We start from the raw sequence: 115343 nt of genomic DNA, 5'->3' as shown, positions 1-115343 counted from the left end.
CCGTGTTGTCCGGCACCGGTCTCGGCAACAATTTTCCGTTTTCCCATCCGTTCGGCGAGTAGTGCTTGCCCAATCGTATTGTTGATTTTATGGGCACCGGTATGGTTCAAATCTTCGCGTTTCAAGTAGATTTTTGCGCCGCCGATCGCCCGCGTCAAATGTTCCGCGTAATAAAGCGGTGTTTTTCGTCCGACATAATTTTCGAGTAAATCATTCATCCGTTCATGAAACGCCGGATCTTCCTTCACTTCGGCATAGGCTTGTTCGAGCTCAAGAACGGCCTGCATCAATGTTTCCGGAATGTAACGTCCTCCGTAGATTCCGTATTGTCCCAGTGCATCAGGTTGTGAATAACGTGTCATTTAAAAGTCTCCTTTACGGCATCATGAAATGCCTGCATTTTTTTCGTATCTTTTCGACCATTCGTTTCAATACCGCTTGAGACATCAACAGCAAACGGCTGATACCGTTCAATCACTTGTCCGACGTTATCTGCCTGCAGACCACCTGCGACGAACATCGGTTGATCGACCCGTAGATCGGTTGTCCAATCAAAGGTTTGACCGCTTCCCGCTTCCGGTGCATCAAATAACACATAATCGGCGTCCGGATGAACCGTAATCTGTGTTCCGGCTGCGAGCGCCTGAATGACCGGCACCCGCTTCTCCCGGTACAGCTCATCCGGGACCTGCCCGTGAAGCTGAATCAAATCCAATCCGACCTGCTCAATCGCTTCCTCGACTTCCTGTTTCGTCGGAGAGACGAAGACACCGACGACCTGGACCGTCTCCGGAATTTCTGCCCGAAGCCGTGCTGCTTCCGTCAATGTGACCTGCCGCTTGCTCGGAGCAAAGACGAATCCGATATAGTCCGCCCGTTCAACGGCGAAATGGACGTCTTCTTGCCGCTTCAGCCCACAGAACTTAATACGTGTCATGTTTCACTCCGTTGACGGCTTGAATGAAAGTTGCCGGATCTTCCGCCCGCATTAACGTTTCCCCGATTAAAATTCCATCTGCACCTGCCGCGTGAAGCATCTGCGCTTCAGCAACGGTCTTGATGCCGCTCTCACTGATATAGCGGACATCCGTTGATTTCGTTTTGAGTAACTCGATTGACGTGTCGAGACTGACTTCGAATTTCTTCAGGTTCCGGTTGTTGATGCCGATAATTTTCGCCTGCAACCGTTCCGCCCGTTCCAGCTCCGCCGCATCGTGCACTTCGACCAATACTTCGAGGCCACTCGCATAAGCATAGGCGTATAGATCGTGTAAGGTTTCGTCGTCAAGCGCCGCAACGATCAACAGAATCAAACTGGCACCATGAGCTTTCGCGAGATCAATCTGGATCCGGTCGATCATAAAGTCCTTACACAGCACCGGAACGTTGACTGCTTTCGTGACGGCCGCTAAATCTTCCATGCTTCCTTTAAAATACGTTTGATCGGTCAAGACCGAGATGACCGTTGCCCCACTTGCCGCATACCGTTTCGCCTGTTCAACAGGATCGACATGCAATGAAATATCACCCTTTGACGGTGAAGCCCGTTTGATTTCGCCGATGACGGACAAATCCGTCCCTCCAAGTGATTGATGAATCGACTGGTTGAGCTTCCGGGGTTCCGCCGCTCTGACCCCGTCGATTTTCAGACGGTCGACTTCCTGTCGTTTCGTCTCGATGATGCGGTCTAATATATTCATCCGATTGCCTCCTGTTGTTTCATCCGTTGTAAATAATGTAATTTTTCAAGTGCCCGACCGGAATCGATGCTTTCCGCCGACCGTTCGATTCCTTCGCGAATCGTCTCGACCCGCCCTTCCGCAAACAAAGCGATTCCGGCATTGAGTAAGACGGTATCCCGGTATGGACCCGCTTCCCCGCGGAGGACCCGCAAGAGGATTTCCGCATTTTCTGCAGCCGTACCGCCACGGATGGCTTCGAGTGGCGCGACCGCCAGTCCAACTTCTTCCGGGTGAAGACTGAACCGGATCAACTCGCCTTGATCGAGCAGCACCAATTGATTTGTTCCTGCGAGTGATGCTTCATCCATCCCACACGCTCCGTGTAAGACGATGGCACGTTTTCGTCCAAGCCGATGTAAGGTCAAGGCCATCGTCTCAAGCAAATCTTCCCGGTAAATTCCGAGTAACTGTGTTTTTAATGGTACCGGATTCGTTAGCGGTCCAATCAGATTAAAGATTGTCGGAATCCGTAAATCGCGGCGGACTTTCATGATCTGTTTGACACGCGGGTGCATCCGTTGGGCGAACAGAAACGCAATCCCGTTTGCTTCAAGCAACTTCGCAATGTCTTCTGCCGTCACATCGAGCGGGACACCGAGTGCTTCGAGTACATCGGCACTGCCCGTTTTGCTTGAGACACTCCGGTTTCCGTGTTTTGCTACTTTGGCTCCGGCACCGGCCAAAACAAATGCCGCTGTCGTACTGATGTTAAAGGATTGGGAACCGTCGCCGCCTGTTCCGCAGTTATCGATAAAATCCGTTCCCGTCACCGGAATGTCGAGTGCGACTTCCCGCATGATGGAAGCAAGACCGGCCAGTTCTTCCGCCGTTTCACCTTTGGCTTTCAGTGCAACGAGAAAAGCTGCAATTTCACTGTCTGTGACATCTGCCGCAAATAAGGCGCGGGCCGCCTGTTGCATTTCATCAAAGCGGAGATGATTGGCATTCGTCAATTTCGTCAATACGTCCTTCATTCCTGTCACTCCTTCGTCAGTTCGATAAATCGTTGAATCATTTGTTGTCCAAACGGGGTTCCGATCGATTCCGGGTGAAACTGAATCCCGTATGTCGGATGTGTGTGGTGTTCGAGTGCCATGATTGTTCCGTCATCGGTCACGGCGGTCACTTCCAGTACTTCCGGTAAGCTCGTCCGCTCGACGATCAAGGAATGGTAACGCATGACGTCGAGTTGTTCCGGAAGACCGGTAAACAATCGTCCGGTTTGCCGGATTGTTGATGTCTTTCCGTGCCGGATCTCATCCGCTTCGATGACACGGCCGCCAAATGCTTGACCGATTGCCTGGTGTCCGAGACAGACACCGAGTATCGGGATCTTTCCGGAGTATGTCTCAATCACGTCGAGGCAAATACCGGCATCACTCGGATGACCCGGTCCCGGCGATAAGATGATTCCAGCCGGATTCAAGTCGGCAATCGCGCTCACTTCAATCGCATCATTTCGGATGACTCGGATCTCATCGTAGACGGCTGCATATTGATACAGGTTATAGGTAAAAGAATCATAGTTGTCAATCAGTACAATCATTTCCAGACCTCCAGTAACGACTTCGCTTTATGCAACGTCTCTTCATACTCCAAGGTCGGATCAGAATCATAGACTATACCCGCTCCGGCCTGAACGTACGCTTTTCCGTGTTGGATGACCATCGTCCGGATGGCGAGCGCAAAATCAAGATTTCCGCTGACATCAAAATACCCGACCGCTCCGGCATAGACTTCCCGTTTTTTTGTCTCATATTGATTGATCAACTGCATCGCCCGAATCTTCGGGGCTCCCGAGACGGTACCTGCCGGCAGACAGGAAATCAATGCGTCCGCTCCTGTACGTCCTTCCGCAAGTCTTCCTTCGACGACGGAAACGAGATGCATGACATTTTTGAACCGTTCGATTTCCATTTCCCGCGAGACATGGATGGTACCGACCTGGCAGACTTGACCAAGATCATTTCGTCCTAAGTCAACGAGCATCCGGTGTTCAGCCTGTTCTTTCTCGTCGTTCAATAAATCATGCGCCAGTTGCGTGTCTTCCTGTTTCGTTTTTCCGCGGGGCCGTGTCCCGGCAATCGGATTTGTCGTGACATGACGACCTTTGACCTGGACCAGACTTTCCGGTGATGCACCAAGGACGATGACTTCTCCTAAATCAATGTAAAAGAGATACGGGCTCGGATTGTCCTGGCGCAGCTTCCGGTAAAAGTGGAACGGGTCGCCGGCGAATGTCGCATCGAGCCGTTGCGACAGGACCAGTTGGAACACATCTCCCTGACGAATATGTTGTTTCGCCTGTTCGACGAGTGATATAAAAGTTTCTTTTTCAATCTGCGGTTGATAGACGATGTTTTCAAGCGGGCGCTCGATCCGGGTCTGCTGACCGGTTTGTTCCAGTAAGGTTTTGCGGAGCTTCAGTTTCCGAATCATCTCCTGCCGGTCCGTCAGTCCACCGAGTGACGTATGAATTAAATGCACCCGGTGTTCCAGGTGGTCATATAAAATAATTTCGTCATAGACGGCAAGCAAGGCGTCCGGCAAATTGCGGTCACTGTCCGGTACCGCTCCGATGTTCTCATACGCCCGAATCGCATCATAGCCGACATAGCCGATTGCGCCGCTTAAGAACGGAAAGTCGGCATCGGTCGTCCCCCGTGTCACAGACTGTTGCAACAGCCGGACCGGATTCCCTGTCATCGTCACGGTTTCTTCCGTCTGAAGATGGTGCCGCGTCACTTGATTGCCTTCCGCCCGAAGCAATTCGACCGGATTGACGCCGATGATCGAGTAACGACCGTTACTGCCGCTCGCTGAGCTTTCAAGCAGACATTTCCGGTCTCCTTCCAGATTTAAAAAGATGGAGATTGGCGTCAATTCATCGCCGTTCATTTCGATTTGCTCGATTATCAATTGTTCTGTCTCGATCATCCTGTTCGCCTCCTGATATAAAAAAAGTCCTCCATACAGCAAATGCCGTATGGAGGACGATAGACTCGCGGTGCCACCTCACAATTGGAACGATACACGTTCCCACTCTTCCGATGCGTCTTGACGAGACATCGTAGCCTAAGATAACGGGGGCTTCCGTCACGACCTACTTACCGTTCAGTCATGCTCTCATGAGACCATTCATCAGACATCGCTGTACGGAAGTTCCACCTCTCTCCCGCTCTCTGGAACAACGATTTGTCTGACTACTTAACTCATTCATCGATTTACTTATTCACTTAAATACGAAAAGGGTTTCCCCATCCATTCATGTTAAACATGAAGGACGGGAAAACCCGCGGTACCACCTTCGTTGACTAGTACTAGTCCCCTCGAACGAACCGGTCACCCTGATTCGTCGTCCTTGATAACGGAAGGTACCCGTCAGAGCCTACTGTAAGTTCGGTCTGATGCTCAGAAGCCCATTCACCTGTTTCCCGATACTGATTCGCACCACCCATCAGCTCTCTTAAATCGTTTCATAGGTTACTTTTCTTCGTCATTGCGTCTATGTTCTTTAATTGTCCTTCATGTTACGTGGGAAACCGTTTTCTGTCAATAGATTTGTCTTAATCAATATAAAGACAGTTGATTCGGGTCGATTGACTCGAGTGCGTGTTTGACCGTCTGCAGGAACTGACCGGCAACGAGTCCGTCGAGTACCCGGTGGTCAATCGACATACAAAGGTTGACCATATCGCGTGCTGCGAACATGCCGTTCACCCAAACCGGACGTTTGACGATTGATTCGACCGACAAAATCGCCGCTTGCGGGAAGTTCAGAATCGGTGCTGACTGAATCGAACCAAATGATCCGGTATTGTTGACCGTAAACGTTCCACCCTGCATCTCGCTTGACGACAGTCGTCCGGATTGCGCCCGTTTGCCGAAATCATCGATTGCCCGCGCCAGTCCTTTAATGCTGAGTTCATCCGCATTTTTGACGACCGGTACGAACAAGGCTTCTTGCGTCGCGACCGCGAGGGACAAGTTGATTGCTTTTTTCTGGATGATCTTGTCGCCCGCCCACGTCGAGTTCATGATTGGATGTTTCTTTAATCCTTCAACGGTTGCTTTCATGAAGAACGGGAGGAATGTCAATTTGACCCCTTCTTGTTTAAAGAATGCCTCTTTGTGACGATTCCGGGCTTCGACCAGGTTCGTCACGTCAACTTCAATCATCAACCAGGCATGCGGTGCTTCCTGTTTTGAGCGGACCATGTTCGTTGCGATTGCTTGGCGGACACCGGCCGTCGGAATTTCGATGTCTCCGGCTTCTGTCGTGCTCGTCATCGGTTTAGCCGCTTGCGGTCGCACTGCTTGCGGTTGTTCATGTCGTTCCGGTTGTGCTTCCGGTTTTGGTGCCGGCACCGACTCAATCGTCGGCGCTTCGACCGTATCCGGTTGCGCGATTTGTCCGGTTTCGACGATTTTGAGCAGGTCTTTCCGGGTAATCCGACCACCTGCCCCCGTTCCCGAAACCTGCTCCAAATCAATCCCGTGCTCGGCAGACAATTTAAGAACGGCCGGTGAATAACGTTTCTTCATCGATTGATCACTTGAGACCGGTGTTTCTTCGATTGCTGGAACGGCTTCTTCCGTTGCTGCGACTTCTGTTGATCCGCCGCTGACCTGCAAGGTTATGATCGCTTCCCCAACTTGCAACGTGTCCCCTTCTTCTGCCAACAGTTGATCGATGACACCGTCGAAGGACGATGGGACTTCTGCTGTCACTTTATCGGTGATGACTTCCGCGATCGGATCATACTTCTTGACTGTATCACCCGGTTTGACGAGCCAAAGGGAAATCGTTCCTTCCGTTACACTCTCACCAAGTTGTGGCATCGTTAATGTTTCAGTTTTCATTGACGTTTCCCCCTTAGTACGCGTGTAGCGTCCGGATTTTATCTTCGATTTTTTCGCTCGAGACGTTAAAGAATTTCTCCATCGTCGGCGCGTATGGCATCGCCGGGACATCCGGACCGCACAGTCGTTCGATTGGTGCGTCGAGATCAAATAACGCTTCTTCCGCAATAATCGCCGACACTTCACTCATGACACTGCCTTCTTTGTTATCTTCTGTCACGAGCAAGACTTTTCCGGTTTTCCGGGCTGCCTCGACGACCGCTTCCCGGTCAATCGGATAAACGGTCCGTAAATCAAGAATATGAACATCGATGCCGTCTTTCTCAAGACGTGCCGCTGCGTCAAGGGCGAATTGAACACAAAGACCGTACGTGATCACCGTCAAATCTTCGCCTTCCCGTTTGACATCAGCTTTGCCGATTTCAACGATATAATCCTCTTCCGGTACTTCACCTTTCAGGAGACGGTATCCGCGCTTATGTTCAAAGAACAACACCGGATCATTCGAACGGATTGCTGCCTTCAGCAGCCCTTTAGCATCGTACGGATTCGACGGAATGACGATTTTTAAGCCCGGTGTCGAATTGAACATCGCTTCGACGGATTGTGAGTGGTAAAGTGCGCCGTGAATTCCGCCGCCGAACGGTGCCCGGATGACGATCGGGCACGACCAGTCATTGTTCGAACGGTAACGGATTTTCGCCGCTTCACTGACGATCTGGTTGACGGCCGGCATGATGAAATCAGCAAACTGCATTTCAGCAATCGGTCGCATCCCGTACATCGCAGCCCCTATTCCGACACCGGCGATTGCACTCTCAGCGAGCGGTGCGTCGATGACACGTGCTTCCCCGAACTGTTCAAGTAATCCTTGTGTCGCCCGGAAAACGCCACCGCGGACGCCAACGTCTTCTCCGAGGACGAAGACCGATTCGTCGCGTTCCATCTCTTCTTTAATTGCGCTGTTGATTGCTTCGATTAAACTTAATGTCGTCATTTCGTTTCCCCCTCATCGTACACGTAACGGAGTGTGTTTTCAGCTGTATCATAGGCTGCTGCTTCCGCATAAGCCGTCGCTTCGTCTACTTCCTGCTCAAGTTTCGCTTCGATGTCTTGTGCCGTTTCTTCCGTTAAGACACCCATCTGAATTAATTTTTCACGGAACAGTTTAACTCCGTCACGTGTTTTCAGTTCAGCCAGTTCTTCTGCCGAACGATACGATTTATCGTCATCATCCGATGAATGGGGAACAAGCCGTTCGACTTCGACTTCAATCAACGTCGGACCATCACCGCGGAGACCACGCTCACGCGCTTCTTTGACCGCTTTATAGACCGCAAGCGGGTCAATTCCGTCAATCGTCACACCCGGCATCCCGTATCCGATCGCCCGGTCGGCGACGTGTTTCGCCGATAATTGTTTCGAAAGCGGCGTTGAAATCGCGTATTTATTGTTTTCACAAAACAGGATGACCGGTAATTTATGAATGCCGGCAAAGTTCGCCCCTTCATGGAAGTCGCCCTGGTTCGATGAACCTTCGCCGAATGAAACGTACGCGACAAGCGGCTCTTGACGCATCTTTGCAGCGAGGGCAATCCCGACGGCATGTGGAACTTGCGTCGTCACCGGGCTAGATCCCGTGACGATGTTTAAAGCACGCGAACCGTAATGACCCGGCATTTGCCGTCCGCCGGAGTTCGGATCTTCCGCTTTTGCGAAAGCGGACAACATGATGTCACGTGACGTCTGACCGAAATGCAACACGACGCCGAGATCGCGGTAGTACGGTAGGATATAGTCCGTCCCTTTTTCAAGCGCGTAAGCGGCGCCGACTTGGGCCGCTTCCTGCCCTTGACAGGAAACGAGGAACGGGATCTTTCCAGCCCGGTTCAATTTCCACATCCGTTCGTCAATCTTGCGCGCCCGGACCATCGTTTCAAACATTTGAATCGCATCTTGCTCCGTCAAACCCAGTTCGACGAGTTCTTTGAATTCTATTTTTTCCATCTGTTTTTCCTCCTTAGGCGTGAACCGCTAATCCGTCAACTGCGAGTGCTGCTTCACCGAATGCTTCTGAAAGTGCAGGGTGTGGGTGGACGAGTTGTCCGACTTCCCATGCCGTTGCATTCAGGACAAGGGCAAGACCGCCTTCACTGATTAATTCAGTTGCTTTTGGTCCAACGATATGGACGCCGACCAAATCATCTGTTTTCGCATCGGAAACGAGTTTAATAAATCCTGCCGCTTCCCCTTCAATCCGGGCTTTTCCGAGACCGTTAAAAGAGAACATCCCCGTTTTGACGTCCAGTCCCGCTGCGACAGCCTCAGCTTCCGTCAAGCCGACCGAGGCTGCTTCCGGCACACTGTAAATACAACGTGGAACAAACGCATAGTTCAGTGGTGTCGTCGAACCGTTGACAATCGTCTCGACCGCTTTTGCACCTTCTGCCGATGCGACATGAGCGAGTTGCAGACGTCCGATGACATCACCAATCGCAAAGATGTGATTATCCTTCGTCCGGAACTCATCATCCACCTGGATGAAGCCGTTCTCAACGACGATGTTCGTATTTTCAAGTCCGATGCCCTCGACATTCGCCATCCGACCGATCGCGACCAACAACTTATCTGCCGCAAGCGTCGTTTTGTCGCCGTTACGGTCGACATCAATCGTCACGCCGGACTCGGTTAACTGGAAACTGTCACTTTGTGCTGCAGCACTCGTCATGATTTTGACGCCGCGCTTTTTGAGCTGACGGGCTACTTCCCGGCTGACAGCTTGATCTTCTGTCGGTAAAATCCGGTCGCTGAACTCGACGACCGTGACCTCTACGTCAAAGTCCGTCAACATCGACGCCCATTCAATCCCGATGACACCCCCACCGATAATGACGATCGATTTTGGTAAGGCGTTCATGTCGAGCGCCTCATCCGAACTAAGCACATACTCGGAATCAAAGGCCAGACCGTTCAATGGACGTGGACGCGAGCCTGTCGCGACAATCAATTGACGCGGTAAGATCAACTCGCCGTCGCCCTCTTCCGGCTCGACGCTGATTGTTCCCGGCATTGGTGAAAAGATGCTTGGTCCAAGAATCGAACCGCGGCCGTGAAAGACTTCGATTTTTCCTTTTTTCATCAGATGCTGGATGCCGGATTCGAGACCATCGATGATCTCTTGTTTCCGTTGTTTGACCTGTTCGAACCGTAAAAACGATTCCGGTACGTCGACGCCGTATGTAGCGGCGTGTTTTACTGTCTGATAGACGGCTGCCGACTTTAAAAATGCTTTGGACGGGATACATCCACGATGCAGACAGGTTCCCCCGAGTTTTCCTTGTTCTACGATTGCTACCGTTTTCCCGGCTTGTGCAGCACGAATCGCTGCGACATATCCACCGGGTCCACCACCTAGGACAACGACGTCGAATTCTCTAGCCATGTTAGTTCGCCTCCATATTCCTTCACTTGTTCCTCTTGACGCAGTACACGTAAAACGCCTTCTGCGAGCGCACGTAACTCATCTTCACCCGGTATCCGGATGACAGATCCGATGTGTGCGATCCGTTCTTCAATCGCTTTTGTTAACCGGTCACTGTATGCGAGTCCGCCCGTTAAAATGACAGCATCGACTTGACCATATAAAACAGCACTTTGGGCCGCGATCTCTTTTGCAACTCGGTAGGCCATCGCCTCATACAGCAGAGCGGCTTTTTCATCGCCGTCGTCAATCCGACGTTCGATTTCGACCGCATCATACGTGCCTAAGTGCGCGACAAGTCCGCCTGACCCAACGACCAGACGCTTCATTTCCTCGAGTTTATACTTGGTACTATAACATAGTTCTACTAGTTGACCAACAGGCAGGGACCCGCTTCGTTCCGGTGAAAAAGCACCTTCTCCGTCAAGTCCATTGTTCACGTCAATCACACGTCCGTTCAGATGAGCACCGACTGTGATTCCGCCACCCATATGGGCTACAATCAGCCGTAACTGCTCGTATGGTGTGCCAATCTCTTTCGCATACCGTTTCGCGACTGCTTTTTGATTCAAGGCATGGAAAATACTTTTCCGTTCGAGTTCAGGTAAGCCTGTAAGGCGGGCAATCGGTTCCAGTTCATCTACGACGACCGGGTCGACGATGAAGGCGGGAATCGAGAGCATTTGACCAATCTCATCCGCAAGCAGTCCGCCAAGATTCGAAGCATGAACGCCAAACGTTCCGCTTAACAAATCATCACGCATTTCTTGATTGACCCGGTATGTCCCGCTGACGAGTGGACGAAGCAGACCACCACGACCGACGATAGCCGTAAGCGCTTTCAATTCAATTCGTTCTTGTGCCAACACATCAAGGACGACTTGTCGTCTGATCTTCAGCTGATCTGAAAGCGGTCCTCCGACCGCTTCAGCTGAATGGCGCAACGTTTTTGTAAACACTTGCTCTGTCCCATCAAAGATTCCGATTTTCGTTGAGGTTGACCCCGGATTGATGGTTAAAATACGTTCGCTCATTGAAATCCTCCTCTGATTTAACCGCGTGATCCCAGAATGTTTTTATCGCGACGTAAAAACTGGCTGCGGGCACTGCCCATTGTCGCAATCCGTTCTTCCGCCATTTTTTCCGCTGCCCGGTAAGTCGGCAGATGATCACGTTTTGCAATCTCGATGACTTTCGCTACTGCATCATAGACCAGTTCCACTTTTTTCATCGCACGTTCCCGGTTATACCCGTCGAGTTCGTCCGCCACATTGATGACGCCGCCTGCGTTGATGACGAAGTCTGGTGTATAGAGAATACCGCGTTCCTGAAGCATGTCCCCATGACGGTCTTCTTTAAGTTGGTTGTTCGCGGCACCGGCAATGATCTTGACTTTTAGTTGTGGAATCGTCTCATCATTTAATGTCGCACCCAGGGCACACGGTGCAAAGATATCAGCATCGACACTATAAATTTCATCCGGTCCGACGACCAAAGCACCAAACGCTTCTTCCGCACGGCGTAACGCATCTTGATTGATATCCGTGACAATCAATTTTGCGCCTTCTTCGTGCAGATGACGGCATAAGTTAAAGGCAACGTTACCAACGCCTTGAATCGCGATTGTTTTTCCGCCGAGTGAATCTGTACCGTACACTTCTTTAGCTGCAGCTTTCATCCCGCGGTAAACACCGTACGCCGTGACAGGTGACGGATTACCACTTGATCCGAATGCCGGGCTGACGCCTGTTACGAAGTCCGTTTCCATATGAATGTAATCCATATCGGCTACTGTCGTATTGACGTCTTCCGCTGTGATGTAACGTCCGTTTAACGACTGTACGTAACGACCGAATGCACGGAACAACGCTTCTGATTTTTGAGTCTTCGCATCACCGATGATCACGGCTTTCCCGCCACCAAGGTTAAGACCGGCTGCGGCATTTTTATATGTCATGCCTTTTGCCAATCGTAACGCATCAATCAAGGCTTCCTCATCCGACGCATAGTTCCACATCCGGAGTCCGCCGAGTGCCGGTCCGAGTGTCGTATCATGAATCGCGATGATGGCTTTTAACCCTGAGACTTTATCGTGACAAAAAACGACCTGTTCGTAATCTTCCATTGCCATTGTTTCAAAAATACTGAATCGTGCTTCTACGTTTGTTTCAACCATCGTTAGTTCCCCCTTAGATTGTTTGCTTGATTTTTTTGGTAGGCTGCGCATTAAGTAAAGCAAAGGCCAATGAATACAGTTTCGCTTCCGCCGTATCGGCCCGACTCGTCAAGACGACCGGTGCTTTAGCTCCGACCAAGATAGCGGCGACCGAAGCGTGCGCAAAATACATCAGTGATTTATAAATCACGTTTCCGACCTCAATTTGCGGAACGACGAGTAGATCGGCTGCCCCCGCAACGTCTCCTGTCAATCCCTTTTGTTTCGCCGCTTCTAAATTGACAGCATTATCGAGAGCGAGTGGACCGTCAACAAGGCAATCCTTGATTTGTCCGCGTCGATTCATTTGTGTCAGTAAGGCAGCATCAATCGTTGCCGGCATCGTCGGATTAACGACTTCGACAGCCGCTAACACCGCCACTTTCGGCAAGGAGTATCCGACTGCCCGAAGTGCGGTCACTCCGTTTTCAATGATGTGGACTTTATCTTCCAGTGTCGGTGCGATATGAATCGCAGCATCGGTCAATCCGATGGCTGTCTCCCGTCCCGGTACTTCAAACAACGCAACATGGGACAACACATTTCCTGACCGTAAACCCGTTTCCTTATTTAAGACGGCTTTCATGAACGTTGCCGTCGGAACGAGTCCTTTCATCAAGACATCCGCATCCCCTTTGCGGACGGCATAAGCGGCACGCTCGGCTGCTTCTTGTGCCGTGGCCGTATGCGTGATGACGAATTGCGCCTCACTCAGCTGCCGATCATGGATCATTTTTTGAATACGTGTCGCATCCCCAAACAAATGAAAACGGGCTAAATCGTTCTCAATTGCCAACGCCACGGCATCCATTACTTCTTCATCATCTGCTGATGCAATCGCAACGACTGCATCTTCAAGATCTGCTGCCTGCTGAACCATCTGTTCAAACCTCAAGCCATTTCCCCCCTTACCTGTCATTCTCTTTATTTAATAGCAATTTTCATGCCAATTTTAAAACGACTATATACCAACATTCACTCCTTTATTTTTGCATGGAATTGCATTTATTTGCAATATGTTGCATGCAATAAACTGCAAATCAACATCGGATATTAAACCGCTCCACTTTGTAATAAAGAGCTCGTAAAGAGATGCCTAATTGTTTAGCCGCTTCAGTCTTGTTTCCATTTACAACATCAAGCGCCTCCCGAATCAATTGTTCTTCCACGTGCGACATCTCATCCGACAGGTGTTTGATTTCTTTTTTCGGACGTTCCGATCGTTTAGGTGGCGTCGAAACTACCAGTTGCAAATGACCTTTTCGTAAGACCTGCTCCGTTTTATCCGTAAAAATCAGTGCACGTCCGATGACATTTTCGAGTTCACGGACGTTTCCTTTCCACGTCTGTTTTCGAATGGCATCCAAAGCGTCTTCGGAAACCCGTTCGACGGATCGTCCGTAACTTTGATTTAATTTACGCAACAGATGTGTCGTCAATGGCGCAAGATCGTCAGGTCGTTCACGGAGAGCCGGAATATGAATCGGTAACCGGTTGATGCGGTAATATAAATCTTCCCGGAATTCCCCGGTGATGATTTTTTGCTCGAGATTGGCATTCGTCGCTGCAATGATTCGGACATCGACCGGGACCGCTTTAGCTCCGCCGACTCGAACGACTTCATTTTCTTGCAACACCCGTAATAACTTCGCCTGGACATCAAGCGGCAGTTCACCAATCTCATCTAAAAACAGAGAGCCGCCATGCGCTTCTTCGAAATACCCTCGTTTCCCGCCACGACGGGCTCCCGAGAACGCTCCGTCTTCATAACCAAACAACTCGCTTTCAAGCAGGCTCGGTGCAATCGCTGCACAATTGACCCGGACGAATTGTTCATACCGACGATCACTTGCAGCATGAATCGCATGTGCAAACAATTCCTTTCCGGTACCGGATTCTCCCCGGATTAAGACATTGACCGGCATCGTCGCTGCAAGCTTCGCCTGATCGACGACAAAACGCATCGATTCACTTTCGGCGATGATGTCATCAAACGTGTATTTCGCTTCAAGCGTCCGGATTTTTTGTTTGGCAGCTTTCAGTTCTTTCGTTAATGCCTTCATTTCCGAGATATCCCGAATGACACCAACGGATCCCCGTACTTGACCATCAACGACGACAGGAGCTGCATTCACGATAATATCCCGTCTGTCTTGACCAATCTTCATCCGGGCATCGCGGACACTTTCCCCCGTTTCGAGTACCCGTAAATGGACAGATTCCTGCATCCCGATATCAGCACTTGCCGGTTTACCGATGACGTCATCCTCTGTATAACCGGTCATTCGCGTATATGCCGGATTGATCAGCATCGTCTCACCCGCCTGATCAGCGACTGAAATCGCTTCGCTCGTACAATGAATGATCGCTTCGAGCATCCGCTCCTTTTCTGCCAGCCGTTCCAGTAACACACGAACGAATTCTCCCGGTAAAACGGCGGCGTCCGGAAAATAATGAATCAATTGTTTAAGCACACCGTGTTCTCCGGTCGCGTCAATAATAAAATCAATGGCTGTTCCCTGAAAAGCCGCCCAAGTTTTTTCTACCCGGATTTGTCCCCGTTTTGCGAGTTGAACGCCTGTCGCGTGTTCGTCTGGATCGACGACCCCGATAACCGTCAACAAAGGCGAACGTTGAAAAGCATGTAATACTTCTGTTCCACCGCGCCCCGCACCAACAATCAAGAGATGATGCATTCTGATTCCCCCTTTGAAACTGCTTACATCTTTATCCTACCTGTATTAAAACAGGAGGGCAAATCGAATTCGCAGTCATCTGGATTTTCTGATACAATACGCTTGGAAAGGGGTCACAATCATGCGAATCATCGGTCTATTATCTTTATTCATCCCGGGCATCATCGGTGCCATTGGCATCAAGTTGATGCGGGACAGTGTTTTCTTAAAAGCTCAGTTCCCCTTCCGGTATCTAGGGGATTCTGCCTATGTATATGTTTTACAAGGGTTCACCGGTTTAGCGTTAGCTATTGGTGGCATCGGTTTCGTCGCAGGTTATGTTTTTTACCGCGATCGTAAACGTGGCAAAGTATCGGATCGTTATCAAAAAAAATAAGCACACAAAAAGGTCCCCATCTCTTGAACTCATTTCAAGCGCGGGACCTTTTATTCATATAAAGTTGGTTTCACTTACGGATGAACTCCTCTCATAGTAGAACTATTCGTGTACTTCAAAACCATAGGTTGTCCTCTTAATGAAGAGGTTGAAAGAAATCAGATTTGGCTATCGGGCGATCGATAGAAAGATATAGCTACTCCATCATCTGACTTTACTTGGACCTAGGTGAAGCATAATGTCATCCGCTTAACGCAGTCGATCATTCGGTTGCTAACATTCACTGCTAGACAACACTCCTTTTCACGAACTGTACTTGTTACGGGTCTTGCTTGGTCTTGCTTGGTCTTGCTTGGTCTTGCTTGGTCTTGCTTGGTCTTGCTTGGTCTTGCTTGGTCTTGCTTGGTCTTGCTTGGTCTTGCTTGGTCTTGCTTGGTCTTGCTTGGTCTTGCTTGGTCTTGCTTGGTCTTGCTTGGTCTTGCTTGGTCTTGCTTGGTCTTGCTTGGTCTCTTGCTTGGTCTTGCTTGGTCTTGCTTGGTCTTGCTTTGGACGTTTATTTTACGTTACCCTCCACTTTTTCCTTGCTTCGAAATCGTGAAGTTTCATACCTGTTTGAAATAAATCTTCCAAAAAAGATATGAAATGCCTTGGTAAAAACTCTACCAAGAGAATGTCGTCCATCATTCTTGAGCCGTTTACAGGTGGCGACCTGAGATGAAATGTGTTGAACGGTTTTCCGGGAACCAATTCAACTCGACGTTCATCTGACGTCTTTCCAAATCATTTGGTACCTTTATTATAACAAACATTTCAGTTTATGCAACATTTATTTAATGAATATTCAGTTTTTATTTATCTAGTAAAAAAAATCAGGATTATACGGATACGTTCATCCGCACAAACCTGATTTTTCTCTGTTCAAGATCCATTCATATGGTTTGACACATAAGAAATGAACTCGGAATTTTTTGGACTTTTCTGTTGTTCAATCCGTCCGTTGAATAAGGTATGTTCACTCATACCTTCTTTCCAGGCCGACTTAATCGCATGACGCATCGCCCGTTCGACACGAGAAGAAGTTGTTTCATGTTTTTTAGCAATCATCGGGTATAACTCTTTTGTGATCAACCCCAATAAATCTTCTCGTTCGAGTACCATCAAGACGGCATCTTTTAAGTACGTGAACCCTTTGATATGCGGAGCGATCCCAATTTCCCGTAGCGTGGTTCCGACTTTCGTTTCAACCGGTTCTGCTTGGTTCGTCTGAACACCGTGAACGACCAGGCGGATTTTATTGACGAGTTGATCCAGACTAAACGGTTTTAATAAAAAGTAGGCAGCGCCCAGTGAAACCGCTTGTTGCGATACTTCATCTTTTCCGAACGCACTTAACATGATGACAGCCGGACTGTTCTTTTGATTCATCAATGCTTCCAAGACACCTAACCCGTCGAGATGAGGCATGATGATATCTAATAACAGGACGTCCGTCTCGACATGTTCCAATTTCTCGAGGCAACTCTCGCCATTATAGGCGACACATACCACTTCCATGTCTTCTTGGGCAGATAGATGTTGCCGAATCAATTCGACCATCTCACGGTTATCATCTGCAATCCCCACTCTAATCAATTGTTACACCCCATTTTTAAGCGATTCCTTCATATGCATTGCCTGTTCCATCAGTTCTTCCGCATGACGCAACGTCAAATCCGTCATATGTGTACCGGAAATCATCCGTCCCAGTTCATTTCCGCGCTCCGAATCCGTCAGAACGTTGACCTGTGTCGTCGTCCGGTCCGTCTCTTCGATTTTCCGGATATACAGATGTTGATCCGCAATGGAAGCGACTTGAGGCAAGTGAGTGATACACAACACTTGACTGTCGATCGACAGACGATAAATCTTTTCCGCCATCGCTTGGGCGACACGTCCTGATACGCCTGTATCCACCTCATCAAAAATGATGGATGCTACACCGACTGAACGCGAGAAAATCGATTTCAGACCAAGCATGATACGTGACAATTCGCCGCCTGAAGCAACTTTTCCAAGTGATTTAAACGGTTCTCCAGCATTCGTCATGATATAGAACTCAACGAAATCGATTCCGTTTCTACGTAAAGTCGGTACCTTTCCGTCCTGTAGGAAACGAATTTCAAACCGGGCTTTTTCCATATACAACTGACGCAGCTCGAGATGAATCGCCTCACCTAAAAGATGAGCTTCTTTTCTCCGGACTTGGGACAACTCGCCACCGATCTCGAACAGTTCCGTTTCCAACTGTTCCACTTCTGTTTTCAGTTTCTCAATCCGCTCATCCCGGTTTGTCATCGCATCCAGTTCCACACCGATTTTTTTCCCGTAGGCGATGACTTCTTCAATCGTCGCCCCGTATTTCCGTTTCAACTGTTGGAATACGGATAGACGGAGTTCGATTTCATCAAGCCGATTCGAATCAAACTCTAATGTCTCCAGTTGATCACGGACCGCATACCCGACTTCCTCCATCGCATAAAATGCATTCGCCAGGGTATCACTTTGACCTGAAAACTCGTCATCGATACTTGAAGCCTGCTGCAATTCACGCATCGCGTCTCCTACGGAATCGATACCGCGTCGTTCATCATGCAACGCATCGTAAGCCGCACTGAGAGAAGCATGAAGCTTTTCGAAGTTCGCTAACCGGTTTCGTTCGCTCAACAACTCTTCTTCTTCTCCTTTTCGGAGTTTCGCACTATCGATTTCTTCCGTTTGAAAGGACAGCAAATCGATGCGTTGCGCTAATTCCTGCTCGCTTTGCGCCAACGCTTGTAAGGCATCACGTTTTTCTTCATACTGCTGAAAACGTTCTTGATACCGTTCGAGAATCGGAGCAATCGTCGCATGTCCGAAATCATCCAAAATCGTTTGATGATACGTACTTTCCATCAAATGTTGATGTTCGTGCTGACCATGCAGATCGACAAGCGCCCGTCCGAATTCCCGCAAAATCGTCAACGTGACTAATTTATGATTGACGCGACAGACACTTTTTCCGGAAGCAAACAAATCACGTCGTAAAATAATCATGCCGTCTTCCATGTCGATCCCGTACTCTTCGGCTAACGAATACGCCATATGACCGTCTTCAATCATGAAAAGACCCTCTAATTCAGCCTTGTCCTCACCGTACCGAACAAATTCAGCAGACCCGCGACCACCGATCAGTAATCCAATCGCATCCAGCACGATCGATTTGCCGGCTCCTGTCTCTCCGGTCAAGACCGTCATACCTTTTTTAAAATCAATCTGTAGCTGGTCAATGATTGCAAATTGTTTTATCGATAGTTCAGCTAACATCTTGTCAACTCCTTACAACATTCCTAAAATACGTTCAGTCACTTCCGTTGCTGCTTCTTCGTTTCGCGTAATCATCAGTATCGTATCGTCTCCACAGACCGTACCGAGCAACTCCGGCCAGTTTAAATGATCAAAGAGGACACCTAATGCGTTGGCATTCCCCGGTAAGACATGCATGACAATCAAATTTTGAGCAGAATCAATCGAGATGAAGCTATCTCCGAGTAACCGGCGTAACTTTCCAAGTGGATTGAACCGCTGATCGGCAGGTAAACTGTATTTATATCGTCCATCATTTAACGGTACTTTTACGAGATGGAGTTCTTTAATGTCCCGAGAGACGGTAGCCTGCGTTACTTTATACCCTGCATTTCGAAGTTCCTCGACCAACTCATCTTGTGTTTCGATTTCTGACTGCGTAATGATTTCCCGAATCTTGATTAACCGTTGCCCCTTTGTCATCCTTGCACCTCACAGTTTTTCTTCACTGATACTATTGTAATCCAATAATTCGATAAAAGTCCATGCTTGCCCTATTCATTCCTGACAAATCAAAAACAGACTCCATCATCTTTGACGGAGTCTGTTCAAAAATCGATTGGACTTATAACGCGGCATGTGCCAGGTGGACGGTTTCAAGTGGATCAACCGACTCTTCCATTCCCGGTGTCTTGAGCTCGGCGTGCAAGAGAAACTCAATGTTGCCTTCACCACCGGTAATCGGTGAGAAATCTAATTGTTTGACATAAAATCCTTCGCGAACGAAGAAATCCACCATCTCTTTGAGTACCCGTTCATGAATCCGTTTATCCCGAACGATTCCTTTTTTACCGACATCATCCCGTCCTGCTTCAAACTGCGGTTTGACGAGCGCGATGACATCCCCACCCTGAGCTAGAATGGCTTTTAAGGGCGGAAGAATTAATCGGAGCGAAATGAAGGAGACATCAATCGTCGCAAAGCTTGGCTGAATCGAAAACATGTCTGGCGTCGCATGACGGAAATTTGTTTTCTCCATCGCCGTCACACGATCGTCCGACCGTAACTTCCAATCCAGTTGATTTGACCCGACATCCAGCGCATACATATGTGCAGCTCCGTTTTGTAAGGCACAATCCGTGAAACCGCCTGTTGAAGAGCCGATATCAAGACCAATCCGTCCGGATACATCGATATCGAATACAGCAAGTGCTTTCTCCATCTTATATCCGCCACGACCGACATATGGCATGACTTGACCTTTAACCGTCAAATCGATGTCTGATTTCACTTTTTCACCGGCTTTTTCGAGTCGTTCCGTTCCACTGAATACAAGACCTGCCATGATGGTCCGTTTTGCTTTTTCACGTGTTTCACATAAACCGCGCTCGACGAGTAAGACGTCGAGGCGGATTTTTTTTACAGTTTCCATGAATCGTTACACACTCTGTTTCTTTCCTTGATTGACAAACGAACGAACTTCTTCCGCAATTTGTCCAGGCAATAATCCGATTTCTTCTAACAATTCGTTGACGCCGCCGTGTTCGATATACCAGTCCGGAATACCAAATCGTTTGACGCGCGGGAAAGCTTCCTGTTCATTGGCATGTTCGAGAACAGCTGAACCGAATCCGCCTTTAAGCACCGCTTCTTCAAGCGTCACGAGTGGAATGCCTTCTGCATATAAAGCCGTCAACATTTTTTCGTCCAGTGGTTTAATCGTCCGGGCATTGATGACCCGTACCGATAACTCTCCTTCAAGAAGTTCCGCGATTTTCAGGGCGTCTTGCACTTGTGGACCAAACGCCATGATGGCGACATCCGTTCCTTCACGCTCCACGTCCCATGTATCAAGCGAAATCTCATGAAGTGTCTCATCCATCGGCACACCGATTCCTTCTCCACGCGGGAAACGGACAGCAATCGGTCCTTCGTGTTTAACAGCCGAATAAAGAAGGTGTTGCAGTTCATTCTCATCCTTCGCCATGACAATCCGAATATTTGGCACGTGGCGCATAAAGGCGATATCAAAGACACCTTGGTGTGTCTCGCCATCAGCACCTACGAGACCAGAACGGTCAATCGTAAACGTAACATCGAGGTTCTGACGTGCAACGTCATGAACGAGCTGGTCGTATGCGCGCTGGAAGAATGTCGAGTAAATCGAGACGACCGGTTTCATTCCTTGTGTTGCCTGACCGGCAGCGAACGTGACGGCATGTTGTTCCGCGATACCGACATCAAACATCCGCTCCGGGAATTCTTTCTCAAAACAATCGAGTTTTGATCCGACGCTCATGGCCGGCGTGATCAGTGTCAATTTGTCGTCCTCACGGGCCATCTTCGTCAATGTATCTGCTACTGTAAACGAATAGCTTGGTGCTTTTGATTTCCCTTTAATGACTTCACCCGACTCAATCTTGTACGGTCCAAGGCCGTGCCATGTGCCGATGCCGTCGTATTCAGCAGGACGGTATCCTTTTCCTTTTTTCGTGATGACATGAAGCAGGACAGGTCCTTCTTCTTTCTTCACGTAGTTCAGCTGTTCAATTAAATCGTTCAGATCATGACCATCGACCGGTCCGTAATAATTGAAACCGAGTTCTTCAAAGAACATGCCGGGAACAAGTGCCCCTTTGACAGCTTCCTTGATTTTCTCTCCGCCTTTTTCTAGCTTCCCGCCGATCAAAGGAATTTTTTTAATCAACGTTTCCAGTTCATCTTGCGCATAACGGACTTTGCGGGAAGAACGGATTCTTCCTAACATTTGGTGCATTGCTCCGACATTCGGTGCAATGGACATCTCGTTGTCGTTTAAGATGACGATGACGTTTTGTTGTTCGGCTCCGATATGGTTTAAGGCTTCAAGTGCCATTCCGCCTGTCAACGCACCATCTCCGATGATAGCAATTGCCCGGTCATCGTTTCCTTTTAACTCATTCGACACAGCAATCCCCATCGCTGCCGAAAGTGAAGTCGAGCTGTGTCCGGTTTCCCAGACATCATGGATACTCTCATTGCGTTTCGGGAACCCGCACAACCCTTTGTGTTGACGTAACGTATCAAACTGACCTGCCCGTCCTGTCAGAATTTTATGCACGTACGCTTGGTGTCCGACATCCCAGACGAATTTATCGTTTGGACTGTCAAATTCACGGTGAAGCGCTAACGTCAGTTCAACGACACCTAAATTCGGTGCTAGATGTCCACCTGTTGTTGCTAGTTCTTCAATCAAAAAGCGTCGGATGTCGCCTGCGAACAGTTCTAATTCCGAGACTGACATACGCTTTAAAAATGACGGATCCTGTATCTCTGTCAACTTCATACCTTACCGCCTCTTTCCCTTGCATTCTTATATGGTTTGTACCCTACATTGTACTAGAACAATCTTGCGAACGCCACATTCCCGGCGCATAAAAAAAGACGGCATACTACGCCGCCTCTCTTAATGGTCACGCTTGACGACGAAGTCAAGCAAATCTTTAAGCGGTGCCGCTTCGGCGGAAAGTGCTTCGATTGCTTCATTTGCTGCCGTCACCTGGGCTGCAAGTGCCCGTTCCGCTCCGTCAAGACCTAGTAGTTTCGGATACGTTGCTTTGTCATTTCCTTCATCACTGCCAACCGGTTTTCCAATTTTGTCAGCGTCTCCGGTTACGTCCAAAATGTCGTCTTGAATCTGAAACGCGATCCCGAGATGACGGCCGTATCGCTTCAAATGTTTGAGATCCGCTTCTGTAACGCCGGCTAAAATACCACCTGCTTCGACTGCAAAAATCAACAATGCTCCTGTTTTTCGACGGTGAATCGACTCGAGTTCTTCCGTGTCATTGATTCCGCCGCGCTCCCCCAGCATATCGTCTAATTGACCGCCGACCATTCCGGCTGCACCTGCCGCCATTGCAAGTCGCTCGAGCAATTTCACTTTGACTTCTGCCATGGCCGTCGTCTCGAGTAAACAGGTAAAGGCATTCGTCAGTAACGCATCACCAGCGAGAATCGCCGTCGCTTCGTCAAATTGAATATGATTTGTCGGACGTCCGCGTCGCATATCATCATCGTCCATCGCCGGTAAGTCATCATGGATCAACGAATATGTATGAATCATCTCAAGCGCTGCCGCTGCTGCGTCACCCATCTTGCGGTCGATCCCATACGAATCGAGGACAGCATAAATCAGCGCCGGTCGGACACGCTTGCCACCTGCATCAAGCGAATAACGCATTGCTTCCCGCAGACGATCCGGTGCTTCGAGACGATTCATGAATGTTTCCAGCGCTTGTTCCACTTGCGTTTTCCACTCTGTTAAGACAATCATTGTGATCCCCCTTTTTCACGTAACGTGCCATCTTGCTCCAAGATTTGATCCAACCGTTGTTCTGCCGTCGACAGTTTCCCTTGACAGAGTGCCGTCAATTTGACGCCTTCCTCGTACAAATTCATCGCCTGCTCAAGCGGTGCTTCACCCGCTTCCAGTAATTCGACGATCTCTTCCAATCGCTCTAAAGCCGCTTCAAAGGATTGTTCTGTTTCCATCTTCTTCATCCTCTCGTTTCGCTAGGATACTCCCGTCATGAAACTGAACCCGGAAGGTCTGATCTGACAATTCTGTTACGGAGCGGACAAGTCGTCCATCCTGCTCGACGTATGTATATCCACGAAGCATGACTTGCGTCGGACTGACCGAGTCGAGTCGGGCAATCATTTGATATAGCCGATCCTGCTTCGAACGCATGATGGTGTGAATCCGTTCCAGCTGCTTTCGCGTCCGAATCAATTGGCTCCCTTGCTCCGCAAGACGTTCCTGCATCGCAATCCGGGCAAATCGATTTACCTGATTGGTCAACGCTTGTTGTTTCGTCTGAAGTACTTGCTTCCCGATTCGGTGAAGTCCCATCTCTGCCCGGTCCAATCTTTCCTGTTTTAAACCTAACAAGACCCGGGGAGATTTCAATCCGTAACTGGTTGCCAGTCGGTTGACTCGCTCTTTACGTTCGTTGATGTACTGAGCGTAGTGTCGTGTCAACCTTCGATTCAGCTCATTGAGACGCTTCTCGAGTTCTACTGCTTCAGGCGTCACAAGTTCTGCCGCGGCTGTCGGCGTCGCCGCGCGGACATCCGCCACAAAATCAGAAATCGTAAAATCTGTTTCGTGACCGACCGCTGACACAATCGGAATTCGTGATTGATGAATCGCCGTCACAACCGACATTTCGTTGAACGCCCACAGCTCCTCGATTGATCCGCCCCCCCGACCGATGATCATCACATCACATGCCTGATGTTCGTTCATCGCTTCAATGGCACGGACGATTTGGGGTGCTGCGTCTTTTCCTTGGACCAAAACAGGTGCAAAGACGATGGCAGCTTGTGGATAACGCCGCCGTAACGTCGTCGCAATATCATGCAAGGCTGCACCCTTCGGAGATGTTACGATTCCGATTCTTTGCGGGAATGCCGGCAACGGCAGTTTCTGTTCCGCTTCAAACCACCCTCGGGCTTCGACATCCTCTTTCAATCGGATATATGCTTCGTAAAGGACACCTACACCGTCCTCCATCATCCGTTCGACGTAGAGCTGCATCTCACCCGACGCGACATATACCGAAATCCGTGCCGTTATGATAACACGGGCACCGTCCCGGATGTCCGTTTTGACACGACCGGCATCGCGGGCAAACATAACGGCTTTCATCCGCGACTGTTCGTCTTTCAACGTAAAATAAAGGTGACCGGAAGAGTGTCGTTTAAAGTTCGACACTTCTCCCACCACCTGAACTTGTTGGAGCAACGAGTCATTCTCGAGTTCCCGCTTCACGTAATGGACGAGTTCGGAAACCTGAAGAGGATTCGTCATTTCGCCGCCTCAATCGTGTTATGAAGCAACATCGTAATCGTCATCGGTCCGACCCCACCAGGAACAGGTGTAATCATCGAAGCGACATCTTTCACAGCTTCAAATTCGACATCTCCGACCAACTTCCCGTCTACCCGGTTGACACCGACATCGATGACAACGGCATCCGGCTTGACCATATCGGCTGTAATCAGTTTCGGTACACCGACAGCGACGATCAAAATGTCCGCCTGACGGGTCATCGCACCGAGATCTGCAGTTTTCGAGTGACAATAGGTCACTGTCGCTGATTCATTCAAGAACAGCATACCGACAGGCTTTCCGACGATTTGACTTCGGCCGACGACAACGACATGACGACCGGCAATCGGTACATTCATTTCCTTGATGAGGTGAAGAATGCCGTTTGGTGTACACGGTAAGAAGGTTGGTTCTCCGATCATCATTTTTCCGACTGAGACCGGATGGAATCCGTCGACATCTTTTTCCGGGGCGATGGCGAAGATGACCTTACTTTCATCAATATGTTTTGGCAAAGGTAATTGAACGAGAATACCGTGTACGCTTGCATCGGCATTCAAACGTTCAATCAAGTGAAGTAATTCCGATTCCCCCGTCTCTTCCGGTAGTCGAATTAAATCAGACTCCATACCAATCTCTTGTGCCGCTTTTTCTTTACCACGGACATACGATTGGCTGGCTGGATCTTCCCCAATTAAGATGACGGTCAGCTTCGGTTGAATACGTTGTTCTTTCAGACGTGCGACTTCTTCTTTCAGTTTCAAACGATACGATTGTGCGACTTGTTTCCCATCGATTACGACTGCCATGATTTTGTCCACTCCCCAAAAAATATTCACTTCACTCTTTGCCTGATCAAACTTCTCTGTTTAAGTTAGTTGCTTTGCGGATTTTCTTTCAAACCGTTTTGTTCCACTTCTTGTGCTACTTTTCCTAACACACCGTTGACGATTTTTGTTGCTTCTTCGTCGGCAAAAGCTTTTGTCAATTCAATCGCTTCGTTGATCGTTACCCGGACTGGAATTTTAGTTTCAAACAACAGTTCATACACCGCAAGACGAAGAATCGTCCGTTCAATGTTTCCGAGACGTTCAAATGACCAGTTCACGAGCGCGGCACGCAACTTTTGATCAATTTCCGGTTTATTGGCTTCGACACCCTCGACCAATCGTGTAACAAACGTATCATATTCTTTACCTTCTACTGCGAATTCAATGGCTTCTTGTGCAGACAGATCCGAGAGTTCCATTTGGAACAAAGACTGTACTGCCAGTTCGCGCGCCATATGTCTTTTCATCATGATTTTACGTGCTCCTTTTTTTATCGTTCTCAATCAATTAGTTTAGCACATTCTTTTTTCAAAAAACATAGAGAACGGCAAAAAGACGGGAGTTAAATACAATCGACTCCCGCCCACGATTACTTCACGATTTCTGCTTTTAGTTCACGTTCTGTAAATTTCGTCGTAAATGTTCCACGACGGAATACCGGATGTGCCAAGACTTTTTGATGGAACGGAATCGTCGTTTTGACACCCTCGATCCAAAATTCAGATAAAGCCCGTTCCATTTTTGCACATGCTTCTTCACGTGTTTCGGCATGAACAATCAGTTTGGCGACCATTGAATCATAGTACGGAGGAATCATATACCCCGGATAGACTGCACTGTCGATCCGGACGCCCATTCCGCCCGGTGCGACGTATTGTGTGACCCGTCCAGCGTGGGGACGGAAATCGTGATCCGGGTCTTCCGCATTAATCCGGCATTCAATCGAATGCCCCCGGAATTCAATATCCTGTTGCTGAACAGCCAGTGGATGATCGAGCGCCACCTGGAGCTGCGCCTGCACAAGATCAAATCCCGTGATCATTTCCGTCACCGGATGTTCGACCTGGATTCGCGTATTCATTTCCATGAAGAAGAATTCTTCCGTCTCTTCAACAAAGATGAACTCGATCGTCCCGGCTCCCGTATAGTCAATCGCTTTCGCTGCCTTGACTGCCGCTTCCCCCATCTTCAAACGTGTTTCAGGACTAACGGCCGGCGACGGGGCTTCCTCAATCAGTTTTTGCATCCGTCGTTGAACGGTACAATCCCGTTCCCCGAGATGAATCACGTTTCCGTGACGATCGGCGAGTACCTGGACTTCGACATGACGAAACTCTTCGATAAAACGTTCGAGATACACTTCGCTGTTGCCGAATGCTTGTTTCGCTTCACGGCGCGTTTCATCCAGACCGGTCACAAGTTCTTCCTGTGAACGGGCGACACGAATGCCTCGTCCACCTCCGCCGGCAGTTGCCTTGATGATAACAGGATAGCCGATTTCATCCGCTAGTTGTAACGCCTCGTCATCCGTGACCGTCCCGTCAGAACCCGGTACGACAGGTACACCGCAGGCAATCATCGTTTGTTTCGCGACATCTTTGATCCCCATCTGACGGATGGCAGCGGATGTCGGGCCGACGAACTTGATGCCACAGGCTTCACACATCTCGGCAAAATCAACGTTCTCCGCGAGGAACCCGTATCCCGGATGAATCATCGTGACGTTCCGATTGGTCGCAACAGCCAGGATATTCGTGACATTCAAGTAAGAAGCCGTCGAACTGACATCTCCAATACAATATGCTTCATCTGCTAAACGGACGTGCAGGGCATCCCGGTCCGCTGTCGAATAAACGGCAACCGTCTGAATGCCGAGTTCTTTTGCCGCACGAATGATTCGGACCGCAATCTCGCCCCGGTTCGCTATTAAAAGTTTTTCCATTGCCATCACCCCGCTCAAGGACGAATCCGGAAGAGAGGTTGTCCGAATTCAACAAGGTCTCCATCTGCGACGAGAATTTCGACGACTGTTCCGGCTACTTCCGAGTTCAGATTATTAAATAGTTTCATGGCTTCTAAGACGCAGACGACTTGACCGACTTCGATTTGATCGCCGACTTTGACGAAAGACGGTTTGTCCGGATTCGGACGCGAATAAAACGTTCCGACCATCAACGCATTGATCGTTACCGTATCTGCTTCAACATTTGATTCTTCCGTTGCTGATTCCGTGACGGCTACTGGAGCTTGCGCTGCCGGTGTTGCGGCCGGTGCCGGTGCTTGATGGGAAACAACGATGTTATCATTTTGTTTTTTTAATTTTAACTTATACGTATCGGTTTCAAGAGAAAGTTCATTGACACTCGATTGGTCCAACATTTCGAGTACTTGCTTCAACTGATCGATTTTCATTTTTCTTCATCCCCTATCTCAACATTCACCTTTATTATTATACTTTAATATTATACCAGGTGCTAATGCCTACTCAAATACTAATATTAACTGGTCATACCAAAGGACGCAAGTCAAGACAAGAGGAAAAAACGCCTGTCCATCCAAGACGAGGATGAATAGGCGCTTCGAAAGCTGGATTATCCGTTGTAACGCCCTGTGAAATCACCAGTACGTGTATCAACTGTTACTTTTTCTCCTGCTTCGATGAAGAGTGGTACATGGATGATATGTCCCGTCTCGACCGTCGCATTTTTCTTGACGTTTGATGCTGTATCGCCTTTGACACCAGGCTCTGCCTCAACGATCGTCATGACGATTGTATTCGGAAGTTCGATTCCGAGGACTTCGCCGTTGTAGATCGCAATCTGAACTTCCATGTTTTCAAGAAGGAACGGGAGTGCCGCTTCGACTTGAGCCGTTGTGAGTTCCAATTGCTCATATGATTCTGTATCCATGAAGACATACGTTTCACCCATCGGATACAAGTATTGCATTTTGTTCCGTTCGATGTGGGCACGCTCGACACGTTCACCACCACGGAACGTCATCTCTTGAATGTTTCCGTTACGGATGTTACGCATTTTCGTCCGGACGAATGCTGCACCTTTACCCGGCTTAACGTGTTGGAATTCAAGGACCTGCCAAATCATTCCGTCTGATGTTTTAATTGTAAGTCCTGTTTTTAAATCGTTTACTGATACCATGAAAAGTTCCTCCTAAATGTTGATCTTGCCATTTTTACAGTGTAATAAGTTCTTTTGGTGAAGACGAAAGAATTTCACGCCCTGATTCGGTGATCAAGACGTCATCTTCAATCCGACATCCTCCGACTTGTGGTACGTAAATTCCCGGTTCAACCGTAACAATCATACCAGGTTGCAGTTTCGTTTCAGAACGGAACGATAATCCTGGTCCTTCATGTACTTCTAACCCAATTCCATGACCCGTCGAATGACCAAAATATTCCCCATATCCTGCATCCTTGATGATGTCACGTGTCAAAGCGTCTGCTTCAATTCCAGTGATTCCCGGACGTAATCCGTCAACGCCTGCGAGTTGCGCTTGAAGGACGGTATCGTAAATCTTCTGTAACTCCGGACTGATTGGTCCGATGGCAACAGTACGCGTGATGTCCGAGACGTATCCGTTCAGAAGCGCACCAAAATCAAGCGTCACGAGTTCACCTGACTGAATGACTTTCGAACTGGCAACACCATGCGGTAACGCAGAACGATAACCAGACGCAACAATCGTATCGAACGACGAAGACGTCGCACCTTGTTTACGCATAAAGAATTCAAGTTCGTTCGAGACTTCAAGTTCTGTTCGACCAGCTTGAATATACGTCAAGATGTGGTGGAACGTCGCATCTGCTAAATCCACCGCTTCCTTAATCATCTTAATCTCTGATGAATCCTTAATCAAGCGTAGGTTTTCAACGATTCCAGTCGTCGGAACCAATTCCACAGCTGATGCCTGATCGAATGCTTCGAATGAGCCAAGTGTCATCGCATCTTTTTCGACACCGACTGCACGCACGCGGGCTCCCGCCATCAATTCACCCATCGTTTCCGGAATCGACCGTTCAATCTGAACGATTTCCATTCCTTTTACTTGATCAGCCGCTTGTTCCGTGTAACGGAAATCCGTCACGAAGTAAGCTTGTTCTGACGTCACGAGACACGCACCGCTCGAGCCGGTAAATCCGGAAATATACCGGATATTTTCCGCCTTCGTGACAAGAAGACCTGGTAAATCACGTTCTTTAAGAGCCGTTTGGAGTGCTTCGATACGATGTTTCATGTCTGTTTCCCCCTTTTATTATGTAGACGGTTGGATCAACGCTTCTACTGCGAGCAGATACCCCGTCATCCCTAAACCGCTGATGACACCTCGGCAAACCGGTGCAAGCATCGACTGATGCCGAAATGCTTCGCGCGCATGAACGTTTGATAAATGAACTTCAATCGTCGGTACGCCGATTGCCGCAATCGCATCCCGCAACGCAATACTCGTATGCGTGTAAGCTGCCGCATTCAAAACGATTCCGTCATATCCGCGCGCTCCATGTAAATAATCGACCAATTCCCCCTCGTGGTTCGATTGGGCGAACTGAAAATCAATATCCTTAAAATGGTGTTTTATCAGATCTTCCAAATCCGATAAAGTTTGCGTCCCATATGTATCCGGTTCCCGTGTCCCAAGCAAATTCAAGTTCGGTCCATTCAAGACGAATATCCGCATTTCATCACCTCCAGATTGTCCCTGTCATTGTATCATAAGTCGTTTTCCGTCTCCTAAATTTTCGACTAGCATCGACAGCTGAACATAGTGTTTTTTCTATAAATCGAGTAAAATGACGGTACACGATATTTTATTTGAAGATGGGATGCGTTTCTCTATGAAAACTGCTCAAGCGCCCGTTGGTGGACAAGCCATCGTCGAGGGTGTCATGTTCCAAAATGCTACACATGCCGTCTCAGCCATTCGCCGAAATGACGATACGATTGAAACATTCGAACAAAAAAAACCAAGTCGACCACTGATTGCCGTCGGTAAAAAAATCCCTTTGATCCGCGGATTGTTCGCTTTAGTCGAGTCTTCAGCAAACGGAGCAAGCCATATGAACTTCGCCAGTGACCGTTACGGTGTCAATCCGGGTGAAGAAGAGCCGGAAGACGCTTCCCAAGGCCAGTTGACGAAATGGCTCGGCGTCGCTGTACTCGGTGTTTTGTCGTTCTTTTTCGGAAAATTGATGTTTACGTTATTACCTGCGTTTCTAGCCTCACTTTTCAGCTACTTCCCGGCGTTATCCGGACATTTGATTCAAAACGTACTGGAAGCCTTGATCAAGTTGACCTTGCTGTTCAGTTACCTCTATCTGATTTCCTTGACCCCGCTCGTCAAACGACTGTTTCAATATCATGGTGCGGAACATAAAGTCATCAACTGTGTCGAGAGCGGCCAGACATTGACGGTCGAAAATGTCCGGACAAGCAGCCGTTTGCATTACCGGTGTGGTTCGAGTTTCTTGATTTTCACTGTCATCGTCGGATTTTTCGTGTATTTAATCGTACCGACCGATCCATTATGGTTACGTCTTGTTTGTCGGATTGCCTTGTTGCCTGTCGTCATCGGTCTTTCGTTTGAAGTTTTACAATTAACAAATAAAGCGCAAAACATTAGAGGGTTACGCGTCATCGCCTTACCCGGCCTGTGGTTACAGTACTTGACGACGAAAGAACCGGATGATTCTCAAATCGAGGTTGCGATTTACGCGTTTGAAGCACTCGAAAAACAGGAACATAACCTACATGAGAATGCACTTGGTTAATTGATAACAGGGGTGATAATATGATTAGACAACGGATTGGCTCTACATTCGCACTTGTCGTGTTACTGTTTGCGTTCGTCGGCTTTGGATATAAGCTTGCTAATGATCCCGGTAGTCTGTTTTCACAATTACTGTTTTTTGCGATTACAGCTGGAATCATCTTCTTGCTGTTTAAATTTTTAACACGAAATAGCGTCAGCAGCGGAACGAACTCTCAATATCGAAAATCTGTTGCGCAGTCTAAAAAAATGCATGCCAAGAACAACCCCTCTCCCCGCCGGACAGATTTTAAGAAGAAACCGGTCAAAACGACGAAAACGGCCACCTCTAATAAAGTGCGTCCCCTTCGTGACCGGTCAAAAGCACCACACTTGACTGTCATTGAAGGAAAAAAGGGTAAAAAGAAAAAACGTGCTTTTTAAACAAAATCAACAGTAGCTGTGTGCCGATAAGGCTACACAGCTACTGTTTTTTTTAATCCGTCTCGACCCAACCGACGTACGGCAGGTTCCGGTATTCCTCGGCACAATCAATACCATAACCGACTACAAAATAATCGGGAATCTCAAATCCGACATAATCGGCATCGAGCGGTACTTCCCGTCGTGCCGGCTTGTCGAGTAACGTACAAATTTTCAAGACACCCGGTTTATGCAGCTTCATGTGTTCACACAAGAAACTTAAGGTATGCCCGGTATCGATGATATCCTCGACGACGACGACGTATTTCCCTTCGACATCAAGATCCAAGTCCTTTTTCAACTGGACGCGTCCGGACGAAACCGTTTTGGCGCCATAAGAAGAACAGGCGACTGTATCGATTTGGACACTACCTTTGATTTCGCGCATCAAATCGGCAGCAAAGACCATTGAACCTTTTAATACGACGACTAAAACAATTTGTCGACCTGCCGCGTCACGTTCAATTGCAGCAGCAAGATCTTTTACTTTTGACGCAAGTTCTGATTCCGATACTAACTTCTCTTTAATCACGATTTCCATAACCGGATGGAGATCCATCCGTCACCCCCTTCGATGATTTCACGGTCAGTATAGCATATCCGCCTCCCCATTAACCGTACTATAATGACATTTAATTAAAAATCGTTCGTCTTTTAAGAAGAATGAGACAAAAAAACAAGTACACTCATTCTTCTGGGTGTACTTGCTGATGTTTTTGAAATTCCGCTTGTAATTCCGGACGTTCGGCAAAAAACTGAATCATTCCGTTGATTTTATCGAGTGCTTCAATACTGATATGATGCTCGATTCCTTCCACATCTTTGTAAATCAAAGATTCATCCACTCCGACGAGGCGCAGAAAATCTTCTAACAACGCATGACGTTCGACAAGGCGCTTCCCGATTTTCCGTCCTTTTGCCGTTAACATCAATCCACGGTATTTCTCATACACGAGATATTCTTCCCGGTCCAACTTCTGGACCATCTTTGTCACAGAGGACGGATGAACACCTAACAGTTCTGCAATATCGGATACACGGGCATATCCTTTTTCTTCAATCAAAATATAGATTTGTTCTAAATAATCTTCCATGCTCGGAGTCGGCACGACATCACCTTCCAATCCATCTCTTTAGCGCTTCCAGTTCCATTCTTCACTACGGTACTTCTCTGCCAACCGCTCAATTTCCTGCCATTGATGCGTTGTGAACTCTAGCGGGGTGAAGGTCAATTGAAGTGCATCTTCAAATCCCTTTACAAAAGCAAGACGAACTTCTTCGAATGAGACAGAACGTCCAGCAAGCTCATTCAAGGCAACCGCTTTTCCGGCAAAACGTGCTTTCATCCGTTCACGCATCGTTTCATCTTCGTACATAAAACAGTCAAACAATTCCCCTTCATCGACAGACAGCGGCACAGAACCGTGTTGCAACACGACGCCTTGATGACGGACTTGCGCACTTCCGGCCACTTTCCGTTTTCCGACTGCCAGTTCATAATACGATGCGGCATCAAAACAGACAGCAGACTTCGGTTTTCGCAATTCGTCTTTTTCTTCTTCTGTCATCGGAACCGAAAATTCAACAGGAATCCCTAAATGATGATACCCTTTACGGATTCCTTCTGTCAGCATCCGGTAACTTTCAATGACGGTTTTCGGGACGCCTTCCATCTGTTCAGGAAGAATCACACTGTATGTCAATTCGTCGGCGTGTAAGACAGCTCGTCCCCCGGTCATCCGGCGAACGATTGGAATACCCAGTGCTTCGATCCGTTTGCGATCAATATCTTTTGTCGCCCGTTGAAAATGACCGACACTTAATCCCCTTGGTTCCCACGAATAAAAACGAAGCGTCGGTGCGACTTCGCCTCGGCCGACAAAACCGATTAAGGCTTCGTCAATCGCCATGTTCAATGCCGGTTCCATTCTTTCCGTCGTCAATACTTGCCACTCTCTGATCAAGTGAACACCCCCAGAAACGTTTCCGTATTAGTGTATCAGACCCTTTCTATCCTGCGCAACGACGAGTCGATTGCCGAAATCGATTTCGTTTACTATAATGGTAAAGATGTTATATGAACGAAGGGGTTGGAACTTAGATATGGAAATCAGTACAATCATCACGATCGTCTTATGGGTAGCCTTGATTGCTTATATCGTCTGGCGCTTCATGCCGGTCAAAGGAATCACGAAGCTCTCACAAGAGGAATTCCGGGCAAACTACCGGAAAGCACAAATCGTAGACGTCCGCGAGACACAGGAATTTAAAGGCGGTCACATCATCGGAGCGCGTAACATACCGGTCAGTCAGATGAAAATGCGTTCGAAAGAATTACGTAAGGATATGCCGATTTATTTGTATTGCCAAGGCAACATGCGTTCATCGCAAGCGGCCAAAGTCTTGAAAAAAGCCGGTTATACGAACTTGTATCAACTTAAAGGCGGATTCAAGCAATGGACCGGAAAAGTCAAACGCAGCTGATTCCTTTTACTTCATAACAAAACCATCCCTGTCAATTAAGACGCGGGATGGTTTTTTATTTAGACGTGAACTTCCTGTTTCGGCTGGTAACGTAAAATCGGCTTACGTGCTGCTAATGTCTCGTCCATACGTTTGACGACCGTCGTATGCGGTGCGTTCAAGACGACGTCCGGCGTCTCTTCGACTTCTTTCGCAATTTGGAGCATCGCATCGCAAAATGCATCAAGCGTCTCCTTCGATTCTGTTTCCGTCGGTTCGATCATGATACATTCTTCGACATTCAACGGGAAGTAAATCGTTGGCGGGTGATATCCGAAGTCAAGCAGGCGTTTGGCGATATCGAGCGTCCGGACACCCAGTGCTTTTTGACGACGTCCCGACAGAACAAATTCGTGTTTGCAATAGACATCATAAGGAGCATCATATGCACCCTTCAGACGTGCCAACATGTAATTGGCATTCAAGACGGCTTCTTTCGAAACGCGGGCAAGCCCTGCGCCTCCCATCGTCCGGATATAACTGTAGGCCCGGACGTTGATTCCGAAGTTTCCATAAAACGGTTTGACGCGGCCGATTGATTCCGGACGGTCGTAATCGAGTACAAAACCATCTGCCGTTTTCGCCACGATCGGTTTTGGCAGATATGGAATCAAGTCATGTTTGACACCGACCGGACCTGAACCAGGACCACCGCCGCCGTGAGGACCTGTAAACGTCTTGTGGAGATTCAAGTGGACAACATCAAAGCCCATGTCCCCGGGACGCGCAATTCCCATGATCGCGTTAGAGTTCGCACCATCGTAATACAGTTTTCCGCCGGCTTCGTGGACAGCTTTCGCAATCTCGACGATATCCGATTCGAACAGGCCGAGTGTATTCGGATTCGTCAGCATCAACGCTGCCGTATCTTCTCCGACTTTACTCTTTAAATCAGCTAAATCGACTAATCCGCGCTCGTCAGATAAGACCGTCACCGTATCAAAACCAGCAACAGAAGCCGATGCCGGATTCGTTCCGTGAGCTGAGTCCGGAACGAGAACTTTCGTCCGTTTAAAATCTCCCCGCGCATGATGGTATGCTTTGATCAACATCAGTCCTGTCCACTCACCGTGGGCTCCTGCTGCCGGTTGCAACGTCACTTCATCCATACCGGTAATGACTGCCAGTTTCTCTTGTAAGTCGTACATCAGTTCAAGAGCACCTTGTACGCTCTCAACCGGTTGCAATGGATGGATATGAGCGAATCCCGGGAGACGTGCCATATCTTCATTGATTTTCGGATTGTATTTCATCGTACATGAACCAAGCGGATAGAAACCGGAATCGACCCCGTGATTTCGGTTCGAAAGGGCGGTATAATGACGGACAAGATCCAGTTCAGATACTTCCGGCAACTCCACGTCCTCTTGGCGTAGCAAATGCGCAGGCAATAAATCTTCCGCCGCTACTTCGTCGACCGTCGGAAGCGGTAAACTGTAGGCGACACGACCAGCTTTTGAGATTTCAAAAATCAATGTCTGTTCACTAGTTTTATGCATGAGTCAGTCCTCCTAACGCAGTCACGAATTGATCCAATTCTTCTTTCGTCCGTAATTCCGTCGCACAAACAAGCATTTGTTTGTTCCGACTGTCGTCAAACGTACCAAGTGGCAGACCACCGATGATTCCGGCTTGCAACAACTGTTTGCCGGCTTCTGTCGCATCGATTGGCAATTCAACCACAAATTCATTGAAGCTCGGACCGTCGTCCACGATGTGGAAACCTGCTTGAATCAATGATTTTTTCAAGGCGTAGGCCGTCTGAAGGTTGCGGGTTGCCAGTTCACGAATCCCGCGCTTTCCTAGTGCGCTCATCGCGATGGAGGCCGCTAAAGCATTCAGTGCCTGGTTCGAACAGATATTCGAAGTCGCTTTATCGCGGCGAATGTGTTGTTCACGCGCTTGTAATGTCAGGACGAAACCACGTTTTCCGTCTTCGTCGACCGTCTGACCGACAAGACGTCCAGGGATTTTTCGCATTAACGCTTTTGTCGTCGTGAAATACCCGCATGTCGGTCCACCAAAGCTCTGTGGAATTCCGAACGGTTGGCAATCCCCAATTGTAATATCCGCCCCAAGCTTACCCGGTGCTTCTAATAAGCCGAGTGCAAGTGGGTTGGCCGAGACGATGAATAACCCGCCTTTTGCATGCGTCGCGTCTGCTAATGCTTGTAAATCTTCGACACGTCCATAGAAGTTCGGATATTGCACGATGACACACGCGACATCATCGAGTGCATCCAGGTTCGCGATCGCCGTTTCACCATTCACGAGCGGTAATGTCTGTACTTCAAGTCCGGGACCGTTTGCGTAGGTCCGCACGACATCGTGTGCTTCCGGATGCACACCATCCGAAAGAACGATTGTCTTCTTTTTCTTATGGGCACAGGCAAGCATTGCCGCTTCAGCCAGTGCTGTAATCCCGTCGTACATCGAAGAGTTGGCGACATCCATTCCCGTCAATTCACAAATCATCGTTTGGTATTCAAAAATCGCCTGCAGCTCCCCTTGTGAAATTTCAGGTTGATACGGCGTATAGGCCGTGTAGAACTCAGAGCGGAGTAACATATGGTTCACGACAGCAGGTGCATAGTGGTCATAGATACCAGCACCAAGGAAAGACGGATACTGCTTCGTGTTCATGTTTTGATCGGCAAGTTTTGAGAGCGTTCGAATCAAATCGGTTTCCGGTAAGGGAATGCCCACTTCTTCCAAAGTTCCTTGATCGCGTACACTCGCCGGGATATCGGCAAGCAAGTCTTCAATCGAGTCCGCACCAATCGTCTGTAACATTTCTTTTTCATCTTCTTGTGTCATCGGTAAATAACGAAAATCCATCTTTTATGTCCCCCTTATTTGCTCCGGCGATAGAATGGTGTGTCGATTCGTTTTGCCGCCAGTTTTTTTCCGCGTACTTCGACTTCGAACGTTTCCTCAGTCGCATATTCCGTAGGTACAAGTGCTAACGCAATGGCTTTACCGATTGTCGGTGGTAATGTACCGGTCGTAACGAATCCGACGGGTTCTCCGTTCACTAGAACCGAAGCGTCTTGACGAGCAATCCCCTTATCAAGAAGTTCAAGACCGATTAATCGGCGGCGCGGACTGTCTTCTTTCTGTTTCAACAAAGCTTCCGATCCGACAAACGACTTCACTTGTGGTTTGACGGCAAACCCCATTCCTGCTTCAATCGGTGAAATCGTCGCCGATAACTCGTGGCCGTATAAAGGCAAACATGCTTCAAATCGTAACGTATCCCGGGCACCCAGCCCACACGGTACGACACCCGCTTCTAATAACACTTTCCAGACTGTCGAGGCGTCTGCAGACGGCATGTACAGTTCGAACCCGTCTTCTCCTGTATACCCGCTGCGTGATACCAGCATATCGACTCCGGCCAACTCTCCTTGCGCAAAACGGAAAAATTTGATGTCTTCGAGATTGAGCGTCGTCAGTCCCTGCAACACTTCAACCGCTTTTGGACCTTGAACGGCAATTTGCCCATAGGCATCCGATTGATTTTCAAGCAACACGTCCCCTTTTAAATACTGACGTAAGTGCGCTTCATCTTTTTCAATGTTGGATGCATTGACGACAAGCAGATAGTCCTGTTCTGTTAAACGATAAACCAATAGATCGTCTACTGTCCCACCATTTTCCTGGCACAAAACATTGTATTGCGCCTGCCCGATCGCAATCTTCGAGATGTCATTGGACAACGTCTGTTGAAGAAATGCTAACGCATCTGATCCGGAAACAAACAACTCGCCCATATGGGATACATCAAACATTCCGACACGTTCCCGCACCGCTGTATGCTCTTCCTTGATGGATGAAAACAGAACTGGCATTTCAAACCCTGCAAAATCGACCATTTTCCCCGTTGGTGCAATGATGTCGAACAATGGCGTTCTCTTCAATGTCGTCTGACTCATACTTTTCCCCCTAATTACGAACATTTTTAGTTCCTTTTCTCTTTATTGTTCAACTTTCAATTACATTCTACCAATTTAAAATCTTTTATTCTAGGTTTATTCGGAAATTGAACAAAAGGAAAGAGAGAAAGGACAAAGTCCCTTCTCTCCTATTGTTTCATATTCAGCCGATGAAAGCCATTTCAAAATGGTTTAAGCCCTGCAGTATGTTCAACCTCTGTTTTAAGACGTTGTCCTTCAGCAATGAGTTGACGTCCTCCTTGCTCCACTCGTTTCCCCTCCGCGACCAAATGATCGACGTTTCCTTTGATTTGATTGATCCGGCTCGTCGTATGATCAATATTCGTCTGCAACGTTTGTTGACGAATGGAAAAACGTTCCAGTAGTTGCTTGATCACTGTCACATCTTTTGAAATCTTCTTTTTGTATAGGCTTAGCCCATAAATCACCAAACCGATGATTGCTAAGACGATAATTCCGAGATTGATCCAAATCATACGTTCTCCTCCAATATCGTTTCGATTTCTTTTGCCAGTTCCCGGACAGACTTCTTACCATCTAAGCGGATATCTGCCAACCGCGCATAGATGGGTCGACGTCTCCGAAATAACTTTTCGACTGTCATCCGAGATTTGACAAGCGGACGGGATGGGTCTGTCCTGATTCGATTCCAGACCAAATGGAACGGCGTATCAATCCAGATGACGATTCCGGTTTCTTTCATGAACGTCCGGTTTTCCAAACGTTCGATGATTCCGCCTCCCGTGACGACAATTTCCGCTTCACTACTTCGTAACAATTCGACTTCCCGATCCCGGAATCCTGTTTCACCGTGTTTTGCGAAGAACTCCGTAATCGAACCATACTCCTGGACAAAGCGCTCATCCAGTTCTTCGACATGATAATGCACTTGAAGATTACGTCCAATCGCTGTTTTACCAGTTCCCATAAAACCAATCAAATAAACCTTATCCATTCGAAACAACCGCCTCGATTCTCTGTCCATTATCTAGTATCGCTTCCATTTTAAAGCCTTTATCTGTCCGTGTACAGGTAACTTGACCAATCGGATACTGGACGGTTTCATCTTGACGACAGTCCTTTGTTGCGGCTCGCACGAGCGACTCGAGTTGTAGCGCTTCTTTCTCCAACTGAACCTGTTTCACCGCTTCATCCATCTGATGACACCCTAGCAGGATGGCCACGCCTATTCCAAGCAGCAACAACAGGGTTTGGATCAGGATGAAGCCGCCTTCTTGCACTGAACGGTTCGTTGACGCTGATTGAGTTCGAAAATGAGCGTCTGTCCTTCCTGGCGGACTTGGTAATGCGTTACATCGTGGGCATACGTCAGTTCGCCTCCAAATTCTTTTTTTAATCGGATTTGATTTTGTACACGGACGAGCCGCCATTTGACCGGATCCTCTTCCGGATCAACGTCTACGCCGCGAACTTCATCACCATTTTTTTCACACGAAATACTCCGCCACATCAGTCGCTCAATCGTATGAAAAAATAATTCTTCTTCCATCGGTTGCTCGTGATGCACGGTACTGACGATTTGTGTCATCGCAATCAGACTAATCAACAGCAGCGGGCTCAGCCAAAGGACCAATGAAATTTCGAGGAGTGTCGTTCCGGATTGAGCTCGCCAAACAGACCTCTTCACTACACCACATCCCTTCTGTAATGTCGTAGCCTGTTCTTCTTTCTGCGATTTGATCAGACGCCATTTGATCGAGACGGCGTGTTTCGACCATCAATTGATTTTTTTGCTTTTGAAAAGACAACAGAGGATCGATTGCGAGCATCAGGAAACAAGCGATGGCAACCATCGATAAAACGACTTCCAGAAGCGTGAATCCCTGTTGCTGAATGTTTTTATTCCCCACGGTATTTACCTCGTTTTTTGAATCACCATTTGATAATTGCCGAGTAAAAATTTGATTTCAAACGCTTGTGTCGTCGATTGACACACCCAGGTCGACGCATACGTCGAATGATAACTTTTAAAGTAAATGATCCGTCCGTTCGAAGGAACGATACAGGCGTGACCCGGTTGAAATGTCCGTTGCCATAACAGGCGATCGTTCGCCATGATGAAATATCCTTTGCCGTCATTTTTCCAGCGGAGCTGCATCTGATTTTGGTCACCCGTTTTAGAATATTGAATCAATCGTAGGGTCTGAACATCCTGTTTGAGGATTCCAATGTCTTGTTCCAGCGTATACAGGGCCGGTCTTCGATCGATGACGGTTGGTAATAAAAATATCAAAAGACATCCGATCATCACCAGTACAACGGTCATTTCAATTAACGTAAATCCGTCATTTAACTTTCGTAAGTTCTCCAGTCTTCGCATCATACGTATAGGTCTCCTGATCGCAAGCAAGTTCGTTTGGTTTTTCCGCTGTCCCCCGATTGATGGTTTGCAGTGATTCCGGATACGTTTTTTCTTTCGCATAATAAAGATTTACCTCGGAGCGGATGACACGGATGTTTGCTTCGCAACTGACTCCTTTCGCCTGGTCTTTCCCGCTCGTCATGGTCGGAATCAAAACGAGTAAAAGTAAGGAAATGATCAGCAGGACGGCTGCCATTTCAAGTAAAGTGAATCCTCGTTGATTTTGAATAAAACGTTTCATTTGATTGACTCCTCATCTCTTTAAAATGGAAGTTGCTGAATAGCGAGTTGAATCGGATAGTAGAGGATTAAAAACAGTGTTCCTGTCATAACGGTTAATCCTCCGTACAATGCCGGTTCAATCAATAACAGTTTCTTTTCGACTTCTTCCTCAATTGATTCATGCAATAATGCCGCTTGCTCCAGTAATAAAGGACCTAAATCACCACTTTCCCGCGCAATATGAACCAATCCGACAGTTTCGACATCAATGATATTTTCATCCTGCATTGCCTCCGATAACGGTTGACCACTTTTTTGGCGGTGGTGCAGCACCTGATACATCTGTTTCTTTTTTCCGGTTTGCCCTTGTTCCAAAGCATGAAAAGCTTCTTCTAATGAAAATCCGGCATCGATAAAAGAACCGACCTCGATTGTAAACAAGTAGCTGTAATACAAACGCAGCATTTTTTGAATCATCTTCATACGAAGCAAACGCTTCATCGGAATATGCCGAATCAGGAGAACAAGTCCGATCACCGTCGTGACAGGAGCAAACGCCATGACATATTTTGCTGAAGAATGAAGGAGGGGACGAACGAATGGAGGTAAGGTAGCCGGATTCGACATCTCCAATAAGGAAGGAAACACATAAAGAGCATAAAACATGAACAGTAGCAACAGACTGGCTGCCAAGACAATCGGATAACGGGCCATCTTCCAAAATTTCTTTTTCATCTGACTTTCAAGCTCCAGTAACCGAATGACTTGTCGTAAAATCATCAGCGGACGTTCCGTCTGATCTCCTACTGTAAGTAATTGTTGTAAAGCTGTCGGCAGTTTTAACGGTTCAAGGGAAAAGGAGAGTCGATTGCCTTGTTGCAGTCGGACTTGAATCTCATGAATCACCGGAATGAGCAACGGATCTTCAAAACGGACCAATATATCCAGTGCCTCTTTTGTCGAGATTCCTTTAGATAAGAGACGATGAAATCGATTTAAGAACCGACATTTACTAGCGCTTGTAAGTTTTCGACGGTACAGCGAACGTCTCCCTCCTCCCGGTACAAGTGGATGATTTTTTTACAGACGGACAATTCTTCATTTGTTACTCCTAACGTTCTTAATCGCAACAAGGCCTCTTCAATCGATCCTGCATGCAAGGTAAACAAAACGACATGACCGCTCAGTGCCGCATTGATCGTCAACCGTGCTGCCTCAGCTGTTCTCACTTCGCCGAAAGCAATCCAGTCTGGATCGGCCCGGAGAATTTCTTCAAAACACCGGGTTGCGTCAAAACCAGCCTTTGCATTTAACTCCAGTTGTAAAATCCCCGGTACGCTACATTCGATTGGATCCTCGACCGAGATGATCCTTTTCCCGTCCATTGAGGCCATTAACGAGTACAACATCGTTGTCTTTCCTGCGCCTGTCGTTCCAGAAATGATGATGCATCCATGTGTTTGCTGTTTTAACCAGATCAAATCCTGTTCGGGATCAAGCAAACTTGCCGCAACCTCATCCGAAACAACCGCACGGTAAAAACGCCAGGACATGGCATCACCATATCGACTCGGTAAGATGGAGACACGCATTCCGCTCTCTTCAAGAGGATAGAGGCCACTTTGAGGGATTCGTTCATTTTGCTCCTTTAAGTTGGCTTCATAACGAATGTGACTGACAATCGTCCGATACTGTTCAATTGATACCGAGGATTGTTCTTCCAACCCTCCATTCGCCCGACAAATGACTTGGGCCGACCGGTCACCCGGAATAAAGTGGACATCGGTCGCACCGACTGCTTCAAATTGATGAATCAATCGACTGATCTCTTTTCTCAATCCAACACCTCCTTATTCAAAAAATACAAAAAAAAAGAAGCCGAAACAAATCGGCTTCTTTAAGATACTTGAGCAATAATTCGGTTCTTACGTTTCGCAAGTGTTTCGAGTCCTGGTTTATCATACCCGATTACAAGTTGTTTCCCGTCAGTAATGATTGGGCGACGCAATAATTTAGGATTGTCACTCATCAAACGAAGTAGTTCGCTTAGTTTCATGTCATCAACATTGATCCCTAAATCTTTAAAAGCCTGACTGCGTGTTGCCAGTAAACTTTCGATTCCATCCGTTGAAAGTTTTAGTAATTCCATCAATTCATCTACGGTTGGAGCATTTCTGAACAGATGACGTTCCTCTACATCAACATGTTCCTCTTTTAACCATGATTTCGTTTTACGACAAGATGTACAGCTTGGATATGTGAAAAATATCAACTCATTCGCCATTATTGCTCCTCCTCTCAAAATCTACGCTTCTCATTACAGAAACTATACCATGCCTTTTTCGTTTTGTACACCTTTTGTACAACTATTGTACAAGTTTTTTTCAAACTTCATCTTTTGTTCACAGTTATTCCTTAACAAACACTAGAACATGATGGACGGATGATTGTTTGCTTGGTAAAATAAGTACGTATATTGACTATCTGTCGGATTTAGGGGGTTATATGAATGGGGAGAATGTACCGCGTACTCGGATTTTGGACTGGAATTATTGCAGTCATGGCATTTATCGGCGCTCTAGGTGGAGATGCTAGCTCAAGTGAACATACGGATTCATTTTTAGTTATGGGCTTCGTCTTCTTGGCACAAACAGTATTCTTTGCAGCATTAGGCTATCTTCGCCTAACTGAAAAAACGTATGTCTACATTTTTGCAGCGTACTTAACAGTATTCTTTATCGTCTTCACGTATTGGTCCAATTTCCAAATGTGAACAAAAAAGCCCCTCGCCTTCGAATGAAGACGAGGGGCTTTTTTTATATTTCCTTAAAAAAATGGATTGTGTTTGATTTCCTGCCGTAACGTCGTTTCCGGTCCGTGCCCCGGATAAAACATCGTATCGTGTGGAATCTCTGCAATGACACGATCGACGGACCGCGTCAGTACTTCTTGATCGCCGCCTTCGAGATCGGTTCGACCGACACTGCGCTTGAAAATCAAATCACCTGCAAAGGCGACCTGCTCTTTTTTAAAATAAAACGTGACACTGCCCGGTGAATGCCCCGGTGTTTCCATGACATGAAACTGGAATGGTCCAATTTCCAACAGACCGCTTGCCAGTAACTGTTCGGCCGGTTTCACTTTTAAAGGCGGCATATTGAACTTGATGGACCCGTTGAGGTTCGGATTCGATAACCATTTCATTTCCTTTGGATGAATATAGGCAGGTGCAGACGTAAAACGTCGCAACATATCCACACCACCAATATGATCAAAATGAGCATGCGTCAAAAGGATTGCTTCGACCTTTGCTCCGCGCTTTTCAATTTCGTCAAAAAAACGTATATCTTCGGTTCCCGGATCAATGACGAGACATTTCCCGTCTTTAAAAAGAAGATAGCCGTTTTCCGAAGCCATACCTGAAGTAATACTTACGATTTCCATCTCATCAAACTCCTTTGTTGATATTCTTCTCTACTATACACGAAATTGTCGAAAGTTCGTCGCCCGCCCTCTCGACTTTATTCGCTCAGTCGGCTAAACTAAAAAGTGAGATTTAAGTGAAATCTTCGTGAACTTCATAACGTGATTTTTTAAGGGGGAGTACGTCATGCATTTGGATCAACCAATCGGTTGGCTTTTCTTTATCGTTGCACTCGTCGGTGTTTGGGCCGTCTTGCGTTCACTTAAGAAACGTCAAATGTTTCCACTCGTATTTGCTGGACTGACTGTAATCTTATTCGGTTGGTTTGGTATTGCGACATTGATTTTCGGCGGAATTCCGTCATAATCATGTTTTACAAAAAAAAGGTCAGCTTTCCACAACGGAAAGCTGACCTTTTTTTGTCTACTCTCTCAAAAAAGACGGGAACGATTTAACATCGCTCCCGTCTTTTTGATTATTTAGACGTTTGTAAGAAACGCAACAAATCGCCATAAATGACTTTATCCGATAAACCTAGTTCTTTCTCAGATTGTTTGACAGACTCTTTACAGATTGCGCTGTCTTTCTCATCCGTGACTTCTTCACCGGTTTTACGGTCATAACATGTCTCTTGTGTGTAGACTGTCTTATCAGTTACGACAGAACCGTCTCGGAACAATGCATAATCTTTATGTTCTTTTGAGAACAGATCCGTTCCGAACAATACTTCATCCTTGAAATTGTAACCAAGCAGATTTAACAACGTCGGCTTGATGTCAATTTGACTTGCAACATCATCATGTTTGACGCCTTTGTCTTGCCCAGGCAAGTGGATGACAAATGGTACACGTTGCAATTGAGCAACATCATACGGTGTTAACTCATCTTTTTTCAACAATTCTGCCATCGCAGCATTGTGATTCGTCGAGATTCCGTAATGATCGCCGTACAGCATGAAAATCGTATCATCCCATGTGCCGTCTTTCTTTAATCCTTCGATGAACTTACCGAGCGCCATATCTTGGTATGCGAGTGCTTGAACATAATGATTTAATGTCGTCGAACTCGTTTCAAGTGGTGGCACGAGCTCATCTTCCGGTTTCGGCATTTCGAACGGATAATGGTTCGTCAACGTAATGAATTTCGAGTAGAACGGGCGCGGAAGATCTTTTAGCATCGGTAACGATTGCTCAAAAAACTTGTCGTCCAGTAGTCCCCATTCTGTTAAATCTTCTGGATTACCTAAATCGTAATCGGTTTCCGAGAAGAAACGATCGACTCCGAAACTGTTGTACACGATATCGCGGTTCCAGAATGATTTGTTGTTTGCATGGAATACAGCTGAATAATAGCCGTCTTCTTTTAACATTTCAGGTGTGGCACGGAATTCATTTTCGCCGTTTGTAAAGAATGCTGATCCGCGACCAAGTGGATAAATCGAGTTTTCCAAGATAAACTCGGCATCCGATGTTTTCCCTTGTCCTGTATTGTGATAGAAATTATCCCAATAGTGCGAGTCTTTGATCAGTTTATTAAGGTTCGGTGTGACTTCCTGCCCATTCGGTGCTTTTAAACCGACAGCAAACGATTGAGCCGACTCAAATGAAACGACGATGACGTTTTTCCCTTTGTACTTCCCAAACATTGCCGGATTTGGTGTAGCATACTTTGAATCTGCAAAGTTTTGAACTTCAGAAAGCTCAGAACTGTCGGCCATTGCCTTTTGCGCTGATGTTTTCGATTGAATCAACGCATCGTACATATGGAAGTTAAACGTTCCGATATTTTTGACGAGCAGTTCGCGGTCAAACGCACGTGTTAGTAATTCTGGGCGTTCTGTTTCCGCAAGTGCCAGGTTGCCTAGGAAAACGGCTGTCGCTGCAACGAAAGCGAGAATCGCACGTCCACGCGACGCGATATTTTTCGACATATCCATTTTCCGTAAGAAAAACGGAAGAATCAATAAGTCCCCGACAATCAGAAGATCCGCCCATGATAACAATGAACCGAGCGACGCTGAAACCGTCTCTGCATTCGATGTTTGGAACAGAACCGGTAATGTCAGGTAATCATTAAAGAAACGGAAGAAAATGATATCCGCATACAGGACGAATGTCGCCACGACAAGGGTCCCGTAGATGAACCATTTTTGAACGTTCCCACGGAAGAAGAAACTGAATCCAAACATAAACAGTGCCGAACTGATTGGGTTAATCAGTAAGATGAATGCCTGTGCCGAATTGGTGACCGGCACATTGAAAAAGAGCGTATACGCTAAATATGTTTTTAACCAAATCAGAAGTGTCGCAATCCAAAAGAGCTTGTGCTCCTTATACGTGCTGCGCACACCTTGACCCACCTTTAGCCGCATACGCGACCAGATGCTTGAGTCTTGCTGCATAAAAACCTGCCTCCTAATATACGTGTGTCCTTTTTAATCGAACTTTTACACGTCTTACATGTCATATTCTATTTATACCCGTATCACGTGAAAATTTTACGCTTACTTTTACAAAAATGCAACCGGAATCCGGTCGATACTTTACAATCACATACTTTTATTACGTATGTAAACAAAAAAAAGATTCGATTTCTCGAATCTTCTTAAAAATAAATCATATGATTACTTTTTTAAAAACATTTGTTTGGCTAGCCAAGCGCAGCCAATGACCCCGGCATCGTTACCGAGTTCCGCGATTTTGAAGGTCGTTGATCCAAAGACACGAGGTAAAGCAAATCGTTCGAACGATTCCTTTAAAGGAGTCATCAACGCATCGCCGGCTTTTGAAACACCACCGCCGATGACAATGATCTCAGGATTAAAACTGTTTGCCAAATTCGAAATAGCAAGTCCAAGATGGAATGTCACTTCTTCGACAACTTCCGTCGCTACCGCATCCCCTTGCGAATAGGCTTCAAATACATCTTTTGCCGTAACCGCTTTGATATTATTCAAAGAAGTAATTTGTCCTTTTCGTTTTTCAAGACCCAGTCGGGCGACACCCGTTGCAGAAGCAATTGTTTCCAAACAACCTTTACGGCCGCAACCACACATGACGCCACCTTCCGGCAACATCGTGATATGACCGATTTCACCGGCCATACCGACTGTTCCGTGAACGATTTGTCCGTTGGTGATTAAACCACCACCAACACCTGTCCCCAGTGTGACGGCAAGCAGCTCTGTCGCTCCGCTCCCTGCCCCTTTCCACATCTCACCGATCGCCGCTGCATTCGCATCGTTCTCAATCACAGCGGGCAATCCTGTTAAACGTTCAAACTCTCCGACGAGTTCAAAATTGTTCCAACCGATATTGACCGCTTTTTCGACGACACCCGTATTAAAGTCGATGAATCCCGGCGCACCGATTCCAGCGCCGACAAAGTCTTCGACCCGCTTGTTGCTTTGCTGACATTTTTCAAAGAAAGAACGGGCGATGTCTCCCGGAATTTGTCCGCCATCATTTAAGATGACCGTTTCAATTTCCCATTTTTCTACGATGATTCCTTGTAAATCCAGAATCGCCATCTTGACCGTCGTTCCACCGATATCCACACCCAGTAACCACTTCATCGTCATAACTCCCTCATGATAAAAAATTCTTCCCTTTTATTTTAGCCGATTCATCTGCTTGTGCAAAGGGTTGCACAAGCTTTTCATGCTTTTCTCGATTGTTGTAGTTCGTATGCTAAAATCACTTTTGCGGAATCATATTGTTTTTTTTCCAGCACACCGGCCTGCTCAAGTTCGTCCAGTTCAAGCATCATCATCGCAATATCCGATTCCCGGTCACCGAGGTACACAATCGTTCCATATGATTTGAGCAATTGCTGAACATCATAAAGTGTTTTCATCGTTCATCGGCTCCTTTACAAATACATCGAGTAAATCGTATGTGGCTTGAAGGGATGTCTCGTGTGTCCGTTCGTAAGAATGACTCGATTCAATCCCGGGACCGAGTAATCCGTGCCGGACATCATGTCCGGCATGGACGGCCGCTGAAGCATCCGAACTGTAATAGGGATAGATATCCACTTTGTATGGAATCGTATGCTGTTGCGCTAAACGTGTGAACTGATGACGTAACGCAAGATCATACGGACCGGAACCGTCTTTTGCACAAATCGAAACCGTATACTCATCCGAATGTTGTCCTTCTCCAAGCGCTCCCATGTCGACTGCGATGTATTCCGCGACATCTTCTGAAAAACCGGCATTTCCTCCAAAGCCCACTTCTTCATAATTGGAGATGAGAATGTGGACAGGATGCGGTAACGTCAGCGTTTTCCATTTCTTGACGAGCTCCAACAATAAAGCAACAGACGCCTTGTCATCAAGGTGTCGTGATTTTACGAATCCCGTTTCCGTATGAACGAACCGTGGATCAAACGTTACGACGTCACCTACTTCGATTCCGGCAACCCTTGTTTCTTCTGCCGTTGTCGAACGGATGTCGAGTCGGACCTCGATATTCGTCGCACTCCGTTCTTCCGTATTCGTCACACGTGACGTGTGGACACTTGAATGATGGAAGACAATCGTTCCGGAAACGGTTTGTCCATCCATTTTATGAACTAAACAGTTTTCTCCCTCAATAGCTGTCCACGCATAGCCGCCAAGCTGCGATAGACTGAGACGACCGGTTGGTAAGATTTCCTTCACCATCGCCCCTAACGTATCGACATGTGCTGTCAGTAACCGAATCCGCGACGACTGCCCCGGCAACATGGCAAGCAAAGCCCCTTTTTCTAATTTTTTATATGTAATCTCTTCTTCTTTGAACCGGTTTTCTACATATGTAAGTGCATGAACGGTGAATCCCGTCGGACTAGGAATCTCCACTAAGTCACGAATCGTCTGAACAACTGCCTGCATGTGTTTCACTCCTTTTTTCGAATGTTTTTCCCTTTATATGATACCAAAAGATGGAACAGGCGGGTACTCATTCACTGCTTCGATTGCCTTCCTGCTGAATAAAAAAAGTCGTAGATTCAATTTACATTGACTCTAAGACTTTTCATACGTCTAATCTTCCCTTCGAACCAATTTTAAAAAGGAATTGATTCATCCTCCATTAGACGTATTTTTTCATCCAGATATCATCGCGGTATGTTCCATCTTCCAGTTTAACGGAGTCCGGATCTTCCGCGTATACTTCAAAGCCCAGTGATTCATACAGGTTCTGAGCGGCCTCATTGCCGGAAAGCACTGCCAGGATGACTTGTTCGACATCAGGAAGTTGCTTTGCCTCTTCAATCAACGCTTCCATTAGAGCACGTCCTGTTCCGCCACGATAATCCGGTGACACATACACACCAGAAATCATCGCTTTATGCGACTCGCGTGATAATTCGTACGGCTTGACCTGACCAAATCCAAATAACTTTTCACCGTCAAATATTCCGAGCCATACTTCATCCGAATCCGGATCGCCTTCCAGCCCTTCTTGAACATCTTTAATTGGTGTTTGTTGTTCATCATCAAACGAATGACCAAACGCATCTGGATGATTTTTTAATCCTTCCAGTCGAAGACTCCAATACTGTTCTGCATCTTCTTTCGTTAACTTCCGAAATGTATACATGACTGTCTTTCTCCCCTTTATGCGTTTTTACTATTAGACAATATGACATGAGAAACTCTTCTATCCTTTACATAACCTTTTTCTAGTAAAATAAAACCTAGTTTAATCCGGAATTTTCAGCACAAAAAAAATCACTCCTTTTCGATTTGTCGAAAAAGAATGATTTTTTCGCTTTAGGCGGTCGGCTCAATATTAACGGAGAACAGGTTCCATCGTTTGACGCAACACTTCTGCTGAGTGATGGAATTTTTTAAGTTCTTCTTCCGTTAAAGAAACTTCGATGATTTCCCGAACACCTTGCCGGTTGATGATTGCGGGTACACCGATATGGATACCGGAAATCCCATACTGTCCGTCGACATGTGCTCCGACCGTTAAGAGACAGTTCTCATTTCCGAGAATCGCCCGGACGATTCGAACAAGTCCAAGACCAATCGCATAATAGGTCGCCCCTTTTCGTTCGATGATGTGATACGCTGCATCCCGGACATTGATATAAATTTGATCAAGATCCGCTTGAGAGTAACGATCATTTTCCGCTAACAATTCATCAATCGTTTTACCATAGATCCGTGAGTTGCTCCAGGCTGCAAATTCCGTGTCCCCGTGCTCTCCAAGAATGTAGGCATGCGCATTACGGGAATCGATATGGAAGTATTCACCGAGCATTTGACGCAAACGGGCCGTATCAAGAACCGTACCTGATCCAAAGACACGGGATTTTGGAAGACCGGAATATTTCCATGCCAGATGAGCCATGATGTCAACCGGGTTAGATGCAACGACGATGATGCCATCAAAACCAGATTCCATGATTTGGCGTATCATTTCTTTCATGATCAACGCATTTTTAGCAACAAGATCGAGTCGGGTTTCGCCCGGTTTTTGTGGCGCCCCTGCCGTGATAACAATCACTTCCGCATCCTTACAGTCTGAGTAATCCCCTGCCCAGATGCGCATCGGGGAAGAACTGAAAGGTGTCCCGTGATTTAAATCCATCGCTTCGCCCTCTGCTTTGGCTTTATTCACATCGATGATCACCAATTCTTCACACAATCCCGCCGTCGACATCTGATAGGCAAAGCTTGAACCAACAGCCCCCGCACCAATTAACGCTACACGTGTCACTTTCGCATGTAATTCCATCCTTTATATCCACCCTTCTGAAGGTAATTTAAAAGTTTGTTAACTATCTCACAAATAGATTGTAACATCTTTCACAAAGTTTAGGTATTTATGAAACCGTTCACATCTTGTCTAATTTGTGTCAATAATATCCTAACATAAGGAAAAGCGACATCTTCCATTTCCACTTACCACATTCGATACACAATAAAACCAAACATTCCGGCTAACGTACTCGACAAAAAGTTGACTCCGTCATTCCCAAGCCATTTCCATCCCTTTACATAAAGAGTCGGTTGATTGTGGTGAAGACGTTTTTCTGTTTCTTTGAGGCAAACCACACATCGAAATTTCCGCTGGACCGTCCCGCCGAACAATGTATCAAACAAACTTCCTATGATGCCGCCTAACGTCACCAACAACCAGATGTCCGTCGATAAGTCGAACAGTAGATCGCCTGCTGTCGCTATGAACAAGGCGCCGACAATCGTTGCGGTCGTCCCAAGGATTGAAATTGCGCCGCTCGTTCCAGCCGGTACACGCCGTCCCGTTAAGAGAAAAGGATTTTTTTTTGACAAAGGACCAATTTCAGAAGCCCATGTGTCGGCATTTGACGCAGCCAGCACGATCAAAAATAAGACAAGAAACGATGTGTGTTCTGTCCAGAGAAATCCCATCGAAGCCAACGCTGCGATCCCTCCGTTCGCAAGAACCTGCCAGCCGTCACGCGGTCCGTCTTTTTCGACGATTTGATTCACCGACTGTTTTCTTCGTTTCCCAAGTTTCGACAACAGACTGGAACTGCCGAAAAAAAGCAATAACATCAGAAGCCCGGGGTAACCGAATCCGGACAGGACAAGCGCCCCGACGACAAGCGTCCAAATACTGCCGCTGATGGTCAGCAAACGCAGCCGGTATCCGATATAGCCGAGGAAAAAACAAAATAAAATACCGTAGATTACTGGCATACAACGACCTCAGACTCGGTTACAATCTGCTGAACCGGTTGATCGAAGGGTTCCACTTCGAACGCAGAAACCAGTTGACGCTCAAACGCAACCGCTAACGTATGGCCATGATAATCAGCTAATACCCGATCATAAAAACCGCCTCCCCACCCTACACGGTAGCCTTGACGTGTGAACGCCCGTCCCGGAACGATGCAAAGGTCCACTGCACTCAAAGACCTCTCTACCGCCTGGTCATCCGGTTCCCGAATGCCCATCTTTGTTTCTATCAATGGGCTGTTCGGTAAGTATTCAAAAAATCGCATCTCCTGGTGCATGACTTTCGGAATGACAACCTGTTTCCCCAGTTCCCAGGCCTTCAAAATAATCGGCTCTGTCGCACATTCGTTGCGAAAGGAAAGTGTGATGGCAATGGATTGAGCATTTTTCCACTCCGGTAAAGCAAACAAATAATCATAAATCTGCTGTTCTTTTTGTTCACGATGCTCTAACTGATTTAACTGATCTGTAATAAATCGCCGAATTTCCCGTTTTTCCATCTTGCGAATCCCCCTTATTCAACAAAAAAGCCATCACACAAGGTGACGGCTTCCATCTCAATTATTTTACTTCACGGTGAAGTGTGTGCTTACGGAGACGTGGGTTGTATTTCTTCAACTCAAGACGCTCTGGGTTGTTACGCTTGTTCTTCTTAGTGATATAAGTACGGTCACCAGTTTCAGTGCAAGCCAAAGTAATTTTAACGCGCATGGGATTCCCTCCTATCTAGCTCTCGATGTATCAAGTATTTTTGCTTTACATAAGGTTAAGCATACTCAAGTATCGTACCAAGAAAGGAAGTGAATTGCAACTGTTCATCCGTTCTTTTTTGGATTCATTACATGCTGGTATGGATTTTCAAGGTCCACCTGGAATGTACGCAGTTCTTTTGCGACATGATAATCATGTTCGATCCCGTTTCTTGCTTCTTCTCGCTCGAGATAAATGACGTCTGAATGACGTAATGCTTCTCCTTCGAGTCGCTTGATTGCTACGACAAGCCCACCTGTTCCTGACGGAGAACGTTCGCTTTCCAAGTCATACACGTTGCTGACAAGTGGTAAGCCGTTCATTTCAGCAAAGGATTGAGCCGCTGAAGCCGTCTCCATATTAAAGTTATGAACAAGTCGGAACTCGACGATTTTATTCAATGCCTGTGCTTGACGCAAGACTGCCAGATTTAAGCCGGCCAATTGATTATACGTCTGAACGAGCGGTAGACCATTGACCTCGACCTGATAGACATGCACACCGTCTTGATGCTGATAACCGGCTGTCCCTGATGTAATGACATAAACATTTTCACCTGATGCGGCTAATCGTTTCGCATATTCCGCAACGGGACGGTTTGAATCATCGTATTGCGTCGTCACAAGTAAAATAGCTTCGCTGTTCCACGATACCTCACGTTGAACGGCCACATAATAATCATGCGGAGTCAGGAAGACATCCGGTTCAATGTCGGTATCAGCGAGGAACGGATATTCTGCATACCGCTCTTCTAGCCAATCAAGCGTCAGCTCCTGCGCATCGAGACGACGTTCCGTTTCTTCAAATCGTTTAATATGTTCACGGAACCGGTTCGCTGCATATTGTGCCGTTGTCTGTCCATCGAGAATAAACGGCCAGTCACTCGAGACGGCAAGCAGATATTCGCGAATCAACTGACGTTTGGCTTTCACCGTCAATTCATCCTGATGACGATTCCGGGCAACGACGCCTGCCAAACGTTTTTCAAGTTGGTGCAAGTGACGGATCATCCAATCGTTGCGTTCATTGATCCAGACATCCGCATAACCTTTGCGTCCCCACGTTCCCATCGCAATGTGAACCGTTTCGATATCCTGGAAGTGACGTTCCAAAAACATCGCCGGAGAAATCGACTCAATCCCGTAATCTTCGAATCGTTCCATCGTTTTTCCGAGGAAGTCCGGCCCTTCGAACCACCAATGTCCAAATAACTCAGCATCGAACGGTGCCGTCACGAGGAATGGTGGAAAATCTTGTGCGCTCTGCTCATCTAAATGGTTGGCAAGTGCTTCCGCAAAATCAGTCGCATGGACATCTGTCCGTTTCCAAGCCCAATCCCGGACATAATATTCTTTTTGATCCGACTCGCCCGTCACCCGGTGAAGTTTTAATCCTGTATCGTAACGAAGTCCTTCTGGATGCATGAATTCGGCGATTTGATCCCATTCGCGGTCATATGCAAGGTCGCGGTAAAACTCACGGTAATCCGGATGCCCAGGATAACCGATGACCGAACTCCAAATCCGGCCCGAGATGATTTGATCACGCGGGAACAATGCAACACCATGCGGCGAATAGACAGGTGCACCAATCCCGTGTTTCGGGGCAGGATCCGCATTCAGGATAGAATGTTCGTCAACGAACGTATACCGGATTCCTTCTTCGTACATGATCTTATCAAGACCTGGCGTATACGCACATTCCGGCATCCACAGACCCGTCGGACGATAGCCGTAATGGCGTTCGAAACAGTTTAATCCGGTTTGGATTTCAGACCGTGCTGCTTGTTCCGACAACATGTGCGGACTGAATCCGTGTGTCGCGGTACACGTCATCAACTCAAGATACCCTTGTTCTTTATAATGACGGAAGGCGCTGTTTAAGTTCCGGCCCCAATGCTCAAACGTTACTTTTAAGTCGTGGTACCGTTCTTTATAGAAAAGCAAGGCATCACGTTCCTCGTTCCCTAAATCGCGTTGTAACTCCTGTTCAATCAATCGTAACGTATCGTCCAGGTGCTCCACGTAACGATCTTGGATGAGTGAATCTGCTAACATCTCAATGACGGGTGGCGAGATACTGATCGTCCAACCAAGCGGACGCTCCAAGCGATCGATTTCCCACAATAATGGAATATACGTTTCGGAGATGGCTTCGTACATCCATCTTTCTTCTAGACGATTGGCTTCCCGATGTCGGATATATGGTAAATGGGCATGTAACACTAATGAAAAATAACCTTTGCGCATGTCTGTTCTTCCTCTCCTTCTGCTTTCTATCTGTTATCTTCAGCGAACGCGATCAAAATAGGAATACGGACGCAAGACTTCGATCCATTCCGGTTGTTCCAGTTCTCCATATTGCCAATGAGCAACAACCTCTGCAAAACGTCCATCTACGACAGGCTCGTCTCGTGGTGTCTCGATTGGTTTTGAGCGGAGGACAGGAAGAAAATCTCCGTCGATGGTTTGAATACCCCATTCGATGATGTATGTAGTGTTCGGCATCAACGGACGGACAAACCATGTATTCGTCATTTCCGGCAATTCAAATTGATACGTACGATTCGCTTCACCTTTTTCGTAATCGCGTAACGTCACATCAATGATCCGCATTTCTTTTCGGAATGAATCGAATGATGCGTGGTAATGTGTCTCAAGCATCTTTCGAGACAATTCAGACAATTCCCAGTAAACATAGACAGATGTCGGAGATTGGACGATCGCATGGATGATGTCGTCTTCGTAATGAGTCGCCATTCCAAATGCATCTCGCTCCAATGAAGGGATTGCTGTCAATGCCGGTACGATTTCGTTTTGTTTCGGAGCACTCACGGTTACGCCTGCCTTCTTCTTATTAGGTTTGGTGACCGCAGCTGATTCCGTTAAAACTGTTTTATTTTCCGTTAGCGACTTTCGGTATTTACTCCAGGCATATTTAACCTTACCTTCTGTCGATTCCACTTTTTCTGCAATTTGTTTAATGGTTAGTCCTTGTTCTTTTAATTTTATGATTTTTTCAAGCATTACCTATCACCTCTTTCTCTTTATTCACTTCTTTCTTATTCTACAAACTTGTTTCAAAATCCTTTACAAAAAAAGTAGGCTGAGGATTTCCCTCTAGCCTACTGTACTTAGCTATTTAAATCATAGTGTTTTCCTTTTGCCATGTAAATCAAATGCTCACCTACGTTCGTTAAATGGTCGCCCATTCGTTCGATATACCGGCAAATATTTGTGAATTGCATGATTTCATCCACTACAACCGGTTGCAGGGACATATGCCGCATATACTGGCGCAACGCTTTATAGGTCGTGTCATCAATGATGTTATCGAGATCGGACAGCGCCTTCGCTTTTTCAATATCGCCATCACGATACGCGACGATTGCCGTCTCCGTCATATCCAGTAATGTTTCGAATGCTTCTTTTAATAACGAGATGTCAATCACGTAAGGGAACGTCTCGACACGTAAAACGGCTTTCGAGATATTTCCCGCGTAGTCAGCAATCCGCTCTAAATCCGTCGCAATCTTCATTGCCGTCACCAACCGTCGTAAATCAGTCGCGACCGGTTGTTGTTTCGCGATCAGTAAAATCGCATCGTCGTTGATTTCAAGTTCGAGTGCATCGAGCTCATTATCATTTTCGATGACTTTAAGAGCAATCTCACGGTCATACTTTTCGAGTGCTTCCGCTGTTGTTGCAATCTGTTGCATTGTCTTCCGGGCTAACAAAAATACTTTTTGATCGAGTACTGCCAGGTTTTCTCCAAAAATCGTCCGATTTGCTGCCATTGAAAAGTTCCTCCTCGTTATCCGAATCGTCCTGAGATATAGTCTTCTGTCCGTTTGTCACTCGGATTTGAGAAAATTCGATCCGTCTGATCGAATTCAACGACTTCACCGTTCAAGAAGAAAGCTGTTTTATCAGAGACACGTGCTGCTTGTTGCATGTTATGCGTCACGATGATGATCGAGTAATCTTTTTTTAATTCCTGTACCAATTCTTCAACTTTTAGCGTCGAGATTGGGTCGAGAGCGGATGTCGGTTCATCCATCAGGATGACGTCCGGCTCGATTGCCAGGCAACGGGCGATGCAGAGACGTTGTTGTTGTCCGCCTGACAGTCCGTAAGCGTTCTCGTTCAAACGGTCCTTGACTTCGTCCCAAATCGCTGCTCCGCGTAGGCTTCGTTCAACGATTTCATCCAAGATTTTTTTGTTCTTCACCCCATGAACACGTGGTCCATAAGCGATATTATCATAAATCGATTTCGGGAATGGGTTTGGTTGCTGAAAGACCATTCCAACCGATGTCCGTAATTCTTCGACTTCATAATCCTTATCGAAGATATTACGACCATGGTATTCAATGACACCATTCGTCCGTACGATCGGAACGAGTTCGACCATTCGGTTCAAGGTCTTGATGAATGTCGACTTTCCGCATCCTGACGGTCCGATGATTGCCGTTACTTCATTTTGTTTAATATCAAGATTGACATCTTTTAAAGCATGATCATCACCGTACCATAGGTTCAAATCATTTACACGGTATACACTTTGTCGCGCAGCTACTGGTTGATTCATTGTTTTTACCCCTTCTTTGGCTGGTTTCGTCGTCAGCTTCGTATCCATCATCTGTGTTCCTCCTTAGTGATTCAGAACGTAATTCGTTATATCCAGTTGATTAGTATCGTTTTGAAAAACGGTTTCGAATCCAAATCGCAAGTGAGTTCATCGTTAAGAGGATGACCATCAGGACGATGATTCCGGCAGCAGCAAGACCTTGGAAGTCAGCTTGCGGACGGCTTGTCCAGTTGTAGATTTGAATCGGTAAGGCCGTAAACTCTGAGAAAATACCTTCCGGCGCCCGTGCGATGAAGATAGCTGCTCCGACCATGATGAGCGGTGCTGTTTCTCCAATTGCCCGTGAAACGGCAAGGATGATTCCTGTGATGACCCCTGGAAGGGATGCGGGTAAGACAACTTTGAATGTCGTCTGCCATTTCGAAGCACCCAGTGCTAGAGAGGCATGACGCATTGCCTGTGGTACGGCGCGAATCGCTTCTTGCGATGACACGATGACGACCGGTAAACTCATCAGCGCAAGCGTGAGTGCTCCGGCAATCAAGGTCGATCCGAAGCCCATGTTACGAACAAAAAACGTAAGTCCGAGTAATCCGAAAACGATTGACGGAACACCGGCTAAGTTTGAGATGTTGACTTCGATGAAAGAAGTCATCCGTCCTTTTTTCGCATACTCTTCTAAATAGATCGCAGCTCCGACACCCAGGATGAAAATCATCGGAATAATCAAGAGCATTAAGAAGATTGAGCCCATCAACGCAGGATAAATCCCGGCACGATCCGGTCGGCGTGAAGGTGAATTTTGAAGAAAGTCGAGTGATAACCAGGCTGCCCCGTCGCGAACGACGCCAAACAGAAGAATACCAAGCACGACTAAACCGAATAACAGTCCGATCAGGAAAATGATTTTCGTGACATTATTGACGACAAGACGTTGGCTGATTGATTTTTTCACAGCAGCAGGATCAATAAATTTTTTTTGTACAGGTTGTTTTTCTGGTAAGGCCATCTTAATACTCCTCTCTGAAACGACGCGTGATCCAGTTCGCGAGTAAGTTCATCAAAAGAGTAAAGACGAACAACAACGTACCGACAGCGTAGATACTGTAATATTCAATCGTTCCATATCCTGCGTCACCAAGGGCAACCTGAACGATATAAGCCGTCATCGTCTGAACCGGCTCCAACGGATTAACTGCAGCCGTAGGGTTTGATCCCCCGGCAATCGTCACGATCATTGTTTCACCGATTGCGCGTGACATACCAAGAACGATGGAAGCGATGATTCCGGAAAGTGCAGCCGGAACAACCACTTTTAAAGCGACTTCAAGACGTGTTGAACCCAGTGCCAATGCGCCGTCCCGAATTTTTTTCGGAACTGAGCTCATTGCATCCTCTGAAATCGAGGCAATCATCGGAATGATCATGATTCCGACAACAATCCCCGGACTTAACGCATTATAAATCGCAAGACCCGGAATTAATTTAACAAGTAACGGTGTAACAAACGTTAAGGCGAAAAATCCGAAAACGATTGTCGGAACGCCGGCTAATACTTCAAGAATCGGTTTGAGAACACGACGGGCGCGTTCTGATGCATACTCACTTAAATAAATCGCAGAAGTGAGTCCGATCGGCACGGCAACCAGCATCGCAATCACGGTAATTTCAAGGGTTCCGACGACCAGCGGCCAAATTCCATACTCCGGTTGAGAGTTCAGCGGGTACCAGTTTGTACTGCCGAAGAATTCTTTGAACGAGACGACTTCAAAGAAGTGTTCTGTTTCAATAACTAACGTGAGAATGATGCCGATGGTCGTAACGACTGAAACGAACGCACAGAGAAATAGTACGATCGGCATAAAACGTTCCATGATGTTTTTCATACTGAATTTTTGTTGTCGGTTCTTTTGGATCAGCTCGCGAACCGATTTGTTTGATGATGGATTCACCCTTCTTCGCTCCCTACTTCATCATACCTACATAAGAACGGGACCCCAAAAAAGGGAAATCTCCCTTTTTTCGGGCCGTCCTTGTGTAATGATGGTTATTTCATTGCATCTTCAATGGCTTTTGTATTTTCATCGTAACGATCTTGCGGCATTTTGATATAACCGACTTCTTCTGATAAGTCACCTGCATTTTCATTTGTGAATTTAACGAAGTCCGCCACTTGTTTTTTGTCTTTTAATGATTTGTTGTTGACGTACGTGTAGATCTCACGTGAAAGCGGATAAGAAAGATCTTTGATTGTTTCCGGTGTCGGATCAACTGCGTCTTTTCCTTCAGCTACAAGCGGCACTTCTTTTAACTTATCTTTGTTTTCCGCGTAGTAGGCATAACCGAAGTAACCAATCGCACCTTTTGTTCCTTCGACCCCTTTAACGAGGACGTTATCATCTTCTGAAAGTTGAACATCTTTACGCATATCTTTTTTCTCAAGAACTTTTTCTGAGAAGAAATCAAATGTTCCTGAATCTTTACCCGGGCTGAAGAATTTGATTGGTTCTGCTGGATAAGAAGCATCCACGTCTTTCCATGTCTTCACATTCGGGTCTAACCAAATTTTTTCTAACTGGTCGAGTGTCATTTCTTTGACCCATGTGTTCTCTTTGCTGATTGCGACTGTTAATCCGTCGTAAGCAAGCGCTAATTTCGTATATTCCACACTATTTTTTTCAGCTTCCGCTGCTTCTTCTTCTTTAATTTCACGTGATGCATTTGAAAGGTCTGTTTCACCAACAACAAAACGTTTGAATCCGCCGCCTGTACCTGATACTCCGACCGTGACATCAACGTCTGGTTGTTCGATTGAATACTCTTCACCGACTGCTTCCATGATTGGGAAGACTGTTGAAGATCCATCAATTGCGATCTTTCCTGAAAGATCTGAAGAACTTGAAGAGCCGCCTTTGTCATTTCCGCATGCCGCACCGACTACTGCGATTGACGCTACCGTTGTGATAAGAGCTGTTTTTTTCATCCAAGACATGATTAATTTTCCTCCTCGAAGTATGTCGCTGGTAACGCTACGACTTTATATCCGTTTTCCTTACAAGACTTATACTACCGATGAACTATTAAACCAAAATGAATCCAACGTAAAAGAATTGTAAAGGCGTGTGTTTCTGCGTTTACAAACTCAACTTCATTAGAAAAACAGGTCAATCCATACAAAAAAAAGCGAAGATGAGTTTCCTCATGTTCGCTTTACTAGTTAATTTGGCTTAGTTTGCCATGGAACATCTTTCACATTAAAGTATGCCTTCACTAAATCATGACCAATTTTCGAGTTGACGGTTTCCTGCTCCATATACGGAAGGAACACGGCCCATGCCATCTCTGGATTGTCGTATGGCGCCCAGCCGACTAAGTTCGAGTTCAACGAGCGAACCGGTTGTCCACTTCCATCCCGAAGTGCAATTCCGTCTTCGCCGTAAACACTGACCTGCGCCGTTCCTGTTTTCGCTGCCGCATCGATGCCGGTTTGGGCAATGATTTTCGCAGTCCCGCGTTCTCCTTTGACAACACGATGGAATCCTTCACGGACATGATCAATATTCGCTTGACTGACTTCAATCCGGTTTAAATAGTTTGTTTTAAAACTGTAATCAACTTTCTTCGTTTCGTCTTCAATCGAGTTTGAAGCCAACACTTCTTTTAAGAAGTGCGGTTGTACACGGTACCCGCCATTCGCGAGTGTCGAAACATACTGCGCAACTTGAAGTGGTGTAAAGGCATCATATTGACCAATCACGCGGTCCATCAAGAGCGTGACGCGGTCCGGTGTACCTTGTACCCCTTTTGCTTCATACGGAAGATCAATTCCTGTTGTTACACCGAGACCAAATTGACTGTAATAATTCTGCATGATCGCTGCAGCCGCATCGACGCTCGCGCCAGCGACACCGTTACTCGGGTATTTCGCCATCCGCATCGCGATGTTAAACATGTAGACGTTTGACGAACGTTCGAGTGCCGTCAGGTCCGTAATCGGTCCCATGTTGACGTACGATCCTTTTTTCGTCCCACCAATTGTGATCGGCGCATCATTGATGACCTCGTTTTGACGAATGACTCCTTCTTCGAGCCCCATCGCAACTGTTGCCCCTTTAATCGTTGAACCGATTTGCAGAGAAGTCAACACGTTATTGATGGCAACATCACTGAATTTATTCGTCGCAGTGTCAAGCTTCTGACCGGACATTGCCAAAATTTCTCCGGTTTTCGGATTCATGACAACAGCGTATCCTTCTTTAAGATAACCGCTTCCCATGCCGCGCCCCATCTTGATGGCTTGCTGCAAGATCTGGTCAACTTGTTTGTTGTATTCTGCATCAACCGTCAAGACGAGATCTTTCCCGGATTCGCCTTCTTCACGATTCGGTTCACCGACCGGTTCACCGTTAAACGTTTCATAGACATCGTAAGCCGGTTTTCCGCGCAACAGATCTTCATACTGTTGCTCGAGGAATGATGTTCCGACCCGGTCGTTCAGGCTGTATCCTTTTGCCTTGAATTCCGCTTGTTGTTCTGCAGGAATTTTCGAGTACTTCCCGAAGATATTTCGTAACGTTCCTTCATATGGATATGAGCGTTCATAAAACGGCTCAACCGATACTCCTTTTAGATCTTCAAGGTTTTCATCGATAATCGCCATTTCTTTAGCATTCGCTCCTAATTTAACGAGTTGCGGGTCCAGGGCATAACCGACTTCCATGTTGTGTTTGATGGCGATGATTTCCATCGTCTTATCATCAAAATCGATATCTTTTTTCGTAATCGTATCGAGGCGAATTTGATCCTGCTCCGAAATTGACAATTTGTTCTGTTCTTCAGCGTTTGGATAACGCTTTTCCACTGCCTTCTTATACCGTCGATCTGATTCTTCACTGTTGACAGCTACCCAGTAATCTTTCATGTCACGTTCCGTGACTTTCCAATCGTCTTTCGGAAGATTGATGATTGCCGCAAGACGCGAAGCGATTTCAATCCGTTCGTCGACTTTCGTATTCTGGGAACGACGATAGACAATCGAGTATTTCGAGATCGTATCGACTAACAACCGGCCATCGCGGTCATAAATCTTCCCACGCGGAACTTCGTATTTCGAAGCAATCATTTCCGTTTTTTGAACTTCACGTGAAATCTTTTCACCATTCACAATCTGGACGACACCTAAGCGGAAAATTAAAATCGCAAACAATAAAAATACTACAAAAAACATTAAGTTAAGGCGAAGTGGCAGATGATTCCGCCGTTTTCCCTTCACCGTGATTCGTTTCGCCATGGCGTACTCCCCTATCGTTCAAAAAGTCATCTTGTTTCATTATATAGAAGGAAACTTTCCATAACAACCTATCCCATCATTTTCCGCATTAAAAAACATCGATTCCCGAAATGGAAATCGATGTTTTGATATACTAATTATTTTGCGTCAGCGTAAAGTTTTGCCACATGATCCCAGTCAACGACATTAAAGAAGGCGTTGATGTAATCAGGACGACGGTTTTGATAGTTGAGGTAATAAGCATGTTCCCAAACATCAAGTCCGAGAATCGGCGTTTTCCCTTCCATGACTGGTGTGTCTTGGTTTGGTGTTGAAACGACTGATAATTTCCCGCCGTCAACGATGAGCCAAGCCCAACCTGAACCAAAACGTGTTGTAGCTGCTTTTGCGAACTCATCTTTGAACGCATCAAACGAACCGAATGACTCGTCGATTGCTGAAGCAAGTTCACCAGTTGGTGCTGCACCATCGTTCTTTTTCAAGAGTTTCCAGAAGAACGAATGGTTCCAATGACCGCCACCGTTGTTACGGACAGCTGTTTGAATGTTTGCAGGAAGTGAATCCAGGTTTTGAAGTAATTCTTCAAGTGATTTTCCTTCGTGCTCTGACCCTTCAAGTGCTGCATTGACGTTCGTGACATACGTGTTGTGGTGTTTAGAGTGGTGAATCTCCATCGTACGAGCATCGATATGTGGCTCTAGCGCATCATAAGCGTAGCCGAGTTCTGGTAATTCAAATTTTGACATTTTCATGTCCCCCTTTATCCTATTTTCGGAATTTCAGTACTCTTTAAGACTAGCAAAAATAGTTGGTCAGGCGCAAGCAATGACCCTCGAAAATTACTGTTCGTCACGCGGAGCAAATACAGAGACACCGCCGCCTGGAACCGGGAAAACGCCGAAGCCCTCTTCATCGATCACAACCGGTTCTTCTTGGTGGTTCGTATAATCAAACCACTCTTCTCCGGCACGCGTCTCACCGACAAACATTCGTTTTTCGCACATGTCCGCATTCGAAAGTAAAACAGCGCATCCCGAGTTCGGGAATTCTTCGACACCACGACGGACCCAACCGATACAATGTGGATCGTCAAGGTAATCTTCTTGTTCGCCATATGCTTTATGGTAACGGGCATACAGTAAAGCATTGATCATTTCTTTTTTGCCTTCGACCGGGTGAGGTCCTTGGATACCATAATAATCACCGTAGAAGACACATGGATAACCATCTTTACGAAGGAGTACCGATGCATAGGCATGTTGTTTGAACCAGTCATCAATCCACGACTCGAGCGATTCACCTGGTTGCGAGTCATGGTTATCAACGAATGTCACCGCGTTCGTCGGGTGGGATTCAACCAGTGTATCCGCAAATAATGTCGTTAAATCAAATTCTTGTCCCTGTTGCGACGCTTCATGGAATTTATAATGGAGCGGCACATCAAATAAATCGATTGTATAATCAACACTGTCTAAAAATTGACGGCAATCATCTAAATCCGATTTCCAGAACTCACCGACCATATAGAAACCGTCCGGATTATCTCCGATCATCGATTTTGCGAACTCGTTGACGAATTCGTAGTTGATATGTTTGATGGCGTCCAAACGGAAACCTTGGCAATTGATTGTCTCTTTAAACCAGTTTCCCCAGTTAATCATCTCTTCACGCACTTCAGGATGGTTGTAATCAATGTTAGCGAACATCAAATAGTCATAGTTTCCGAATTCATTGTCTACTTGATCGTTCCAGTCTTTATTTTTACCGGAAATCTTAAAGACACCCGTTTTCTCTTCCCGGGCATCAAAATCCGTACCGTTGAAAAATTCATGTGTCCAGATGAAATCCGAATATTTACCGTTTCGACCGGGGAACGTAAACTTCGTCCAGGCATCAATTTCAAATTCTTCTGAAATTTCTTGCGAACGGTCTTCCGGATGGACCTCAACGACTTTAATCGTCTCGAGTTCATCTGCTGCTGCTTTATGGTTCATGACGACATCGGCATAAATCGCGATATCATTTTCGTGTGCGACTTGAATGGCTTCGATTAGCTCGTCTTTTGTCCCGTACTTCGTGCGGACCGTCCCCTTTTGATCAAACTCTCCTAAATCATAGACATCGTAAATGCCATACCCTGTGTCTTCATCTGATTGTCCCTTTGACGCTGGCGGAATCCAAACAGATGTGATGCCTGCAGCACGCAGTTCCGGCGCTCTCTCTTTTAAGCGCTGCCAATGCTTCCCATCATTTTCTACATGCCACTCAAAAAACTGCATCATTGTATGGTTACGTTCCATCTCTCTTCGCTCTCCCTTAAATTGCCATAGTATGAATAGTATTGTATGAACATTATTACAATATCTTTAATATTCCCCAAGCAACCAAAAATAAACGCACACTCTTAAAAAAGAGTGTGCGTTCTAAAATGGACCCTGCAGGACTCGAACCTGCGACCGGACGGTTATGAGCCGTCAGCTCTAACCAGCTGAGCTAAGGGTCCTTAAGTAATAGTAGCGGCGGAGGGAGTCGAACCCACGACCTCACGGGTATGAACCGTACGCTCTAGCCAGCTGAGCTACACCGCCATGATGGTTTGAAACAACTAATATAAGGTTACTAAAATCAAACTCGAATGTCAATAAACTATCTCACAAAAACAAAGAGGAATTTCTTTTCAGAAATTCCTCTTGCTTCATTCACCTATTCAGGCTGTTCCTGAACGTTGCTCGAGTACCAGGTCCGTAATATTGACGGCGTGGTCACAGATCCGTTCCAGGTTCGACAGCAGATCCACGAAGATCATTCCGGCCTGACCGGTACACTCCCCTGCATTAACACGCAAGACATGGTGTTTGCGGAATGAACGTTCAAGGGAATCCAGTTTCCCTTCTAACTCAAGCACTTGACGTGCCAGTGAAACATCATCGAGTTCAACGGCTTTAATGGCTGTTTCGACGATTTTTTGCGTCAAGATGTACATTTCATCCAATTCTTTTTTAGCCTTATCGGTAAACGTAATCCGATTGACGATTTGGAAGTCAACCAGTTCGATGACATTTTCGACGTGATCACCAATCCGTTCAAAATCGTTGACGGCGTGCATGAGAAGTGAGTGATCGTTTGATTCCCGTTCGGATAAATCATGTGCCGCGACCTTAACAAGATAACTTGTGACTTCAGTGTTCAAATGGTTAATTGCATATTCGATCTGTCCGGCGTCCGAGACGTCTTTTTTATCATGTGATTGCGTATAACGGTGCGCTTTCCCAAGCCCTTCTTTTGAGAATTCACCCATTCGTAACACTTCAAGTTTTGCTTGATTCAATGCGAGTGACGACGACTGGTTTAAGATGTTTTGATCCAAGTGGCGTGGTTTCGAATCGACGGTCGTATCCGTTCCCGGCACGACTTTTTGAACAAGCCATGCGATTTGCGCGATGAACCAGCATTGAATCAACGTGTTGACGACATTAAATGTACCATGAGCAAAAGCAATTTGCATTTTCGGTTCAAGATCAAGCGCTCCTGTAATCCAGGTGATGAAACTCGAGAATACAGGTAAGGCAATCAAGAACAAAATCGTTCCGACGATATTAAAGATGACGTGCGCCGCAGCTGTCCGTTTTGCCGCAATCGAAGCGCCGAGAGCCGCGAGAACAGCCGTAATCGTTGTTCCGATATTATCACCGAACAAGACGGGTAGCGCAGCCTTAATATCGATCATTCCGCCATCATATAATTCTTGCAAAATCCCGATTGTCGCAGATGAGGATTGAACTAACATTGTGAAAATGGTTCCAACAAATACACCCAGCAAAGGACTATCTGACATCGATACTGTCAGTTCTCGGAACCATTCGCTTGATTCAAGCGGTGCCATTCCGTCTCCCATGAGCGTCAACCCATAGAAGAGCGCTCCAAACCCGAAGAAAATTTGACCGATGTATTGAATCCGTTCTTTATTGAAGAAGAAAATCAGGAACGCTCCCAGCGCAATCGCCGGAAGTGCAGCTTCCTTAACGTTAAAGCCGATGATGAAGGCCGTAATCGTCGTTCCGATGTTTGCCCCCATGACAACACCGATTGCTTGACGTAAGTTCATCAAACCGGCACTGACCAGACCAACGACGATGACGGTCGTTCCCGATGACGACTGAATCAAGACCGTAACGACGATACCGGCCAAAATTCCGAGAAACGGATTGGAGGTATATTTATCTAAAATGTACCGTAGACGGTCTCCCGCTGTTTTTTGCAGACCATCTCCCATATACTTAATACCGAATAGGAAAATACCCAGTCCACCGATAAAGGTGAAGATCATTTCCTGTAAATCATAGTTCATCTTGTCATCTCCTCATATAAAAAGTGGAATTGATTTGTTGTTAAGAATTCATTGTTTCAACCTCCCCTATTATGTAAAGGTCTGGTGAACTTGTAAATAGATTTTCACATATTCAATTGTTAAGGTTTTATTAATCTGTACCAATACAGAATACCCCTTTAAACAAAAGGTTTTTCAAAAATTTAAATCTTGTTATAAAACAGAAGAAAGAGTGATTTCATTGCATTTTTTAAGTCAACTGCTTAATTACTTACAAACTACCTTAATTCCAAACCGTGGATTTTTAAAGACTCGACTTGCCGATGTCTCCCTTTATTTTTGTGGATTAGCATGGATTTCCTTGTGGTCGACAATTATTGATAGCATTTTTCTGAAACAGTCGATTCCGTTTATCATTTGGTTCACCCTGCATTTCATCTTCATTTCGATTGCCATCTTGTTATATCTCTTATTCGTCTCTTATCTGAATCGATGGTTCATTCAGTGGATTTTGCCAAGACCCTGGGCGTTTCGCCAAGTGTTTCCTTATACCGTCGCCGCAAACGTCTGGACCTTCCCGATTGGTGTTTTCCTGTACCAATTCGGATATCAGACTTCAGGAGTGACATTCATTATAATCGGTCATGTCATTTATTCGCTGACACCACTCCTGCTTGTTCGCCTGAAGAAAAAAACGTCCCGCCCGTCTTCTTGAAATTAGATGTATCCTTGCATTTAAGGAAAAAACGTCCGTCCGACGACGGATTGACTTTCCCTTATTCGTGTTAAACAATTGTAAATGTTCAATTTTCGTTCTTGTTTCTCGATTTTTAGGGAATAGTTCGATATGATAGTACAAGTAGTCATAAACAATCTGGCGTTATGCCGCAAAAGGAGATTTTCGATATGCCGAAAATGGTCCATCGCTCTAAGACTCGTCCCGTTCGTGTTGGGGACCTTGTCATTGGTGGAAGTAATGAAGTCATCATTCAAAGTATGACGACAACAAAAACACACGACGTCGAAGCGACTGTCGCTGAAATTTTACGTCTTGAAGAAGCGGGATGCCAAATCGTCCGTGTCGCTTGTCCGGAAGAACGTGATGCGCTTGCTCTTGCAGAAATCAAGAGCCGGATTAACATTCCACTTGTCGTAGACATTCACTTTAATTATAAACTCGCTCTCATGGCCATCGAGGCGGGTGTTGATAAAATCCGGATCAATCCGGGTAATATCGGACGTCGCGAAAAAGTTGAAGCGGTCGTGACGGCTGCAAAAGCCAAAAATATCCCGATTCGCATTGGTGTTAATGCCGGTTCACTCGAGAAACATATTCTCGAAAAATACGGTTATCCAACTGCTCGTGGGATGGTTGAAAGCGCATTACATCACATCAAGATTCTCGAGGATCTCGATTTCCACGATATCATCGTTTCTTTAAAAGCTTCTGATGTTCAATTGGCACTTGAAGCATATCAGCTCGCTTCTGAGTCGTTTGATTATCCATTGCACGTCGGTATCACGGAATCTGGTCCTTTACGTACAGGTTCACTAAAATCAGCCGCCGGTCTCGGTGCGATTCTATCACGTGGTATCGGTAACACGGTCCGGGTTTCCCTTTCTGCCGATCCGGTAGAAGAAGTAAAAGTCGCAAAAGAAGTCTTGAAATCATTTGGTCTTGCGGCAAACGCTGCAACGTTGATTTCTTGCCCGACATGCGGACGGATTGAAATCGATTTAATGGCCATTGCTGCAGAAATCGAAGATTACATTGATAAAATTCAAGTCAACATCAAAGTTGCTGTTCTTGGTTGTGCCGTTAACGGTCCTGGTGAAGCCCGCGAAGCCGATATCGGAATTGCCGGTGCACGTAACGAAGGATTGTTATTCCGTCACGGAGAAATCATCCGTAAAGTACCGGAAGCAACGATGGTCGAAGAATTGAAAAAAGAAATCGATGCGATCGTTCTTGAAAAAGAAGCGGAAAAAGAAGCCGCTAAAGCCAGTCAAGCCTAATAAAAAAGAGTCCTCCTCGGGAGCGACTCTTTTTTTCGTTTCCGCTTTTCGACTGTGTTATACTAGTGGCAGAAAATTTATAGAATGTTGGTGATGTAAGTGAAAATCGGAATTGATATTGATGGAACAATCACTCATCCTTCTTCGTGCTTTAATTATATGAACAAATATCTCGGGACATCGATTGATTTTGAGATGGCCTCTGAATACGAGCTTCACACCTATACGGACATGGAGCAAATCGAGTTTTGGGAATTCATGGTCAAATCAGGTCATGAACTCGGCATCTATCGTGAATCCATCCCCCAAGAACTTGTCAAACAACACCTTTGGGACTTAAGAAAACAATACGATCTCCATTACGTGACGGCACGGTCAGAAATCGTCCGTCCCGTAACCGAAGAATGGATTAAACAACATGAATTACCGCTTGATTCTCTGATCATGACCGGCTCACACGATAAAGTACAAGTCGTCCGTGATTTGTCCCTTGACCTCTTCATGGAGGATCGTCTCGAAAATGCGATTCAAATTGCGGAAGACACGTCGATTCCCGTTATTTTATTTGATGCACCTTACAATCGTCGTCCTGTCCCTGACAATATCGTCCGTGTCTCATCTTGGAACGAGGCCGTGCAACAAATCCATAAGTTTGCTCCCATTCGTTAAACAACAAAAACGGAAACGACGTCACTCTGTCGTTTCCGTTTGTTTCGTCTCCAGCAAACAAATGATTTCTTCCAGCAGAACAGGTTTTGCAAAAAAATAACCTTGGAATAAATGAATACCGATGTCCTTTGCAATTTGAACCTCTTCTCCTGTCTCAACTCCTTCGACGATACATTCCACATGCATCGACTGACTCAGTTGAAAAATCGATTCCAAGATGGACTGTCGCTTTTCAGACTCTTCGACTTGTTCAATGAATTGCTTCGGTACCTTAAGCTGACGAAGCGGTAATAAACGTTCGAGAACATGATAAGAGGCATGTCCCGTTCCAAAATCATCCAGTGATACCGGGAAATCCAATGTCTTAATCCGGCGCAAAGCCCGGAGAATCGGTTGGCTTTCAAAATCCAAAGACTGACTTTCTGTAATTTCAATCTTAATTTGTTTTGGTTTTAAGCTGTACTTTAACAACATCCGTTCAATAAACGGCATAAAAGAATCATGTGTCAATTGCCGGCGAGATACGTTGACGGACAGACTAAAATCGTCTGGAACCAGACTAATCAGTCGTTTTCTTGTTTTACATCCCTCTTCAAAAATCCACTCGCCTAGACGGATGATCAGGTCACTTTTTTCTGCGATTGGAATGAATACCGTCGGACGTCCGGCTCCCGGAATCATCGTATTCCAGCGAATCAAAGCCTCTAATCCAATGAAGCGGTCCTGATTCGAATCATACTGTAATTGGTAAACGAGGTAAAAATCGCGATTCACATCGGCTCTTGATAAGGCTTTTGCTGCTGCTATGCGAAGTGACTGTTCGTGCCGCCATTCTTGATTCAAGCACATCACTTTTTCTGAATCCCGGATACTCTCCGGGAAGGCGGACGTGATTTGATGAATCCGTTTCGTCATACTAGTTTGATCCACTTCTCCATCATCGATGACCATATACAGGTTCACATAAATCTGATGGTGTTCGATTTGATACGGAGTGGACATCCGCTGACTGAGACGTGTCATTTCTTCCCGGCACGATACTCCAGGCGGCTTTTTCATGACCACCACCAGTGTTCCTCCCTCGACTCGAACCATCGTCAAATAAGGCGGTAACAATGTCTTTAATCGTTCGATACAATCAAATAAGACCTGTTGCTGAATTTCCTCTCCAAAATACCGCACGAGTTCATGATAGTTTTCCAAATGAACACCGACTAAGATAAGATCTGTTTGATTTGTGTTCATAAATCGTTCTTCGAGTCCCCGGACATTCAGTAATTGTGTCTGTAGATCATGACGAGCGGACTCATGTAATTGATCAGCCAATTGCTGAAGACGACTGAGATTACGAAGGTGCAGATGATTGATGATTAAGGCGATACAGATTGCAATCCCAATCATCCCTAGTCGGGCATAATGATCTGTCGGATCAATTTCAACAAGTATCGTATTCGATCGAACCATGATAAATATGTTAGTCGCGACGATGATGACAATGGCGTACCAAATCATAATCCGGTCATAGGCAATCAAGGCAATCATTAAAAATAAAAAACAGTTGGCCCAGACGGTGACTGCCGCATAGGGCAACATACTGATAGATACGAACGGGATGCTCAGTAACATGATGGACAAAAAATGTGATTTATAGTGAGTGGACAACTGACTCCGGCTAATCAAAAATGTCGCTATCCCAACACAAAATAAAACGGCCACAGTCGTCGATTGATTTAAGTACGCGTTTTGAATCGTTTGATCTGTCGTCCCTAAAAAAATCAGTGCTCCGACACTCATTAAGAACAACGCAAAATTCCCAATCCACCGCTGCTGATTGCGGACAATCTCATCTACTGGTTTAACAGGCATCTGTTTCCTCCTTTCTTAAAAATTCAGGCTGTCATAGCCATTCGGCGCCACTTCATCATACTCCTGCTCTTCCACTACTAGCAATTATTTCCTTGAAAATAGGCATCTTTCTTCTGTGCTGAAGAAACATACCTATTCTTGACGCTTTTACTGATGCTTTACCTGTCCGAGCTGATCAATCACATCAGTCGCGACAATACTACTGGGATGAAGCTGTTGTTCCACCTGTTTGGATGCTTGAGCATACCAAGAAGCACCAAGTGCAATCAATTGTTCGACCGAAATATGTTTAAAATAATCTTTTTGACCAATCAGACTCGTGAGGATACCAAACAATGTATCACCACTGCCTCCTTTCGCTAATCCACTCGATGCCCCGTTGATGACATAACCGCCACCCTCCGGCGTCGCGACAAGAATCACGTGGGCTTTCAAGACAACAATCACTTGATGTAAGACAGCATATTCGCTTGCTTGTCCAAATAAATCATCCTGAACCTCTTCGACAGTTTGATTTGTCATCCGTGCGAATTCACCGATGTGTGGTGTAACAACAATCGCTTCCTTCCGTTCCGGATAGCTGTCGCGAATCAAGGCACCTGCATCGAGGATTACCGGAACGTCTTGTGCGAGCAGGAACTCCACCCAGTCAGCGGTCGAATCCGAGGTAAGTCCTGGTCCGATTCCAACGACATCCACCTGCTTCATCATTTCTTGGATTGCTGTCATCGTCTGTTCGAGAACCATCGCTTCCGGCGCGTTAACGATGAGTCCGATCTGAGCTGCCGGTACCGTCGCAACTTGTAATTTCCCCACTCCTGACCGAAGTGCTGCACGCGCAGCCAGTTGAATCGATCCCGGCATCGTCTCGCTTCCACCAATCAGTAATGCCGTTCCGTAGGTTCCTTTGTGCCCGTAAGGATCGCGGGTCAACAACGGAGCAATCGATTCGGTCACTAATTGCCATCCGCCAAAGGCCGGCAAACCCAAATCAATCTGTTCCGGTTTTCCAAAAAATGAGGCTGTCTTCAACAAGAAGGCAGACCGTTTAAAGGCATGAAGTAAAAACGTAACATCTGCTTTTAGTGCTTGTCCGGAAAAATCGGTCGTTTGGTCGGACGGCACGCCGCTTGGTATGTCAATCGCATACAATTTCGCCCCTTGCTGTTGTTGTTCACTGACCCATTCAAATAAATCATGTATTGTTTCCGTCAGTCGGGTTCCGTCAAATCCGGTTCCAAAGACACCATCTACAATCAAATCGTATTGCCCGCAGACCGCCTCCGTCACGAGTCCGAAGTTTTCCGCATAATGCTGATGAAGTTGAGCCGTCGTAGTCTTCGTCTTACCGAATGGCGCATGTATCGTAATATCGTATCCATCACGAACGAGTTCACGGCCAATCACATAACCGTCTCCCCCATTGTTCCCCGTCCCACAAATGATCAGAATCCGTTCTTTTTTCGTATGCATGCTCTTGATTCGCTTCGCGATTTCACTACCTGCTCGTTCCATCAAAACTTCCAGCGGCAGACCGGATGTCTTGGCCCATTCATCAATTTGGCGTGCTTCCTGTGCATCATAAATCATTTTTATCACCTCTGTTCGTCCTATTCCCGTTTTGTTTCATTTCAAGCCAGAACAAATCGAGAGGGGTCAACCCCAAAAAAGGGGAACGGATATAAATCTCCGTCCTCCCTCTCTTGCGTTGAATGATGCTTTCACTTGGAATACACCGGATAACTCCTTATTTCTGACAGGCGGCACAACGGCCATAAATCTCAAATTTATGATCTTCGACCTCAAATCCTGAATCTTTAATCGGTGACACCCATTCCATCGGACAAACATCCAGTGTTTCCGTCTTTCCACACGTCCGGCAAATCAAATGATGATGGTGATGACCAGACTGACAGGCGGCCCGGAATTTCATTTCCCCGTCCAGTTCAGTTGTCTCTAAAATATCGATTTCCGCAAAATCATTTAAATTCCGGTAAATCGTATCGTAACTGAGCGAAGGATGTGATGGGCGCAACTCTTCCGCGACTTCCCGCGCACTGACATACCGATTGGCTTCAAACAGATACGCCAATAAATCAAGACGCTTCGGTGTCATTTTGAATCCGGATGCTTTCATCCGTTCACGCGCTTGTTCGATGTTTTTTTTCATGCATTTTCCCTCCGATCCAAAAACGTTCAATCAGCATCACGAGAATAAGCTCTGCGACCGCCAGCATGACAATCATGCCGCCGGGCGCTAAATCAAATTGATACGCCAAAATCAAACCGCTAATCGTCGCCACTTCGCCAAACACGATGGCATAAAAAATCGTCGCCTTAAAACTTTTGGCAAGTCGAAGCGCCGCTGCGACAGGCAAGGTGATTAGACTCGATACCAGTAAAATCCCGACGACACGCATACTAATCGCAATCACCAGGGCAACAACGATCATGAACAAAATGTGCACCAGCCGAAGACGAATTCCGGACACGCGCGCCTGTTCCTCGTCAAACGATAAAAATAACAACTCTTTATAAAACGAAATCACAAATAAAATGACGACACCTGTAACAATCAAAATCGTATAAACATCTGTCAAAGTCACAGCCGAGACCGTTCCAAATAAAAAGGATACAAGATCCATTGAAAAGCCGTTCGCCAGACTGATGAAAATAGCACCTAGCCCCATTCCCGTCGCCATGATGATCGGTATGGCAAGCTCTTGAAAATGTTTGTACTTCGCGCGCAGCCAATCAATCGTCAACGCTGCCATGACCGATGTCACGATTCCGAGATAAAGCGGATTTAAATCGACCAGACTCGCAACCATACCGGATATCAACAGGCTGAGGGCAATTCCGGCTAGTGTGACGTGTGATAACGCATCCGCAATCAAACTCATTCGCCGGACGACGACGAATGAACCGATCAACGGAGCCGTAAAACCGATCAATACCGCCGCAACAAGCGCATATTGTAAAAACTTTAATGTCATGAACGCTTCAATCACTGGACGACCTCCCCTTGGTGGACAAGAACACGTCCCGGAACAGGATACAAGGAACGAATCGTCTGCTCGTCCAGTTCCCAGTATTCTTTAATACCGCAATTACAACCGAGTCGCCCGTCAACGAGATGAATCACATCCGTCACGAGCTTGCTGACGAAGTGGATATCATGTGTCACAAGGACGAAAGTCCGTTTTTTATCACGTCGCAATTCTTCCAAGATTTCATAAAACTCTTTGACGTACCGTTGATCGACTCCGACCGTTGGTTCATCTAAAATCATCAAATCCGGATCGTTGACGAGCGCCCGGGCGATAAAGACCCGCTGTTGCTGACCGCCTGACAAGTCACCGACTTTCGAATCGCGTCGATCCCACATGCCGACTGTTTCAAGCGCCGTCTTTACTTTTTCACGGTCCTGCTTCGTCACACGCCGAAATAATCCTTTTTTCGCATACAACCCCATCTCGACGACTTCAGCGACCGTGACCGGAAATCCTGAATTGAACGATGCCGCTTTTTGAGATACGTAACTGATCCGCCACCAGTCACTGAAGGCTGCTTGATTCTGTCCGAACAAACGAATCGAACCTTTAGGTTTTAATAAACCGAGCATACATTTGATTAACGTCGATTTGCCGGATCCATTTTCTCCGACGATGGCCAGGAATTGTCCCTGTTGTACATTAAACGTCACTTCATTCAAGACACGTCGATCCGGATAATCATATGTCAGTTGTTTAATTTCAATAATGGGTTCTGTCATGTTTATTCTCTCCTTCCGTCTCATGTTAAAACGGAATAGTTACGTCTTATCAACTGTCTTATTATAGCGCCAGCCTTCATTCGTTGCAACCGATGTAACTTTTTTGTGAATAGACGCTTTTAGGGAGAGGCACAAGGTACAATAAAAGGATACAAGCTGTCGTTTTCAGAATCCCTGATTCGGGAAAAGATGGATTGAGTACTCAAAGGGGGCGGATTTGTTTTGAAGAATGAATTAGCAGTCATCGATATCGGGTCCAACTCGATCCGGTATGTCGTTTTCCATCCAATCGATTCCGGTCGATATATCGAAAAAATTAATGTTAAGGTCGTCGCTCGCCTCTCCGCTCATATTGATGAGAATGGTGCCCTCGACTCAGTCGGTATCCGGTTACTGTGCGAAACGCTACAACGGTTTCACGAAATCGGCATTACCCACCACGTCGAAGAAACCATTTGCGTGGCGACAGCGGCCATTCGAAATGCGAGTAATCGGCAGGACATCGTCCAAGCTGTCGAACAGGAAACGCCCTTTACGATGCAGGTCCTTTCTGATGAACAAGAAGCTTACTACGGCTATTTCGCGATTATCAATTCCACTTTCCTGACCGATGGATATTCCGTTGATATCGGCGGCGGATCCATGGAAGTCACGTTGATTGAGAACCGGGAAATGATTGCTTATCATAGTTTTCCTTTCGGTGCTGTCACGTTGACTCGTCAATTTCTCTCTGGAGAAACCATGACGTCAGGTGAACAAAAGAAACTGATTAAATTCCTGCGTGAACAATTCGACGAGATTCCTTGGATGAAAAATAAAAAACTTCCATTAATCGGTGTCGGCGGATCCGCACGAAACTTCGTCCGCATTCATCAGTCTACACTCGACTATCCATTGCATGGGATCCATCAATACCAAGTCCGGTCGAAAGAGTTAGGGAAACTGATTGACGAACTGGAGGACAAAGCTCCTAAACAGTTGATGAAAGTCGAAGGGTTATCCAAGGACCGGGTCGATATCTTCTTACCAGCGTTAATCGCAATTCATGAACTGGCACTACATATCGAGGCAGACCAGTTCGTGATGAGTAATTACGGGTTACGGGAAGGTCTTGTCTACGAATATGATTTACACGAACAGGAACAGCGGCGTATCGAGAATGTACGCGAAGAAAGTCTTTATCAACTGGAAAGTGATTACAAAGTCAACCGTGACCGGATGAACTATCTCGGCACGATTGCCAAATCAATTTACCGCCAATTGGTGACGCTCGAAATTATTCCGGAACGGGCCGCTGACTTACGATTACTGGATTCCGCCAGTCGCTTACTTTATTGTGGGCAGTACATCAATCCGGATACCCGGTCGAATCAAACGTTTTATCTTTTGACGAATACCGATTTAAAAGGAATGACGCATAAAGACCGTTTAGCTTTGGCACTCGTCAGTTCATATTCGTCTTCGAAACGGATGCAACAGCTCTTAAAACCGTTTAAGGATTGGTTCACGGATAAATCGATCGAGCGGTTTGATTTACTCGGATCCATTCTGAAATTGACGGAAGCACTTGATGTGACAGAACGTCGTGCCGTCGACAGTCTTGAAGTTACTCTTGAAAAAGATAAAAAAGATATCCGGATCATTCTCGATACCGGTGATCATGATTACGGTTTTGAAGTCGAAAAAGCAGAGAAACAAAAAAAACACCTGGAACGTATCATTGATCGGTCCATTCAGTTTGACAATAAAGGAGGCGGCCTTACGTGAAGATTGACTCCCCAGAGTTTTTTAATAACCGGGAAATCAGCTGGTTACAATTCAACGAACGTGTCTTAGGAGAAGTGACGGATACACGAAATCCATTGATGGAACGATTTAAGTTTTTAGGTATCTTCAGTTCCAACCTAGATGAGTTTTATATGGTTCGTGTCGGTGGATTAAAGGATGAAGTACTGGCTGGATTCAATAAACCCGAAAACAAACAGCAACTCACACCGAAACAACAGTTACGTGCCATCGCTACGAAAACAAAAGAGCTTGTCGATCAACAATACGAAGCGTTTAAAGACGTCACCCAGGCGCTAAAAGCAGAAGGAATTTCTTTCCTGAAGAATGACGAGTTAAATGAAATGCAAGCAGAATATGTGAAAGCATTCTTCAGAGAACAAGTTTTTCCGGTTCTGACACCTGTTGCGGTCGATGCGTACCGTCCGTTCCCGATGCTTTCGTCTAAATCGTTGAACATTGCGACGGCCCTTGAAGCGGAAGACGGTTCAAAACGGAACCTGGCACTTGTTCAAGTGCCGGCCGTCCTGCCGCGTTTCGTTGATTTACCGGTAGAGGATGAGGAAACGACTGCTGTAATTTTACTGGAAGATGTCATCATTTCCTTCATTGACTCTTTGTTTAAAGGCTATCGTGTCTTATCAGCGATGCCGTTTCGGATTACACGAAACGCAGATTTACCGTTCCATGAAGAAGGAACACACGACTTATTAAAATTGATTGAAAAAGAACTGAAAAAACGGCGGTGGGGAGTCGGCATTCGACTTGAAATTCAGAAGAATGCCATCAACACGAACTTACTCAATATGTTACGCGATGTGCTCGACTTACAAGACCGGGATATTTATGCCGTCGATGGTCCAATTGATTTGACATTCGCTTTTGCGTTTTACAGCCAGATCGGGGTCGAATACGACCATTTGATTTATCAGACGATCATGCCTGTCGAACCGCCGGCACTTGAAAAATCGAAGAATTTGTTTGATCAAATTCTGCAACAGGATTATTTGCTGCATCACCCGTATCATACGTTTGATCCGATCGTCCGTCTGATTGTGCAGGCTGCTAACGACCCGAACGTCCTGGCGATTAAACAAACGTTATACCGCGTGTCCGGCGACTCTCCGATCATCAAAGCATTGAAGACTGCTGCAGAGAACGGGAAACAGGTTACGGTGCTCGTTGAATTAAAAGCACGTTTTGACGAAGCGAAAAATATCGAATGGGCCAAACAGTTGGAAAAAGTAGGTGCTCACGTCATTTACGGTTACAGCGATTTAAAGACACACTCAAAAATTACATTGATTGTCCGGTTACAGGAAGGCCGGATTCAACGGTTTGTCCATCTCGGAACAGGTAATTATAATGATTCCACAGCTAAATTATATACCGATATCGGTCTTTTGACGGCACGGGAACAAATTGCAGAAGATGCAACGAACTTCTTCAACTGGTTGTCCGGTTATGGGGAGCAACCTAAATGGAATGCCCTTCACACCTCCCCGAACTCGATGCTCGAGAAATTTTTATCATTGATTGATGAAGAAATCAAATATCATAAAAAACATGGTAATGGTCGAATCGTCGCTAAAATGAACAGTTTGACGGAAAAAGACATTATCGTGAAACTGTATCAAGCGTCACGCGCAGGAGTCAGAATTGAATTGATTGTTCGCGGCGTCTGTTGCCTTCGCCCTCAAATCAAAGGTATCTCGGAAAATATCCGTGTCACGTCCGTCGTCGATCGTTATTTGGAGCATTCCCGGATTTTTTACTTCCACCACAATGGAGACGATTTGATTTATTGTTCCAGTGCCGACTGGATGACACGTAATATGCGGAAACGGATTGAAATTCTTTTCCCGATCATTGATGAGGAACAGAAAAACTACATCAAGGATTGTTTGGCTTTAACGATGGCGGATAACGTCAAAGCACGCGAACAGGATGAATCAGGAAATTATCATTATGTAACAAAAGGCAAGCAAGCCTGTGAATCACAAATCCTGATTCAGCTCTATACGAACGGGAAATTAAAAGTAAAACCGTCTTTTGAACACCCACTCGAACAAAAATGGACACCGGTTGAACGGGCTGAAGAAAAGATCACCTTTGATCCAACTGCTGCTAAAAAATAATCGTTGTTTAACGTCAGACATCTTCATATAATAAGCTTGTAAGCGTTTTTTCATATGAAGAAAGGACTGGGCCTCATGCTTCAACAAATTTTATTATCATTGCTAGCAGGTATCATCTGTGGTGTCGTCTTTACTGCTCTTAAATTACCAATCCCTGCTCCACCTGTCTTTCCGGCCATTGTTGGAATTTTCGGTGTGTTCCTTGGGATGAAGGTATTTTTATTCCTCGCTGATCGCTGGCCGTTTTGATTGACAGAAGTATTCCTATTCCACATAAAAAGCGTTTTCTTCTGTTATCGAGAAGAAAAACGCTTTTTGTTATTTCTATAGTGCGTCCGCAATGACTTTGTCCCAATTGACGTCATCACAAGCTGTTTGACAAGTCGGTTCTACTTAGCATGTCGCACATTTTCCTTTTTTCGCTTTTTGGTGAAACGGAACAATGAAAAACCGGCATATCCAAAGATAAGCAGTTCAATTAAAATATCAATCATATGCATCCTGTTTCACTCCAGTTACTCCATTTTCACTGATAATAATTATCAGCCTTGATTATATCATGGAGACGCCATCTGAAAAACAGTAAGCGACTCAGGAATAACCCACTGAGACACTTACTGTTTGGGAGAAGTTTGATCCGACGTGGCAGCAACGTCTTCCATTTTTTCGATACTTTGATGTGCGACTCGATGACACGTCGGACAAAGTGTCTGAAAGTGCCCGTGATGTTCGTGCCATTCGAGAATTGATTGCTGCGTGTTTCCACACATTTCGCAACACGCTTTTAGCGGCGCGGGATGATTCCGCTCACGAAAACGTTCCATCCGACGGTTTTTTGCTTGATCGATTGTTGTCACATCCGACTCAAAATGACCGGCTTGCCAGGCTTCGACCAACCACTGTCTGACTTTCAAATCCGTTTGTCCGGGATTTACCTGTAACCCTGACAACGGTGACCCTAACAGCGGGTGTCGTAAATCCACGCTAATCAAATCCAGGCAGGCATACGTGCGTTCCTGTTCATCCGCCTCTGTCAGCCAATGCGGATCTGCCGGTCGTGTTGTGTATTCGCTGAACAAAACTTCGGCATACGCAACGATTCCATCTTTCGTCGCCAAAAATACTTCTTCCCCTTCGGCTAGCTCCGCCGGTAAATAAAACGGTTCTTTCGTTTCATAATATAAGACGACTGCTCGCCTTAAGGCAAATTCTGATTCTTCAACGACTAGTAGATGGCACACGCGACAGACACCTCTCTCATTTAAATGGATGTACCGATCAATGGCAAACGCCACTCGGCGTCAAAGTTTCCTGAGCGTAACATGGCAATTTCTTCACGATAAGGTGCGACCTTCTTTTTGGGATCCAGTCCGATATACGGTGTTTCGAGGACTTTTGGTAAATGGGCCAGATCCTGATGATGAACGATTCGATGTAACGGATCAAAACCGATTTCACCAAATCCGATATTTTCGTGACGGTCTTTTTTGGCACCGCGAATATTTTTCGAATCATTGACATGGATCACGCCAAGACGGTCAATTCCGACGATACGATCGAACGATTCCAATACTCCGTCCAGGTCATGAATCAGGTCATAGCCGGCATCGTGGACGTGACATGTATCGAGACAGACGGACAGGCGGTCATTATGCGTCACACCGGCAATGATTTCTGCCAGCTCTTCAAATGTCTTACCGATTTCCGACCCCTTTCCGGCCATCGTTTCGAGAGCGATTTTTACTTTTTCATCTCCCGTTAATACTTCATTGAGCCCTTCAATAATTCGTTTGATTCCGATTTCTTCCCCGGCACCGACATGTGCTCCTGGATGCAGGACGATATGTTTTGCTTTTTCGAGAGCTTCCGCCCGCCGGATTTCTTCTCCTAAAAATGAGACGGCTAATTCAAACGTTTCCGGTTTCGTCGTATTGCCTAAATTGATGATATAAGGTGCATGGACGACGATTTCTTCAATCCCGTTTGCTTCCATATGCAACAAGGCTTCTGGAATCCGCAAATCCGAAATCGGTTTCCGTCTTGTATTTTGGGGTGCTCCTGTATAGACCATCATGGTCGTTGCACCATAAGAGGCTGCTTCTTCACTCGCACCGAGTAACATTTTTTTGCCTGACAGAGACACATGTGAACCGATTTTCATTAAAAATTCCACCCTTCTTCTGCTTCTAGTGTACCAAATGTCAAAAAAAACAAGAACCTTTAGCGATACTAAAAAAACAAAGTCCACGAATTCTTTCGTAGACTTTGCTCAAGCCGTTCGGCTGAAATGCCGAGGACTGATTATTTTGTTTTACTGGCGTTCGCTTTACGCTCAGCACGCCCGATTCCGCGCTGTTCTTTGATTCGTTCGCGTTTTGCTGTTTCTTTCAGCTTATACTGGTGTTTCTTTTTATAACCTGGTTTGACACGTTTTTTCGCTTTTGCAGCTTCACCGGATAAACGGCTGTGAGCTGTTTTCGAAACCGCTGTCTTCATGTGTGGTTTTGCACGGCGTCGTTCTTTCACTTCGCTGACTTGACCACTCTTCACATCCACGTTGATGAATTCGATACCACGGTCCTCAAGACGGTTGATCGAACCGTTCTCATGATCTTCAAACAATGTGTAAGCCAATCCGTCCTGATCAACACGACCTGTCCGACCGACACGGTGAACATAGAAGTCGAGATCTTTCGGAATCCCGTGGTTGATGACGTGGGAAACACCTGAAATATCGATGCCGCGTGCAGCAAGATCCGTTACGATGACATACTGATATTTGGCTTCGTTAATTTCCTTGATGGCTTGTTTCCGGCGACGGGCCGGCAAGTCACCATGAAGCGAACCGACATTGAGTCCCGCTTCAAGGAAGAGAGCTTCGAGTTCGATGGCTTCTGTTTTCGTATTCGTAAAGACAAGACAAATATACGGGTTGAGGGCTTTCGCCAGTTTCAACGTCAAATCAGAACGATCGCGGTGCTTGACCGGAACCGTATGGTGCACGATTTTTTTCGCTGTCTGTTGTTTTGGATCCACATGCGCATAACGTGGATTGTTCATGTATTTTTTCAAGAATGGTTGCAGTTTTTCAGGAATCGTTGCGGAGAATACCATCATCTGCAACTTCTCAGGAAGCGCTTGAGCAATCCGGTCGACTTCCGGTAGGAATCCCATGTCGAGCATTTGATCCGCTTCATCGATGATGTAATGTTTCACGAAATGCGGTTTCAATGCTTGTTCTTTAAAGAGATCCAAAATACGTCCAGGTGTTCCGATCACGATTTGCGGTGAGACTTTGACACGTCCGATTTGACGTTCGCGATCCATTCCACCTGTGATAAGACTTGTCTTGATGTAATCCGGTTGTTTGACGAGGATTGATTTCAATTCCTCATGAATCTGCCAAGCCAGTTCGCGCGTCGGCGCAACGATGATGGCTTGCATTTCTTGAAGTTCCGGATTGACATTTTGAACGATCGGCAAGAGGAACGATAACGTTTTTCCTGTCCCTGTCTGTGATTGTCCAATGATATCCCGCCCTTTGAGCGCTGCCGGAATAATCCGGGATTGAATATCGGTTGGTTTTTTAATACGTGCGTCTTCGAGTGCTTCGACGACGAACGGGTGCAAATCGAAATGGGTAAATCCATTCATATTTGTCACCATCCTTTCTCTTTCTTTAACAATTAAAGGCGAATCGTCCGCCTTCACCATCTATTTCTTCAGTTCAACATGGGTATTGGTCTACTACCGTCATACAAATATGAATACGTATAGAAACGATCGGGAATTTTTTTGTTTTTCGTATGAAGCTTCAACGCGCTGAAGGCAACTTTCATCATCTCTTCAGCGGACTGGACGACTGTCGCGTCCATCGATTTCATGTCAACAGCTTCTAATATAGCACGATTCCCATCGATTCCGACAACTATTTTTCCGGAAATCTTCGCTTTTTTCAATGCTTCGAGTACGCCCATCGCAATATCATCATTGTGACAGTAGACTGCATCGAACGGAATTCCGGAGTCAATCACCTGCCGCATGACACGTTCGGATGTCACCGGATCATAGTTTCCGCTGGCCGAATCGACAATCGAAAGCGTTGGCTCATTTTCGATTCCTTTTAAGAATCCCCGGTGCCGTTCGTTTGTCGTATAGACGTTTGCCGTACCCGTGATCTCGACGATGCGACCCGTTGACTGACCTGTACGCTTGATTAACTCATTCTTAATATAGGAAGCCAATTGTTCCCCAATCACTTGATTATTAGATGTAATCGAACTCACGACAGCATCTGAGTGAATCATACGGTCAATCGCAAATACAGGAATCCCTGCTTTTTTGGCTTCTTCGATGGCACTGCCGATATAGACATCATCCAGTGTCGTGATAAAGATGGCATCGACTTTCAGTTGAACGAATTCTAAAATCTGTTCGCGTTCACTGATGCGGGAATTTTGTGACGTCGCTACTAACGCTTCATATTTATTCGCTTTCGCTTCCGCTTTAAAGGCATTGATCAACCGTTGTGCAAATTCATGTTTGTCATTGACAATCGTAAACCCCACGACATTCCGTTTAGGACTTGTTTCCTTTTGGACAAACATGTTGGAAATGACGAGGACGGATGCAATCCAAATGATCAAAACAAACAACCAGGACTTGTTGAACCTCATGCCTACTCCTCCCGTCTTGGGAAAAAGAGTTGTACCGTCGTGCCGACACCGACTTTACTGTCGACTTCGATTCTTCCATTATGCTGACGGACAATTTGATTGGACATGAACAATCCCAACCCGTTGCCGTTGATTTTGGATGTGTTAAACGCCTGACCCAGCATTAAAATCTGATTTTCGTCCATTCCGACACCGTTATCTTGAACGATAAACACAAACTGATCCGGATAGACATGAAGGTGGACGTGACAAATTCCGTCCGACCCTTTCGAATCGACAGCGTCAAGCGCATTTCCGATACAATTCGACAGCACCTGCAACAGGCCATTTTCCGAAGCATACAACGACGGCATGTGTGCCGGTGTGTAAATCTTGCAGTCTGCTTCATAAGGATGTGATTTCGATTCGAGGATGAACGTTAACTTCTCCATCATTTTTTTCATGTCAATCTGTGCCATCGCCAGCGTTGTTTTATCATTTTTGGATAAATCAAGCATTGTCTGAATCAGCTGGTTGGCCCGGTCCAGTTCAGACAATGCAATCTGCATCATATCCGGATTATTTTGTTTTTCTTCTGACAGCAATTGCAACGCCATCTTAACCGGCGTCAATGGATTTCGGATTTCATGGGCAATCCCTGCTGCGAGTTGTCCGAGCGATGCCAGTTTTTCCTGATGTAAGATTACCTGTTGCTGACTCAACTGTTCGACCCGTGCATGTTCCATCCGTTGCGCATATTCATTGTAGGCGGTGACCAAGGTCTTGACTTCATTTGAGCCGGAACGTTCCAGGGTAATCGGTTGCGGCGTCGTACTTTTTTCGATTTTTTGAACAAGCTCCAGTAGCGGTGCCGTCAATTGCCGTGACATCAAATAACCGACGATCAGACTGAGCACCAGTGTAAGTGCTGCAATGACCAGATATTGTTGTCGTGTCGTATAGACAGGTTCGTAAAATACACTCCGCGGTGTCCGCACCAGTATTTTCCAATCGGTCACCTTCAAATCACGTGCAAAATAGTACATATCTTTATTTGTACTAAAGATTTCATACGGTTTGCTGCTTTTGAAAGCCCGATCGACAACACTTTGACTCAAGAGGCGTTCTTGATCGGTTACGAGGTTTTTCGAGGTTGCGAGCGGCTCACCTTGGCTGTTAAACAAATAGGCCATCGTATCATCATCAAACGATTCCAGTGAATTTCGAAAAACGACGGAATTCATCAGACTGAGCCCTCCACCAAATACACCGACCCGCTCATTGCCATTTCGAACCGAGACATACATATAGGTCAAAGAATCATTTGTTATATCATAACGTGGACTCATATGAAAATCCGTACTCGTCAAGGCTTGTATAAAAGAGTCATCGCGACGAATCTTCGAATCCGAAATACGACGATCTTCACTCGAAAACCAGGTGATCTTATCGGTTTTACGATCATAATAAAAGAAGCTTTTAAATCCGGTATCGATATCGAGCAAATTCGAATCCCGGATCGCCCGATCGAGATTACTCATATTTGTGACATTCAATTGAAGACTCATGATTTTTTCGTGTAAGTTCCCGACGCTGTCACGCAGCGCATTACTTGAGACTTCGACACTTTTTTCACTCTGTTTTTCTGTCTGCTGTTCGACTCGTGAAATCGTGACGCGGTCTGCTGTAAAGGCAAGTGCCGAGATGACAAGACAAATAAGAATGAACAAAACAGCCGTGATTTGGAAAAAATAGGACCGCATCATCTTTTTCGTCTCCATCTTTTCACCCCTTCCTCATTTCTAGACAACTCAATTAGTATATCATGATATTCTCTTTCGGCAGACTCCTCTATTTTCATTCAACTTGAATCAATGGTACACTCTAAATAATCATTCTTTCCATACAAAAGGAGAATTTAGACTATGCTTGTTAAAAAAATCAGTCCCCGTGGTTATTGTTACGGTGTTGTTGATGCGATGAAACTTGCTCAACAAGCTGCACTAAACGATAACTTACCACGACCAATCCATATCTTAGGCATGATTGTCCATAATGCACACGTCACACGCGAATTCGAACGGATGGGTGTCTTGACCGTAGATGGTCCTGACCGTTTAGAAGCACTCGAAACGATCAAAGAAGGAACCGTCATCTTTACAGCACACGGAATTTCGCCAGCAGTCTATGCCCGCGCAGCCGAGAAAAAATTGACTGTCGTCGATGCAACATGCCCAGACGTCACCCGGACACATGACTTGATCCGGACTGTTGTCGCTGATGACTATGAAGTCATCTATGTCGGTAAACACGGTCATCCGGAACCTGAAGGAGCCGTAGGTGTGGCACCAGAACACGTTCATTTGATCGAAAAAGTCGAAGACATCGAAGCGTTGCCTGCTCATCTCGCTAATAAAAAAATTATCGTCACGAATCAAACGACGATGAGCCAATGGGATGTCCAAGCGTTGATGGGGCATGTCCGCGAAAAATATCCGCATGTCGAAGTGCATAATGAAATTTGTAATGCGACGCAAGTCCGCCAGGAAGCTGTTGCAGAACAGGCTGGTGATTGCGACTTAGTCATCGTCGTCGGCGATCCACGTTCAAACAACTCGAACCGTCTGGCACAAGTTTCATTTGATATTGCCGCAACGCCGGCTCACCGGATTGGTGATTTAACGGAACTCGATCTATCATGGCTCGACGGTGTCAACCAGGTTGGTGTAACATCAGGTGCTTCAACGCCAACACCCATTACTAAAAAAGTCATCGACTTCTTACAACAGTATGATCCTGCTGATATCAGTACGCATGACAAGACGCCGTTCCTCGAATTGCGCCGTATCTTACCAAAAGTTAAAATACTTTAAAAAAATGATTCCTGACCGTACTCGACGGTCAGGAATCATTTTTTTAAAGAAATTGAAACGGATTTGTATTCGTCTCTGAGACAAACAAGTCGACACCTTTGATGTTCTGTTTTTCAAATCGTTCTGCTAATAGTTTGACGACACCCTGTTTCATGACCGACTCAACGTGATGTCCGGGATCAACTACGGCAAGTCCAAGTGCCATCGCATCATGTGCGATATGGAAATATAAATCACCTGTCACTAATACATCTGCTCCGGCAAAGGCTGCTGTCGAAACATACTTGTTCCCGTCTCCGCCTAATACAGCTACTTTTTGAATCAATCGGTTTTCATCACCGACAAACCGTAAGTTCTCAACCCTAAAGGCTGACCGGACCTGTTCGGCAAACATTTTTAAGGGAACGGCTTCTTTTAATCGGCCAATCCGCCCGAGACCAAGTGACGGCGATTCAATCTCTTGACGAATCACGTCGTACGCGACTTCTTCATACGGATGGGCTTTTATCATCGCCCGAATGATTTGTTTTTTGTTTAATTCCGTGACCATCGTTTCGATTCGCACTTCTTTAACATGCTCCAGTTGTCCAGGTTGTCCTACATACGGATTCGCTTCCGCCGTTGCTTTAAATTGCCCGATTCCCGTCATGTGGAACTGACAGTCACTGTATGCTCCAATATGCCCCGCTCCTGCTTTCCCTAACGCTTCCGAGACCTGTTGCACGGCAGATTCCGGAACGAAGACAACGAGTTTATACAGTGTGTTTTCGAAAGACGGCACCAGAACCTTTGTATCCGTGATGCCTAATGCCGTTGCCATCAAGTCATTGACACCGCCTTCCGCGACATCTAAGTTCGTGTGGGCGACATAGACGGCAATATCATGTTTGATACATTTCATGACAATACGTCCCGCAGCCGATTGATCCGTCACTTTTGGAAGTTTGCTGAAAATCGGCGGATGGTGGGCGATGATTAAATCGATTCGTTTTTCAATTGCCTCATCCACGACAGACTCCAATACATCTAATGTGACAAGGACCCGTTTGACTTCTTTATTGAGTGTCCCGATTTGCAAGCCGATCGGATCTCCTTCAAAGGCAAATTTTTTCGGCGCAAATGTCTCAAACTGCTCGATGACTTGTTGACCGTTTGCCATCAGTTCGTCACCTCTTCCATTTTTTGAATCAACCGTTCGATGTTCGCGATTTTTCCCTGCAAGACATCCGAATCGTTCCCGCGCTGCATTTGTTCCAGGATATATTGTCGTTTTTGTTTTTCAGTCTGCCATTTTTCAATGAATGCCGGTGCCTTTTCCCGTGTCAATTGCGGACCAAAATACAATTCCCACTCTCGTTGTTCGACATCATCGGAATATAATGATTCTTCTCCTTTTTCCGCAACAAGAATTTCATAAATCTTCTCATTTTCTTTGACAATCGCTTCTGATAATAAGGCATAGCCGTTAGCGAGCAGCCACTTCCGCACATCAACGGCATCGACGTTTGGTTGTAAAATCAATCTTTCTTCTCCGGATAAGTGATTTTTGCCTTCTTCTAAAATCGAAGCAATCAACGTTCCGCCCATTCCGGCAATCGTTACTGCCGTCACTTCACCCGGTGTTAAGACAGTCAGGCCACTCCCGAGCCGGACATCGACTTTATCTTCTAATTGAACAAGCGCAACCTGTCCTTGTGCCGCTTCCATTGGTCCCACGTTGACTTCACCGGCAATCGCGCGTTCAATCAAGTTTTGCTGGATACAGTAACAAGGCACAAAAGCGTGATCGGATCCGATATCTGCGAGTACGGCTCCTTGTGGAATATAAGACACGACTTTTTGTAGGCGTTGATCAAGTATGACGTTCGTTTGCATGTATTTCATCCTTCCTGATTCATGTTCTCATTTAAAAATAGCGGACTTGGCGTAAAAAAGAAACAGTCGTTTCCCTAAAATTCATCACAAAAAAACATCCATCTCGGAGAAGAGACGGATGTTGATTGACTTATTTCTTTGCAGCGAGCCATTTTGCTAAAGCAGCGGCTTCTTCGTCATTCGCAAGACCGCCAGGCATTTGCCCTTTACCGTTCATAGCGATTTCTTTAATTTCTTCTTCTTTCAGCTTCGCGCCGATCTTTGTTAAGTTCGGACCGACTCCACCTTCAAGATTTCCACCGTGGCATCCTGTACATCCTTTAGATGCAAACAGATCTTCCGGCTTCATTTCAGCTGTTGATGGACCTTTTTCTGCTTGTTTGACCTGATCGACCCCAAAGTATGACAATGAAATCATGGCGATGATGGCGATGATCGCAATCGATGCGAACGGTACTAACGGATTACGCATTTGGATTCCCCCCCATATTCTCTACCCAACCAAGTTGGTGACTGAATGGTATTCCCCGTTACTATTCTACTGTAAAAAAAACAGAGAAGGAAGAAAAAAACAAAACTTTTTCTCCCTTCTCACTAAAATTTCATATTTTCTTCACACTTTGAATTAATCGAGGAAATCTTTTAGACGTTTTGAACGACTTGGATGACGTAGTTTCCGTAACGCTTTCGCCTCAATCTGACGAATCCGTTCACGTGTGACACCAAATACTTTCCCGACTTCTTCAAGTGTGCGTGTCCGACCGTCGTCTAGACCAAAACGAAGACGTAACACATTTTCTTCGCGGTCCGTCAACGTATCGAGGACATCTTCGAGCTGTTCTTTCAATAACTCGTAGGCCGCTGCATCTTGAGGGGCTGTCGCATCCTGGTCTTCAATGAAGTCTCCGAGATGTGAATCGTCCTCTTCCCCGATCGGTGTTTCCAGCGATACCGGTTCTTGTGCAATCTTCAGAATCTCACGTACTTTTTCCGGTGTGATTTCCATTTCTTTCGAAATTTCTTCCGGAGTCGGTTCACGTCCTAAATCCTGAAGTAATTGACGTTGGACACGGATCAATTTATTGATCGTTTCGACCATATGAACCGGAATCCGGATCGTCCGTGCCTGATCGGCAATTGCACGTGTGATGGCCTGACGAATCCACCAGGTAGCGTAAGTCGAGAATTTATATCCTTTTGTATAGTCAAACTTTTCAACCGCTTTGATGAGTCCCATGTTTCCTTCTTGAATCAAATCAAGGAACAGCATGCCGCGACCGACGTAACGCTTCGCAATCGAAACGACCAAACGTAAGTTAGCTTCCGCTAAACGTTTCTTAGCTTCTTCGTCGTTCTGCTCAATTCGTTTCGCGAGTTCGACTTCATCTTCGGCGTTCAATAGATCGACACGCCCGATTTCTTTCAAGTACATCCGGACAGGGTCATTGATTTTAACGCCCGGCGGGACCGAAAGATCGTTTAAATCCGCTTCTTCCTTGTCGTCACCCGTCCCATCGTTATTGACCTTGATGCCTTCTGTTTCGAGCAGTTGAAGGAATTCTTCGAATTGTTGCGCATCCATCGATTCAAACGAACTGAGTTTATCCTCGATTTTTTGATGCGATAGTTCACCATTCTTGTGTCCGAGCGCGATTAGTTCATCCTTCGCGAGACGGAGTATTTCCGCTTCTGATCTTGCTTTTTCTGCCATCGAACCATACACTCCTTCCACATCATGCAGCAGGTCATCGATCTTTCAAACGTCGTTTCCGTTCGATGATCGCCTGCATTAGCTCCGCTTGAGCACGGATATCTGTTTGTTGACTCAACTGCGACTTTTCCTCGTCCAGCGTCCGTCGTTGCCGTTCGTTTTGAACGGCACGAATATAATGACTCAATAAATCCGGATCATATTCCGGCATTAACATAAACTCCAGATCCGCTACGATTCGCTGAAGCGATGCATCGTGGAGCATCGTCAGAAAACGATCAGGATCCGCTGGGGTGTTTGTTCCGTAAAATTCATATAGTTTCCCTGCAATCAGTTGATGGGCTGGATCGTTAAACGCCACACCAAGCTGATCACGTACCTCAAGACCTACTTCCTCTGAACGGATCATATAAGCGAGCAGAAAACGTTCGGCTCGTTTCCAATTCGAGAAAGTACGGTCCTGAGGAGAAGAGGTTACGACTTGTGTCTCCTGCCGTCGCTCTTGTTTCGGTTTAGCCTGTTGCGGTTGCAACGGCTTAACTTGCGACAACAGTGATTCTTTCGACAAGTGGAACTCTTCAGCCAGTTTACCTAAATAGATATCGCGTAACAATGGATTGGCCGTTCGACCAATCTCCTCAAGCATAGTTTCAATATAACGGACCCGTTCTCCTTCTAATCGAAGGTTTTTTCCTTGCCGAAAATAAAAAGATTTGAATTCAAGGCTTGAAATCCGTTCCTGCTCGATTAAACGAAGAAAGGTCTCTTCCGACTGTGTACCGATAAAAGAATCGGGATCTTCTCCATCCGGAAGACGAATCACAGAACAATCGACCGCAACATCCTCCAATAAACGTAATGCTTTAAGGGTCGCGGCACGTCCCGCTTTGTCTCCGTCATAACAAACTATGACTTCATCGACGATTCTACCTAAATTTTGAGCATGAACGGGAGTCAGTGCCGTTCCAAGAGAAGCTACCGTATAGGGTATACCCGCTTGAGCGACACGTACAACATCCAAATTCCCTTCGACAAGTAAAACCTGCTTATTTTTCCGCATGGCACCACGTGCCTGGGCAAAACCAAACAACAATTCGCTTTTGTTAAAAAGAGGGGTTTCCGCTGTATTCACATATTTCGGGTCTCTTCCGTCAATGGAGCGACCACTGAATCCAACAATCGTGCCATCACGATCTGAAATTGGAAATACGACCCGTCCATTAAATCGATCGCGATAATCGCCATCTCTGCCTATTGAAATCAGGCCTGCTTCTACCATCTCATCCAAATCAAAGTTACGCCGTGCCAATGAATCTACCGTAAACCGGTCCTGGTCCGGTGCGTATCCCAACTTAAATTCCCGCATCGCCGGTTCCTGGATGCCCCGTTGCTCGAGGTATTCTCTTCCAGCGTCACCGGCAGCTGTCTGCAACATGACTTCATGGTATAAATCCGCTACAATCCGGTGCGCTTCCCGCATCCGATATTTCTTTTCTTGATCGGGTGTGGACTCCGTTTGATCAGACCGTTCAAATTCTGGTAATTTGATGTCTGTTCGATCCGCCAGCTTGACGACGGCTTCCGGAAAACTCATCCCTTCCGTCTCCATGACAAAAGTAATCGCGTTTCCCCCTGCCCCGCATCCAAAGCAGTAATACATGCCTTTATCAGGAGAAACAGAAAAAGAAGGGGATTTTTCAGAGTGAAAAGGACATAACCCTGAATAACGATTCCCTTGTTTTTTTAATTCTACACGTTCTGATATCAATTCAACGATATCCGTTGCTTGTCGGACTTGGTCAACCAATTCGTCAGGAAGCCGTTTCAATTGGTCACCTCTCCTTTCGAACGTTTATATACATATACCCGCAATGAAACGGAACGAATACTCGTTCCGTTTCATTAGAAAATTTGCATCATCTCATTAAGCAGCTAGATTAGTATACTACGTGAAAGCATACTTTACTAGTCATGTGATTTGCCGGAAATCCCTGTCAAGATGAGATTCGCCGTTTCCTCGACCGCTTTATTTGTCACATCGATGACTTGGCAACCAATCCGGTCATACAGATTTTTTGCATAATCGAGTTCACGATTGATTCGATCCATCTGTGCATAAGCGGCTTCCGGTTTCAGTCCAAGCGAACGGAGACGTTCCATCCGGATGTCAATCAGCTTCTCGGGAGAAATCAATAATCCAAAACATTTTTCTTTCGGGATATCAAACAGTTCTTCCGGTGGAATCGATTCCGGGACGAGCGGTACATTCGCAACTTTGTAACGTTTTAACGCCAAGTATTGAGACAACGGCGTCTTCGAGGTACGTGATACACCAATCAATACGATATCCGCCCGTTTGATACCGCGCGGATCGCGACCGTCATCATATTTCACGGCAAATTCAACGGCTTCGATTTTCCGGAAATATTCTTCGTCCAGCCGGTAAATCAGTCCCGGTTCTTCTTTCGGCTGCATCCCAAGACGTCCCTCCATTGTATCCAGTAACGGACCCAACAGATCAATCGCCTTGACTTCGTGTGCATGTGCCGTTTCAGCAAGAAGCCGGCGATGGGTGGCATGAACGATGGTATAGACGATTGTCGCCTGCTCTTCTTTTGCGTGTAACACTAAATCATAAATGACTTGATCGTCATCGACGAATGGAATCCGGACTGTTTCAATCGCTTGTTCCGGAAACTGAATCGCTGCTGCCCGCACGACCAATTCACATGTTTCACCAACCGAGTCACTTACTACATAAATACGTTGTCTCATCTGCGAACCCCCCTATTAAAGTTCTTCATCTCGTGCCAGCGCGACCAACACTTTTGTCATGTTCGTCTTCGTCATGCGTCCGACGACTTTTAAGATTCCGTCCACCTGCTCGACGACCGGCATGGAATCGATCTGTTTTTCGATGAGTTTCATTCCTGCTCCGATCAATGTCTCTGATTTCTCACAAACCGTCAGATTCGGCATCCGTGTCATGATGATGTTGACCGGTAACGAGTCCAGTTCCTGATTTCCGATTGCTGCCCGTAAAAAGTCTTTCCGCGACAAGACACCGACTAACGCATGGTCTTTGCCGACAACGAACAGCGAACCGACGTCTTCGAGGAACAGATGAACGATCGCATCGTAAACCGTCATTCCTTCATGAATCACTTTCGCAGAAGACATGAATTCGCCAACGGTCAACGTATCCAGTTTTTCATGCAACATGGAGGTATTCTTTTTACCGACATACATATAACCAACGCGGGGACGTGCTTCCAGCATGCCGGTCATCGTCAAAATCGATAAGTCCGGACGTAAGGTCGCCCGCGTCAAGGAGAGTTCAGATGCAATCTGCTCTCCTGTGATCGGACCGTTTTCTTTAACGATTTGGAGTATTTTTTTCTGCCGTTCATTTAACTTCATCGGCTCATCCGTCCTTTATTCACACTAAAGTGAGTGCATTGAATCGTGCGACTTGTTCGATCGCCGTCGCAAACCGCTTCATCTCGCTAAGACGATTCGTCCGAACTGCGTTGTCATCCGCCATGATCATCGTTCCATCAAAATAAGCAGTAATGGCCGGAACACTCGATTCGAGCACTTGAATCGCTTCGTTATAGTCAGAGGCTTGAACTGCTGCTTCGACTTTTGGAATCAGTTGCTCGATTTGTTCATGCAAGGCACGTTCTGCTTCATTTTCAAAGAGCGCTGGATTTACCGCCACAACCGTCTCTGCTTTTTTCGAGATGTTCAAGACACGGCTGAGTTGCTCCACTGTCTTCTTAAAGGTTGGTTGTTGTGTGGCCTGTTCAAGCATCGCTGCCCGTTTTTCATTTGCTTCGACTGTTAGCTTCGGCTCAAGTGCCGCTTCGATGACATCATGACGATATCCTTTTTCCGATAAGCGGAACTTTAGACGCTGATTGAAGAAGTCTTCCATTGCTGCTTTAACTGTTTCTGCATCCGCTTGATAAAGACCTGCTTTTAATTGAGAAGACACGACGAAATCGATTAGCTCTGACAACGTCATCTCAATCTGACGGTCTGAAAGAATCTGAACGATTCCTTGAGCTTGGCGTCGTAACGCATATGGATCAGCCGAACCGCTCGGAATCATACCAACACCGAAGAATCCAGCCACGCTGTCCATCTTGTCAAGAACAGCTAATACCGTACCGGTTGGTGTGCCTGGACTTTCATCCCCGGCAAAACGTGGCAAGTAATGTTCCCGGATCGCCGCTGCGACTTCAGCGTCTTCCCCTTTCATGTTGGCGTAACGTTCACCCATCATACCTTGCAGTTCTGTGAATTCATACACCATCTGGCTCACAAGATCGAACTTATAAATCGTTCCGGCACGTTCGACTTTCGCTTTATCCGCATTGAATCGTTCCGCCAACTGCAGCGCCATCCCGCGCACACGACGGACTTTTTCACCTGTCGTTCCAAGTTTTTCATGGAAGACGATTTTATCAAGTCGCGCTGCTTGGGCATCGATGTCCGCTTTTTTATCTTCTTCATAGAAAAACTGTGCATCGGCAAGACGTGCCCGAATGACTTTTTCGTTTCCGCGGGCTACGTTCTCGAGATGCATCGCATTCCCGTTACGGACAGTGACGAAGTAGTGCAGCAACGTTCCGTCTTTTTTAACCGGGAAATAGCGTTGGTGTTCCTTCATCGTCGTGATCAGTACTTCTTCCGGCAATTCGAGGTACGCTTCGTCAAATGCTCCGAATAACGCAGTCGGATATTCGACCAGATTCGTGACTTCCTCAAGTAGCGTCGGATCAATCGGCACTTCAAAACCTTCTTGTGTGCTGAGTTTTTGAATTTGTTCCTCAATCAACCGGCGACGCTGTTCGTAACTGACAATGACATGTTCTCCGGCAAGTGCCTCAACATAGGCATTCGGTCGTAAAATCGTAATGTCCTGTCCAAGGAAACGGTGTCCGCGTGTCGTCCGCCCAGTCGCAACATTTGCCACCTCAAACGGAATCACTTGATCATCCAGTAAAGCAATCATCCAACGAATCGGACGCATGTAGCGTAATGACTGCGTGCTCCAACGCATATTTTTCGGGAACGACATCGCTTCAACGATTTGTTTGAGTCCCGGTAAAAGTGTTGCTGTTTCTTGCCCTGATTCTTTGCGCGTCGCAAAGATGTATTCGATCCCCTTCTCTTCTTGAAGGAACAGATCATCCGTCGTCAAACCTTTACCGCGTGCAAATCCTTGGGCGGCTTTTGTCCAGTTGCCGTCCGCGTCCACTGCAATCCGTTTCGCCGGTCCTTTAAGCGTCTCTTCCAAGTCAGTCTGACGTTCCGACATACCGGTTACGAGAACGGCCAAGCGACGTGGCGTCGAAAATGATTCAATCGCGTCGAACGTGATACGTGCTTCATTTAAGAATGTCGTCACACGTTCTTTTAATTGTGTCTCCGATTGTAAGACAAAACGGGCAGGCATTTCTTCAAGACCGATTTCAAGTAATAACTCATGCATGCGATTCACCAGCTTTCGATTTAATCAATGGGAAACCTAAACGTTCCCGTTCTTCGATGAAACTTTGGGCACAGCGGCGCGACATGTTTCGGACACGGTGAATAAAGCCCGTTCGTTCCGTGACGGAAATCGCCCCTTTGGCATCCAACAGGTTAAACGTATGTGAACATTTCAAGATATAGTCATAGGCCGGGAAGACGAGGTTCTCATCGAGTGCCCGGTTGGCTTCTTTTTCGTATTGATCGAACAATGTGAACAAGAGATTGACATCAGATGTCTCAAACGTATACTTCGAGTGTTCGAACTCCGGCTGGTAGAAGATATCGCCGTATTTGAAGCCGTCTGTCCAGACCAAATCAAAGACACTTTCGACATCTTGGATGTATGATGCGAGTCGTTCGATTCCGTACGTGATTTCAACTGCGATCGGATTACATTCAATCCCGCCGACTTGTTGGAAGTACGTGAACTGCGTGATTTCCATCCCGTTCAACCAGACTTCCCATCCGAGTCCGGCGGCACCGAATGTCGGGTTTTCCCAGTTATCTTCGACGAAACGAATGTCATGTTCAAGCGGATTGATGCCGAGCAATTCAAGACTTTGTAAGTACAGTTCCTGAATGTTGTCCGGTGACGGTTTCATGATGACTTGGAACTGATGATGTTGATACAAGCGGTTCGGGTTTTCGCCGTAGCGTCCGTCCGCTGGTCGGCGTGATGGTTCTGTATAACAAACGTTCCAGGGTTCTGGTCCAAGACTTCGTAAAAACGTCATCGGATTCATTGTTCCGGCGCCTTTTTCCACGTCATAGGCTTGCATCGTCAAGCACCCTTGTTCAGCCCAAAATTTTTGCAGTGTTAAGATCATTTCCTGTACTGTCATCTTCAAGACTTCCACCTCCAAATTTATGCGGGAACGCAAAAACGTCCCTATGTACAACAAGGTTGTACATAGGGACGAGACGAGCCCGCGGTTCCACCCTACTTGCATGCGTCGGCATGCCACTCTTTGACCGGGAACACTCAAAAATGCCGTTCGCACCTGCTTCATTTCCGGCTCGCACTATCCCGAAATCGCTTGACTGAACATCAGGTGTTACTCCTTTTTCTCATCGTGTTCGTTTAGTTAGTTCTTCCGCACCTATTCTACCGAACGTAGAGCGCATCTGTCAATCGTCTCCGAGGTTCAGTAATTGATCGAGAACCCGTTTCGAACGAAGGCGGAGACCGCTGTACCGTTCCATATAAGCATCCATGATTTGACGCAATAAACGTTTCGTTTCCGGCTTCACCTCGACTGTACCAATCCGGGAAAAGTCATAAACGGAAAAGACATACAACATCTTCGCCACGGATTCCGTCAAAGAAACAGCATGTTCATCTTCATGACGATGTCGTCTGCAAAGTAAACCACCGTGATTCAACGAAAAGGCAAACGGCGCTTCGGCACTGCCACAAATCGTACAACCATTTAAGTGCGGGGCGATTCCCAGATGACGTAATAACCGGAGTTCGATGATGAAGGAGACGACATCCGGGTCGAGTCCTTCGTCCATCGCTTCAAGACCATCGACAAACAAATCATAGAGTGCCGGCTGCGGGACCCGTTCATCAAGTGCTTTATCTGCCAGTTCAAGAAGATACATCGCATAAGCCATCAAAAACACATCTTGACGAATTTTCGAATACCCTGTGATGACGTCTGCTGATTTTAATTGACCGAGACCACGCGAACGTGGATACACGTAAATGGCCCGGATAAACGGCTGGCTCGCTGCATTGAAACGGCTGCCGGGTTTTTTAGCACCACGCGCCATGACGGCGAGCTTGCCATATTCACGTGTCAACAGTGTAATGATTTTATTCGATTCACCATACACGACCGTCCGTAAGACAAGCCCTTCCGCCTTATCAATCATCGATTAATACTCGTCGTCTCGGAATCCGAGTTCACGCAGTTGACCTGCTTTGTTCCGCCAGTCTTTTTGAACCTTCACCCAAAGGTTCAAGTAGACTTTTGTTCCAAGCAGCATCTCGATGTCCGTCCGTGCTTCTGAACCGATTTCTTTTAACAGGGCACCACGTTTGCCGATGATGATTCCTTTTTGTGAATCACGTTCAATCAAAATCGTTGCGTGAATATCGACCATGTTTCCGTCTTCACGTGTCTTGATCTGATCAATGGCGACAGCAATCGAGTGCGGCACTTCGTCACGTGTCTTCTGCAGGACTTTCTCACGAATCATTTCCGAGATAATGAATCGTTCCGGATGATCGGTGATTTGATCCGCCGGATAGTACATCGGACCTTCCGGTAAGATTTTCGAGATTTCTTGCAGAAGCGGTTCGACATTATTTCCTTGAAGAGCAGAAATCGGAACGACTGCTGCGAAGTTCAATTCGTTTTGATACGATTCGATGATTGGCGGGATATCGTTCGGATGAATCAAATCGACCTTATTCATGACAAGAATGATCGGTGTATCCAAATCCTTCAACTTCTCGATGATGAATTCGTCACCTTTACCTTTTGGTTCGGTCACGTTAATCATGAAGAGAATTGCATCAACTTCACGTAAGGCGTTTGTCGCAACTTTCATCATGAAGTCACCGAGTTTGTGTTTCGGTTTATGGATTCCCGGTGTATCGATGAAAATCGTTTGCACATCATCTGTCGTATAGACACCTTGAATCTTATTCCGTGTCGTTTGTGGTTTATCCGACATAATGGCGATTTTCTGTCCGATGACACGGTTCAAGAACGTTGATTTCCCAACGTTCGGACGACCGATAATCGAAACGAATCCTGATTTAAATCCTTCTTTAAACATGAAGATCTCCCTTCGTGAATGCACCCGGTAAGAGAGCACCAACTGTCGTTTCCGTGACGTCACCCGTCAGGTTCGTCAAGTAGACCGGCATATCCGCGTCACACATTTCAAACAGAACTTGACGGCATTGTCCGCATGGTGCGACAGGTCCTTCCGTATCTGCTACGACAGCCATCGCTGCGTATTCACGTGCATCTTGTGCCCATGCCGAGAAGATCGCTGTCCGCTCAGCACAGTTGCAAAGACCATACGCCGCATTTTCGATATTACAGCCATGGAAAACCTGTCCGTCTTTCGTGAGCAAGGCAGCTCCGACTTGGAATTTTGAATAAGGAACATACGCTTTTTGGCGTGCAAGTTTAGCCTGTTCGAGTAATTGTTCTGTTTTCATGTCATTTTTCCCCTTTTAGGAACGGTATTGGCCAAAAAAAGGCCGGATTCTTATTGTACCAAATATGGAACGAAGATGCATAGTGCAATCGCAATTGATGTAAGCGCCAACACAAGCACAGCTCCGCTCGCGATATCCTTTGTTGCTTTTGCAAGCGGATGCCATTCTTCCGTGACGAGGTCAACGGTCCGTTCAAAGGCGGTATTGAACATTTCCGCACTGATGACTACGCCGATTGTTAAACATAAAATCGCCCGTTCCATCCATGTCAACGGTAAATACAAGGCAAGCGCCAGGACAATCAACCCAATCGTAAAATGGACCTTCATATGCCGTTCTTCCTTTACCGCCTGACGGATCCCGTTCATCGCATGGGTGAATGGTAACCACCACGTCTTCACAATTTTCCTCGGTACAGTTCAAAGTGATGCAGGATTTCCTCCTGACGCTTCGTCATGATCTCTTCATCTGCCTTTTCGATATGATCGTATCCGAGAAGATGCAGGAAACCATGAACGGCCAGGAACCCAAGTTCCCGTTCGAAATGATTCCCGTATTCCGCCGCCTGTTCCCGGCAACGTTCCACGGAAATGATCAAATCTCCAAGCACAACTGGTTCATCCTCAAGCAATTCAAAATCAATCTCATCTTCTCCCAGTTCATCCATCGCAAACGAAATGACGTCCGTTGCTTGATCCTTCCCACGCCATTCCCGGTTGATTTGCTGAATCTCATCATTTGTCACGAACGTGACGGATAATTCACTGTTCGCTTCAATCTTTTCTTCTGTTGCGGTATAGACCAAAATCGCTTCCACTAATTTCAGTTGTTCTTCCGTCAACAATGTACCTTCATCTGTCATGTAAATATTCATGTAAGTTCCTCTTTCTTTAATTCAGGATATTCAATCCGTTCATGGAATAACCCGGATAACGTGTGGCAGGCGCTTTCACCGACCCGGTAAATGTCACGTGTCGTCAGTTCACAGTCCGAAAATTGATCATCCAACAATTTTTCGCGAATGATTTTTTTGACCAGTTCCTGAATGCCCTCTTCAGTCGGAGACTTCATGGATCGGACCGCTGCCTCGATGGAATCGACAATCATGATGACTGCCGCTTCGCGCGTTTGTGGTTTCGGACCCGAGTAACGGAAATCCGCTTCATTGACTTCACCTTGTTCCGTTGCCTTGACGTAAAAATAACGGAGTAATGACGTACCATGATGCTCCCGGCAGATATCGACGATGACACTCGGTAACTTTTCTTCTTCCAACAGTTCCACTCCGTCATCCGTATGGGCAAGAATCACTCGAGCGGATTCTTCCGGTGTCAGACGGTCATGCGGATTAAGTCCATGCTGATTTTCAATGAAATAGAGCGGACGCCGTGTTTTCCCTAAATCATGATAGTACGCACCAACGCGGGCAAGCAACCCGTCCGCGCCAATCGCTTCACAAGCCGTCTCGGCAAGATTTGCGACCATCATACTGTGATGATACGTTCCCGGAGCCTCGACCAATAGTTTTTTTAACAAGGGATGGGTCGGGTTTAACAATTCCAAGAGACGTGTCGGGGCTAAAATACCGAATGTCATCTCAAGAAACGGTAATAATCCAATCGCCAAGATCGCACTGAAGATACCACTGACAACGGCAAACCCTAACAGAATCGACGTCTCTTTCACTTCCAACTGTCCACTACGCATGAGTACGAAAGCGAGGAAAACCGCTACGTTCGCTAAAGCAATCGTCAAACTGCTGACGAAAATCCGCCGGCGTGACAAGCTGGAACGTAGGAAATAGGTGGCCACTAACCCGCCGACCAATAAGTAAATCGCGATATTAAAGCTGAAATTTTGGTTCGTACTGTAGAAAAAAGTACCTGCTAGAGCCATGAACAAGGTACTGGATAAAGCGATTCGCTCATTCAATAAATTACGCAAAACTAACGCTGAAAATGCAGTCGGCGTTAGTAAATACAGAGCCGGATTAATATCGTCTGCCAAGAAAGCCATCCCGTACGTCACGACAAGTTGCAATATCACAACTAAATACACCAAACTGAACAGCTTTACTCTGCCCATCTTTGCATAACGTAAGTTGGATCGACTGATGAATCCGAACAACAACAGTGTCATCAGAGCACTGACAATCAACGTTCCAAACAAAGGTTTAAGGGATTGCCGGTCAGAAATCAGACCGACGAGCTGCAGTTGACGGTAGGCATCCTGGGAGATGACTTCTCCCCGTTTGACGATGACTTCTCCCTCAGAAATCAAGACCGGTTCCACTTTATCGCTGGTCTGCTTACGCAACTGCTCTGTTTTCTCGGGATCGTACACATAGTTCGTAACAATCAATTGATCAGTCAGCGTTTTTCCGACAGCCTTCATCGAAAACGATAAGGCGGACCGTTCAATATCAAGTCGTGCATTTTCACGCGCTTCCGCCACTTCACCGCCATCAGAAGAAATTCGTTGCCGCATCGCTTCCTCAATGGCCGTAATCACAACGTCGCGTGTCGTCGTCCGCATTGCTGTAGACGATGTGGCAAGAAGCCGCAATTCATCGTCTTGCAGTAAATCCGCTGCTTCCGTTCCCCGGAGCCGCTGTTTGATTCGACCGATGTCTTCTGCTTTTTTAATGCCTTTAAGACTTGCAAACAGTTGCTCGACTTTATCGATTTGCTGTGCAGCATATTCCTGTTTAATCGTGTATTGGCTATCAATTGCGGCTACCGTATTTTCTTTCAGTAACCGGGTGGCTTCCCGGTCTTCCATCGTCAGCGGTGACCGAATATCTTCTTCTGCAATCGAAAATGGATCTGCTGACAGTGCTTCGGGCCGGACACTGACATACATCATCGTCGAAACGATGATGTAAAAGCCGAGTGTCAGCAGACTGATCCACATACCTACTTTGCGCATCCGTTCGTCTCCTTTCCACTTCAAGACTCACCTGTTGCGCTTCAATCGAGTTCTTGACTATACGCATCAATGATTTTCCGAACAAGTGGATGCCGGACGACATCAGCCGAACTAAAGTGTTCAAAATGAATGCCGCGAACATTGCCAAGTAAATTCAACGCTTCTTGTAAACCGGATGCTTTTCCCCGAGGTAAATCAACTTGCGTTAAATCGCCTGTGACAATCATCTTCGAGTGAAAACCAAGACGTGTCAAAAACATTTTCATTTGTTCTCTTGTCGTATTTTGCGCTTCATCCAAAATGACGAAAGCATGCTCCAGTGTCCGCCCCCGCATATAGGCGAGCGGTGCAATTTCAATCACACCCCGTTCCAACAAACGGGCTGTGTGTTCCACACCAAGCACGTCATGTAACGCATCATAAAGCGGACGTAAATACGGATCGACTTTTTCTTTTAGATCCCCCGGTAAGAATCCGAGATTTTCCCCTGCTTCAACTGCAGGTCGTGTTAATACTAATCGTTTGACATAACCTTCTTTTAAGGCCTTTGCTGCCATGACGACCGCTAAATACGTTTTCCCGGTTCCGGCCGGTCCGATACCGAATGTTAAATCACATTTTTCAATTCCCCGGACGTAACGGGCTTGACCAAGTGTTTTTGCCCGGAGCGGTTTTCCCTTGTGATTCGTATGAATGACCGTATCGTATAATTCGAGTAATTCATCGACCCGGTCTTGTCGCGCCAGTTGAATTGCGCTTGTTGCGTCACGTTCCGTTAAGACGGCTCCCCGATCAACCAGTTGCTTTAAGACACCGACGACCTGTTTTGCTAACACGACAGACCGTTCTTCTTCCGCCTGCGCCAGCAATTCATCACCACGATGGGTAAGTTGGACTTCCAGCTCCGCTTCCATCGTTTTTAGTACGGCATCGTTCGGTCCTACGAATGCTTGAATCTGTTCTGAATTCGAAAATACGAATGGGATTCTTTCATTGAATATCACGTTATGATTGGCCTCCTAATGATGGATAACAGTACGTCATCTCTATAAATCTGTTCTAGTCCACTTTATCATTTAAGAAGATTAGATGGAAAGAAAAACCCATCCTCAAGATGTGGTTTCCTTGTTTTAACTCTTTTCGTTTTCTATCCTTGCTGAGCCCGTGATTTTCCCATCGTGTCTTCACAAAAAAAAATCAGCTCTCCACTTACACGAGAGCTGACCTGTTTTTAACGATGCGGGGATTTTGACGCCCGTTTTGATACCGGCGGTCCAAGGACTTCGCTCCAGATGATTGCCTGGCGGATTTCCTCTTGCGTTGTCTGCATCCCTTTTTTCTTATCCCGTCTTTTTCCAATCTCATCACTTGAAATACTTCCAGTGATCTTGCCCAGATTCGATCGTGATTGTTTCTGAGCTTTCACACGATCCCGTTCATCCAAGCGTTGTTGCAATTCGGTCCGCTGATGCTTGACCGGTTGTGTCTGCTTTGGTTGTTTCCGTTTGATCGGAGGTGGAACCTCCCGATTTTCCGGAAGCTTCGTTTCCACTTGATCGACCATTTTCTTGACATAGTCGCCAAATTCTTTAGAGGGAACACGTGTTGAAGAACTGGTCTTCTTTTGATCGGCTGCTTTTGAGATAACCGAGATTACACCAAAGGCAATCATCAGTCCGACCCAAATTAAGCTTTCCATCTAGATCATCCTTTTATTGTGTGTCGTTCGGCGATGATTGACCACCGATGGCTTGACGCATCTTCGTATCAGCCGTCACGTTCAAGTAGTTGGCATAATCCATTACACTGAAGTTTCCGTCACGCAGTGCTTCCGCAATCGCAAGCGGGACTTCCGCTTCTGCCGCCACGACTTTCGCACGCATTTCTTCGACACGTGATTTCATCTCTTGTTCGCTCGCAATCGCCATCGCGCGACGTTCTTCCGCTTTCGCTTGAGCGATGTTTTTATCGGCTTCCGCCTGATCCGTCTGAAGAACGGCACCAATGTTTTTACCGATATCGATATCGGCAATATCAATCGAGAGAATTTCGAATGCTGTTCCTGAATCAAGACCTTTCGCAAGGACCGTCCGGGAAATCATTTCCGGATTTTCAAGAACTTCTTTTTGATCTTGACATGAACCAATCGTCGAGATGACCCCTTCACCAACACGGGCGATGACGGTTTCTTCACCCGCACCACCGACGAGGCGGTCGATATTGGCACGGACCGTAATCCGAGCTTTTGCTTTAACTTCAATCCCGTTCATTGCAACACCGGCAATGAATGGCGTTTCGATGACTTTCGGGTTAACGGACATCTGTACGGCTTCAAGCACGTTCCGACCTGCTAAATCAATCGCTGCCGCCCGTTCAAAACTGAGTTCAATATTCGCACGGTGTGCCGCAATCAAGGCGTTGACGACACGGTCGACATTACCACCGGCAAGAAAGTGACTTTCCAGTTGGTTTGTATTGAGGTTGATTCCTGCTTTCACTGCCTTGATCAATGGATTCACGATTTTTGACGGTGTAACACGACGGAGTCGCATTCCGACTAATGTAAAGATGGAGACACGGACCCCGGCGGCAAGTGAACTGATCCAAAGCGGGATCGGGACAAGCGTAAAGAAAATCGCGAGGAAAATAAGTATTCCTCCTGATACGAGTAGAACGGTCAATAGTTCGGGTGTCATATGAGTGACTCCTCCTTCGTTTTTTGGACTCGAACGATGACTCGTCCGTGTGTGACGTCTTGCACGACGACTTGTTCACCGGCGTTAATAAAATTCCCTTCCGTGACAGCATCGACTCGATTTCCATCAATCTCAATCGTTCCTGCCGGGCGAAGTTGTGTCAAACTAATCCCGATTTTGCCACGCAGTTGTTCTTTATCTTGATGAGAGAGATATCCTTTTTCCGACGATGTGGAGTCTGTTAAAATCAAACCTCGCCATAATAACGATTGGTTCGATTTGATCCGACGATACGCCCAAAATCCGGCAGCAAGCGATAAAAAGACTGCCAAACCGACAGCAAGACCCACCTGACCGACCGTCGCACCCGCCATAATCAAGCTGGCAAGAACTGCGCCGATGCCAAGTACGCCGAATATCCCGAACCCTGTCACGAATATTTCGACCAGCAACATGAGGACACCGATCATGAAGACCGCTAAAATCATCCCTAAGCTAAAAGACATTACTTCGTTCACCCCTTTTTCATCAGAATCAGACGACAACATGTTTCATCTTTCTGAACATGGCTCATTGTTACTTTTATTATATACGCTTTCATCTTAGAAAAGGTTTCATAACTTTTATCAATTTTCGAATTTTTCCGATTTTATTGCATAAAAAAAGGCATCCCGGAGGACACCTTTCAAAACGGGTTAATGTAGTTGTTGTTTAACAAGGCGATTAATTAAAGCACCGTCCGCTTTACCCTTAAGTTGCGGCATGACGACACCCATTACTTTCCCCATATCCGAAGGAGCCGAGGCACCCGTCTGCGCAATTGCTGCGTTGACGATTTCCTGAACTTCTTCTTCCGAAAGTTGTTTTGGCATATAAGCTTCGAGCACGATTATCTCTGCTTGAATCTTCTCGACGAGGTCGTGACGATCAGCGCGTTCGAATTCTCGGAGGGAGTCGTTGCGCTGTTTCATCTCACGTGAGAGTATAGTTAGCTCTTCCTCATCAGTTAATTCTTGCTTACCGAGTTTAATCGCTTCATTTTGCAGGGACGACTTCACCATCCGAATCGTCGTAAGACGATCTTTCTCACGCGAACGCATGGCTTCCTTCATATCCACTGTCAAACGCTCTTGAAGACTCATGAGGATACACCCTCTCTTACGTTAGAACTTCTTACGCTTACGCGCAGCCTCCGATTTAAGCTTACGTTTTACACTTGGCTTTTCGTAGTGTTTACGTTTACGAACTTCAGCAAGCGTACCATCTTTTGAAACACCACGTTTGAAGCGACGAAGTGCGTCTTCAAGTGATTCATTTTTACGTACACGAGTTTCCACTAGTTTTCCCTCCCTCCGATATTACCGACTAAAGGAAACGTGTCAGACACGTCATACAACATTATAGTAGGAATATACAAAATGGTCAATAGTTGATTAACCAGTTTTGCTTCATTCCTGAGATGTTCCTTTTTGTTCTTTTCTATAGTCTCATGTTGCTCCCGTATTTACAACAAATTCATGATTATTCAACTAAAAAAACCGAAATATTTTGTAAGCGTTTTCTGAAATTTTATGAAATGTTTTGTCAAAATGGTGAATGATGTGTCAAAATAGACACAGTTATCTGAAAAAGGAGTTGTTTTCATTTGAAAGAAGCCAAGCGAATCATTTGGGGATTGATTTTAGGAGTTATCCTCGGAATCATTCTCGCCATGTTACCAGACAAATCTATTTACGAAGGATTGAATAAGTATGCGCTTCAACCAATCGGTACGATCTTCTTGAACCTGATTAAGATGCTCGTCGTCCCGATCGTCTTCTTCTCGATTTCCCTTGGAGTCATGGGACTCGGAAATCCAAAAGAGCTTGGCCGTGTCGGCGGAAAAGCCATCACGTATTTCATGACGACGACAGCTGTTGCCATCGTCATCGCACTTGGTTTGTCGTTACTGATCAAACCGGGTACGTTTGGCAACTTTGCGACGGACAACTTGAAATATGACCAAGGCAACTTACCGGATACGAGTTTGATCAATACGATTGTCGGTATGTTCCCGACCAATCCGATTACGTCGATGGCAGAAGGCAACATGTTACAAATTATCGTCTTCAGCGTCTTCATCGGTTTCGGCATCACGTTCCTTGGCAGCAAGGTCTCGACATTACGTTCATTCATCGAACAAGGAAATGACTTGATGACGTATTTGATTGGGCTCGTCATGAAGATGGCCCCGCTCGGCGCATTTGCATTGATTGCTTCCGCCGTAGGTGCACAAGGATTTGCTTCGCTCAAAGCGATGTTCTTCTACATGATGGTCGTGGTACTTTCTCTAATCATTCATTCGTTGTTGACGTACGGATCAACCGTTTCACTGCTCGGAAAAATGAATCCGTTTTTCTTCTTTAAAAAGTTTGCTCCGGTCATGCTGTTCGCCTTCTCGACTTCATCGTCGAACGCGACATTACCGGTCGCGATGCAGACAGCGCAGCGTGAGCTGAAAGTCCCGCGCTCGGTATCCAGTTTTGTCCAACCGCTCGGAGCAACGATCAACATGGATGGAACGGCGATCATGCAAGGGGTCGCGACGGTCTTTATCGCTCAGGTGTATGATATCAACTTGTCACCGGCGCAACTAGCAACCGTCGTCCTGACTGCCGTTCTCGCGTCTGTCGGAACAGCCGGCGTACCGGGTGTAGGTCTCGTCATGCTGACGATGGTTCTCCAGTCCGTCAATCTGCCTGTCGAAGGGATTGCCTTGATTATCGGTGTCGACCGTCTGCTTGATATGATGCGGACAGCCGTCAATATCACAGGTGACGCCGCTTGTGCCGTTATCGTCGCAAAATCAGAAGAAGGTAACCTGAACGAAGAAGAGGAAGAAGACGAGCGTTACGCTTAACTTTTCCTTAGATGAAAAACGCGCTACCCTCGTGAGTCATTCACAGGGGCGGCGCGTTTTTGAGTTGATTATTTTTTTAGGACGTACGAGCTGAGCGGATCAACCGTCACGTTGCCTGATACTTTCTTCAGTGTTTTTGTTCCGGCGGTTTTACCATCGACGATCACATTCCATGTTCCTTTTGGTAACGTCATCTTGACGGCTTGACGTTTCGCATTGTGAACGACATAAAGATCTGTTTTTTGCTGAGGCGCATCATCTGATAATTGATACGCTACAACCTGCTTTGGTGACGATGTGAACGTCAGGTAGCGGCGGATGTCTTTTGCTGTTCCTAAATGAAGAGCAGGATTTGCTTTCCGGACTTGAATCAGACCTTTCATATAGTCGACATCAGTTTGACGGTCCATTTTACGTTTCCAGTCGAGCTGGTTAACGGAATCCGGTGACTTGTACGAGTTGTGGTCGCCGCCTTTTGTCCGCATGAAATCTTGACCGGCATGGATGAATGTTGTTCCTTGTGACGTCAGCAGAATACTTGACGCCAAGCGGTGCATCTTTGTTTTCGTCGCATCCGTATCTGTCGGATTCGTTAAGTTCAACTTATCCCATAATGTGTGGTTATCATGGGCTTCGACGTACGTGATGGCTTGATTCGGTTCTGCTGCGAATCCCGTGATGTCTTTGCTGTACGCAATCTCACCGACGATTCCGCGTTTAATGCGTGTTTCAAGACCTGTTTTACCGTTGATGAAACCGGCATCCGTGTCTTCAAAGACACTTCCTTTAAGTGCATCGCGCAAGTTATCGTTGAAATGAGCGATTCCCGGCATTTGCTTGGCATTCGTCTGGTTGGCTTTGTCTGCTTCCGGAAGCGGTGTTTCGAGACTCCAGCCTTCCCCGAAGACAAGAATCGACGGATCGATTTTAGTTGTTGTTTTTTTGACGGCATTCATCGTCTTGACGTCATGAATCCCCATCAAATCGAAGCGGAAACCGTCCCACCGGTATTCTTTTGCCCAGTAGGCGACAGAATCAACAATCAATTTATGCATCATTTTCCGTTCGGAAGCCGTATCGTTTCCGACACCTGTTCCGTTGGCGAGATCGCCGCCTTCCGTGTAACGGTAGTAGTAACCCGGAACGATTTTATCGAGATTCGATGCTTTCGCGTCAAACATATGATTGTAGACAACATCCATGACGGCACGAAGTCCGTTATCGTGCAAACCTTGAATCATTTGTTTCATTTCTTTAATCCGGACTTTTGGATCGTACGGATTCGTCGCGTAAGAGCCTTCCGGTGCATTGTAGTTTTTCGGATCATAGCCCCAGTTGTATGTTTTAAGCGGATTCGTTTCGTCGACAGAAGCCGTATTGAAATCATAGACCGGAATGAACTGGACATGCGTGATGCCAAGCTCTTTCAAATGATCGAGTCCTGTTTTCGTTTTCGTTTTTTTACCATCCTTCAACAAACGTGTTCCCGGCTCGACAACACCGAGATACTTTCCTTTTTGCTTGATGCCTGAATCGTACGTGTTTCCTGTGACATCAAACATCGACAAATCCCGGACATGTGTTTCGTAAATGATGGCATCAGTTGTTTGTTTCAGCGGCATTTTTGATTTTGTCCAACGTTTTGGGTTCGTCTCTTTCAGGTCGACGACCACTCCTTGATCTCCGTTGACAGCGACGGCTGTCGCATAAGGATCAACGGCGCGTGTCGTTTCTTTAGCGTGTTTGACTTCATAGGTGTATCCTGCTCCGTCAAGATCGCCTTTGATCGTTACACTGAAGACCCCGCGGTCGCCACGGACCATCTTCACTTCACGGACGATATTCTTTGTAGTGGCCGCTTGTGTTTTCGGTAATTTGTAGAGTTCCAGTTCGACGGCTTGCGCAGTCGGTGCCCAAACGCGGAACGTCGTTTTTCCTTTTTGATAGGACGTGCCGAGTTTTCCATCATACGCATATTTTTTGTCAAAAGCATCGGAACGCAACACGTTTCCTGCTTCTAAAATCCCTTCCCCGAACACCGGGTGCGAGACCGTAATGACATCTGCTAAATCAATGTCCGTCGTGACGGTTACTTTTAACGTCTTCGCATCCACTTGTGTGACAAGCGGATTGACGAGTCCTTTAAAGGTCAGCGTTTTTAAATCTTCTGACGTAATCGGCGAGTTCGTTTTCAACGTCATCGTCTTAAAATCATCGGCCAGGAAACTTGTGAATTTTGGCGTCCGATCGATATCCGGTTGGCTGTAATAAACCGTTTGATCGCCTTCAATCAGCCAAATATCCTTCGCTCCCGCATAATAGAAACGATCCGCTCCGTCTTTTTCAGACCATCCTTCGATATGAGGAATGATTCCGACAAGACGTTCCTTCGTCTTATTCGCCAGTATGACGTTTGCTACAGCGCCAAATGCGTCTTGACCGTCAAATTCAAACCGTTTTCCATCCTGAGCGTTTGGCCATGCCCACACCCCGTACTTCTCGTAGTCATTGTCATACCGGTAATAATGAATGTTCGTGTTGACGGACTCGACGTCATTGCCGCCCGTCGGATTAACCGGTGAAACTTCTTTGCTGCCCGATTCAATCCAAACTTCGGCAACACCGTCTTTGATCATGTCTTTTGTGATGAAGCGGTCGTTTTCCGAACCGGCATCTTTGTTCCAGGAATCATCGCGGACGATGAAACCGATTTTCTCCGGTTGATCAACCGGAAATTCGTAAGCGGCAATTTTTCCGTAAGCATCTTGACCGTTAAAGGCATGTGCCTTGTTCGGGAAATAATCCGGCCCATTTGCCCACAACCAGAGATTCCAATCTTTTTCTGACGTTTTATCTTCTTTGTAGTGAATGATGACCAGTGTCGATTCTCCTTTTTCCAGTGCCAGACCATTTACCGGAACTAAACTAAACATCAGTGCAAACGTTAGCACAACTGCACAGACTGATCTCCATCGATTCATGCCGTATCCTCCTTGGATTTATGTAATCGTTTTCATTTTCATTCTCCATTCGTTCGGCTGCTCTGTCAAAGCTTATTTTAGTTCACTAAAGAAAATAAGACTTTTGGACCAACGCGGACGTATGACCATAAAAAAGAGGCTGACTTCCCAGTCACCCTCTTATATTTTCATTTTGATTGACGATCCGTCACTTCAGTAATTGCCTGCTTCGTGACTTTCATCGAGTGATCCGATGCAAAGAAATACCAGACACCGTCACTTGCGATATAGCCTTCCCCTTCAAGTTTTAACGGTTTTAACCGCTCGAATCCCGCCTGATTTTCTTGTGCGAGTTGGGCTGCTTCGGAAAACGTGACATTTGTACTAAAGTTATTTTTCAGGACCCGACTGACATCTTCCAAGTTCGTCAGGATATCGGGTCCGGCAAGCTTCATGCCGACAGCTTCAAGTACCTGCCGCTGACGAATTTGCCGTCCCATGTCCCCGAGCGGATCCTGTTTTCGCATGCGTGCATAACCGCTCGCTTCAAGTCCGGTCAGTTTTATTTTTCCTTCAGCGTAGTCTTTTTGTAAACGCCGGTCGTTCCAACTAAACGCAGACGGATTATCGACAGTGACTCCGCCGACCGCATCGACCAGCTCGATCAGACCTTCCATATTGATTTTGGCGTAATACGGAATCTTGACGTCAAAGGTCTTCTCAACCGTCTCAATCGTCTCTTCCACTCCACCGTAAGCATAGGTATGATTAATTTTCGTTTTCGTACCATCTGACAGTGTCACCTGCATATCACGTGGAATCGACAGTGATGTCGCTTTTGGTGTTTTCGGGTTAAACGACAATAACATGATGGCATCGGCCCGTCCCGGATCGTTTTTTCGTTCATCCACACCAATCAACAGGACGTTGACCGGCTGCATCACTTCAAGCGGAAGCTTTTTTTGCCCTTTTAGCGGAGTAATGAAACCGTCCGCCGTATGTTGCAACTTTAAAAAAGCATACCCGGTCGTAGCGCTGACAATCAAGATGCATGCCAATAACAATGCACTGATTACACGCCATCCAATCCAAGGTCGCCTCTTTCGCAAACGTGATTCCACAGCGGTACCTCCTATAATTTCTGCTGATACGTCTTCATTAATCCGGCGATATTCGCATTGTGTAAAAAGACGACGGCATCCACATTTTTTTGCTTCGCAAATTCAGAGGCATCAAAGTCTTTATGGACATAGCGGATATCAACGACTTCGAGATTCGCACTTCGGGCAAGAAACGGCAGCACAGGATTGGCGAAGGAGTCTTTGAGGACAAGTAACTTCGGTCCTTTCGTTTTTGACGTCATTGATAAAATACCGTGGTTACCGCGCATAAAGACTTCGTAACGGTCGGCATAGTCGCCCTCTTCCTTAATAAATTGCTCATCAATCAGCGGCTGACCGCATTTTTTGTCGTAGCAGACGTCGATACCCTTAAATTGGCCGGCATCGTAATATTCAATTTTGTCTCCTGTGCTCGCATACGCAAGTGTCGTCTTGCGGGCGAGTGAACCAAAATACGGATGTTCCGATGCGCGTTTTGATTCAGGATCGACTTCTACTTTTTTTAACGTCGGTTCTGTTTTGGCGACTGTACGGATAATTTCGCCATAGGCTTGATAGGCACCATCTACGTTCCAGTGATGATCTGTCTTAAAGTAATCCGTCAGCTTTAACGCATCAAGGGGAATCGATGTAATTCCTGCTTTCATAAAGCCGGCTTGCATCGTCTTGTACCGTTGCTCAGCGTTTGAGGCGACATAGTCCGGAATGATTCCATCCCGTTCCGCAATAACGGTCTTGGATGGTGCAAGTGCGAAGTAGACAGGCCGATCAACATCTTTCGTGAACTGTTGAAAAGCACTCGGAATGACCGGTTGTGCCGCTTGACTCGGTTCAATCATATAGCCGTTTTCAGCAGTGTAGATCCCATTTCGAAACGGCTGTTGAAACAGATTTTTCGATAGACGTGCCTGCATTTCAACGAAAGTACCACGTAACAATAACTGATCCGCAAAATAGCTTTCCATCTTCAGCATATCCTTACCGGAAGCCACTCCTTGCATAGTCGGTTGAACGGAATGTGCAAGTGTTCGATTTTCAAGTTGGGAACTGACACGGTCGTCGCGAAGAATCGTTCCAATTCCGATTGTCAGCAAAATGATAAAAAAACTGATGATCGTCAGCCACATCATCTTTTTCTCAAACGTAGTTCCCGGTTGTGTCTGTTTCTGATTCTTTTCAATAGGTTGCGCCACTGGTGTTCCTCCTCTCTAGAAACGGAAATAAATGAAGGGATTGAATGTACTTGCAACCAGTGCAGATGTCGCGAGGAATAACAAAACCATCGCATATCCATATTGCAACGTCTGTCCGATTTTGCCCGATGACTGGACAAATCGTTCTCCAATCCGTTTTGGAATCGGTGTTGCGGCAAGACATGCAAGTGCTAAGATGACACCGTTTTGGACAAGTTGGTAACTCGCACGGTCATCCCAAAGTACGTCCGGCATAAACATTGCTTGAATATACGTGATGGCTTCCGGGAACGTTTCCGATCTGAAAAAGACCCAACCGACCAGAACCAATACGAGTGTCCAGACCGTTGCCAGTACCGGGACTCGCGCCAATAACTTCCCGAGAAATGCTTTTTCAAGCATGATCCAGATTCCGTAATAGACGCCCCAGGCGACGAACGTCCAGCTCGCTCCATGCCAAAGTCCGGTCAACATCCAGACGATTCCGAGGTTCCGGTATTGTCTCCAGGGTGAAACCCGGTTCCCTCCAAGCGGAATGTACACATAATCCCGAAACCATGATCCAAGTGAAATGTGCCAGCGACGCCAAAATTCAGACACTGATTTCGAAATATACGGATAGTTGAAGTTTTCAAGAAAATGAAAGCCGAACATTAATGCAAGTCCGATTGCCATGTCACTGTATCCAGAAAAATCAAAATAGATCTGCAGGGCGTAAGCAATGATCCCAATCCATGCGAGCCCCATTGATAAATCCTTCATATCAAAAATGGCATCTGCTACTTGACCGCAGCCATTTGCTAAAATCAACTTTTTTGATAATCCGATGATGAATCGGCGGACCCCTTTCGAGAAGTCCGATACGGTTTCTTGACGGGATTCAATCTGACTCGCAATCGTGTTGTAGCGGACGATCGGTCCTGCGACCAGTTGCGGGAAAAAGGCGATATACAATGCTAAATCAAGCGGATTTTTTTGCACGGCTTCCTTTTCCTTGTAAATATCGATGACATAACTCATCGCGTGAAATGTATAGAAGGAAATTCCGAGTGGTAAAACGATTTCCGGAACAAAAAAATCGGCATGAAACGTCTTATTGACAGACTGAACAAAAAAACCGCTGTACTTGAACCAGCCAAGTAATCCTAAATTGACAGCAATCATGCTGAACATGATCCATTTCACACCGATGCGGTGGCGGTAGACGTCTACGAATAATGCAAAGAAATAATTAATGCCGACACTTAACAGCATCAATAATGCAAATCGCGGTTCACCAAACGCATAAAAGAAAAGGCTTGCTACGAGGAGCCAGCCATTTCGAAAGCTTCTCGGCAACAGATAATAGACAATCAGTACCGTCGGCAGAAATAAAAACAGAAAAATCGTTGAACTAAATAACATGATAGGATTCCTCCTGTTTGAGCGGAACAAGCCGATTGATGTGTAACATCGTCAACCGGACCCGCATGTCCCCTTCAAGTAAAAATTTGAATGCGATTTTGAAATAGTCGGCTCCTTTAACTCGATTCAGTTGAAAGAAACATGTAGTCGGACCGTCCACTGTCAACCATTCCGTTTCGGAATGCATCCGTTTTTTTTGTCCGTACTGCATCTTAAAGATTTGAATATCACACGGTTCGGTTGCTTCTAATTCACAAGTGAGGGTGATTGTCTCCGCCTGTTCAAAGGAAGCATCTGCCCGATACAATTTTGACGGAGGATACTGAAACCCTTGATCAAACAACTGGATGTACAATTTATTAGTCGAATCGGCTTCTTGAAAATCAAACCAGACCCCTTTCTGATCTTCTTCAAGTAAAATCTTTTCCCGGTTGCCTTGCGGAAAAAATTGATAACTCGCCAGTTCCAGTGGTCGTGAACTCATACCGGTACCTCACTTAAAATAGCATCGACGATCCGCTCAGCCGCATGCCCGTCTCCGTAGGGATTCGCTGCTTGCGCCATCGCGTCGTATGCCATCGGATCTGTCAGCAAGTGATGACCGGCTGTATAAATACGTTCCGGATCCGTTCCGACGAGTTTCAACGTACCGGCCTCGACACCTTCCGGCCGTTCCGTCGTCTCACGTAATACGAGAACCGGGACACCTAACGAAGGAGCTTCTTCCTGAATCCCGCCGGAATCCGTCAAAATCAACGTCGCCCGGGCTGCCAAGTTATGAAAATCGAAGACATCGAGTGGCTCGATTAATCGGATACGCGGATGGTGCTTCAATTGTTCGGCTGCTTCGAGTACAACCGGATTCGGATGGACCGGATAGATAATTTCAATATCCGGATGACTGTCTGCTAATCGTTCAATGGCATCAAAAATCTGCGATAATTGCAGATGATTTTCCCGACGGTGAACAGTCAACAGAATCAACTTGCGACCGCTTGCTGCAAGACTTTTTAAAACGGGATGCGTGTAATCATCAGACACAGTTGTTTTTAATGCGTCAATGACGGTATTACCGGTCACGATGATCGGACTTTTTTTATTCTCGAGGCGCAGATTTTCTGCTGCTTGATCTGTCGGCGCAAAATGGTAATCCGCGAGTACACCCGTCAATTGACGATTCATTTCTTCTGGAAACGGTGCATACTTCTGATACGTCCGTAAACCGGC

General features: G+C 46.3%; 117 protein-coding genes, 2 tRNA genes and 2 other annotated features (2 of these 121 only partly in view). Of the genes, 14 read left to right on the top strand and 105 right to left on the bottom strand.

The features are described from left to right. The 14 genes from trpB to AC3IRK_RS04890 form a co-directional block, all read right to left on the bottom strand. Positions 1–362: the 5' portion of a tryptophan synthase subunit beta gene (gene trpB / locus AC3IRK_RS04955; RefSeq protein ID WP_489170462.1), read on the bottom strand. Its footprint begins 838 nt before the window's first position; 362 of the gene's 1200 nt are visible here — the first part of the coding sequence; it begins with the start codon at positions 360–362; its stop codon lies beyond the left edge, outside the window. Further along, positions 359–937 (bottom strand): phosphoribosylanthranilate isomerase, encoded by a 579-nt coding sequence (locus AC3IRK_RS04950; protein ID WP_131973172.1) that lies wholly within the window; start codon positions 935–937, stop codon positions 359–361. Before AC3IRK_RS04950 ends, trpB begins: the two co-directional genes overlap by 4 nt. After that, the gene (trpC, locus tag AC3IRK_RS04945) at positions 924–1700 is read right to left on the bottom strand and encodes an indole-3-glycerol phosphate synthase TrpC (RefSeq protein ID WP_131973173.1); all 777 of its coding nucleotides are present in this window, start codon (positions 1698–1700) and stop codon (positions 924–926) included. Before trpC ends, AC3IRK_RS04950 begins: the two co-directional genes overlap by 14 nt. Beyond that, positions 1697–2716: an anthranilate phosphoribosyltransferase gene (gene trpD, locus AC3IRK_RS04940; RefSeq protein WP_131503115.1), complete on the bottom strand. Its 1020-nt coding sequence runs from the start codon at positions 2714–2716 to the stop codon at positions 1697–1699. The genes trpC and trpD overlap by 4 nt, the downstream gene beginning before the upstream one ends. Before the next feature lie 5 nt (positions 2717–2721). Further along, on the bottom strand, positions 2722–3288 hold the full coding sequence (locus AC3IRK_RS04935) for an anthranilate synthase component II (RefSeq protein WP_188005257.1): 567 nt from the start codon (positions 3286–3288) through the stop codon (positions 2722–2724). Then, complete coding sequence (gene trpE, locus AC3IRK_RS04930) at positions 3285–4679, bottom strand: anthranilate synthase component I (protein ID WP_131503117.1); 1395 nt, start codon at positions 4677–4679, stop codon at positions 3285–3287. Before trpE ends, AC3IRK_RS04935 begins: the two co-directional genes overlap by 4 nt. Before the next feature lie 49 nt (positions 4680–4728). Beyond that, positions 4729–4971, bottom strand: a binding site (T-box leader). 47 nt (positions 4972–5018) lie between these two features. Next, positions 5019–5251, bottom strand: a binding site (T-box leader). 61 nt (positions 5252–5312) lie between these two features. Further along, positions 5313–6605, bottom strand: a complete 1293-nt coding sequence (locus AC3IRK_RS04925) for a dihydrolipoamide acetyltransferase family protein (RefSeq protein ID WP_131973175.1) — start codon at positions 6603–6605, stop codon at positions 5313–5315. Positions 6606–6618: 13 nt separating this feature from the next. Beyond that, on the bottom strand, positions 6619–7602 hold the full coding sequence (locus AC3IRK_RS04920; protein WP_131503119.1) for an alpha-ketoacid dehydrogenase subunit beta: 984 nt from the start codon (positions 7600–7602) through the stop codon (positions 6619–6621). Then, a complete protein-coding gene (locus tag AC3IRK_RS04915) occupies positions 7599–8612 on the bottom strand; it encodes a thiamine pyrophosphate-dependent dehydrogenase E1 component subunit alpha (RefSeq protein ID WP_114596332.1) in 1014 nt (337 codons plus the stop codon). Before AC3IRK_RS04915 ends, AC3IRK_RS04920 begins: the two co-directional genes overlap by 4 nt. A 13-nt stretch (positions 8613–8625) precedes the next feature. Next, positions 8626–10047, bottom strand: a complete 1422-nt coding sequence (gene lpdA, locus AC3IRK_RS04910; RefSeq protein WP_131973176.1) for a dihydrolipoyl dehydrogenase — start codon at positions 10045–10047, stop codon at positions 8626–8628. Continuing rightward, positions 10017–11120: a butyrate kinase gene (gene buk / locus AC3IRK_RS04905; protein ID WP_188005255.1), complete on the bottom strand. Its 1104-nt coding sequence runs from the start codon at positions 11118–11120 to the stop codon at positions 10017–10019. The genes lpdA and buk overlap by 31 nt, the downstream gene beginning before the upstream one ends. 17 nt (positions 11121–11137) lie before the next feature. Further along, positions 11138–12262, bottom strand: coding sequence for a Glu/Leu/Phe/Val family dehydrogenase (locus AC3IRK_RS04900; RefSeq protein ID WP_114596335.1), 1125 nt, complete (start codon positions 12260–12262; stop codon positions 11138–11140). A gap of 13 nt (positions 12263–12275) precedes the next feature. After that, positions 12276–13196: a phosphate butyryltransferase gene (yqiS, locus tag AC3IRK_RS04895; RefSeq protein ID WP_131973178.1), complete on the bottom strand. Its 921-nt coding sequence runs from the start codon at positions 13194–13196 to the stop codon at positions 12276–12278. Positions 13197–13341: 145 nt separating this feature from the next. Beyond that, positions 13342–14997 (bottom strand): sigma 54-interacting transcriptional regulator, encoded by a 1656-nt coding sequence (locus tag AC3IRK_RS04890; RefSeq protein ID WP_131503123.1) that lies wholly within the window; start codon positions 14995–14997, stop codon positions 13342–13344. 121 nt (positions 14998–15118) lie between these two features. Between AC3IRK_RS04890 and AC3IRK_RS04885 the strand changes: the two genes are divergently transcribed. Beyond that, entirely contained in the window at positions 15119–15373 is a 255-nt protein-coding gene (locus AC3IRK_RS04885) for a DUF2627 family protein (RefSeq protein ID WP_131503124.1), read from the top strand. A gap of 918 nt (positions 15374–16291) precedes the next feature. Here AC3IRK_RS04885 and spo0A read toward each other — a convergent pair. The 15 genes from spo0A to aroQ all read right to left on the bottom strand — a co-directional run bounded on the left by spo0A (position 16292) and on the right by aroQ (position 30097). Continuing rightward, on the bottom strand, positions 16292–17005 hold the full coding sequence (gene spo0A, locus AC3IRK_RS04880; protein ID WP_131973180.1) for a sporulation transcription factor Spo0A: 714 nt from the start codon (positions 17003–17005) through the stop codon (positions 16292–16294). Between the two features lie 3 nt (positions 17006–17008). Beyond that, a complete protein-coding gene (gene recN, locus AC3IRK_RS04875) occupies positions 17009–18715 on the bottom strand; it encodes a DNA repair protein RecN (protein WP_131503127.1) in 1707 nt (568 codons plus the stop codon). 12 nt (positions 18716–18727) lie between these two features. After that, positions 18728–19177 (bottom strand): transcriptional regulator AhrC/ArgR, encoded by a 450-nt coding sequence (gene ahrC, locus AC3IRK_RS04870; protein ID WP_131503128.1) that lies wholly within the window; start codon positions 19175–19177, stop codon positions 18728–18730. 142 nt (positions 19178–19319) lie between these two features. Continuing rightward, the gene (locus AC3IRK_RS04865) at positions 19320–20126 is read right to left on the bottom strand and encodes a TlyA family RNA methyltransferase (protein ID WP_489170461.1); all 807 of its coding nucleotides are present in this window, start codon (positions 20124–20126) and stop codon (positions 19320–19322) included. Positions 20127–20132: 6 nt separating this feature from the next. Next, positions 20133–22019, bottom strand: coding sequence for a 1-deoxy-D-xylulose-5-phosphate synthase (gene dxs / locus AC3IRK_RS04860; RefSeq protein ID WP_131503130.1), 1887 nt, complete (start codon positions 22017–22019; stop codon positions 20133–20135). Between the two features lie 120 nt (positions 22020–22139). Continuing rightward, entirely contained in the window at positions 22140–23009 is an 870-nt protein-coding gene (locus tag AC3IRK_RS04855) for a polyprenyl synthetase family protein (protein WP_489170460.1), read from the bottom strand. Then, the gene (gene xseB, locus AC3IRK_RS04850; RefSeq protein ID WP_026828907.1) at positions 23006–23227 is read right to left on the bottom strand and encodes an exodeoxyribonuclease VII small subunit; all 222 of its coding nucleotides are present in this window, start codon (positions 23225–23227) and stop codon (positions 23006–23008) included. The genes AC3IRK_RS04855 and xseB overlap by 4 nt, the downstream gene beginning before the upstream one ends. After that, positions 23205–24548 (bottom strand): exodeoxyribonuclease VII large subunit, encoded by a 1344-nt coding sequence (gene xseA / locus AC3IRK_RS04845; RefSeq protein WP_426354904.1) that lies wholly within the window; start codon positions 24546–24548, stop codon positions 23205–23207. The genes xseB and xseA overlap by 23 nt, the downstream gene beginning before the upstream one ends. Further along, positions 24545–25378, bottom strand: coding sequence for a bifunctional methylenetetrahydrofolate dehydrogenase/methenyltetrahydrofolate cyclohydrolase FolD (gene folD / locus AC3IRK_RS04840; RefSeq protein ID WP_131503133.1), 834 nt, complete (start codon positions 25376–25378; stop codon positions 24545–24547). Before folD ends, xseA begins: the two co-directional genes overlap by 4 nt. Positions 25379–25443: 65 nt before the next feature. Beyond that, a complete protein-coding gene (gene nusB, locus AC3IRK_RS04835) occupies positions 25444–25869 on the bottom strand; it encodes a transcription antitermination factor NusB (protein WP_131503134.1) in 426 nt (141 codons plus the stop codon). Positions 25870–25988: 119 nt separating this feature from the next. Continuing rightward, a complete protein-coding gene (gene accC, locus AC3IRK_RS04830; RefSeq protein WP_131503135.1) occupies positions 25989–27341 on the bottom strand; it encodes an acetyl-CoA carboxylase biotin carboxylase subunit in 1353 nt (450 codons plus the stop codon). Positions 27342–27355: 14 nt separating this feature from the next. After that, positions 27356–27811 (bottom strand): acetyl-CoA carboxylase biotin carboxyl carrier protein, encoded by a 456-nt coding sequence (accB, locus tag AC3IRK_RS04825; RefSeq protein WP_131503136.1) that lies wholly within the window; start codon positions 27809–27811, stop codon positions 27356–27358. A gap of 179 nt (positions 27812–27990) precedes the next feature. Beyond that, positions 27991–28557 (bottom strand): elongation factor P, encoded by a 567-nt coding sequence (gene efp, locus AC3IRK_RS04820; RefSeq protein WP_012369804.1) that lies wholly within the window; start codon positions 28555–28557, stop codon positions 27991–27993. A gap of 34 nt (positions 28558–28591) precedes the next feature. Further along, positions 28592–29656 carry a M24 family metallopeptidase gene (locus tag AC3IRK_RS04815; protein WP_131973182.1) on the bottom strand — a complete coding sequence of 355 codons (1065 nt, stop codon included), beginning with the start codon at positions 29654–29656 and terminating at the stop codon, positions 28592–28594. A gap of 18 nt (positions 29657–29674) precedes the next feature. Next, complete coding sequence (gene aroQ / locus AC3IRK_RS04810; protein ID WP_489170459.1) at positions 29675–30097, bottom strand: type II 3-dehydroquinate dehydratase; 423 nt, start codon at positions 30095–30097, stop codon at positions 29675–29677. Between the two features lie 157 nt (positions 30098–30254). On the opposite strand from aroQ, the gene AC3IRK_RS04805 reads away from it, so the two are divergent. Both AC3IRK_RS04805 and AC3IRK_RS04800 read left to right on the top strand, forming a co-directional pair. Beyond that, positions 30255–31187, top strand: a complete 933-nt coding sequence (locus AC3IRK_RS04805) for a DUF1385 domain-containing protein (RefSeq protein WP_489170458.1) — start codon at positions 30255–30257, stop codon at positions 31185–31187. 20 nt (positions 31188–31207) lie between these two features. Further along, positions 31208–31609: an SA1362 family protein gene (locus tag AC3IRK_RS04800; RefSeq protein ID WP_114596354.1), complete on the top strand. Its 402-nt coding sequence runs from the start codon at positions 31208–31210 to the stop codon at positions 31607–31609. A 52-nt stretch (positions 31610–31661) separates the two neighbouring features. Here the strand turns inward: AC3IRK_RS04800 and hpt are convergent, their stop codons facing one another. From hpt to AC3IRK_RS04785, 3 genes are all read right to left on the bottom strand, one after another. Next, positions 31662–32189 (bottom strand): hypoxanthine phosphoribosyltransferase, encoded by a 528-nt coding sequence (gene hpt / locus AC3IRK_RS04795; protein WP_131503186.1) that lies wholly within the window; start codon positions 32187–32189, stop codon positions 31662–31664. Between the two features lie 145 nt (positions 32190–32334). After that, positions 32335–32757, bottom strand: coding sequence for a transcriptional regulator MntR (mntR, locus tag AC3IRK_RS04790; RefSeq protein WP_034770295.1), 423 nt, complete (start codon positions 32755–32757; stop codon positions 32335–32337). A 24-nt stretch (positions 32758–32781) separates the two neighbouring features. Beyond that, on the bottom strand, positions 32782–33612 hold the full coding sequence (locus AC3IRK_RS04785) for a lipoate--protein ligase family protein (RefSeq protein WP_131503140.1): 831 nt from the start codon (positions 33610–33612) through the stop codon (positions 32782–32784). A 139-nt stretch (positions 33613–33751) separates the two neighbouring features. Between AC3IRK_RS04785 and AC3IRK_RS04780 the strand changes: the two genes are divergently transcribed. Further along, a complete protein-coding gene (locus tag AC3IRK_RS04780) occupies positions 33752–34132 on the top strand; it encodes a rhodanese-like domain-containing protein (protein WP_114596356.1) in 381 nt (126 codons plus the stop codon). A 59-nt stretch (positions 34133–34191) separates the two neighbouring features. Here AC3IRK_RS04780 and gcvPB read toward each other — a convergent pair whose 3' ends face one another. The 13 genes from gcvPB to AC3IRK_RS04715 form a co-directional block, all read right to left on the bottom strand. Then, a complete protein-coding gene (gene gcvPB, locus AC3IRK_RS04775; protein ID WP_131503141.1) occupies positions 34192–35670 on the bottom strand; it encodes an aminomethyl-transferring glycine dehydrogenase subunit GcvPB in 1479 nt (492 codons plus the stop codon). After that, positions 35663–37009: an aminomethyl-transferring glycine dehydrogenase subunit GcvPA gene (gene gcvPA / locus AC3IRK_RS04770; RefSeq protein ID WP_131503142.1), complete on the bottom strand. Its 1347-nt coding sequence runs from the start codon at positions 37007–37009 to the stop codon at positions 35663–35665. The genes gcvPB and gcvPA overlap by 8 nt, the downstream gene beginning before the upstream one ends. Before the next feature lie 14 nt (positions 37010–37023). Further along, complete coding sequence (gene gcvT / locus AC3IRK_RS04765) at positions 37024–38106, bottom strand: glycine cleavage system aminomethyltransferase GcvT (RefSeq protein ID WP_214854020.1); 1083 nt, start codon at positions 38104–38106, stop codon at positions 37024–37026. Between the two features lie 182 nt (positions 38107–38288). After that, complete coding sequence (locus tag AC3IRK_RS04760; RefSeq protein ID WP_114596360.1) at positions 38289–38603, bottom strand: hypothetical protein; 315 nt, start codon at positions 38601–38603, stop codon at positions 38289–38291. Continuing rightward, positions 38600–39082, bottom strand: coding sequence for a shikimate kinase (locus AC3IRK_RS04755; RefSeq protein WP_114596361.1), 483 nt, complete (start codon positions 39080–39082; stop codon positions 38600–38602). The genes AC3IRK_RS04760 and AC3IRK_RS04755 overlap by 4 nt, the downstream gene beginning before the upstream one ends. Next, positions 39075–39284, bottom strand: coding sequence for a hypothetical protein (locus AC3IRK_RS04750; protein ID WP_489170457.1), 210 nt, complete (start codon positions 39282–39284; stop codon positions 39075–39077). Before AC3IRK_RS04750 ends, AC3IRK_RS04755 begins: the two co-directional genes overlap by 8 nt. Positions 39285–39343: 59 nt before the next feature. Continuing rightward, on the bottom strand, positions 39344–39694 hold the full coding sequence (locus tag AC3IRK_RS04745; protein ID WP_426354894.1) for a hypothetical protein: 351 nt from the start codon (positions 39692–39694) through the stop codon (positions 39344–39346). Continuing rightward, positions 39687–39998 (bottom strand): PulJ/GspJ family protein, encoded by a 312-nt coding sequence (locus AC3IRK_RS04740; protein ID WP_131503146.1) that lies wholly within the window; start codon positions 39996–39998, stop codon positions 39687–39689. Before AC3IRK_RS04740 ends, AC3IRK_RS04745 begins: the two co-directional genes overlap by 8 nt. 5 nt (positions 39999–40003) lie before the next feature. Beyond that, on the bottom strand, positions 40004–40471 hold the full coding sequence (locus tag AC3IRK_RS04735) for a prepilin-type N-terminal cleavage/methylation domain-containing protein (protein ID WP_131503147.1): 468 nt from the start codon (positions 40469–40471) through the stop codon (positions 40004–40006). Further along, complete coding sequence (locus tag AC3IRK_RS04730) at positions 40434–40751, bottom strand: competence type IV pilus major pilin ComGC (RefSeq protein WP_131503148.1); 318 nt, start codon at positions 40749–40751, stop codon at positions 40434–40436. The genes AC3IRK_RS04735 and AC3IRK_RS04730 overlap by 38 nt, the downstream gene beginning before the upstream one ends. A gap of 20 nt (positions 40752–40771) precedes the next feature. Beyond that, positions 40772–41698, bottom strand: coding sequence for a type II secretion system F family protein (locus AC3IRK_RS04725; RefSeq protein ID WP_131503149.1), 927 nt, complete (start codon positions 41696–41698; stop codon positions 40772–40774). Between the two features lie 29 nt (positions 41699–41727). Next, entirely contained in the window at positions 41728–42570 is an 843-nt protein-coding gene (locus AC3IRK_RS04720; RefSeq protein WP_131503150.1) for an ATPase, T2SS/T4P/T4SS family, read from the bottom strand. Positions 42571–42629: 59 nt separating this feature from the next. Next, entirely contained in the window at positions 42630–43016 is a 387-nt protein-coding gene (locus AC3IRK_RS04715) for a Spx/MgsR family RNA polymerase-binding regulatory protein (RefSeq protein WP_131503151.1), read from the bottom strand. A gap of 225 nt (positions 43017–43241) precedes the next feature. On the opposite strand from AC3IRK_RS04715, the gene AC3IRK_RS04710 reads away from it, so the two are divergent. Next, positions 43242–43505: a DUF2626 family protein gene (locus AC3IRK_RS04710; protein WP_012369782.1), complete on the top strand. Its 264-nt coding sequence runs from the start codon at positions 43242–43244 to the stop codon at positions 43503–43505. A 53-nt stretch (positions 43506–43558) separates the two neighbouring features. Here the strand turns inward: AC3IRK_RS04710 and AC3IRK_RS04705 are convergent, their stop codons facing one another. Further along, complete coding sequence (locus tag AC3IRK_RS04705) at positions 43559–44176, bottom strand: MBL fold metallo-hydrolase (protein ID WP_131503152.1); 618 nt, start codon at positions 44174–44176, stop codon at positions 43559–43561. A 166-nt stretch (positions 44177–44342) separates the two neighbouring features. On the opposite strand from AC3IRK_RS04705, the gene AC3IRK_RS04700 reads away from it, so the two are divergent. Further along, a complete protein-coding gene (locus AC3IRK_RS04700; protein WP_012369780.1) occupies positions 44343–44522 on the top strand; it encodes a DUF2759 domain-containing protein in 180 nt (59 codons plus the stop codon). Between the two features lie 109 nt (positions 44523–44631). On the opposite strand, the gene AC3IRK_RS04695 is transcribed toward AC3IRK_RS04700, so the two are convergent. The 22 genes from AC3IRK_RS04695 to AC3IRK_RS04590 all read right to left on the bottom strand — a co-directional run bounded on the left by AC3IRK_RS04695 (position 44632) and on the right by AC3IRK_RS04590 (position 66851). Then, entirely contained in the window at positions 44632–46557 is a 1926-nt protein-coding gene (locus AC3IRK_RS04695; RefSeq protein WP_131503153.1) for an LTA synthase family protein, read from the bottom strand. A 222-nt stretch (positions 46558–46779) separates the two neighbouring features. Next, positions 46780–47736 carry an ROK family glucokinase gene (locus AC3IRK_RS04690; RefSeq protein WP_131503154.1) on the bottom strand — a complete coding sequence of 319 codons (957 nt, stop codon included), beginning with the start codon at positions 47734–47736 and terminating at the stop codon, positions 46780–46782. Positions 47737–47813: 77 nt separating this feature from the next. Continuing rightward, positions 47814–48011 carry a YqgQ family protein gene (locus AC3IRK_RS04685; RefSeq protein WP_131503155.1) on the bottom strand — a complete coding sequence of 66 codons (198 nt, stop codon included), beginning with the start codon at positions 48009–48011 and terminating at the stop codon, positions 47814–47816. After that, a complete protein-coding gene (locus tag AC3IRK_RS04680; RefSeq protein WP_489170456.1) occupies positions 47995–49032 on the bottom strand; it encodes a M42 family metallopeptidase in 1038 nt (345 codons plus the stop codon). Before AC3IRK_RS04680 ends, AC3IRK_RS04685 begins: the two co-directional genes overlap by 17 nt. A gap of 199 nt (positions 49033–49231) precedes the next feature. Further along, a complete protein-coding gene (locus AC3IRK_RS04675) occupies positions 49232–49741 on the bottom strand; it encodes a GNAT family N-acetyltransferase (RefSeq protein ID WP_114596370.1) in 510 nt (169 codons plus the stop codon). A gap of 192 nt (positions 49742–49933) precedes the next feature. Then, positions 49934–50887, bottom strand: coding sequence for an L-lactate dehydrogenase (locus AC3IRK_RS04670; protein ID WP_188005248.1), 954 nt, complete (start codon positions 50885–50887; stop codon positions 49934–49936). A 167-nt stretch (positions 50888–51054) separates the two neighbouring features. Further along, complete coding sequence (locus AC3IRK_RS04665) at positions 51055–51834, bottom strand: DUF92 domain-containing protein (protein WP_131973190.1); 780 nt, start codon at positions 51832–51834, stop codon at positions 51055–51057. After that, the gene (locus AC3IRK_RS04660) at positions 51825–52373 is read right to left on the bottom strand and encodes a 5-formyltetrahydrofolate cyclo-ligase (RefSeq protein ID WP_131503159.1); all 549 of its coding nucleotides are present in this window, start codon (positions 52371–52373) and stop codon (positions 51825–51827) included. The genes AC3IRK_RS04665 and AC3IRK_RS04660 overlap by 10 nt, the downstream gene beginning before the upstream one ends. A gap of 61 nt (positions 52374–52434) precedes the next feature. Beyond that, entirely contained in the window at positions 52435–52584 is a 150-nt protein-coding gene (gene rpmG, locus AC3IRK_RS04655) for a 50S ribosomal protein L33 (RefSeq protein WP_012369771.1), read from the bottom strand. A 104-nt stretch (positions 52585–52688) separates the two neighbouring features. Then, positions 52689–54872: a 1,4-alpha-glucan branching protein domain-containing protein gene (locus AC3IRK_RS04650; protein WP_489170455.1), complete on the bottom strand. Its 2184-nt coding sequence runs from the start codon at positions 54870–54872 to the stop codon at positions 52689–52691. A 39-nt stretch (positions 54873–54911) separates the two neighbouring features. Next, positions 54912–55649, bottom strand: coding sequence for a DUF4912 domain-containing protein (locus AC3IRK_RS04645; protein ID WP_489170454.1), 738 nt, complete (start codon positions 55647–55649; stop codon positions 54912–54914). Positions 55650–55756: 107 nt separating this feature from the next. Further along, positions 55757–56419, bottom strand: a complete 663-nt coding sequence (gene phoU, locus AC3IRK_RS04640; protein ID WP_114596376.1) for a phosphate signaling complex protein PhoU — start codon at positions 56417–56419, stop codon at positions 55757–55759. 17 nt (positions 56420–56436) lie between these two features. Further along, complete coding sequence (gene pstB, locus AC3IRK_RS04635) at positions 56437–57213, bottom strand: phosphate ABC transporter ATP-binding protein PstB (protein ID WP_051524104.1); 777 nt, start codon at positions 57211–57213, stop codon at positions 56437–56439. A 100-nt stretch (positions 57214–57313) separates the two neighbouring features. After that, positions 57314–58222 (bottom strand): phosphate ABC transporter permease PstA, encoded by a 909-nt coding sequence (pstA, locus tag AC3IRK_RS04630; RefSeq protein ID WP_489170453.1) that lies wholly within the window; start codon positions 58220–58222, stop codon positions 57314–57316. A 1-nt stretch (position 58223) separates the two neighbouring features. Next, positions 58224–59165, bottom strand: a complete 942-nt coding sequence (gene pstC, locus AC3IRK_RS04625) for a phosphate ABC transporter permease subunit PstC (protein ID WP_489170452.1) — start codon at positions 59163–59165, stop codon at positions 58224–58226. A 95-nt stretch (positions 59166–59260) separates the two neighbouring features. Continuing rightward, a complete protein-coding gene (locus AC3IRK_RS04620) occupies positions 59261–60205 on the bottom strand; it encodes a PstS family phosphate ABC transporter substrate-binding protein (protein ID WP_131503164.1) in 945 nt (314 codons plus the stop codon). A gap of 225 nt (positions 60206–60430) precedes the next feature. Next, a complete protein-coding gene (locus AC3IRK_RS04615) occupies positions 60431–62503 on the bottom strand; it encodes a peptidoglycan D,D-transpeptidase FtsI family protein (RefSeq protein WP_131503165.1) in 2073 nt (690 codons plus the stop codon). 137 nt (positions 62504–62640) lie between these two features. Then, the gene (locus AC3IRK_RS04610) at positions 62641–63249 is read right to left on the bottom strand and encodes a superoxide dismutase (protein WP_131973194.1); all 609 of its coding nucleotides are present in this window, start codon (positions 63247–63249) and stop codon (positions 62641–62643) included. Between the two features lie 93 nt (positions 63250–63342). Continuing rightward, positions 63343–64803 carry an alpha-amylase gene (locus AC3IRK_RS04605; protein ID WP_131503167.1) on the bottom strand — a complete coding sequence of 487 codons (1461 nt, stop codon included), beginning with the start codon at positions 64801–64803 and terminating at the stop codon, positions 63343–63345. 129 nt (positions 64804–64932) lie between these two features. After that, positions 64933–65006, bottom strand: a tRNA-Ile gene (locus AC3IRK_RS04600). Between the two features lie 11 nt (positions 65007–65017). Then, positions 65018–65091 (bottom strand) — tRNA-Met (locus tag AC3IRK_RS04595). Between the two features lie 119 nt (positions 65092–65210). Next, complete coding sequence (locus AC3IRK_RS04590; RefSeq protein WP_489170451.1) at positions 65211–66851, bottom strand: Na/Pi cotransporter family protein; 1641 nt, start codon at positions 66849–66851, stop codon at positions 65211–65213. Positions 66852–67191: 340 nt separating this feature from the next. Between AC3IRK_RS04590 and AC3IRK_RS04585 the strand changes: the two genes are divergently transcribed. The 3 genes from AC3IRK_RS04585 (at position 67192) to AC3IRK_RS04575 (ending at position 69515) form a co-directional block, all read left to right on the top strand. Further along, a complete protein-coding gene (locus AC3IRK_RS04585; protein ID WP_489170450.1) occupies positions 67192–67545 on the top strand; it encodes a hypothetical protein in 354 nt (117 codons plus the stop codon). A 191-nt stretch (positions 67546–67736) separates the two neighbouring features. After that, on the top strand, positions 67737–68846 hold the full coding sequence (ispG, locus tag AC3IRK_RS04580) for a flavodoxin-dependent (E)-4-hydroxy-3-methylbut-2-enyl-diphosphate synthase (RefSeq protein ID WP_026833607.1): 1110 nt from the start codon (positions 67737–67739) through the stop codon (positions 68844–68846). 99 nt (positions 68847–68945) lie between these two features. Then, a complete protein-coding gene (locus tag AC3IRK_RS04575) occupies positions 68946–69515 on the top strand; it encodes a 5' nucleotidase, NT5C type (protein ID WP_131503170.1) in 570 nt (189 codons plus the stop codon). A 21-nt stretch (positions 69516–69536) separates the two neighbouring features. On the opposite strand, the gene AC3IRK_RS04570 is transcribed toward AC3IRK_RS04575, so the two are convergent. The 5 genes from AC3IRK_RS04570 to AC3IRK_RS04550 form a co-directional block, all read right to left on the bottom strand. Continuing rightward, the gene (locus AC3IRK_RS04570) at positions 69537–71381 is read right to left on the bottom strand and encodes a GGDEF domain-containing phosphodiesterase (RefSeq protein ID WP_426354877.1); all 1845 of its coding nucleotides are present in this window, start codon (positions 71379–71381) and stop codon (positions 69537–69539) included. Positions 71382–71528: 147 nt separating this feature from the next. Further along, positions 71529–72971: an NAD(P)H-hydrate dehydratase gene (locus AC3IRK_RS04565; protein WP_214854272.1), complete on the bottom strand. Its 1443-nt coding sequence runs from the start codon at positions 72969–72971 to the stop codon at positions 71529–71531. Between the two features lie 157 nt (positions 72972–73128). Further along, a complete protein-coding gene (locus AC3IRK_RS04560; protein WP_114596389.1) occupies positions 73129–73551 on the bottom strand; it encodes a Fur family transcriptional regulator in 423 nt (140 codons plus the stop codon). Further along, positions 73523–74392, bottom strand: a complete 870-nt coding sequence (locus tag AC3IRK_RS04555) for a metal ABC transporter permease (protein ID WP_131503172.1) — start codon at positions 74390–74392, stop codon at positions 73523–73525. The genes AC3IRK_RS04560 and AC3IRK_RS04555 overlap by 29 nt, the downstream gene beginning before the upstream one ends. Further along, positions 74389–75156: a metal ABC transporter ATP-binding protein gene (locus AC3IRK_RS04550; protein WP_489170449.1), complete on the bottom strand. Its 768-nt coding sequence runs from the start codon at positions 75154–75156 to the stop codon at positions 74389–74391. The genes AC3IRK_RS04555 and AC3IRK_RS04550 overlap by 4 nt, the downstream gene beginning before the upstream one ends. Before the next feature lie 222 nt (positions 75157–75378). Here AC3IRK_RS04550 and AC3IRK_RS04545 point away from each other — a divergent pair, with 222 nt between their 5' ends. The 3 genes from AC3IRK_RS04545 to AC3IRK_RS04535 all read left to right on the top strand — a co-directional run bounded on the left by AC3IRK_RS04545 (position 75379) and on the right by AC3IRK_RS04535 (position 79328). After that, positions 75379–76923: a Ppx/GppA family phosphatase gene (locus AC3IRK_RS04545; protein ID WP_131973197.1), complete on the top strand. Its 1545-nt coding sequence runs from the start codon at positions 75379–75381 to the stop codon at positions 76921–76923. Beyond that, a complete protein-coding gene (locus AC3IRK_RS04540) occupies positions 76920–79079 on the top strand; it encodes an RNA degradosome polyphosphate kinase (RefSeq protein WP_131973198.1) in 2160 nt (719 codons plus the stop codon). Before AC3IRK_RS04545 ends, AC3IRK_RS04540 begins: the two co-directional genes overlap by 4 nt. 75 nt (positions 79080–79154) lie before the next feature. After that, positions 79155–79328: a XapX domain-containing protein gene (locus tag AC3IRK_RS04535; protein WP_012369749.1), complete on the top strand. Its 174-nt coding sequence runs from the start codon at positions 79155–79157 to the stop codon at positions 79326–79328. A 365-nt stretch (positions 79329–79693) separates the two neighbouring features. On the opposite strand, the gene AC3IRK_RS04530 is transcribed toward AC3IRK_RS04535, so the two are convergent. From AC3IRK_RS04530 to AC3IRK_RS04510, 5 genes are all read right to left on the bottom strand, one after another. After that, the gene (locus AC3IRK_RS04530; protein ID WP_131973199.1) at positions 79694–80320 is read right to left on the bottom strand and encodes a hypothetical protein; all 627 of its coding nucleotides are present in this window, start codon (positions 80318–80320) and stop codon (positions 79694–79696) included. 20 nt (positions 80321–80340) lie between these two features. Beyond that, positions 80341–81240 carry a deoxyribonuclease IV gene (locus tag AC3IRK_RS04525; RefSeq protein ID WP_188005241.1) on the bottom strand — a complete coding sequence of 300 codons (900 nt, stop codon included), beginning with the start codon at positions 81238–81240 and terminating at the stop codon, positions 80341–80343. A 140-nt stretch (positions 81241–81380) separates the two neighbouring features. After that, on the bottom strand, positions 81381–82733 hold the full coding sequence (locus AC3IRK_RS04520; protein WP_026828969.1) for a DEAD/DEAH box helicase: 1353 nt from the start codon (positions 82731–82733) through the stop codon (positions 81381–81383). 68 nt (positions 82734–82801) lie between these two features. Then, positions 82802–83755 carry a sugar ABC transporter substrate-binding protein gene (locus tag AC3IRK_RS04515; protein ID WP_188005240.1) on the bottom strand — a complete coding sequence of 318 codons (954 nt, stop codon included), beginning with the start codon at positions 83753–83755 and terminating at the stop codon, positions 82802–82804. Between the two features lie 2 nt (positions 83756–83757). After that, complete coding sequence (locus tag AC3IRK_RS04510; RefSeq protein WP_131973201.1) at positions 83758–85515, bottom strand: sensor histidine kinase; 1758 nt, start codon at positions 85513–85515, stop codon at positions 83758–83760. A gap of 144 nt (positions 85516–85659) precedes the next feature. Between AC3IRK_RS04510 and AC3IRK_RS04505 the strand changes: the two genes are divergently transcribed. Further along, positions 85660–86607 carry a 4-hydroxy-3-methylbut-2-enyl diphosphate reductase gene (locus AC3IRK_RS04505; protein ID WP_114596400.1) on the top strand — a complete coding sequence of 316 codons (948 nt, stop codon included), beginning with the start codon at positions 85660–85662 and terminating at the stop codon, positions 86605–86607. A gap of 43 nt (positions 86608–86650) precedes the next feature. Here AC3IRK_RS04505 and AC3IRK_RS04500 read toward each other — a convergent pair whose 3' ends face one another. From AC3IRK_RS04500 to rpsU, 21 genes are all read right to left on the bottom strand, one after another. Next, positions 86651–87766: a Nif3-like dinuclear metal center hexameric protein gene (locus tag AC3IRK_RS04500; RefSeq protein WP_489170448.1), complete on the bottom strand. Its 1116-nt coding sequence runs from the start codon at positions 87764–87766 to the stop codon at positions 86651–86653. Further along, a complete protein-coding gene (locus AC3IRK_RS04495) occupies positions 87766–88482 on the bottom strand; it encodes a tRNA (adenine(22)-N(1))-methyltransferase (protein WP_131503961.1) in 717 nt (238 codons plus the stop codon). Before AC3IRK_RS04495 ends, AC3IRK_RS04500 begins: the two co-directional genes overlap by 1 nt. A 130-nt stretch (positions 88483–88612) precedes the next feature. Beyond that, the gene (gene cccA, locus AC3IRK_RS04490) at positions 88613–88954 is read right to left on the bottom strand and encodes a cytochrome c550 (protein WP_026828975.1); all 342 of its coding nucleotides are present in this window, start codon (positions 88952–88954) and stop codon (positions 88613–88615) included. Between the two features lie 153 nt (positions 88955–89107). Continuing rightward, positions 89108–90193 carry an RNA polymerase sigma factor RpoD gene (gene rpoD / locus AC3IRK_RS04485; RefSeq protein ID WP_012369736.1) on the bottom strand — a complete coding sequence of 362 codons (1086 nt, stop codon included), beginning with the start codon at positions 90191–90193 and terminating at the stop codon, positions 89108–89110. Positions 90194–90227: 34 nt separating this feature from the next. Next, positions 90228–92021, bottom strand: coding sequence for a DNA primase (dnaG, locus tag AC3IRK_RS04480; RefSeq protein WP_131503960.1), 1794 nt, complete (start codon positions 92019–92021; stop codon positions 90228–90230). Between the two features lie 137 nt (positions 92022–92158). Then, positions 92159–92968 (bottom strand): pyruvate, water dikinase regulatory protein, encoded by an 810-nt coding sequence (locus AC3IRK_RS04475; RefSeq protein ID WP_026828977.1) that lies wholly within the window; start codon positions 92966–92968, stop codon positions 92159–92161. A 15-nt stretch (positions 92969–92983) separates the two neighbouring features. Beyond that, on the bottom strand, positions 92984–93613 hold the full coding sequence (gene ccpN, locus AC3IRK_RS04470) for a transcriptional regulator CcpN (RefSeq protein ID WP_026828978.1): 630 nt from the start codon (positions 93611–93613) through the stop codon (positions 92984–92986). A gap of 19 nt (positions 93614–93632) precedes the next feature. After that, the gene (glyS, locus tag AC3IRK_RS04465; protein WP_131973204.1) at positions 93633–95693 is read right to left on the bottom strand and encodes a glycine--tRNA ligase subunit beta; all 2061 of its coding nucleotides are present in this window, start codon (positions 95691–95693) and stop codon (positions 93633–93635) included. Then, positions 95686–96576 (bottom strand): glycine--tRNA ligase subunit alpha, encoded by an 891-nt coding sequence (gene glyQ, locus AC3IRK_RS04460; protein WP_131973283.1) that lies wholly within the window; start codon positions 96574–96576, stop codon positions 95686–95688. The genes glyS and glyQ overlap by 8 nt, the downstream gene beginning before the upstream one ends. A 286-nt stretch (positions 96577–96862) precedes the next feature. Continuing rightward, a complete protein-coding gene (gene recO / locus AC3IRK_RS04455; RefSeq protein WP_131503958.1) occupies positions 96863–97612 on the bottom strand; it encodes a DNA repair protein RecO in 750 nt (249 codons plus the stop codon). A gap of 3 nt (positions 97613–97615) precedes the next feature. Further along, positions 97616–98524 carry a GTPase Era gene (era, locus tag AC3IRK_RS04450; protein WP_012369729.1) on the bottom strand — a complete coding sequence of 303 codons (909 nt, stop codon included), beginning with the start codon at positions 98522–98524 and terminating at the stop codon, positions 97616–97618. Next, the gene (locus tag AC3IRK_RS04445) at positions 98517–98915 is read right to left on the bottom strand and encodes a cytidine deaminase (RefSeq protein ID WP_114596407.1); all 399 of its coding nucleotides are present in this window, start codon (positions 98913–98915) and stop codon (positions 98517–98519) included. The genes era and AC3IRK_RS04445 overlap by 8 nt, the downstream gene beginning before the upstream one ends. Positions 98916–98965: 50 nt before the next feature. Beyond that, positions 98966–99316, bottom strand: a complete 351-nt coding sequence (locus tag AC3IRK_RS04440; RefSeq protein WP_131503957.1) for a diacylglycerol kinase family protein — start codon at positions 99314–99316, stop codon at positions 98966–98968. Then, positions 99313–99789, bottom strand: a complete 477-nt coding sequence (ybeY, locus tag AC3IRK_RS04435) for an rRNA maturation RNase YbeY (protein ID WP_131503956.1) — start codon at positions 99787–99789, stop codon at positions 99313–99315. Before ybeY ends, AC3IRK_RS04440 begins: the two co-directional genes overlap by 4 nt. Next, a complete protein-coding gene (locus AC3IRK_RS04430) occupies positions 99786–101843 on the bottom strand; it encodes an HD family phosphohydrolase (protein ID WP_131503955.1) in 2058 nt (685 codons plus the stop codon). Before AC3IRK_RS04430 ends, ybeY begins: the two co-directional genes overlap by 4 nt. A 41-nt stretch (positions 101844–101884) precedes the next feature. Beyond that, complete coding sequence (locus AC3IRK_RS04425) at positions 101885–102847, bottom strand: PhoH family protein (RefSeq protein ID WP_131503954.1); 963 nt, start codon at positions 102845–102847, stop codon at positions 101885–101887. 227 nt (positions 102848–103074) lie between these two features. Further along, a complete protein-coding gene (locus AC3IRK_RS04420) occupies positions 103075–103542 on the bottom strand; it encodes a hypothetical protein (protein ID WP_131973205.1) in 468 nt (155 codons plus the stop codon). A gap of 13 nt (positions 103543–103555) precedes the next feature. After that, on the bottom strand, positions 103556–104539 hold the full coding sequence (floA, locus tag AC3IRK_RS04415; protein WP_131503952.1) for a flotillin-like protein FloA: 984 nt from the start codon (positions 104537–104539) through the stop codon (positions 103556–103558). Then, the gene (locus AC3IRK_RS04410) at positions 104536–105045 is read right to left on the bottom strand and encodes an NfeD family protein (protein WP_131973206.1); all 510 of its coding nucleotides are present in this window, start codon (positions 105043–105045) and stop codon (positions 104536–104538) included. Before AC3IRK_RS04410 ends, floA begins: the two co-directional genes overlap by 4 nt. A 189-nt stretch (positions 105046–105234) precedes the next feature. Beyond that, entirely contained in the window at positions 105235–105681 is a 447-nt protein-coding gene (locus tag AC3IRK_RS04405) for a GatB/YqeY domain-containing protein (protein ID WP_026828988.1), read from the bottom strand. Between the two features lie 21 nt (positions 105682–105702). Further along, positions 105703–105876, bottom strand: a complete 174-nt coding sequence (rpsU, locus tag AC3IRK_RS04400) for a 30S ribosomal protein S21 (RefSeq protein ID WP_012369719.1) — start codon at positions 105874–105876, stop codon at positions 105703–105705. 308 nt (positions 105877–106184) lie between these two features. Between rpsU and AC3IRK_RS04395 the strand changes: the two genes are divergently transcribed. Beyond that, complete coding sequence (locus AC3IRK_RS04395) at positions 106185–107438, top strand: dicarboxylate/amino acid:cation symporter (protein ID WP_188005236.1); 1254 nt, start codon at positions 106185–106187, stop codon at positions 107436–107438. A 68-nt stretch (positions 107439–107506) separates the two neighbouring features. Here AC3IRK_RS04395 and pulA read toward each other — a convergent pair whose 3' ends face one another. The 6 genes from pulA to wecB form a co-directional block, all read right to left on the bottom strand. Continuing rightward, positions 107507–110419: a type I pullulanase gene (gene pulA / locus AC3IRK_RS04390; protein ID WP_489170447.1), complete on the bottom strand. Its 2913-nt coding sequence runs from the start codon at positions 110417–110419 to the stop codon at positions 107507–107509. A 167-nt stretch (positions 110420–110586) separates the two neighbouring features. Next, positions 110587–111519: an LCP family protein gene (locus AC3IRK_RS04385; protein ID WP_131973209.1), complete on the bottom strand. Its 933-nt coding sequence runs from the start codon at positions 111517–111519 to the stop codon at positions 110587–110589. Positions 111520–111530: 11 nt separating this feature from the next. Next, complete coding sequence (locus AC3IRK_RS04380) at positions 111531–112712, bottom strand: DHHW family protein (RefSeq protein WP_131973210.1); 1182 nt, start codon at positions 112710–112712, stop codon at positions 111531–111533. Positions 112713–112727: 15 nt separating this feature from the next. Continuing rightward, entirely contained in the window at positions 112728–114116 is a 1389-nt protein-coding gene (locus tag AC3IRK_RS04375; RefSeq protein ID WP_131973211.1) for an MBOAT family O-acyltransferase, read from the bottom strand. Next, positions 114106–114600 (bottom strand): hypothetical protein, encoded by a 495-nt coding sequence (locus AC3IRK_RS04370; protein ID WP_131973212.1) that lies wholly within the window; start codon positions 114598–114600, stop codon positions 114106–114108. Before AC3IRK_RS04370 ends, AC3IRK_RS04375 begins: the two co-directional genes overlap by 11 nt. After that, positions 114597–115343: the 3' portion of a non-hydrolyzing UDP-N-acetylglucosamine 2-epimerase gene (gene wecB / locus AC3IRK_RS04365; RefSeq protein WP_131973213.1), read on the bottom strand. 354 nt of this gene lie beyond the right edge of the window; the window shows 747 of its 1101 coding nt (coding positions 355–1101); its start codon lies beyond the right edge, outside the window; it ends in the stop codon at positions 114597–114599. The genes AC3IRK_RS04370 and wecB overlap by 4 nt, the downstream gene beginning before the upstream one ends.

The sequence above is a fragment of the Exiguobacterium sp. GL_137 genome, assembly GCF_057834585.1.
This window is presented reverse-complemented; position numbering and strand designations above follow the sequence as displayed.

What these genes read in the sequence shown, in the direction of transcription:
- AC3IRK_RS04950 (WP_131973172.1), bottom strand. Translation starts at nt 937, where the DNA reads ATGACACGTATTAAGTTCTGTGGGCTGAAGCGGCAAGAAGACGTCCAT.
- trpC (WP_131973173.1), bottom strand. Translation starts at nt 1,700, where the DNA reads ATGAATATATTAGACCGCATCATCGAGACGAAACGACAGGAAGTCGAC.
- trpD (WP_131503115.1), bottom strand. Translation starts at nt 2,716, where the DNA reads ATGAAGGACGTATTGACGAAATTGACGAATGCCAATCATCTCCGCTTT.
- AC3IRK_RS04935 (WP_188005257.1), bottom strand. Translation starts at nt 3,288, where the DNA reads ATGATTGTACTGATTGACAACTATGATTCTTTTACCTATAACCTGTAT.
- trpE (WP_131503117.1), bottom strand. Translation starts at nt 4,679, where the DNA reads ATGATCGAGACAGAACAATTGATAATCGAGCAAATCGAAATGAACGGC.
- AC3IRK_RS04925 (WP_131973175.1), bottom strand. Translation starts at nt 6,605, where the DNA reads ATGAAAACTGAAACATTAACGATGCCACAACTTGGTGAGAGTGTAACG.
- AC3IRK_RS04920 (WP_131503119.1), bottom strand. Translation starts at nt 7,602, where the DNA reads ATGACGACATTAAGTTTAATCGAAGCAATCAACAGCGCAATTAAAGAA.
- AC3IRK_RS04915 (WP_114596332.1), bottom strand. Translation starts at nt 8,612, where the DNA reads ATGGAAAAAATAGAATTCAAAGAACTCGTCGAACTGGGTTTGACGGAG.
- lpdA (WP_131973176.1), bottom strand. Translation starts at nt 10,047, where the DNA reads ATGGCTAGAGAATTCGACGTCGTTGTCCTAGGTGGTGGACCCGGTGGA.
- buk (WP_188005255.1), bottom strand. Translation starts at nt 11,120, where the DNA reads ATGAGCGAACGTATTTTAACCATCAATCCGGGGTCAACCTCAACGAAA.
- AC3IRK_RS04900 (WP_114596335.1), bottom strand. Translation starts at nt 12,262, where the DNA reads ATGGTTGAAACAAACGTAGAAGCACGATTCAGTATTTTTGAAACAATG.
- AC3IRK_RS04890 (WP_131503123.1), bottom strand. Translation starts at nt 14,997, where the DNA reads ATGCATCATCTCTTGATTGTTGGTGCGGGGCGCGGTGGAACAGAAGTA.
- AC3IRK_RS04885 (WP_131503124.1), top strand. Translation starts at nt 15,119, where the DNA reads ATGCGAATCATCGGTCTATTATCTTTATTCATCCCGGGCATCATCGGT.
- recN (WP_131503127.1), bottom strand. Translation starts at nt 18,715, where the DNA reads ATGTTAGCTGAACTATCGATAAAACAATTTGCAATCATTGACCAGCTA.
- ahrC (WP_131503128.1), bottom strand. Translation starts at nt 19,177, where the DNA reads ATGACAAAGGGGCAACGGTTAATCAAGATTCGGGAAATCATTACGCAG.
- AC3IRK_RS04865 (WP_489170461.1), bottom strand. Translation starts at nt 20,126, where the DNA reads ATGGAAACTGTAAAAAAAATCCGCCTCGACGTCTTACTCGTCGAGCGC.
- dxs (WP_131503130.1), bottom strand. Translation starts at nt 22,019, where the DNA reads ATGAAGTTGACAGAGATACAGGATCCGTCATTTTTAAAGCGTATGTCA.
- AC3IRK_RS04855 (WP_489170460.1), bottom strand. Translation starts at nt 23,009, where the DNA reads ATGATTGTCTTAACAGAGTGGAAAACGCAAGTGGAACAAGCGCTGGAA.
- xseB (WP_026828907.1), bottom strand. Translation starts at nt 23,227, where the DNA reads ATGGAAACAGAACAATCCTTTGAAGCGGCTTTAGAGCGATTGGAAGAG.
- xseA (WP_426354904.1), bottom strand. Translation starts at nt 24,548, where the DNA reads ATGACGAATCCTCTTCAGGTTTCCGAACTCGTCCATTACGTGAAGCGG.
- folD (WP_131503133.1), bottom strand. Translation starts at nt 25,378, where the DNA reads ATGGCAGTCGTAATCGATGGGAAACAAGTCGCACAATCGTATCGTTTG.
- nusB (WP_131503134.1), bottom strand. Translation starts at nt 25,869, where the DNA reads ATGATGAAAAGACATATGGCGCGCGAACTGGCAGTACAGTCTTTGTTC.
- accC (WP_131503135.1), bottom strand. Translation starts at nt 27,341, where the DNA reads ATGGAAAAACTTTTAATAGCGAACCGGGGCGAGATTGCGGTCCGAATC.
- accB (WP_131503136.1), bottom strand. Translation starts at nt 27,811, where the DNA reads ATGAAAATCGATCAGTTGAAGCAAGTACTCGAAATGTTGGACCAATCG.
- efp (WP_012369804.1), bottom strand. Translation starts at nt 28,557, where the DNA reads ATGGTATCAGTAAACGATTTAAAAACAGGACTTACAATTAAAACATCA.
- AC3IRK_RS04815 (WP_131973182.1), bottom strand. Translation starts at nt 29,656, where the DNA reads ATGAAACATCGTATCGAAGCACTCCAAACGGCTCTTAAAGAACGTGAT.
- aroQ (WP_489170459.1), bottom strand. Translation starts at nt 30,097, where the DNA reads ATGCGGATATTCGTCTTGAATGGACCGAACTTGAATTTGCTTGGGACA.
- AC3IRK_RS04805 (WP_489170458.1), top strand. Translation starts at nt 30,255, where the DNA reads ATGAAAACTGCTCAAGCGCCCGTTGGTGGACAAGCCATCGTCGAGGGT.
- AC3IRK_RS04800 (WP_114596354.1), top strand. Translation starts at nt 31,208, where the DNA reads ATGATTAGACAACGGATTGGCTCTACATTCGCACTTGTCGTGTTACTG.
- hpt (WP_131503186.1), bottom strand. Translation starts at nt 32,189, where the DNA reads ATGGAAATCGTGATTAAAGAGAAGTTAGTATCGGAATCAGAACTTGCG.
- AC3IRK_RS04780 (WP_114596356.1), top strand. Translation starts at nt 33,752, where the DNA reads ATGGAAATCAGTACAATCATCACGATCGTCTTATGGGTAGCCTTGATT.
- gcvPB (WP_131503141.1), bottom strand. Translation starts at nt 35,670, where the DNA reads ATGCATAAAACTAGTGAACAGACATTGATTTTTGAAATCTCAAAAGCT.
- gcvPA (WP_131503142.1), bottom strand. Translation starts at nt 37,009, where the DNA reads ATGGATTTTCGTTATTTACCGATGACACAAGAAGATGAAAAAGAAATG.
- gcvT (WP_214854020.1), bottom strand. Translation starts at nt 38,106, where the DNA reads ATGAGTCAGACGACATTGAAGAGAACGCCATTGTTCGACATCATTGCA.
- AC3IRK_RS04760 (WP_114596360.1), bottom strand. Translation starts at nt 38,603, where the DNA reads ATGATTTGGATCAATCTCGGAATTATCGTCTTAGCAATCATCGGTTTG.
- AC3IRK_RS04755 (WP_114596361.1), bottom strand. Translation starts at nt 39,082, where the DNA reads ATGGATAAGGTTTATTTGATTGGTTTTATGGGAACTGGTAAAACAGCG.
- AC3IRK_RS04750 (WP_489170457.1), bottom strand. Translation starts at nt 39,284, where the DNA reads ATGGATGAAGCGGTGAAACAGGTTCAGTTGGAGAAAGAAGCGCTACAA.
- AC3IRK_RS04735 (WP_131503147.1), bottom strand. Translation starts at nt 40,471, where the DNA reads ATGATGCGAAGACTGGAGAACTTACGAAAGTTAAATGACGGATTTACG.
- AC3IRK_RS04730 (WP_131503148.1), bottom strand. Translation starts at nt 40,751, where the DNA reads ATGAAACGTTTTATTCAAAATCAACGAGGATTCACTTTACTTGAAATG.
- AC3IRK_RS04715 (WP_131503151.1), bottom strand. Translation starts at nt 43,016, where the DNA reads ATGGCGAATGAGTTGATATTTTTCACATATCCAAGCTGTACATCTTGT.
- AC3IRK_RS04710 (WP_012369782.1), top strand. Translation starts at nt 43,242, where the DNA reads ATGGGGAGAATGTACCGCGTACTCGGATTTTGGACTGGAATTATTGCA.
- AC3IRK_RS04705 (WP_131503152.1), bottom strand. Translation starts at nt 44,176, where the DNA reads ATGGAAATCGTAAGTATTACTTCAGGTATGGCTTCGGAAAACGGCTAT.
- AC3IRK_RS04700 (WP_012369780.1), top strand. Translation starts at nt 44,343, where the DNA reads ATGCATTTGGATCAACCAATCGGTTGGCTTTTCTTTATCGTTGCACTC.
- AC3IRK_RS04695 (WP_131503153.1), bottom strand. Translation starts at nt 46,557, where the DNA reads ATGCAGCAAGACTCAAGCATCTGGTCGCGTATGCGGCTAAAGGTGGGT.
- AC3IRK_RS04690 (WP_131503154.1), bottom strand. Translation starts at nt 47,736, where the DNA reads ATGACGATGAAGTGGTTACTGGGTGTGGATATCGGTGGAACGACGGTC.
- AC3IRK_RS04685 (WP_131503155.1), bottom strand. Translation starts at nt 48,011, where the DNA reads ATGAAAACACTTTATGATGTTCAGCAATTGCTCAAATCATATGGAACG.
- AC3IRK_RS04680 (WP_489170456.1), bottom strand. Translation starts at nt 49,032, where the DNA reads ATGCAGGCAGTTGTTCAGACGATTCGTGACTTAGTGGAGATTCCTAGT.
- AC3IRK_RS04675 (WP_114596370.1), bottom strand. Translation starts at nt 49,741, where the DNA reads ATGTATACATTTCGGAAGTTAACGAAAGAAGATGCAGAACAGTATTGG.
- AC3IRK_RS04670 (WP_188005248.1), bottom strand. Translation starts at nt 50,887, where the DNA reads ATGGAATTACATGCGAAAGTGACACGTGTAGCGTTAATTGGTGCGGGG.
- AC3IRK_RS04665 (WP_131973190.1), bottom strand. Translation starts at nt 51,834, where the DNA reads ATGCCAGTAATCTACGGTATTTTATTTTGTTTTTTCCTCGGCTATATC.
- AC3IRK_RS04660 (WP_131503159.1), bottom strand. Translation starts at nt 52,373, where the DNA reads ATGGAAAAACGGGAAATTCGGCGATTTATTACAGATCAGTTAAATCAG.
- rpmG (WP_012369771.1), bottom strand. Translation starts at nt 52,584, where the DNA reads ATGCGCGTTAAAATTACTTTGGCTTGCACTGAAACTGGTGACCGTACT.
- AC3IRK_RS04650 (WP_489170455.1), bottom strand. Translation starts at nt 54,872, where the DNA reads ATGCGCAAAGGTTATTTTTCATTAGTGTTACATGCCCATTTACCATAT.
- AC3IRK_RS04645 (WP_489170454.1), bottom strand. Translation starts at nt 55,649, where the DNA reads ATGCTTGAAAAAATCATAAAATTAAAAGAACAAGGACTAACCATTAAA.
- phoU (WP_114596376.1), bottom strand. Translation starts at nt 56,419, where the DNA reads ATGGCAGCAAATCGGACGATTTTTGGAGAAAACCTGGCAGTACTCGAT.
- pstB (WP_051524104.1), bottom strand. Translation starts at nt 57,213, where the DNA reads ATGAATCAACCAGTAGCTGCGCGACAAAGTGTATACCGTGTAAATGAT.
- pstA (WP_489170453.1), bottom strand. Translation starts at nt 58,222, where the DNA reads ATGGCCTTACCAGAAAAACAACCTGTACAAAAAAAATTTATTGATCCT.
- AC3IRK_RS04620 (WP_131503164.1), bottom strand. Translation starts at nt 60,205, where the DNA reads ATGTCTTGGATGAAAAAAACAGCTCTTATCACAACGGTAGCGTCAATC.
- AC3IRK_RS04615 (WP_131503165.1), bottom strand. Translation starts at nt 62,503, where the DNA reads ATGGCGAAACGAATCACGGTGAAGGGAAAACGGCGGAATCATCTGCCA.
- AC3IRK_RS04610 (WP_131973194.1), bottom strand. Translation starts at nt 63,249, where the DNA reads ATGTCAAAATTTGAATTACCAGAACTCGGCTACGCTTATGATGCGCTA.
- AC3IRK_RS04605 (WP_131503167.1), bottom strand. Translation starts at nt 64,803, where the DNA reads ATGGAACGTAACCATACAATGATGCAGTTTTTTGAGTGGCATGTAGAA.
- AC3IRK_RS04590 (WP_489170451.1), bottom strand. Translation starts at nt 66,851, where the DNA reads ATGAACTATGATTTACAGGAAATGATCTTCACCTTTATCGGTGGACTG.
- ispG (WP_026833607.1), top strand. Translation starts at nt 67,737, where the DNA reads ATGCCGAAAATGGTCCATCGCTCTAAGACTCGTCCCGTTCGTGTTGGG.
- AC3IRK_RS04570 (WP_426354877.1), bottom strand. Translation starts at nt 71,381, where the DNA reads ATGCCTGTTAAACCAGTAGATGAGATTGTCCGCAATCAGCAGCGGTGG.
- AC3IRK_RS04565 (WP_214854272.1), bottom strand. Translation starts at nt 72,971, where the DNA reads ATGATTTATGATGCACAGGAAGCACGCCAAATTGATGAATGGGCCAAG.
- AC3IRK_RS04560 (WP_114596389.1), bottom strand. Translation starts at nt 73,551, where the DNA reads ATGAAAAAAAACATCGAACAAGCGCGTGAACGGATGAAAGCATCCGGA.
- AC3IRK_RS04550 (WP_489170449.1), bottom strand. Translation starts at nt 75,156, where the DNA reads ATGACAGAACCCATTATTGAAATTAAACAACTGACATATGATTATCCG.
- AC3IRK_RS04535 (WP_012369749.1), top strand. Translation starts at nt 79,155, where the DNA reads ATGCTTCAACAAATTTTATTATCATTGCTAGCAGGTATCATCTGTGGT.
- AC3IRK_RS04525 (WP_188005241.1), bottom strand. Translation starts at nt 81,240, where the DNA reads ATGAAAATCGGTTCACATGTGTCTCTGTCAGGCAAAAAAATGTTACTC.
- AC3IRK_RS04520 (WP_026828969.1), bottom strand. Translation starts at nt 82,733, where the DNA reads ATGAATGGATTTACCCATTTCGATTTGCACCCGTTCGTCGTCGAAGCA.
- AC3IRK_RS04515 (WP_188005240.1), bottom strand. Translation starts at nt 83,755, where the DNA reads ATGAGGTTCAACAAGTCCTGGTTGTTTGTTTTGATCATTTGGATTGCA.
- AC3IRK_RS04510 (WP_131973201.1), bottom strand. Translation starts at nt 85,515, where the DNA reads ATGGAGACGAAAAAGATGATGCGGTCCTATTTTTTCCAAATCACGGCT.
- AC3IRK_RS04505 (WP_114596400.1), top strand. Translation starts at nt 85,660, where the DNA reads ATGCTTGTTAAAAAAATCAGTCCCCGTGGTTATTGTTACGGTGTTGTT.
- AC3IRK_RS04500 (WP_489170448.1), bottom strand. Translation starts at nt 87,766, where the DNA reads ATGGCAAACGGTCAACAAGTCATCGAGCAGTTTGAGACATTTGCGCCG.
- AC3IRK_RS04495 (WP_131503961.1), bottom strand. Translation starts at nt 88,482, where the DNA reads ATGCAAACGAACGTCATACTTGATCAACGCCTACAAAAAGTCGTGTCT.
- cccA (WP_026828975.1), bottom strand. Translation starts at nt 88,954, where the DNA reads ATGCGTAATCCGTTAGTACCGTTCGCATCGATTGCGATCATCGCCATC.
- rpoD (WP_012369736.1), bottom strand. Translation starts at nt 90,193, where the DNA reads ATGGCAGAAAAAGCAAGATCAGAAGCGGAAATACTCCGTCTCGCGAAG.
- AC3IRK_RS04475 (WP_026828977.1), bottom strand. Translation starts at nt 92,968, where the DNA reads ATGAGACAACGTATTTATGTAGTAAGTGACTCGGTTGGTGAAACATGT.
- ccpN (WP_026828978.1), bottom strand. Translation starts at nt 93,613, where the DNA reads ATGAAGTTAAATGAACGGCAGAAAAAAATACTCCAAATCGTTAAAGAA.
- glyS (WP_131973204.1), bottom strand. Translation starts at nt 95,693, where the DNA reads ATGCATGAGTTATTACTTGAAATCGGTCTTGAAGAAATGCCTGCCCGT.
- glyQ (WP_131973283.1), bottom strand. Translation starts at nt 96,576, where the DNA reads ATGACAGTACAGGAAATGATCTTAACACTGCAAAAATTTTGGGCTGAA.
- recO (WP_131503958.1), bottom strand. Translation starts at nt 97,612, where the DNA reads ATGATTGATAAGGCGGAAGGGCTTGTCTTACGGACGGTCGTGTATGGT.
- era (WP_012369729.1), bottom strand. Translation starts at nt 98,524, where the DNA reads ATGTTTAAAGAAGGATTTAAATCAGGATTCGTTTCGATTATCGGTCGT.
- AC3IRK_RS04445 (WP_114596407.1), bottom strand. Translation starts at nt 98,915, where the DNA reads ATGAAAACAGAACAATTACTCGAACAGGCTAAACTTGCACGCCAAAAA.
- ybeY (WP_131503956.1), bottom strand. Translation starts at nt 99,789, where the DNA reads ATGAATATTTACATGACAGATGAAGGTACATTGTTGACGGAAGAACAA.
- AC3IRK_RS04430 (WP_131503955.1), bottom strand. Translation starts at nt 101,843, where the DNA reads ATGCGCAAAGTAGGTATGTGGATCAGTCTGCTGACACTCGGCTTTTAC.
- AC3IRK_RS04420 (WP_131973205.1), bottom strand. Translation starts at nt 103,542, where the DNA reads ATGGAAAGCTTAATTTGGGTCGGACTGATGATTGCCTTTGGTGTAATC.
- floA (WP_131503952.1), bottom strand. Translation starts at nt 104,539, where the DNA reads ATGACACCCGAACTATTGACCGTTCTACTCGTATCAGGAGGAATACTT.
- AC3IRK_RS04410 (WP_131973206.1), bottom strand. Translation starts at nt 105,045, where the DNA reads ATGTCTTTTAGCTTAGGGATGATTTTAGCGGTCTTCATGATCGGTGTC.
- AC3IRK_RS04405 (WP_026828988.1), bottom strand. Translation starts at nt 105,681, where the DNA reads ATGAGTCTTCAAGAGCGTTTGACAGTGGATATGAAGGAAGCCATGCGT.
- pulA (WP_489170447.1), bottom strand. Translation starts at nt 110,419, where the DNA reads ATGAATCGATGGAGATCAGTCTGTGCAGTTGTGCTAACGTTTGCACTG.
- AC3IRK_RS04375 (WP_131973211.1), bottom strand. Translation starts at nt 114,116, where the DNA reads ATGTTATTTAGTTCAACGATTTTTCTGTTTTTATTTCTGCCGACGGTA.
- AC3IRK_RS04370 (WP_131973212.1), bottom strand. Translation starts at nt 114,600, where the DNA reads ATGAGTTCACGACCACTGGAACTGGCGAGTTATCAATTTTTTCCGCAA.